Annotated in this window: 118 protein-coding genes and 1 tRNA gene (2 of these 119 running past the window's edge); 60 read left to right on the forward strand and 59 right to left on the reverse strand. The window is 68.5% G+C overall.

Going from position 1 to position 109681, the window contains the following annotated elements; translation table 11 throughout:
* On the reverse strand, positions 1–785 hold the 5' portion of the coding sequence (locus OK349_RS12200; RefSeq protein ID WP_265118071.1) for a polyprenyl synthetase family protein. The gene continues 241 nt to the left of window position 1, outside the view; the window shows 785 of its 1026 coding nt (coding positions 1–785); its start codon is at positions 783–785; its stop codon lies off the left edge, out of view.
* 193 nt (positions 786–978) lie between these two features.
* Between OK349_RS12200 and OK349_RS12205 the strand changes: the two genes are divergently transcribed.
* Together OK349_RS12205 and OK349_RS12210 are read left to right on the forward strand one after the other, a co-directional pair.
* Positions 979–1269: a chorismate mutase gene (locus tag OK349_RS12205; RefSeq protein ID WP_265118072.1), complete on the forward strand. Its 291-nt coding sequence runs from the start codon at positions 979–981 to the stop codon at positions 1267–1269.
* Between the two features lie 104 nt (positions 1270–1373).
* Entirely contained in the window at positions 1374–4259 is a 2886-nt protein-coding gene (locus OK349_RS12210) for a TonB-dependent receptor (RefSeq protein ID WP_265118073.1), read from the forward strand.
* Positions 4260–4262: 3 nt separating this feature from the next.
* Here the strand turns inward: OK349_RS12210 and OK349_RS12215 are convergent, their stop codons facing one another.
* The 13 genes from OK349_RS12215 to flgB all read right to left on the reverse strand — a co-directional run bounded on the left by OK349_RS12215 (position 4263) and on the right by flgB (position 15049).
* Entirely contained in the window at positions 4263–5168 is a 906-nt protein-coding gene (locus OK349_RS12215; RefSeq protein ID WP_265118074.1) for a flagellar motor protein MotB, read from the reverse strand.
* Positions 5169–5170: 2 nt separating this feature from the next.
* A complete protein-coding gene (gene motA, locus OK349_RS12220; RefSeq protein ID WP_265118075.1) occupies positions 5171–6034 on the reverse strand; it encodes a flagellar motor stator protein MotA in 864 nt (287 codons plus the stop codon).
* A gap of 282 nt (positions 6035–6316) precedes the next feature.
* Positions 6317–7225 carry a flagellin N-terminal helical domain-containing protein gene (locus tag OK349_RS12225; protein ID WP_265118601.1) on the reverse strand — a complete coding sequence of 303 codons (909 nt, stop codon included), beginning with the start codon at positions 7223–7225 and terminating at the stop codon, positions 6317–6319.
* 5 nt (positions 7226–7230) lie between these two features.
* A complete protein-coding gene (gene flgK / locus OK349_RS12230; protein WP_265118076.1) occupies positions 7231–8565 on the reverse strand; it encodes a flagellar hook-associated protein FlgK in 1335 nt (444 codons plus the stop codon).
* On the reverse strand, positions 8562–8882 hold the full coding sequence (locus tag OK349_RS12235; RefSeq protein WP_265118077.1) for a rod-binding protein: 321 nt from the start codon (positions 8880–8882) through the stop codon (positions 8562–8564). Before OK349_RS12235 ends, flgK begins: the two co-directional genes overlap by 4 nt.
* Positions 8879–9982 carry a flagellar basal body P-ring protein FlgI gene (locus tag OK349_RS12240; RefSeq protein WP_372340557.1) on the reverse strand — a complete coding sequence of 368 codons (1104 nt, stop codon included), beginning with the start codon at positions 9980–9982 and terminating at the stop codon, positions 8879–8881. The genes OK349_RS12235 and OK349_RS12240 overlap by 4 nt, the downstream gene beginning before the upstream one ends.
* A gap of 2 nt (positions 9983–9984) precedes the next feature.
* Positions 9985–10674: a flagellar basal body L-ring protein FlgH gene (locus OK349_RS12245; RefSeq protein ID WP_265118079.1), complete on the reverse strand. Its 690-nt coding sequence runs from the start codon at positions 10672–10674 to the stop codon at positions 9985–9987.
* A gap of 25 nt (positions 10675–10699) precedes the next feature.
* Positions 10700–11488 (reverse strand): flagellar basal-body rod protein FlgG, encoded by a 789-nt coding sequence (flgG, locus tag OK349_RS12250; protein WP_265118080.1) that lies wholly within the window; start codon positions 11486–11488, stop codon positions 10700–10702.
* 24 nt (positions 11489–11512) lie between these two features.
* Positions 11513–12256 carry a flagellar basal-body rod protein FlgF gene (flgF, locus tag OK349_RS12255; protein WP_265118081.1) on the reverse strand — a complete coding sequence of 248 codons (744 nt, stop codon included), beginning with the start codon at positions 12254–12256 and terminating at the stop codon, positions 11513–11515.
* Between the two features lie 26 nt (positions 12257–12282).
* Entirely contained in the window at positions 12283–13572 is a 1290-nt protein-coding gene (gene flgE / locus OK349_RS12260; RefSeq protein WP_265118082.1) for a flagellar hook protein FlgE, read from the reverse strand.
* A gap of 21 nt (positions 13573–13593) precedes the next feature.
* Positions 13594–14280: a flagellar hook assembly protein FlgD gene (locus OK349_RS12265; RefSeq protein ID WP_265118083.1), complete on the reverse strand. Its 687-nt coding sequence runs from the start codon at positions 14278–14280 to the stop codon at positions 13594–13596.
* Positions 14280–14693, reverse strand: a complete 414-nt coding sequence (flgC, locus tag OK349_RS12270; protein WP_265118084.1) for a flagellar basal body rod protein FlgC — start codon at positions 14691–14693, stop codon at positions 14280–14282. Before flgC ends, OK349_RS12265 begins: the two co-directional genes overlap by 1 nt.
* Before the next feature lie 2 nt (positions 14694–14695).
* Complete coding sequence (flgB, locus tag OK349_RS12275) at positions 14696–15049, reverse strand: flagellar basal body rod protein FlgB (protein ID WP_265118085.1); 354 nt, start codon at positions 15047–15049, stop codon at positions 14696–14698.
* Between the two features lie 234 nt (positions 15050–15283).
* On the opposite strand from flgB, the gene OK349_RS12280 reads away from it, so the two are divergent.
* From OK349_RS12280 to OK349_RS12315, 8 genes are all read left to right on the forward strand, one after another.
* Positions 15284–15964 (forward strand): motility protein A, encoded by a 681-nt coding sequence (locus tag OK349_RS12280; RefSeq protein ID WP_265118086.1) that lies wholly within the window; start codon positions 15284–15286, stop codon positions 15962–15964.
* The gene (locus tag OK349_RS12285; protein WP_265118087.1) at positions 15961–16476 is read left to right on the forward strand and encodes a flagellar motor protein MotB; all 516 of its coding nucleotides are present in this window, start codon (positions 15961–15963) and stop codon (positions 16474–16476) included. The genes OK349_RS12280 and OK349_RS12285 overlap by 4 nt, the downstream gene beginning before the upstream one ends.
* A gap of 13 nt (positions 16477–16489) precedes the next feature.
* Complete coding sequence (locus tag OK349_RS12290; RefSeq protein ID WP_265118088.1) at positions 16490–17011, forward strand: flagella basal body P-ring formation protein FlgA; 522 nt, start codon at positions 16490–16492, stop codon at positions 17009–17011.
* A 65-nt stretch (positions 17012–17076) separates the two neighbouring features.
* Positions 17077–17361 (forward strand): flagellar biosynthesis anti-sigma factor FlgM, encoded by a 285-nt coding sequence (gene flgM / locus OK349_RS12295; RefSeq protein ID WP_265118089.1) that lies wholly within the window; start codon positions 17077–17079, stop codon positions 17359–17361.
* Complete coding sequence (locus tag OK349_RS12300; RefSeq protein WP_265118090.1) at positions 17348–17668, forward strand: flagellar protein FlgN; 321 nt, start codon at positions 17348–17350, stop codon at positions 17666–17668. The genes flgM and OK349_RS12300 overlap by 14 nt, the downstream gene beginning before the upstream one ends.
* A gap of 91 nt (positions 17669–17759) precedes the next feature.
* Positions 17760–18635 carry a lytic transglycosylase domain-containing protein gene (locus tag OK349_RS12305; RefSeq protein ID WP_265118091.1) on the forward strand — a complete coding sequence of 292 codons (876 nt, stop codon included), beginning with the start codon at positions 17760–17762 and terminating at the stop codon, positions 18633–18635.
* Between the two features lie 6 nt (positions 18636–18641).
* Positions 18642–20732 (forward strand): flagellar biosynthesis protein FlhA, encoded by a 2091-nt coding sequence (flhA, locus tag OK349_RS12310; protein ID WP_265118092.1) that lies wholly within the window; start codon positions 18642–18644, stop codon positions 20730–20732.
* Entirely contained in the window at positions 20729–21472 is a 744-nt protein-coding gene (locus OK349_RS12315; RefSeq protein WP_372340558.1) for a FliA/WhiG family RNA polymerase sigma factor, read from the forward strand. Before flhA ends, OK349_RS12315 begins: the two co-directional genes overlap by 4 nt.
* Positions 21473–21553: 81 nt before the next feature.
* Here the strand turns inward: OK349_RS12315 and OK349_RS12320 are convergent, their stop codons facing one another.
* Both OK349_RS12320 and OK349_RS12325 read right to left on the reverse strand, forming a co-directional pair.
* On the reverse strand, positions 21554–21901 hold the full coding sequence (locus OK349_RS12320; protein WP_265118093.1) for an antibiotic biosynthesis monooxygenase family protein: 348 nt from the start codon (positions 21899–21901) through the stop codon (positions 21554–21556).
* Entirely contained in the window at positions 21898–22203 is a 306-nt protein-coding gene (locus tag OK349_RS12325; RefSeq protein ID WP_265118094.1) for an NIPSNAP family protein, read from the reverse strand. The genes OK349_RS12320 and OK349_RS12325 overlap by 4 nt, the downstream gene beginning before the upstream one ends.
* A gap of 63 nt (positions 22204–22266) precedes the next feature.
* Here OK349_RS12325 and OK349_RS12330 point away from each other — a divergent pair, with 63 nt between their 5' ends.
* Entirely contained in the window at positions 22267–22935 is a 669-nt protein-coding gene (locus tag OK349_RS12330) for an ArsR/SmtB family transcription factor (RefSeq protein WP_265118095.1), read from the forward strand.
* Entirely contained in the window at positions 22936–23289 is a 354-nt protein-coding gene (locus tag OK349_RS12335; RefSeq protein WP_265118096.1) for a YbaN family protein, read from the forward strand. It abuts the gene before it with no gap.
* Positions 23290–23433: 144 nt separating this feature from the next.
* Here OK349_RS12335 and OK349_RS12340 read toward each other — a convergent pair whose 3' ends face one another.
* Positions 23434–24891, reverse strand: coding sequence for a flagellin N-terminal helical domain-containing protein (locus OK349_RS12340; protein ID WP_265118097.1), 1458 nt, complete (start codon positions 24889–24891; stop codon positions 23434–23436).
* Between the two features lie 249 nt (positions 24892–25140).
* On the opposite strand from OK349_RS12340, the gene OK349_RS12345 reads away from it, so the two are divergent.
* From OK349_RS12345 to fliS, 18 genes are read left to right on the forward strand one after another with little or no spacing between them, the layout of a single operon-like run.
* Positions 25141–26388 (forward strand): sigma-54 interaction domain-containing protein, encoded by a 1248-nt coding sequence (locus OK349_RS12345; protein WP_265118098.1) that lies wholly within the window; start codon positions 25141–25143, stop codon positions 26386–26388.
* Positions 26385–26765, forward strand: a complete 381-nt coding sequence (fliE, locus tag OK349_RS12350) for a flagellar hook-basal body complex protein FliE (protein ID WP_265118099.1) — start codon at positions 26385–26387, stop codon at positions 26763–26765. Before OK349_RS12345 ends, fliE begins: the two co-directional genes overlap by 4 nt.
* Positions 26766–26770: 5 nt before the next feature.
* On the forward strand, positions 26771–28441 hold the full coding sequence (gene fliF, locus OK349_RS12355; RefSeq protein WP_265118100.1) for a flagellar basal-body MS-ring/collar protein FliF: 1671 nt from the start codon (positions 26771–26773) through the stop codon (positions 28439–28441).
* Entirely contained in the window at positions 28438–29448 is a 1011-nt protein-coding gene (gene fliG / locus OK349_RS12360) for a flagellar motor switch protein FliG (protein WP_265118101.1), read from the forward strand. The genes fliF and fliG overlap by 4 nt, the downstream gene beginning before the upstream one ends.
* Entirely contained in the window at positions 29441–30163 is a 723-nt protein-coding gene (locus OK349_RS12365; protein ID WP_265118102.1) for a FliH/SctL family protein, read from the forward strand. The genes fliG and OK349_RS12365 overlap by 8 nt, the downstream gene beginning before the upstream one ends.
* Positions 30164–30171: 8 nt before the next feature.
* On the forward strand, positions 30172–31500 hold the full coding sequence (locus tag OK349_RS12370) for a FliI/YscN family ATPase (protein WP_265118103.1): 1329 nt from the start codon (positions 30172–30174) through the stop codon (positions 31498–31500).
* Positions 31493–31924 carry a hypothetical protein gene (locus OK349_RS12375; protein WP_265118104.1) on the forward strand — a complete coding sequence of 144 codons (432 nt, stop codon included), beginning with the start codon at positions 31493–31495 and terminating at the stop codon, positions 31922–31924. The genes OK349_RS12370 and OK349_RS12375 overlap by 8 nt, the downstream gene beginning before the upstream one ends.
* A gap of 28 nt (positions 31925–31952) precedes the next feature.
* Entirely contained in the window at positions 31953–33149 is a 1197-nt protein-coding gene (locus tag OK349_RS12380) for a flagellar hook-length control protein FliK (protein WP_265118105.1), read from the forward strand.
* Between the two features lie 25 nt (positions 33150–33174).
* Entirely contained in the window at positions 33175–33795 is a 621-nt protein-coding gene (locus OK349_RS12385) for a flagellar basal body-associated FliL family protein (protein ID WP_265118106.1), read from the forward strand.
* A gap of 6 nt (positions 33796–33801) precedes the next feature.
* On the forward strand, positions 33802–34752 hold the full coding sequence (locus tag OK349_RS12390) for a flagellar motor switch protein FliM (RefSeq protein WP_265118107.1): 951 nt from the start codon (positions 33802–33804) through the stop codon (positions 34750–34752).
* Positions 34749–35039 carry a flagellar motor switch protein FliN gene (fliN, locus tag OK349_RS12395; protein WP_265118108.1) on the forward strand — a complete coding sequence of 97 codons (291 nt, stop codon included), beginning with the start codon at positions 34749–34751 and terminating at the stop codon, positions 35037–35039. The genes OK349_RS12390 and fliN overlap by 4 nt, the downstream gene beginning before the upstream one ends.
* Before the next feature lie 7 nt (positions 35040–35046).
* Positions 35047–35298, forward strand: a complete 252-nt coding sequence (locus tag OK349_RS12400; protein ID WP_265118109.1) for a FliO/MopB family protein — start codon at positions 35047–35049, stop codon at positions 35296–35298.
* Positions 35295–36113, forward strand: coding sequence for a flagellar type III secretion system pore protein FliP (gene fliP / locus OK349_RS12405; RefSeq protein ID WP_301531116.1), 819 nt, complete (start codon positions 35295–35297; stop codon positions 36111–36113). The genes OK349_RS12400 and fliP overlap by 4 nt, the downstream gene beginning before the upstream one ends.
* A gap of 4 nt (positions 36114–36117) precedes the next feature.
* Positions 36118–36387 (forward strand): flagellar biosynthesis protein FliQ, encoded by a 270-nt coding sequence (fliQ, locus tag OK349_RS12410; RefSeq protein WP_265118110.1) that lies wholly within the window; start codon positions 36118–36120, stop codon positions 36385–36387.
* A 2-nt stretch (positions 36388–36389) separates the two neighbouring features.
* Positions 36390–37163 carry a flagellar biosynthetic protein FliR gene (gene fliR / locus OK349_RS12415; protein WP_265118111.1) on the forward strand — a complete coding sequence of 258 codons (774 nt, stop codon included), beginning with the start codon at positions 36390–36392 and terminating at the stop codon, positions 37161–37163.
* Positions 37163–38305 carry a flagellar type III secretion system protein FlhB gene (gene flhB / locus OK349_RS12420; RefSeq protein WP_265118112.1) on the forward strand — a complete coding sequence of 381 codons (1143 nt, stop codon included), beginning with the start codon at positions 37163–37165 and terminating at the stop codon, positions 38303–38305. The genes fliR and flhB overlap by 1 nt, the downstream gene beginning before the upstream one ends.
* A gap of 33 nt (positions 38306–38338) precedes the next feature.
* On the forward strand, positions 38339–39793 hold the full coding sequence (gene fliD, locus OK349_RS12425) for a flagellar filament capping protein FliD (RefSeq protein ID WP_265118113.1): 1455 nt from the start codon (positions 38339–38341) through the stop codon (positions 39791–39793).
* Positions 39793–40197: a flagellar export chaperone FliS gene (gene fliS, locus OK349_RS12430; protein ID WP_265118114.1), complete on the forward strand. Its 405-nt coding sequence runs from the start codon at positions 39793–39795 to the stop codon at positions 40195–40197. Before fliD ends, fliS begins: the two co-directional genes overlap by 1 nt.
* Here the strand turns inward: fliS and OK349_RS12435 are convergent.
* Positions 40194–41264 carry a CaiB/BaiF CoA transferase family protein gene (locus tag OK349_RS12435; RefSeq protein ID WP_265118115.1) on the reverse strand — a complete coding sequence of 357 codons (1071 nt, stop codon included), beginning with the start codon at positions 41262–41264 and terminating at the stop codon, positions 40194–40196. The genes fliS and OK349_RS12435 overlap by 4 nt on opposite strands.
* Before the next feature lie 71 nt (positions 41265–41335).
* On the opposite strand from OK349_RS12435, the gene OK349_RS12440 reads away from it, so the two are divergent.
* Both OK349_RS12440 and OK349_RS12445 read left to right on the forward strand, forming a co-directional pair.
* Entirely contained in the window at positions 41336–41872 is a 537-nt protein-coding gene (locus tag OK349_RS12440; RefSeq protein WP_265118116.1) for an NADPH-dependent FMN reductase, read from the forward strand.
* 56 nt (positions 41873–41928) lie between these two features.
* On the forward strand, positions 41929–42522 hold the full coding sequence (locus OK349_RS12445; protein WP_265118117.1) for a response regulator: 594 nt from the start codon (positions 41929–41931) through the stop codon (positions 42520–42522).
* Here the strand turns inward: OK349_RS12445 and OK349_RS12450 are convergent.
* The 5 genes from OK349_RS12450 to argH are packed head-to-tail and all read right to left on the reverse strand — an operon-like array spanning position 42500 to position 47083.
* Entirely contained in the window at positions 42500–43450 is a 951-nt protein-coding gene (locus OK349_RS12450) for a CorA family divalent cation transporter (RefSeq protein WP_265118118.1), read from the reverse strand. The two genes, OK349_RS12445 and OK349_RS12450, sit on opposite strands and share 23 nt — an antisense overlap.
* Positions 43447–44202, reverse strand: a complete 756-nt coding sequence (locus tag OK349_RS12455) for a precorrin-2 dehydrogenase/sirohydrochlorin ferrochelatase family protein (protein ID WP_265118119.1) — start codon at positions 44200–44202, stop codon at positions 43447–43449. The genes OK349_RS12450 and OK349_RS12455 overlap by 4 nt, the downstream gene beginning before the upstream one ends.
* Positions 44199–45458: a diaminopimelate decarboxylase gene (gene lysA, locus OK349_RS12460; RefSeq protein WP_265118120.1), complete on the reverse strand. Its 1260-nt coding sequence runs from the start codon at positions 45456–45458 to the stop codon at positions 44199–44201. Before lysA ends, OK349_RS12455 begins: the two co-directional genes overlap by 4 nt.
* Before the next feature lie 15 nt (positions 45459–45473).
* Positions 45474–45710, reverse strand: a complete 237-nt coding sequence (locus OK349_RS12465) for an LPS translocon maturation chaperone LptM (RefSeq protein WP_265118121.1) — start codon at positions 45708–45710, stop codon at positions 45474–45476.
* A gap of 2 nt (positions 45711–45712) precedes the next feature.
* The gene (gene argH, locus OK349_RS12470) at positions 45713–47083 is read right to left on the reverse strand and encodes an argininosuccinate lyase (RefSeq protein WP_265118122.1); all 1371 of its coding nucleotides are present in this window, start codon (positions 47081–47083) and stop codon (positions 45713–45715) included.
* Positions 47084–47099: 16 nt separating this feature from the next.
* Here argH and OK349_RS12475 point away from each other — a divergent pair, with 16 nt between their 5' ends.
* Positions 47100–47705, forward strand: a complete 606-nt coding sequence (locus tag OK349_RS12475) for a TlpA family protein disulfide reductase (protein ID WP_265118123.1) — start codon at positions 47100–47102, stop codon at positions 47703–47705.
* A 271-nt stretch (positions 47706–47976) separates the two neighbouring features.
* On the opposite strand, the gene OK349_RS12480 is transcribed toward OK349_RS12475, so the two are convergent.
* Complete coding sequence (locus tag OK349_RS12480; protein ID WP_265118604.1) at positions 47977–48609, reverse strand: TetR/AcrR family transcriptional regulator; 633 nt, start codon at positions 48607–48609, stop codon at positions 47977–47979.
* A 133-nt stretch (positions 48610–48742) separates the two neighbouring features.
* On the opposite strand from OK349_RS12480, the gene OK349_RS12485 reads away from it, so the two are divergent.
* Positions 48743–51088, forward strand: coding sequence for a TonB-dependent receptor (locus tag OK349_RS12485; protein WP_265118124.1), 2346 nt, complete (start codon positions 48743–48745; stop codon positions 51086–51088).
* Between the two features lie 90 nt (positions 51089–51178).
* Positions 51179–52453, forward strand: coding sequence for a spinster family MFS transporter (locus OK349_RS12490; protein WP_265118125.1), 1275 nt, complete (start codon positions 51179–51181; stop codon positions 52451–52453).
* On the opposite strand, the gene OK349_RS12495 is transcribed toward OK349_RS12490, so the two are convergent.
* Both OK349_RS12495 and OK349_RS12500 read right to left on the reverse strand, forming a co-directional pair.
* The gene (locus tag OK349_RS12495) at positions 52454–52621 is read right to left on the reverse strand and encodes a hypothetical protein (protein ID WP_265118126.1); all 168 of its coding nucleotides are present in this window, start codon (positions 52619–52621) and stop codon (positions 52454–52456) included.
* The gene (locus OK349_RS12500) at positions 52621–54195 is read right to left on the reverse strand and encodes a peptide chain release factor 3 (protein WP_265118127.1); all 1575 of its coding nucleotides are present in this window, start codon (positions 54193–54195) and stop codon (positions 52621–52623) included. Before OK349_RS12500 ends, OK349_RS12495 begins: the two co-directional genes overlap by 1 nt.
* A gap of 155 nt (positions 54196–54350) precedes the next feature.
* Here OK349_RS12500 and OK349_RS12505 point away from each other — a divergent pair, with 155 nt between their 5' ends.
* The gene (locus tag OK349_RS12505; protein ID WP_265118128.1) at positions 54351–55181 is read left to right on the forward strand and encodes an alpha/beta fold hydrolase; all 831 of its coding nucleotides are present in this window, start codon (positions 54351–54353) and stop codon (positions 55179–55181) included.
* 36 nt (positions 55182–55217) lie between these two features.
* Here the strand turns inward: OK349_RS12505 and OK349_RS12510 are convergent, their stop codons facing one another.
* The 9 genes from OK349_RS12510 to rpmI form a co-directional block, all read right to left on the reverse strand.
* Positions 55218–56078 (reverse strand): aldose 1-epimerase family protein, encoded by an 861-nt coding sequence (locus OK349_RS12510; protein ID WP_265118129.1) that lies wholly within the window; start codon positions 56076–56078, stop codon positions 55218–55220.
* Positions 56078–56695: a glutathione S-transferase family protein gene (locus OK349_RS12515; RefSeq protein ID WP_265118130.1), complete on the reverse strand. Its 618-nt coding sequence runs from the start codon at positions 56693–56695 to the stop codon at positions 56078–56080. Before OK349_RS12515 ends, OK349_RS12510 begins: the two co-directional genes overlap by 1 nt.
* The gene (locus OK349_RS12520) at positions 56692–57441 is read right to left on the reverse strand and encodes an SDR family NAD(P)-dependent oxidoreductase (protein ID WP_265118131.1); all 750 of its coding nucleotides are present in this window, start codon (positions 57439–57441) and stop codon (positions 56692–56694) included. Before OK349_RS12520 ends, OK349_RS12515 begins: the two co-directional genes overlap by 4 nt.
* Before the next feature lie 9 nt (positions 57442–57450).
* Entirely contained in the window at positions 57451–57861 is a 411-nt protein-coding gene (locus tag OK349_RS12525; RefSeq protein WP_265118132.1) for a hypothetical protein, read from the reverse strand.
* Position 57862: 1 nt separating this feature from the next.
* Positions 57863–60274, reverse strand: coding sequence for a phenylalanine--tRNA ligase subunit beta (gene pheT, locus OK349_RS12530; protein ID WP_265118133.1), 2412 nt, complete (start codon positions 60272–60274; stop codon positions 57863–57865).
* On the reverse strand, positions 60271–61353 hold the full coding sequence (gene pheS, locus OK349_RS12535; RefSeq protein ID WP_265118134.1) for a phenylalanine--tRNA ligase subunit alpha: 1083 nt from the start codon (positions 61351–61353) through the stop codon (positions 60271–60273). The genes pheT and pheS overlap by 4 nt, the downstream gene beginning before the upstream one ends.
* A gap of 59 nt (positions 61354–61412) precedes the next feature.
* Positions 61413–62033 (reverse strand): LysE family translocator, encoded by a 621-nt coding sequence (locus tag OK349_RS12540; protein WP_265118135.1) that lies wholly within the window; start codon positions 62031–62033, stop codon positions 61413–61415.
* Between the two features lie 212 nt (positions 62034–62245).
* Positions 62246–62611 carry a 50S ribosomal protein L20 gene (rplT, locus tag OK349_RS12545; protein ID WP_265118136.1) on the reverse strand — a complete coding sequence of 122 codons (366 nt, stop codon included), beginning with the start codon at positions 62609–62611 and terminating at the stop codon, positions 62246–62248.
* Positions 62612–62623: 12 nt separating this feature from the next.
* Complete coding sequence (rpmI, locus tag OK349_RS12550) at positions 62624–62827, reverse strand: 50S ribosomal protein L35 (RefSeq protein ID WP_265118137.1); 204 nt, start codon at positions 62825–62827, stop codon at positions 62624–62626.
* A gap of 157 nt (positions 62828–62984) precedes the next feature.
* Between rpmI and OK349_RS12555 the strand changes: the two genes are divergently transcribed.
* Positions 62985–65132, forward strand: coding sequence for an AsmA family protein (locus OK349_RS12555; protein WP_265118605.1), 2148 nt, complete (start codon positions 62985–62987; stop codon positions 65130–65132).
* Positions 65132–65566 carry a VOC family protein gene (locus OK349_RS12560; RefSeq protein WP_265118138.1) on the forward strand — a complete coding sequence of 145 codons (435 nt, stop codon included), beginning with the start codon at positions 65132–65134 and terminating at the stop codon, positions 65564–65566. Before OK349_RS12555 ends, OK349_RS12560 begins: the two co-directional genes overlap by 1 nt.
* A 9-nt stretch (positions 65567–65575) precedes the next feature.
* Here OK349_RS12560 and hisN read toward each other — a convergent pair whose 3' ends face one another.
* Together hisN and OK349_RS12570 are read right to left on the reverse strand one after the other, a co-directional pair.
* On the reverse strand, positions 65576–66358 hold the full coding sequence (gene hisN, locus OK349_RS12565; RefSeq protein WP_265118139.1) for a histidinol-phosphatase: 783 nt from the start codon (positions 66356–66358) through the stop codon (positions 65576–65578).
* 38 nt (positions 66359–66396) lie between these two features.
* Entirely contained in the window at positions 66397–67206 is an 810-nt protein-coding gene (locus OK349_RS12570) for an EipA family protein (protein ID WP_265118140.1), read from the reverse strand.
* Positions 67207–67383: 177 nt separating this feature from the next.
* On the opposite strand from OK349_RS12570, the gene OK349_RS12575 reads away from it, so the two are divergent.
* The 4 genes from OK349_RS12575 to OK349_RS12590 all read left to right on the forward strand — a co-directional run bounded on the left by OK349_RS12575 (position 67384) and on the right by OK349_RS12590 (position 70417).
* Positions 67384–67473, forward strand: a tRNA-Ser gene (locus tag OK349_RS12575).
* A gap of 74 nt (positions 67474–67547) precedes the next feature.
* Positions 67548–68645 (forward strand): phospholipase A, encoded by a 1098-nt coding sequence (locus OK349_RS12580; protein ID WP_265118141.1) that lies wholly within the window; start codon positions 67548–67550, stop codon positions 68643–68645.
* A 55-nt stretch (positions 68646–68700) separates the two neighbouring features.
* Positions 68701–69258, forward strand: coding sequence for a peroxiredoxin (locus OK349_RS12585; RefSeq protein WP_265118142.1), 558 nt, complete (start codon positions 68701–68703; stop codon positions 69256–69258).
* Positions 69259–69391: 133 nt separating this feature from the next.
* A complete protein-coding gene (locus tag OK349_RS12590; RefSeq protein ID WP_265118143.1) occupies positions 69392–70417 on the forward strand; it encodes a GGDEF domain-containing protein in 1026 nt (341 codons plus the stop codon).
* Positions 70418–70857: 440 nt separating this feature from the next.
* Here the strand turns inward: OK349_RS12590 and OK349_RS12595 are convergent, their stop codons facing one another.
* Together OK349_RS12595 and OK349_RS12600 are read right to left on the reverse strand one after the other, a co-directional pair.
* Entirely contained in the window at positions 70858–71340 is a 483-nt protein-coding gene (locus tag OK349_RS12595; protein ID WP_265118144.1) for a DUF421 domain-containing protein, read from the reverse strand.
* Positions 71340–71867, reverse strand: coding sequence for a hypothetical protein (locus tag OK349_RS12600; protein WP_265118145.1), 528 nt, complete (start codon positions 71865–71867; stop codon positions 71340–71342). The genes OK349_RS12595 and OK349_RS12600 overlap by 1 nt, the downstream gene beginning before the upstream one ends.
* A gap of 94 nt (positions 71868–71961) precedes the next feature.
* On the opposite strand from OK349_RS12600, the gene OK349_RS12605 reads away from it, so the two are divergent.
* The 3 genes from OK349_RS12605 to OK349_RS12615 are packed head-to-tail and all read left to right on the forward strand — an operon-like array spanning position 71962 to position 74788.
* The gene (locus OK349_RS12605; RefSeq protein ID WP_265118146.1) at positions 71962–72813 is read left to right on the forward strand and encodes an SDR family oxidoreductase; all 852 of its coding nucleotides are present in this window, start codon (positions 71962–71964) and stop codon (positions 72811–72813) included.
* 59 nt (positions 72814–72872) lie between these two features.
* On the forward strand, positions 72873–73874 hold the full coding sequence (locus OK349_RS12610) for a threonine aldolase family protein (protein ID WP_265118147.1): 1002 nt from the start codon (positions 72873–72875) through the stop codon (positions 73872–73874).
* Complete coding sequence (locus OK349_RS12615) at positions 73871–74788, forward strand: DMT family transporter (RefSeq protein ID WP_265118148.1); 918 nt, start codon at positions 73871–73873, stop codon at positions 74786–74788. Before OK349_RS12610 ends, OK349_RS12615 begins: the two co-directional genes overlap by 4 nt.
* On the opposite strand, the gene OK349_RS12620 is transcribed toward OK349_RS12615, so the two are convergent.
* Entirely contained in the window at positions 74698–75522 is an 825-nt protein-coding gene (locus tag OK349_RS12620) for a Rossmann-fold NAD(P)-binding domain-containing protein (RefSeq protein ID WP_265118149.1), read from the reverse strand. The genes OK349_RS12615 and OK349_RS12620 overlap by 91 nt on opposite strands.
* A gap of 145 nt (positions 75523–75667) precedes the next feature.
* Positions 75668–77353, reverse strand: a complete 1686-nt coding sequence (locus tag OK349_RS12625; protein ID WP_265118150.1) for a M28 family metallopeptidase — start codon at positions 77351–77353, stop codon at positions 75668–75670.
* Between the two features lie 111 nt (positions 77354–77464).
* Here OK349_RS12625 and pepN point away from each other — a divergent pair, with 111 nt between their 5' ends.
* Positions 77465–80053, forward strand: a complete 2589-nt coding sequence (gene pepN, locus OK349_RS12630) for an aminopeptidase N (RefSeq protein WP_265118151.1) — start codon at positions 77465–77467, stop codon at positions 80051–80053.
* Between the two features lie 191 nt (positions 80054–80244).
* Here pepN and OK349_RS12635 read toward each other — a convergent pair whose 3' ends face one another.
* Positions 80245–81867, reverse strand: coding sequence for an alkaline phosphatase D family protein (locus tag OK349_RS12635; RefSeq protein ID WP_265118152.1), 1623 nt, complete (start codon positions 81865–81867; stop codon positions 80245–80247).
* 108 nt (positions 81868–81975) lie between these two features.
* Here OK349_RS12635 and OK349_RS12640 point away from each other — a divergent pair, with 108 nt between their 5' ends.
* On the forward strand, positions 81976–83640 hold the full coding sequence (locus OK349_RS12640) for a dipeptidyl-peptidase 3 family protein (protein WP_265118153.1): 1665 nt from the start codon (positions 81976–81978) through the stop codon (positions 83638–83640).
* On the opposite strand, the gene OK349_RS12645 is transcribed toward OK349_RS12640, so the two are convergent.
* From OK349_RS12645 to OK349_RS12660, 4 genes are read right to left on the reverse strand one after another with little or no spacing between them, the layout of a single operon-like run.
* The gene (locus OK349_RS12645; RefSeq protein WP_265118154.1) at positions 83637–84683 is read right to left on the reverse strand and encodes a hypothetical protein; all 1047 of its coding nucleotides are present in this window, start codon (positions 84681–84683) and stop codon (positions 83637–83639) included. The genes OK349_RS12640 and OK349_RS12645 overlap by 4 nt on opposite strands.
* Positions 84683–85864 (reverse strand): glycosyltransferase, encoded by a 1182-nt coding sequence (locus OK349_RS12650; protein WP_265118606.1) that lies wholly within the window; start codon positions 85862–85864, stop codon positions 84683–84685. The genes OK349_RS12645 and OK349_RS12650 overlap by 1 nt, the downstream gene beginning before the upstream one ends.
* A 7-nt stretch (positions 85865–85871) precedes the next feature.
* Positions 85872–86402, reverse strand: a complete 531-nt coding sequence (locus tag OK349_RS12655; protein WP_265118155.1) for a DUF2141 domain-containing protein — start codon at positions 86400–86402, stop codon at positions 85872–85874.
* Positions 86399–87328 carry a hypothetical protein gene (locus OK349_RS12660; RefSeq protein WP_265118156.1) on the reverse strand — a complete coding sequence of 310 codons (930 nt, stop codon included), beginning with the start codon at positions 87326–87328 and terminating at the stop codon, positions 86399–86401. The genes OK349_RS12655 and OK349_RS12660 overlap by 4 nt, the downstream gene beginning before the upstream one ends.
* Before the next feature lie 199 nt (positions 87329–87527).
* Here OK349_RS12660 and OK349_RS12665 point away from each other — a divergent pair, with 199 nt between their 5' ends.
* On the forward strand, positions 87528–88619 hold the full coding sequence (locus tag OK349_RS12665; RefSeq protein WP_265118157.1) for a glycosyltransferase: 1092 nt from the start codon (positions 87528–87530) through the stop codon (positions 88617–88619).
* On the opposite strand, the gene OK349_RS12670 is transcribed toward OK349_RS12665, so the two are convergent.
* The 7 genes from OK349_RS12670 to pyrE all read right to left on the reverse strand — a co-directional run bounded on the left by OK349_RS12670 (position 88604) and on the right by pyrE (position 95107).
* Positions 88604–90637: a TonB-dependent receptor plug domain-containing protein gene (locus tag OK349_RS12670; protein ID WP_265118158.1), complete on the reverse strand. Its 2034-nt coding sequence runs from the start codon at positions 90635–90637 to the stop codon at positions 88604–88606. The two genes, OK349_RS12665 and OK349_RS12670, sit on opposite strands and share 16 nt — an antisense overlap.
* The gene (gene maiA, locus OK349_RS12675) at positions 90634–91260 is read right to left on the reverse strand and encodes a maleylacetoacetate isomerase (RefSeq protein WP_265118159.1); all 627 of its coding nucleotides are present in this window, start codon (positions 91258–91260) and stop codon (positions 90634–90636) included. Before maiA ends, OK349_RS12670 begins: the two co-directional genes overlap by 4 nt.
* Positions 91257–92384, reverse strand: coding sequence for an AI-2E family transporter (locus tag OK349_RS12680; RefSeq protein ID WP_265118160.1), 1128 nt, complete (start codon positions 92382–92384; stop codon positions 91257–91259). Before OK349_RS12680 ends, maiA begins: the two co-directional genes overlap by 4 nt.
* 7 nt (positions 92385–92391) lie before the next feature.
* Positions 92392–93240 (reverse strand): signal peptidase I, encoded by an 849-nt coding sequence (gene lepB, locus OK349_RS12685; RefSeq protein ID WP_265118161.1) that lies wholly within the window; start codon positions 93238–93240, stop codon positions 92392–92394.
* Between the two features lie 13 nt (positions 93241–93253).
* Complete coding sequence (gene acpS, locus OK349_RS12690) at positions 93254–93655, reverse strand: holo-ACP synthase (protein ID WP_265118607.1); 402 nt, start codon at positions 93653–93655, stop codon at positions 93254–93256.
* A 142-nt stretch (positions 93656–93797) separates the two neighbouring features.
* Positions 93798–94526, reverse strand: a complete 729-nt coding sequence (locus OK349_RS12695; protein WP_265118162.1) for a pyridoxine 5'-phosphate synthase — start codon at positions 94524–94526, stop codon at positions 93798–93800.
* Positions 94523–95107, reverse strand: a complete 585-nt coding sequence (pyrE, locus tag OK349_RS12700; protein WP_265118163.1) for an orotate phosphoribosyltransferase — start codon at positions 95105–95107, stop codon at positions 94523–94525. The genes OK349_RS12695 and pyrE overlap by 4 nt, the downstream gene beginning before the upstream one ends.
* 213 nt (positions 95108–95320) lie before the next feature.
* Here pyrE and coxB point away from each other — a divergent pair, with 213 nt between their 5' ends.
* Complete coding sequence (gene coxB, locus OK349_RS12705) at positions 95321–96505, forward strand: cytochrome c oxidase subunit II (protein ID WP_372340573.1); 1185 nt, start codon at positions 95321–95323, stop codon at positions 96503–96505.
* A gap of 3 nt (positions 96506–96508) precedes the next feature.
* On the forward strand, positions 96509–98188 hold the full coding sequence (gene ctaD / locus OK349_RS12710; protein WP_265118164.1) for a cytochrome c oxidase subunit I: 1680 nt from the start codon (positions 96509–96511) through the stop codon (positions 98186–98188).
* 132 nt (positions 98189–98320) lie between these two features.
* On the opposite strand, the gene OK349_RS12715 is transcribed toward ctaD, so the two are convergent.
* Complete coding sequence (locus OK349_RS12715) at positions 98321–100039, reverse strand: SulP family inorganic anion transporter (RefSeq protein WP_265118165.1); 1719 nt, start codon at positions 100037–100039, stop codon at positions 98321–98323.
* 23 nt (positions 100040–100062) lie between these two features.
* Positions 100063–100335: a helix-turn-helix transcriptional regulator gene (locus OK349_RS12720; protein ID WP_265118166.1), complete on the reverse strand. Its 273-nt coding sequence runs from the start codon at positions 100333–100335 to the stop codon at positions 100063–100065.
* 192 nt (positions 100336–100527) lie between these two features.
* On the opposite strand from OK349_RS12720, the gene OK349_RS12725 reads away from it, so the two are divergent.
* The 8 genes from OK349_RS12725 to OK349_RS12760 all read left to right on the forward strand — a co-directional run bounded on the left by OK349_RS12725 (position 100528) and on the right by OK349_RS12760 (position 107048).
* Positions 100528–101433 carry a heme o synthase gene (locus OK349_RS12725; protein WP_265118167.1) on the forward strand — a complete coding sequence of 302 codons (906 nt, stop codon included), beginning with the start codon at positions 100528–100530 and terminating at the stop codon, positions 101431–101433.
* Between the two features lie 320 nt (positions 101434–101753).
* On the forward strand, positions 101754–101900 hold the full coding sequence (locus OK349_RS12730; RefSeq protein ID WP_265118168.1) for a hypothetical protein: 147 nt from the start codon (positions 101754–101756) through the stop codon (positions 101898–101900).
* Positions 101897–102436 (forward strand): cytochrome c oxidase assembly protein, encoded by a 540-nt coding sequence (locus OK349_RS12735; protein ID WP_265118169.1) that lies wholly within the window; start codon positions 101897–101899, stop codon positions 102434–102436. Before OK349_RS12730 ends, OK349_RS12735 begins: the two co-directional genes overlap by 4 nt.
* Before the next feature lie 228 nt (positions 102437–102664).
* On the forward strand, positions 102665–103567 hold the full coding sequence (locus OK349_RS12740; RefSeq protein WP_265118170.1) for a cytochrome c oxidase subunit 3: 903 nt from the start codon (positions 102665–102667) through the stop codon (positions 103565–103567).
* Between the two features lie 10 nt (positions 103568–103577).
* Positions 103578–103952 carry a DUF983 domain-containing protein gene (locus OK349_RS12745; RefSeq protein ID WP_265118171.1) on the forward strand — a complete coding sequence of 125 codons (375 nt, stop codon included), beginning with the start codon at positions 103578–103580 and terminating at the stop codon, positions 103950–103952.
* Positions 103949–104623: an SURF1 family protein gene (locus tag OK349_RS12750; protein WP_265118172.1), complete on the forward strand. Its 675-nt coding sequence runs from the start codon at positions 103949–103951 to the stop codon at positions 104621–104623. Before OK349_RS12745 ends, OK349_RS12750 begins: the two co-directional genes overlap by 4 nt.
* A gap of 43 nt (positions 104624–104666) precedes the next feature.
* Positions 104667–106067, forward strand: coding sequence for a threonine synthase (thrC, locus tag OK349_RS12755; RefSeq protein ID WP_265118173.1), 1401 nt, complete (start codon positions 104667–104669; stop codon positions 106065–106067).
* A 96-nt stretch (positions 106068–106163) separates the two neighbouring features.
* Positions 106164–107048 carry a class I SAM-dependent methyltransferase gene (locus OK349_RS12760; protein ID WP_265118174.1) on the forward strand — a complete coding sequence of 295 codons (885 nt, stop codon included), beginning with the start codon at positions 106164–106166 and terminating at the stop codon, positions 107046–107048.
* A gap of 13 nt (positions 107049–107061) precedes the next feature.
* Here the strand turns inward: OK349_RS12760 and OK349_RS12765 are convergent, their stop codons facing one another.
* From OK349_RS12765 to OK349_RS12780, 4 genes are all read right to left on the reverse strand, one after another.
* Positions 107062–107355, reverse strand: coding sequence for a hypothetical protein (locus tag OK349_RS12765; protein ID WP_265118175.1), 294 nt, complete (start codon positions 107353–107355; stop codon positions 107062–107064).
* 1 nt (position 107356) lies between these two features.
* Positions 107357–108001 carry a heme exporter protein CcmB gene (locus tag OK349_RS12770; RefSeq protein ID WP_265118176.1) on the reverse strand — a complete coding sequence of 215 codons (645 nt, stop codon included), beginning with the start codon at positions 107999–108001 and terminating at the stop codon, positions 107357–107359.
* A 133-nt stretch (positions 108002–108134) separates the two neighbouring features.
* Complete coding sequence (gene ccmA, locus OK349_RS12775) at positions 108135–108719, reverse strand: heme ABC exporter ATP-binding protein CcmA (protein ID WP_265118177.1); 585 nt, start codon at positions 108717–108719, stop codon at positions 108135–108137.
* On the reverse strand, positions 108716–109123 hold the full coding sequence (locus OK349_RS12780; RefSeq protein ID WP_265118178.1) for a metallopeptidase family protein: 408 nt from the start codon (positions 109121–109123) through the stop codon (positions 108716–108718). The genes ccmA and OK349_RS12780 overlap by 4 nt, the downstream gene beginning before the upstream one ends.
* Positions 109124–109162: 39 nt before the next feature.
* Here OK349_RS12780 and OK349_RS12785 point away from each other — a divergent pair, with 39 nt between their 5' ends.
* A complete protein-coding gene (locus tag OK349_RS12785; protein ID WP_265118179.1) occupies positions 109163–109453 on the forward strand; it encodes a 4a-hydroxytetrahydrobiopterin dehydratase in 291 nt (96 codons plus the stop codon).
* 88 nt (positions 109454–109541) lie between these two features.
* Positions 109542–109681 carry the start of an SDR family oxidoreductase gene (locus tag OK349_RS12790; protein WP_265118180.1) on the forward strand. Its footprint extends 637 nt past the window's final position, so only the first 140 of its 777 coding nucleotides appear in the window; the start codon lies at positions 109542–109544; its stop codon lies off the right edge, out of view.

Genomic DNA, 109681 nt, shown 5'->3' on the forward strand with positions numbered 1-109681 from the left:
GCATAAGCGAGGATGACGGGGAGCGTCATCTTGCCCTCGCGGAAATCATCGCCGGCGTCCTTGCCCATCGTCCCGGCGTCCGAGACATAGTCGATCGCGTCGTCGACCAGCTGAAAGGCGATGCCGAGATTGCGGCCATAGGCGTCGAGCGCGGCCTCCTCCGACTCAGGCCGTTCGGCGACCACCGCGGCGATGCGGCAGGCGGCGGCGAACAACACGGCGGTCTTGGCGCCGATGATCTCGAGATAGCGCTCCTCGGCCAGATCGATGCGGCGCGCGGCGGTGAGCTGGTTGACCTCGCCCTCGGCGATCACGGCGCTCGCGTTGGAGAGGATCTTGAGCACCTTGAGGCTGCCGTCCTCGACCATCAGTTCGAAGCTGCGGCTGAACAGGAAGTCGCCGACCAGCACGCTCGCCGGATTGCCCCAGATGAGGTTGGCGGTGCGCTTGCCGCGGCGCAAGTCCGATCCGTCGACGACATCGTCGTGGAGCAGCGTCGCGGTGTGGATGAACTCGACCGCGGCGGCGAGCCGGTGGTGGCGCGCGCCCGAATAGTCGAGCAGCCGCGCGCTCGCCAGCGTCAGCATCGGCCGCATGCGCTTGCCGCCGCCCGCGATGAGATGCCCGGCGAGCTCCGGGATCAGCGGGATCTGCGACTGCATCCGGTCGAGGATCACGGCGTTGACGAGGTTCATGTCCGCCGCGACCAGCGCGATCATGGGCTCCAGCGAAGGGTCGGTGCCACGGCCGTTGCGGGGGCCAATGTTGTGAACGGTCGCGCTCATGCTGGGCGCGATGTGGCTGCAACGCAGGCGAAAGGCAAGTGCGCAGGGCTTGCGCGCGGGTGAAAGCGGCGCAAGAAGGCGCGCGAGCTTCAACGAGGCGGCACCAGCCCGCTCCCCCACCCGGCCACCCAACGGCAGTATCATGTGGGTGGCCGGGTGGGGGAGCGGGCTGGTGCCGCGAAAGGGAACACCAATGAGCGACGAGACGCTGCAACGCTATCGCCAGAGCATCGACCGGATCGACGCCGCGCTCGTCTTCCTGCTCGCCGAGCGCTTCCAGATCACTCAGGCGGTGGGGCGCCACAAGGCCGAGACCGGGCTGCCGCCCGCCGATCCGGGGCGCGAGGAACGCCAGATCGCGCGGCTGCGCGAGCTGGCGGCGCAGGCCGACCTCGATCCCGAATTCTCCGAGAAGTTCCTACGCTTCATCATCGACGAGGTGATCCGCCACCATGCGCGGCTGCAGGGTCACGACGCCGGCTGAAGCATTCAGGCCGCACTAATTTTTCGGGGCGGCACATTTTTGCGACAAGTCATACTTATTGAGACGACGGACGGTTATGTGGGCCGGACGAGCGGGAGGGACGAATGCGGCGCGCGGCGTGGATGGTAACGGGGTTGATCGCCACGGTGGCGCCCACGGCGATGGCCGCTGCGCAGCAGGCGCCGGCATCGGCACAGGAAGGGACACCTCCCGCTCCGGACGCCAGCGGCGACGTGGGGGAGGAGATCGAAGGCGAGGAGGTCGTCGTCACCGGCCAGCTGCGCGGCGCGGTGCCGGGCGACGTCAAGCCGGAGGTTATCCTCAATCCGGCCGACATCCGTGCCTATGGTGCGTCGAACGTCGGCGAGCTGATCGAGCAGCTCGCGCCGCAGCTCGGCAGCGGCGCCGGGCGCGGCGGCGAGCAGCCAGTGATCCTGCTGAGCGGGCGGCGGTCGAGCCTCAACGAAGTGCGCCAGCTCCCGCCCGAGGCGATCGAGCGCATGGACATCCTGCCCGAGGAAGCCGCGCTCCGCTATGGCTATGGCGCCACGCAGAAAGTGATCAACTTCGTGCTGCGGCGGCGTTTCCAGGCGATCACGGCCGAAATCCAGGGTGAGACGCCGACCGCCGGAGGCAATTCCGGCGTCGATGCCGAGATGAGCATCCTCAAGCTCAATCGCGATGGCCGGGTGCAGATCAACGTCGAATATGACCAGAATTCGGGGATATTGGAGAGCGAACGCGGCGTCTCGCGTTCGTCGACCTCGCTGTTCGACACACGGGGCAACATCACCGGCTTCAACGGCGGCGAGATCGATCCGGCGCTGAGCGCGGCCGCGGGAACGCTGGTGACGGTCGCGGGCGTGCCCGATGGCGCCGCAGGCGGTCCACAAAGCCTTGGCGCATTCGCCGCCAATGCCAACCGCGCCAATGTGAACGGCCCCTCCGCCTACCGAACCCTGGTGAGCCCGCAGCGCGAGCTCGTCATCGGCGGTCTCGTCAGCCGGACGCTGTCGCCCACGGTCCGTGCGACGGCGAACGTGCGCCTGGAAGCGCGGCAGAGCGAATCGCTGCTCGGCCTGCCGACCGCGACGCTGGAGCTCCCTACGGGCAATCCCTTCTCGCCCTTCACCACCGATGTGCAGCTGCTGCGCTATCTCGACAATCTGGGGCCGCTGACGCGATCGGACGACCGCAAGAACTTGCAGGGCCAGTTCAGCATCAATGGCGATGGCTCGCCCTGGTCGAGCAAATGGAACTGGTCGGTCACCGGCGACTACAACCGCAACTGGTCGGAAACGCACACCACGCGGGGCGTGGACGTGCGCGGCGCGCAGGCGCTGCTCGACGCAGGCGATCCCGCGTTCAACCCGTTTGCGCCGCTTCCGCTGAGCGCGCTCGCGATCCGGCCATCGGACATCAGCCGCTCGGAATCGAGCCGGGCGCAAGTCGACATGCTTACCAACGGAGCGCTGTTCCGGATGCCGGCGGGCGAGGTCAATACCAGCCTCCGCGTCGCGGGAAGCATGAGCGACCTGTCCAGCAGCTCGCTTCGTTCAGGCGTGTTCCGCGCGGGGGATATCTCGCGCGATATTGCGACCGCGCGGGGCAACATCAGCGTGCCGATCGCCAACCGGAATGCGGGCGTGTTGAGCGCGCTCGGCAATCTTTCGGTGACCGCGAATTTCGAGGTTAACCACCTCTCCGATTTCGGCAGGCTGACCGCTTCGGGCTATGGCGTGAACTGGAATCCGATCAACGAGATCCGGCTGATCGCCAACTGGACCTTCGACCGCTCCGCGCCAGAGCCCGGACAGCTCGGCGATCCGGTGATCACGACGCCGAACGTGCGGACGTTCGATTACGTGCGCGGCGAAACCGTCGACATCACCCGTATCACCGGCGGCAATCCGCTGCTGCGCGCCGACCGCAGCAGGGTCATGCGGCTTGGCGCCCAGATTCGTCCGTTGTCGGATGTCGATCTCAGCATCGATGCCAGCTACACGCGGCGACGTTTCCGTGACGAGACCCAGAACTTCCCGGGTGCCACTGCGGAGACCGAGGCGGCGTTCCCCGAGCGGTTCGTCCGTGACGGTTCCGGCCGATTGCTCAGCATCGATGCACGGCCGGTCAACTACAGCAGTTCGCAACGGTCCCAGTTCAGCTGGGGGATCAATTTCGGCGTGTCGCTGCCCTCGCCGGCCCAGAAGCGCCGACAGGCGGAGTTCGCCGCGTTCCGCGAGGCAATGGCGGAGTCACGGCGCACTGGTGAGCCGCTGCCGCCCGAAATGGTGGCGCGCGCTGACGAGTTCCGCCGTATGGGGCAGCAAAGTGTGTTCGGCGGCAACCAACGCGGGCGCCAGGCCGAAGGGCAACGCCAGGATCAAGGCCAACGCGCAGGCGAAGGGCAAGGTGAAAGCCGTGGCCCGGGGCCGGGCGCGGGCCGCGGCGGCGGTCGCTTCGGCGGGCCCGGCGGTGGTGGTGGTCGCTTCGGCGGCGGTGGGGGCGGTGGTGGCGGCAACCGGTTGAATCTCAGCGTCAGGCACACCTGGCTGATCGAGGACAAGGCAGTGATCCGGCCCGGACTGCCCGCGATCGACCGGCTGAACGGTGAGACGACACGGCCGGCGCATCTGGTGGAAGCGCGGTCCAATCTGCGCTTCGACTGGCTTCGCGCCTCGATGATCGGGAACTGGCGCAGCGCCTCGCAGCGCACCATCGGGCCGCTCGGCAGCACGTCGCGGTTGGATTATGCCAGCTTGGCGACGCTCAATCTCGAGGTCGGGATCCGGCCTGCCGACTATCGCGATCTCGGCCGCAAGCACCTCTGGCTGCGCAACACCCAGGTCGAGCTCGGCGTGGTCAACCTGTTCGACGCGCGTCAGCGGGTGACCGACGAGAACGGCGTGACCCCGGCCGCGTTCGCGCCGAACATCCTCGATCCGACCGGCCGGGTAGTCCGGCTGTCAATCCGCAAGCAGCTGTTCTGACCGTTACCGGTCCAGCTTGCTCTTGCGATAGAGCAACGTGATCGCCACGCGCCGGTTGCGCGGATCGGCGGGGTCGGTCTTGATCAGCGGCTCGCGATCGGCGACGCCCTCGATCCGCTCGAAGCGGGGCTCGGCGACGCCGCCCGCGGCGAGGCGGCGGCGGGTCTCTTCCGAACGCGCGCTGGAGAGCATCCAGTTGTTCATGTTCTGCGGGTCGCCATAGCCGAGGCTGTCGGTATGGCCGCGGATCATGATCGGGTTCTCCGATTGCGCGACCGATTCCGCCACCATCGCGACGAGCTTCGCCGCCTCGGGCACGAAGCTGGTCGTGCCGAGCGCGAACATCGAATAATCGGCATTGTCCATGAGATCGATGCGCATGCCGTCGCGCGTCGGCACGAAGCGGACATGCTTGCCGAGCTTGGCGAGACCGGGCGTGGTCTTGATGCGCCGCTCGATCTCCGCCTTCATCTTGGCGAAGCCCTTGCGGTCGGCGGCGTCCATCGCCTCCTTGTCCTTGAGGCTGCCCTTCTCGCCGGTGCCGACGCGATCGCCGCCCGCCGCGCCGGCGGGGATCGTCATCGATCGCGTGCCGGTCTGCTTGGCCATGGTCGGGTAATTGTCCTTGCCCTGCAGCGCGTCGCCGCCGAGCAGGCCGTTGGAGCCGGCGCTGTTCTGCTTGAACTCGATCAGCGTGGGCGCGAAATAGTCGGCGAGCGCCTTGCGCTGCTTCTCGTTGGTCGCGCCGAGCAGCCACATCAGCAGGAAGAACGCCATCATCGCGGTGACGAAGTCGGCATAGGCGACCTTCCACGCGCCGCCGTGATGGCCGCCGCCACCCTCGACATAGATCTTCTTGACGATGATCTTGGGCGGCAGCTTCGCCGCATGTGGCGCCCTGGCCGTCATGCTTACCTACCGCGCAGGCCGTCGAACACTTCGGCGAAGCCCGGCTGGTTGTGGTGTGCGATGCCCGAGCGCGCGGCCTCGATCACCAACGGCTGCGGATGGCCGTGGAGCGAGGCGATGATGATCTGCTTGACCGTGTGGTAGATCGCGGCGTCGGCGTCGATGATCTGCTTGAGACGCCCCGCCAGCGGACCGACCAGACCATAGGCGAGCAGCACGCCGAGGAAGGTGCCGACCAGCGCCGAGCCGATCATCGCGCCGAGGATCGCCGGCGGCTTGTCGATCGAGCCCATCGTCTTCACCACGCCGAGCACCGCGGCGACGATGCCGAGCGCCGGCAGCGCGTCGGCGAGGCCCTGGAGCGCGTGCTGGGGCTCCTCGACCTCGTGGTGATGGGTCTTGATCGCATTGTCCATCACCTCCTCGACCGCGTGCACGTCGAGCGTGCCCGACGAGACGACGACGAGGCGCAGCGTGTCGGAGATCAGGTTGACCAAAGTCTTGTCGGCGAGCAGGCGGGGATACTCGGCGAAGATGGCGGAGGATTTGGGATCCTCGACATGCGGTTCGAGCGCGATCGGGCCGTCGACGCGCAGCATCTTCATCAGCTTGCTGACAAGGAAGATGACGTCGAGATAATCCTGCTTCTTGTATTTGGGGCCCTTGAGCACCTTCATGAAACCGCCGCCGAGCGCTTTCAGCTCGCGGCCGCTATTGCCGATGATCAGCGCGCCGAGGGCAGCACCGCCGATGATCAGCATCTCGTGTGGAAGTGCGTGAAGCACGGGCTCGAGCGCGCCGCCGGTGATGGCGAAGCCGCCGAACACCATGGCGATGAGGACGACGAAACCGATTGCTGGAAACATGACTTCGCTCGCTACCCCCCGGCGCTGCTTGGTTACTTCTAGAAACGGCAGCGCGGGCCGGAACTTGAGCGGAAAAGCGCTAGAATATGGTTAACAGGACGCTGATCGGCTGCCGACGCGATGTGCCGGAAGCTGTCAAAGCTCACACTACGTCCCCCCCGACTTGCCCTCCACCCGACGTGATCGCACCGAGGAAGCGCGAAAAGGGAGACGAGAAGCATCGTGGAACAAAAACAGAACAAATCCAACATTGCAAGCTGAAGTTGCGGAGGGCGTTCCGGCTCAGCGCAGGTAATCGAACAGCGACATACCCGTGAGCTTGGTGAAGCTCGCCTGGGTCGCCTGCAGGATCGTCAGCGTCTTCTGCAGCTCGGCGATCGCGGTCGAGGTGTCGATCTCCTCGAGGCCACTGCGCGTCGCCTCGCGCGCGGTGTCGACATCGACGAGACGCTCCGCCTCGAGATCCATGCGGAAGGCACGCGCGCCGACCGAAGCGCGGGTGGTGCCGAGCTGGTCGAGCGCGGCGTCGAGATCGGTCATCGCGGTCTCGACCCCGCCGGGCTCCGCGCTGGGCTGGAGCGCGGCGGCGAAGGCGTTGAGGATCGCGAACATGTCCGTAGCGCCGTTCGCGCCTGGAATGTCACCAAAGGCGCGGGCGCCGGTCTCGGTCGCGGCGATCTCGACGCCGTCGCCGACGGGTATCGGTGCGGCCTCGCCCGAGCCGACATAGGCGATCGAGCCGCCGGGCTGGCGGGCATAGGCAGCATCGCCGGCCGCGCCGCCGAACAGCGGCTGGCCGCGGCTGTCCTTGCCGTTCACCACGCCGAGCAGGTCGGTGATGATCGCCTCGACCTCTTTCAGGATCGCGGCGCGGCCCTCGGGCGTCACCGTCTCGCTGTTGGCCTGGATGGCGAAGGCCTTGGCGCGCTGGAGCTGGGTCTCGACGGTCTCGAGCGCGGCGTCGGTCGATGCGAGCAGCGATTGCGCCATCTTGACGTTCTCGCCGTACACACCGTCATCGGACGCGGCGCGCTTGAGGCCCGAAAGCTGCTGCCAGCCCGAGGCGCTGTCCGACGGCGCGAGGATCTTCTTGCCGGTCGCGATCTGGATCTGCAGCCGGTCAGCCTGACTGGTCAGGCTCCTCATCAGCAGCGAGGGCCGGTCATAGGTCTGGGTGGTCGTCACGCGCATCGCGGTCACCGGATGTTGAAGATGGCGTCGAGCGTCTCGCGCGCGACCTGGATGACGCGGCTCGACGCCTGATAGGCTTGCTGGAAGCGGATCAGGTCGACGGCTTCCTCGTCGACATTGACGCCAGCGAGCGAATCGCGCGCCGCGGCGGCGTTGCTGCGGATCGTCGACTGTACCTCGGCGATCGAGCGGCGGCCGGCGAGTGCGCTGGCATTGTCGGTGGTGAGCGTGGTGAGCTTGCCCTCGAACTTGCCGTCGGTGCGCAGCGCGGCGAGGTTGGCGAGATTGCCGTTGCTGCGCTCGCCCCCGCCCGGCGCCGCGGCGGCGATACCGCGCGGGTCGTCGAGCACGAGCTTGAAGTCGGATGCGCCGGTCGCGCTGAACATCGCCGCGCCGGCAGTGCCGTCGAGATCCTCGCCGCCCGCCTGCACGGCGTTGACGCCATTGGCGAGATCGACGGCGATGCGGTCGAGCGCGTCGCGCGCGTCGGCGATGCGCGCCGCGCCCTCGGCGATGCCGGCAAGCGCGCCGCCGCTCGGGCTCAGCGCATGGCTGCCGTCGATGCCGTAGACGGCGAAGGAGGTGGCGCCGCCGGGGCCGCGGGGATAGGTCGCGACCGCGGCCTGATCGCCCTGGACGAGCAGCGGGCCGCCCGAGCCGGCCTTGACGGTGGCGCGGCCGGCAGCGTCGAAGCTGACGCCAACATCGGTGAGCGCGCTCATCGATTCGAGCAGCCGGTCGCGCTCGTCGAGCAAAGCCGCCTGCGAACTGGTGCCTTGCGCGACGCGGCCGAGCGAGGAATTGACCTTGGCGAGGCTCGCGGTGAGCGTGTTGAGCTGGCCGGCCATCGCATCGGCACCGGCGTCGAGATCGGCGAGCGCACCGTCGAGCGCCGCGCCGGTGCCGGCAAAGGCACTGGCGAGCCCGGCCGCCGCCTGGAGCGTGGTCGCGCGCGGGGCGCTGGCCGAGGGATCGGCGGCGAGCGCGGTTGCAGCATTGAAGAAGGCGGTGAGGCGCTCGTCGAGCTTGTTGCCGGTGAGCGCGCCCTCGATCCGGTCGAGCCACACCGCGCCGGCCTCGCTGCGCGCGAGGTCGGAGCCCGCGGCGCGGACCTCGGCGTTGCGGGTGTCGCTGGCGGCGCGGGTGATGCCGGTGACGGTGACGCCGAGGCCGTTGAGCACGCGGTTCGACCCGTCGCTCGGCGCGGCGACCTCACGCAGCGTGGCGACGCGGCGCGAATAGCCAGCGGTGCCGGCGTTGGCGATATTCTCCGACGTCGTGGTCAGCGCGCTCTGATAGGCGCGGACGCCGCTGGCGCCGATCGAGAGCATGTCGGTCATTCGGGCTTACCTTCCGGGGCCAGGTCGCCGGCCTTGGCGAGGAACGCGGTCATCGCCTTGCCGATGCCGATCGGCGTGTGCGCGGCCATGTTCTCGGCGAGCTTCTGGTCCTGCATGTCGCGGAACTGGTCGAGCGCCTGGCTTTCGAACAGGCTGTCGGCCAGCTTCGCCTTGCGCATCGAGGACAGCATCATCCTGGTGAAGATCGCCTCGAACTGCTCGCCCGCCTTGTCCAGATTGTCGCGCGTGCCGAGGCGGGCGGTGTCGGTCGAGACACTGCCGGAGAGCTTCGAAACGGGCGCGGGAATCTGGGTCACAGGACGATCAGCTCCGCCTTGAGCGCGCCGGCCTGCTTGAGCGCCTCGAGGATCGCGACGAGGTCGGCCGGCGACGCGCCGATCGCGTTCACCGCCTTGACCACATCGGCAAGCTTGGGACCAGGCTCCAGCAGGAACATCGGACGCTTCTCCTCCTCGACGCCGACCGCGCTGCGCTGTTCGACCGTGGTTTCCCCCTGGCTGAACGGCGCCGGCTGGCTGACGCGCTGGGATTCATCAATACGAACGGTGAGTTTACCATGCGTTACCGCGGCCGGGCTGACGCGGACGGCCGAGTTGATCACCACCGTGCCGGTGCGCGCGTTGACGATGACCTTGGCCGGCGCCTCGGCGGCGTCGACCGGGAGATTCTCGATCTCGCTCATGATCCGCGCCCGGGCGTCAGCGCCCGGCTGCGCCGTCACCGCGACCGACACGCCGTCGATCGCGCGCGCGGTGCCGAAGCCGAAGCGGCCGTTGATCGCATCCGCCACGCGCTGCGCGGTGGTGAAGTCCGAGCGGGCGAGGTTGTAGGTGAGATAGGGCGTGTCGGCGAAGCCGGTCTCGACCGCGCGCTCGACCGTCGCCCCTTCCGGGATGCGGCCCGAGGACGGGATGTTGACGACGATCTTCGAGCCGTCGGCCCCCTCAGCCCCCAGCCCGCCGACGGCGAGGTTGCCCTGCGCCATCGCATAGATCTGGCCGTCGGCACCGAGCAGCGGTGTCATCACCAGCGTGCCGCCGCGCAGCGACTTGGCCTTGCCCATCGACGAGACGGTGATGTCGAGCTTCTGCCCGGGCTTGGCGAAGGGCGGCAGCTCGGCGGTGATCATCACCACCGCGGCGTTCTTGAGCGCCGGGTTGACCCCGGGCGGCAGCGCCAGGCCGAAGCGGGCGGTGACGCCCTTCATGGACTGGACGGTATATTCGAGATTGTCGTCGCCCGTGCCCGGCAGTCCGACGACGATGCCGTAGCCGGTGAGCTGGTTCGAGCGGATGCCCTGGAACGCGCCCAGGTCCTTGATCCGCTCGGCCGCAACGGGCTGGGCGAACAGGATGGCGGCGAGCAGGGCAGCGAGGAAGCGGATCATGTCTCTCATCCTCAGAACGGGCTGATGACCTGGAAGAAGCGGTTGAGCCACCCCTGCCGGCTGGCGCGGGCGACATCGCCCTTGCCGGTGTAGGAAATGCGGGCGTCGGCGACGCGGGTCGAGGCGATGCGGTTGTTCGCATCGATGTCGCTCGGCCGGACTAGCCCCTTGATCTGGATGAACTCGTCGCCCCGGTTGAGCGTCACGCGCTTCTGCCCCTGCACGAGCATCGTACCGTTGGGATAGACTTCGGCAACGGTCACGCTGACCTCGCCCGACAGCGCATTCGCCTGGTCGGCGCTGCCCGCGCCCTTGAAGTTGCGCTTGCCGCTGACGCTGGCGTCGCTCTCCTTGAACAGCGACAATGCGCCGGTGGTCGGCGGGGTGATCGAGAAGCCGCCGCCGCTGTCGAGCTGCGAGCCGGCCGACTTGGACGCGCTGGTGCGCTCGGTCAGCACGATCGTCAGCGGATCGCCGACGCGGCGCGCGCGCGTGCCCTCGTGCAGCGCGGCATAGCCCTGGCTCGCCTGGAAGATCGAGCCATTGGCGGGCGCGACCGGCGCGGCGGGGGCCGGAAGAGTGACGCTGAAGTCCTCCTTCGGCTTCTTGCCGCCGAACAGCTGTGCCTTGGCGGGCTGCGCGGTGAAGGCGAGCACGGCGACGATGACGGCGCCGGTAGCGAGACCTGCGGCGAACTTCATGACATTCCCCTTGGAAGCGTTGGCCTCAGATGTTCTGGTTGACATATTTGAGCATCTCATCGGACGCCGAGATCATCTTCGAATTGACCTCATAGGCGCGCTGGGTCTCGATCATGTCGACCAGCTCCTCGACGACGTTGACATTCGAGCCCTCGAGCATGCCCTGGCGGATATTGCCGCGGCCGTCCTGCCCGGCGATGCCGAGATTGACCGCGCCGCTGGCCGCGGTCTCGACCAGGAAATTGTCGCCGATCGCCTGGAGCCCCGCCGAATTGGGGAAGGCGGCGATCTGGATCTGGCCGACCTGCGACGCCTCGGTCTGGCCGGGGACGGTGGCCGAGACGGTGCCGTCGGTGCCGACGGTGATCGCGGTCGCCCCCTCGGGGATCGTGATGCCGGGCATCACCTGATAGCCCTCGGTGGTCACCAGCAGCCCCTCGGGGCTACGCGTGAAGTTGCCGGCGCGGGTATAGCCGAGCTGGCCGCCGGGCATCTGCACCTGGAAGAAGCCGTTGCCGTCGAGCGCCAGGTCGAGCGCGTTGCCGGTGGTCTGGAACGAGCCCTGGGTGTCGATCCGCGCGGTGCCCTGGATGCGCACGCCGGTGCCGAGGTTCAGGCCCGTGGCATATTGCGTCTCCGAGGTGCTCGCCGAGCCGGGCGCGGTGACGACCTGATAGGCCAGCGCCTCGAACGAGGCGCGGTCGCGCTTGAAGCCCGTCGTGTTGACGTTGGCGAGGTTGTTCGAGATCACCCGCATGCGCATGTCCTGGGCGTCGAGCCCGGTGCGCGCGATGTGCATTGCTGCGGAACCCATGGTCCTGTTCCTTCCTTAAATTCGTTAGCTCACCCGCATCAGCGATGCGGAGCTCTCGTCCATCGTCTTGGCTTCGCGGAGCAGGTTGGCCTGCACCTCGTAGCTGCGCTGGTTCTCGATCATGTCGACCAGCGCCTGCGTCAGATTGACGTTCGACTGCTCGAGCGCACCGGTCTGCACGCGCGCATCGAGATCGGCGGGCAGCGCGCCGCCGCCGCGGACATGGAGCAGATTGTCCAGGCCCTTGATCGTCTTGCTGCCCTGGTCGCTGACCAGCTTCAGCTGGTCGATCACCTGCGGTGGCTGGCTCGGATCGGCGCCCGGGGCGACGATCGAGATGGTGCCGTCGTCGGCGATCATGATCTTGTCGTGGGGCGGCACGGTGATGGGGCCCCCCGACCCCATCACCGGGAAACCGTCGCCGGTTTCCAAGACGCCACTCGGTGCGATGCGCAGGTCACCGCGCCGCGTGTAAGCTTCGCTGCCGTCGGCAGCCTGGACCGCGAGCCAATTGTCGCCGGTGATGGCGACGTCGAGCCCGCGCCCGGTCGAGACGATCGTGCCGGCGCGGCGGTCCATATCGACCACGGTCTCGGCGCTGGGCTGGCGGGATTCGTGCCCGTCGCCTTTGACCATCAGCCGCTCGAAATTGACCCGGTCGGCGCGGAAGCCGATCGTGGAGGCGTTCGCGATGTTGTTCGCGATCGTCGCCTGCGCATCCATCTGGCCCTTGAGCCCCGACAGTGCGGTATAGACGAGCCTGTCCATCGCTTGGCCTCCTTAACCTACTGAAATCAGCTGCGGATGTTGAAGATGGTCTGCGAGATCTGGCTCGCGGTATCGAGCGCCTTGGCGTTCGCCTGGAAGTTGCGCTGCGCCGCGATCAGGCCGACCAGCTCCTCCGTGATGTCGACGTTCGAGCGCTCGATCGCACCCGACATCAGCCCCCCGAACCCGTTGCTCCCCGGCTCGCCGAGGCGCGGCTCACCCGACAGGCCGGTGGCGGCCCAGGTCGAGTTGCCGAGCTGGCGCAGGCCCGAGGGGTTGGAGAAGTTGGCGAGCGCGATCTTGCCGAGCGCAAGGCTGTCGCCGTTCGAGAAGCTGGCGCGGACCGTGCCGTCCTCGCCCACCGTCACGCCGTCGAGCTGGCCGACCGCCTTGCCGTCCTGCGAACGGTTGTTGACGCTGAACGGTTGGCCGAGCTGGGTGGTCGTGCTGCCGAAGTCGAGCGCGATCTGCTGCTCGGTCGTGCTGGTGCCGACGGTGAACGGCGCGAACTGGGTCGGCGTGGTCGGTGCGCTCAGCGCGCCGTTGCTGTCGAAGGTCAGCGTGATCGGCTCCGGATTGGCCGGATCGGTGCCGAGCTGCTTGTCGCCGACGAAGGTGTAGACCGACCAGGTGGCAGGTGCATCGGTGGTCTCGCGCACGAAATAGCTGGTCATCGTCAGCGGGTTGCCGCTGGCGTCGTAGATCGTGGTCTGGGTCGAATTGTTGTAGGTGCCCGGATCGAAGCGATCGAAGGCATAGGGCGTCTCCGGCGTGAAGCGCGATGCTTCCGACGGCACCGACGAATAGGCCGAAAGGTTGAGCGCGAGCCCGACATTCTTGGTCGCCTCGGGCACGCCGCTGGTCTGCGGCAGGCGCAGGTTGACGGTCGAGCCCATGCCGGTCGCGATCACCGCGCCCGAGCCGTCGACCGGATAGACCTGGAGGTACGAGCCCTGCGAATCCGTGACATAGCGGTCGCTGTCGACCAGGAAGCTGCCGTTGCGCGTGAAGTTGACGCCGGCCGCGTCGAGGCTCGGCTTGACCGCGAAGAAGCCATCGCCCGAAATTGCGATGTCGAGGCTGGACGACGATTGCTGCGTTCCGCCCTGGCCGAACTGCTGGCGGATCGCCTTCACCGTGGTGCCCGAACCGACCATCTGGTTGGGGTTCAGCGAGACGCTCGACGCGATCACGTCGGCGAACTCGGTGCGGCTCTTCTTGAAGCCGTTGGTCGAGACGTTCGACAGGTTGTGGCTGATCGTCGACATGTCGGTCTGCGCCGCCTGAAGACCCGAGAGCGAGGTGTAGAAGGACATTGCTTAGGCTCCTGTGAGAACTCAGCCGATCTTGCGGACGGCGGTGGTGGAAACCTGACCGATGCCGGGCAGGGTGAGGACGGGATTGCCGTCGCTGCCCATCGCCACCGCGGTGACGGGGGCCCAGACGAGCGGCTTGGCGGTGACCGCGCCGCCATCGGCGTTCTGCGCGGCGACACGGATCTTGAACGGGCCGTCGCCGGCGTCCTCGCCGGTGTCGGTCGAGCCGTCCCATTCGAACTCGATCTGGCCCTTGGTCGCAGAACCGAGCGAGACGTTCTTGAGGATCTCGCCGTTCGGCCCCTCGATCACGACATTGACCTCCGCCGCGTCGGCGCCGAGCTCGATCACGCCGCCGAGCGTGCCGTCGGTGCGCGGATAGGCGGTGCTGCCCTCGGTCAACACGGTGCGGCCGACCCACGAGACGAGGTCCGTGGTCGAGGTCGCGCCGAGCTTGGCGGCGATCGCCTGCAGCGTCGTATTCATCTCGCTGATGCCGGCGAGCGACGAGAATTGCGCCATCTGGGCGACCATCTGCGTGTTGTCGACCGGATCGAACGGGTCCTGGTTCTTCATCTGCGCGGTCATCAGCGTGAGGAAGTCGGACTGGTCCATCGCCTCCGAACCGAGCTTGTTCGTATTGGTCGCGCTGGTTCCGGTGCGGTTGATGCCCAGATTGGCCAGCGTCGTGTCAAAGCTCGTCGCCATCAGCTGCGTCCCAGGTTGAGCGTCTGGGTGATCAGCGTCTTCGCCGTCTGCATCACTTCGACATTGTTCTGATAGGTGCGCGCGGTCTCCATCATGTCGACCAGCTCGCGGGTCTCATCGACCGCGCTCTCCCAGATGTTGCCGTCCTTGTCGGCCATCGGGTTGCCGGGGTCGTAGCGCTTGGTCGGCGCCTCGCCCGCGGTGACGACGCTTTCGACATCGACGGTGGCGAGGTTGTTCGCGGCGTCGAAGGCGGTGCGGAACACCGGCTTCTGCGTGCGATAGGCCTCGGCCGCCGACGACGCGACCTGGCCGACATTGGCGAGGTTCGACGCGGTGGTGTTCATCCGCACGAGCTGCGCCGACATGGCGCGGCCCGCGACCTGGAAGATGCTGAGCGGCTGATCGGCCATGATTATTCTCCCTTCAGCGCGCGGGTAATGGTGGAGATGCGCCCGTTGAGGAACGCGAGCGTCGTCTGGTAGGCGACGGCGTTCTCGGCGAAGGCGGTCTGCTCGGTGGCGAGCTCGACGGTGTTGCCGTCGAGGCTCGGCTGGAGGGGCACGCGGAACTTGGTCGCGGCCGTGATCGGATCGGTGCCTTCCATGCCCGGCGTCTCGATCGCGTCGAGCGCCTCGCGGAAGTCGATGTCCTTGGCCTTGTAGCCGGGCGTCGAGGCGTTCGCGATGTTCGACGCGAGCACGCCCATGCGCTGCGAGCGCACCGCGAGCGCTGCACCGTGCACCCCGAAAAGACTGTTCTGACCCATGCTATGCGTCCTCCGCACATTTGTTCGCGGCCTTCCTAGCAATGGGCGTGCCAGTTTCCGGGGCGGGGCCTGAAATCGCCCGAATTGCCGGGAAGCGCCGAGCGAGCGGCAAGATGTTGCCGGGGGCGGCAATGGATTTTGCCGGTTTTGCCGGTCGCCGACGCTGCACCGCCTGCACGGGCCTCGCATGGGGGCGGGCGGGCGACTTGGCCCGGGGCTTGCAAAGATACGCGCATGAATATCGCCGCGCTTTCCGAATCTGCCTTCAGCCTGGTCCCGGGCACCTTTCTCGATCCGGTCGCGATCGGGATCGTGCTGGGCGGCACCGCGCTCACCGTGGTGCTGCGCAATTGCGCCGCCGATGTCGGCCGCGCCGTGGCGGCGCTGGTCAGCTTGGGGCGGCGGCCGTTCAGCGCCGATGCGCTGCTCGACCAGACCGCGTCGCTCGAGCGCATCGCCCGGCGGCACGGGCTGTTCTCGCTCGACCGGTCGGTGATCGCCGATCCCGACATGGCGGCGGCGGTCGAGGCGGCGGTCGACGGCGCCGAGCCCGAGCAGGTCGCGCGGCTGGTCAATGATCGCATCACCGCCCGCGCCGAGCGGCACCGCGCCGCGATCGAGGTATGGACCGGCGCGGCCGAGGCGGCGCCGGCGATGGGGCTGATCGGCACGATCCTGGGCCTGGTCCGGATGTTCGCGTCGATGCAGGATCCCGCGACGATCGGCGCGGCGATGGCCGTCGCGCTGCTCGCGACGCTTTATGGCGCGCTGGTCGCCAACCTGATCGCGATGCCGGTGGCGTCGCGGCTCAAGCGGCTCGCGCGGGCAGAGGCGGGCGAACGGTTGCGGCTCGCCGCACCGCTCGCCCAGCTCGCATCGCTCGAGCGCGCGCGCAAGCGGGAGCTCGCGGCATGACCCCAATTGCTTCTGGCGACATGTGGGACGAGATCGCGCCGGCGCGCTCGGTCTGGGTGATCACCCTTGCCGACCTTGCGCTGCTGCTGGTCGGTTTCTTCGTGCTGCTCCAGGCCAATCGCGAGCTCGATCGCGCGACATTGCTCGCGGGCCTGCGCGCGGGGTTCGGGATCGAAGAGGCGGTCGTGCCGCCGATGGCGGTGGCGGCCGCGCGCGTGGAAGGGTTCGCCGAGGGATCGGCGGTCGCCGACATGTCCGGCGCCATCCTCTGGGCGCGTGGGGCCGCGCGCGACCCGCGTACGCGGATCGCCATCACCGGCTCGGCCGAGGGCGCGCGCGATATCGACCCAGCCACGGGTAGCGCGGCGATCCTCGCCGCTGACCGTGCGCGCACGGTCGCCGCGGCACTCGTTCGCAGCGGCGCGGCCGATCCGGCGCGCATTTCGATTGTCACCGATCCCGGCAAGCGCCGGGCCGTCATCCTCTCCGTCGGCTTTGCCGGCACGAATTGAAGTGGAGGCATCCATGAACGCCATTCTCCTTTCCGCCCTGCTTGCCGGCGCGACGCCGGCGGGATTTCAGTCGACCGAAGCGCTCGACCGGCTGGTCGAGCAGTTCGCCGGCGCGCCGATCGGCGACATGGGCGGTGCGCGCGCGCCGGTCGACAAGCGCCTGAAGCTCGCCGCGTGCGACGCGCCGGAGCTGAGCTGGCGTTCGGCGGCCGAGGACGCGGTGGTGATCCGCTGCCAGGGCCCGCAGCAATGGCGCGTGTTCGTGGCGGTCAACGCGCTGCCCAAGGCGGCGCCGGCTGCGGTCGCGCCGGTGCGTCCGGCCGCGCCGGTCAAGGCGGAGGCGGTGATCAAGCGCGGCGATCCGGTACTGGTCGAGGCCGGCGCCGCCGGCTTCTCGATCACGCGCGAAGGGCTCGCGATGGCCGATGCCCCCGCGGGGGGCCGCGTGCTGGTCAAGGTCGACGACAAGCGCCCGCCGGTCGCCGCGATCGCGGTCGAGCCGGGGCGCGCGCGGCTGCCCGGATTCGGCGACTGAATTTTTCCTAAAGCTTTCCCGGCGAGGGTCGTTTTCGCGTATGTCCGCAGGATAAAGGTGCGAACATGGTGGAACCAACTGGCTTCAAGCCCGCGATTGCCGACCGGCGTCTGACGCCGGTGACCCCGGCCGCGCCCGTCAGGGCGGCGGAGGGGCCGACGCAGGTCGCGCAGACCAGCTCCGCCGCAGCCCTGACCCAGACCGCGGCGGCGAGCGCCCCGGTCGACGCCGAGCGCGTCGCGCGGATCAAGAAGGCGATCGCCGACGGCAAGTTCCCGCTGGTCCCCTCGACCGTCGCCGACCGGCTGCTCGCGCTCAAGCTCCAGTGGAACCCGCATGACAAGGCGTGACGCCCTGGTCCGCGTGATCGACGCGCTGCACGCCGAGATCGCGGCGCTCAAGGCGAACGACGTCGCCGCGCTCGAGCGCGCGACGCGCGACAAGCTGGCCGGGATCGACGCGGTGGGGGCCGCGAACGACGACGAGCCGGCGCTGTCGCCCGAGATCAAGGCGCTGGCCGAGGAGGCGCATCGCCTCAACGAGACCTGCCGCATCTATGTCAACCTGATGGCCGCCAATGTGCGGCGGCGGCTGCAGGCGCTGACCGGCAACAATTTGCCGTCCTACCGGCCCGGTGTTGCCGGAAGCTTTGCCTGATCGATCCCCTTGCCCGCTGAACGGGTGAAATCGGCCAACTGGCACGCCTCTTGCTGATTGCCTCCTACCCAGGGGGAAGAGCAAGAGTCCGATGAGCATACCTTCGATCGGAGCCAAGGCGAACGTCACCACGGCGATCGCGGCGGCCAGCCAGAAGACTGGTATCGACTTCAACTATCTGCTCGGCCAGGCGCAGGTCGAGAGCGGCATGCGGGCGAATGCCCGCGCGCGCACCTCGAGCGCCACCGGTCTCTACCAGTTCATCGAGCAGAGCTGGCTCGGCGTGGTCAAGGAGCATGGCGACAAGCACGGCCTGGGCTGGGCGTCGGACAGCATCCGCCGCACTTCGTCTGGCCGCTTCGTCGTGAGCGATCCGGCGGCGCGTCAGGCGATCCTCTCGCTGCGCAACGATCCGCAGGCGGCATCGCTGATGGCCGCCGAACATGCCAGCGACAACAAGGACAGCCTTGAAAGCGCGCTCGGCCGTGAGGCGACCGGTACCGACCTCTATATGGCGCATTTCCTGGGCATCGGCGGCGCGCGCAAATTCCTGCGCGCGATGGACGCCAATCCCGGCCAGTCGGGGGCGAACCTGTTCCCCGCCGCAGCGCGTGCCAACCGTGGCGTCTTCTATACCCCGAACGGCACGCCGCGCTCGCTCGGGCAGATCTATGAGCGCTTCGCGGGCAAGCTCGACCAGGGCGCGGTTTCGGCCGGCGCGACCGGCCTCGCCTCGGGCCAGCTCGACGCGAAGTTCCAGCAGCTCGTCCAGTCGCTGGGCGAGGATGCCGAGGTGGTGCTGGGCAACGACGCGCAGGGCCAGGACCGCAACTGGCTCGCGACGATCGACCGGCTCGAAAGCGCCGGGCGGCTCAAGAACGCCGCGCTGCCGCCGGTCAATCCGCTGCGCCCGACGCCCGAGACCGCCAAGCTCGCCTATCTCATGCTCGCGCGCCTGGGAGCGTAATCTCAAGTGAACGCACTCGCACTCAAGGGGGGCATCGCCCCCGCCCTCAAGAGCTTCGCGCTGCCGATCGCCATTCTCGTGCTCGTCGCGATGATGGTCGTGCCGGTGCCGACCTTCCTGCTCGACATGTTCTTCATCATGAACATCATCATCAGCCTCGCCGTGCTGATGGTGGCATTGAACGCGCAGAAGCCGCTCGACTTCTCGGCCTTCCCCACCGTGCTGCTGTTCGCGACGCTGTTCCGCCTCGGCCTCAACGTCGCCTCGACTCGCGTGGTGCTCGGGCACGGGCATGAGGGCGAGGCGGCCGCCGGCCATGTGATCGAGGCGTTCGGCCATTTCATGATCGGCGGCGATTATGTCGTCGGCCTGTTCGTGTTCGCGATCCTGATCATCATCAACCTGATCGTGGTGACCAAGGGCGCGGGGCGCGTGTCCGAAGTGTCGGCGCGCTTCACGCTCGACGCCTTGCCCGGCAAGCAGATGGCGATCGACGCCGACTTGAACGCCGGCCTGATCACCCCCGACGAAGCCAAGGCGCGCCGCGTCGAGGTCTCGACCGAAGCCGATTTCTACGGCGCGATGGATGGTTCGTCGAAGTTTGTGAAGGGCGACGCGATCGCGGGCCTCTTGATCCTGTTCATCAACGTGATCGGCGGCCTGATCCTCGGCCCGCTCAGCCACGGCCTGTCGATCGGCGAGGCGGCGCAGACCTATGTGCTGCTCGCGATCGGCGACGCGCTGGTCGCGCAGCTGCCCGCGCTGCTGCTGTCGATCGCCGCCGCCGCGATCGTCACCCGCGTCAGCGCCGACAAGGACCAGGACCTGACCGGCCAGATCGGCAGCCAGTTCGGCAGCCACAAGACCTGGACCCCGGTCGCGGTAATCGTCGGCCTGCTCGGGCTGCTGCCCGGCATGCCTGCCTTCGTCATCCTGCCCGCCGCGGCCGGCTCCGGCTATATGGCCTGGCGCATGTATCAGGCGAGCAAGCGCCCGCCCGCGCCGGTCGAGTTTGCGCCGGCCGAGCCGACCGATCCCTCGCGGATCGGCTGGGACGAGGTCACCGACAACATGCAGGTGATGATCGATATCGGCTATGGCTTGGTGCCGCTGATCGACGAGCGTCGCGGCGGATCGCTGATGGGCCGCATCACCGGCGTGCGCCGCCAGCTCTCCAAGGAGCTTGGCTTCGTGGTGCCGCAGGTGCGCGTGCGCGACGACATCAACCTCAATCCCTTCACCTATCGCGTCGTCGTGGGCGGCGTGGTTATCGGCGAGGACAGCATCTCGCCCGACGAGGTGCTGGCGCTCGACACCGGCCAGGCGGTCGGCACGCTCGCCGGCAAGCCGGCCAAGGACCCGACCTTCGGGCTCGACGCGATGTGGATCTCGCCCGCCGACGCCGATGCCGCGACCGGCCAGGGCTGGCTGGTGGTCGATCCGGGTACCGTCATGGCGACGCATCTCAACCAGGCGCTGATCTCGAACGCCGCCGACCTGCTCGGCCCGGACGAGGTGCAGGCGCTGCTCGACGGCCTGCGCGAGCGCGCGGCGCAGCTGGTCTCCTCGCTCTCGCCCAACCCGCTGCCGATCACGACGCTGACGCAGGTGCTGCGCGGACTGCTCGCGGAGAACATCCCGCTCAAGGAATTCCGCCGCATCGCTGCAGCAATCGCGATGGCCGCGCAGAAGACGCTCGACGCCGACGAGATCATCGAGGCGATCCGCCCCGAGCTCGGCCCGCTGATCATCCAGCGGCTGTGCGGCGTGCGCGAGCCGCTGCGGGTGATGACGCTCGAAGGCCAGCTCGAGGCGCTGCTCGGCCAGGCGATCCGCTCGGACCCGGCCAAGCGCCACACCATCGAACCCGATCTCGGCCGCCGCATCGTCGACGCGCTGCAGCGCGCCGCCCAGCCTTTGGTCGCCGAGGCCAAGCCCTTCGCCCTGGTCGTCCAGCCCTCGATCCGCATCGCGATCCGCAAGCTGGTCCGCACCTGTCTGCCGGATACCCCCGTGATGAGCTTCTTCGAAGTGCCTGAGGACAAATCAGTCGAGGTCGTCGCGGTCATTGGCGCGCCGGAGGCGCTTCCCGCATGAGCTTCCAGCCTGCACGCAACGAGTTCGCGCTCACCTATGGCCGCACCGGCGAGACCCGGCGCGACATGGACGGGCTGGTGCGCAAGCATATGCCGCTGGTCCGCCGGCTCGCCTGGCACGTCCATGGATCGATGAGCACGCTGATCGATGTCGAGGACCTGGTGCAGATCGGCCTCGTCGCATTGGTCGAGGCGGCGGCGAGCTTCGAGGATCGCGGCCTCGTCAGCTTCGACCAGTATCTCCAGACCCGCGTGCGCGGTGCGATGATCGATGAGTTGCGGCGCCAGGCGACGATCACGCGCGGCGCGATGAAGCGGCGACGCATCTACAATGACGCGGTCGCCGCGCTGACCGACGAAGCCGGCAAACGGCCTGATGAAGCCGCGGTGGCGTCGAAGCTCGGCGTGACCGTAGACAAATTGCGCAGCGACTATGCGAGCGCCGAGGCGGTGCGGTTCGATTCGATCGACGAGGTCTATTCGGACGAAGGGCCGTGGTTCATGTCCGACGAACCCAGCGCGTTCGACCAGCTCGCCGATGCCGACCAGCGCGAGGCGCTGATCGAAGCGATCGCAGAACTGCCCGAGAAGGAGCAGCTCGTGATCCAGCTTTACTATGTCGAGGAGCTCAACCTCGAGGAGATCGGTCAGGTGCTCGGCGTCGGCGCCGCACGCGTCTGCCAGATCAAGAAGAGCGCGCACGACCGGCTCAAAAAGGGCTTGATGCGGCGCCTGGGATAGGGGGACCGGCGCCGCGGGGTGCCGGGTCCAATTGGGGGCAGGGGCGGAAGCGTGCCGGGGGGCCGCTTCCGCCCCTTCTTTTCATGCCGGATGCGCGGCACGGCTGTCGGCGGGTGCCCCGGTGCGATCGGTCAGGCCATAGTCGCGGACGACCTGCGCGATTCGCACGCGATAGTCGCGGAACACGCCGCCGCGCCCCGCCGCCTGCGCGCCGCGATGGCGCGGCCGGTTGCGCCACGCCGCGACCGCCGCCTCGTCGCGGAAGAAGGAGAGCGAGAGCAGCTTGCCGGGGGTGGCGAGGCTCGCATAGCGCTCGACCGAGATGAAGCCGTCGACCGCCTCGAGTTCCTCGCGCAGCGACGCGGCGATGTCGAGATAGGCGTTCTCCTGCCCTTCGGCAGGCTCGGTCTCGAAGATCACCGCGATCATGACGTCACCTTGCGCAGGAAGATGCGGTCCTCGCGTCGAATGAAATTCTCGGCCCGGGCGAAGGCGAAATTCTCGCGCCCTACCGGATCGTCGCGCAGCCGCGCGCGATACGCCTCATAGGCGGCGAGGTTTTCGATGTCGTAGACGCCATAGGCGGTGGTCGCCGAACCCTCGTGCGGAGCGAAATAGCCGATCAGCCCGGCGCCGCAGCGCGGGATCGTCTCGTTCCAGCCGCGGGCATATTGCTCGAACGCGTCGACGCGGAAGGGATCGATCTGGTAGCGGATGAAGCAGGTGAGCATGGATACCTCCTGCGCTTGCGATAGCCGATTGTTCGCCGTCAATGCTTCGGCTATGGCCGAACTATGCAGGACGGCCCATCCATCTCGCGCGTCGCGGCGCTGATCGGGGATCCGGCGCGCGCCAACATGCTGGTCGCGCTGATGGACGGGCGCGCGCTCACCGTGAGCGAGCTGGCGCAATGCGCGGGCGTGGCACTGCCGACGGCGTCGGGACATCTCGCGCGGCTGAGCGATGCCGGGCTCGTCGCGACCGCGCGGCAGGGCCGCCACCGCTACTTTCGCCTCGACGACGCGGATGTCGCCGCCGCGATCGAGTTGCTGATGGGCATCGCCGAGCGGACCGGCGCGAAACCGGTGCGGCCCGGGCCGCGCGATGCGGCGATGCGCGATGCGCGGGTCTGTTACGATCATCTCGCCGGTGAGCGCGCGGTGCGACTGGCAGAGCGGTTCGTCGCGGATGGCGTGGTGACGGCGGGCGAGCCGCCGCGGATCACCGATACAGGCCGCGCCCGGCTCGTTACGCTCGGCGTGACGCTGCCTTCGCGCGGGCGGCGGCCGGAGTGCCGGACCTGCCTCGACTGGAGCGAGCGGCGCAATCATCTGGCCGGTGCGTTGGGCGCGGCAATCCTCCAGCATGTGCTGGGGCAGGGCTGGGCGAAACGCGGGCCGGGCCGGGTGATCGCGTTCGATGCCGCGGGAGTGGCGGCGTTCGACCGGGCGTTCGGGCTTTAGGTGCGCCGCCACCTCTATCTCGCCGCGGGGTTCGTCAGCCTTGGCCTCGCGGTGATCGGTGCGCTGCTGCCGGTGATGCCGACCACGGTGTTCGTGATCCTCGCCGCCTATTGCTTCGCGCGCAGTTCGCCCAGGCTGGAGCGCAAACTGCTCGAGCACCGGCAGTTTGGTCCGCATATCCTGCGCTGGCGCGAGCGTGGCGCGATCAGCCGTAAGGGCAAAATCGCCGCGAGCATGGCATTTGCGGTGAGCATCGCGCTGACCTTGGCGTTGACGCCGATGCCGTGGCCGTTGGTCACGCTCGCCGCGGCGACGATCGTTGGCGGCTGGATATGGATGCGGCCCGAGAACTAAGCGTTGCGGCTGGTGCCGTCTGCCCAACAAAATAGAAAAACCCCGGTGGTCGTGGGACCACCGGGGCTTCCGCATGCCCTCCCGGGAGGGAGGGTGACCGGCCTTGGTGCCTGTCAGGGGGGTGACACCCCGACCGGCACACGCTTAGCGAAGCAGCGAGAGAACGTTCTGCTGCGACTGGTTGGCCTGGGCCAGCATCGCGGTCGATGCCTGCGCCAGGATCTGCGCCTTGGCGAGCGCGGTCGTCTCGGCCGAGAAGTCGGCGTCTTCGATCCGGCTGCGCGCCTCGGACAGGTTGGCAGTCGTGGTCGTCAGGTTGGCGACGGTCGATTCGAGGCGGTTCTGCACCGCACCCAGGTCGCCGCGGCCGGCCGAGATCTCGGTCAGAGCCGCGTCGATCACCGCCATCGCCGCCGAAGCATCGGCCAGCGTCGCGATCGAAAGGTCACTGCCCTTGGCCGAAGTCGCGGTCAGGCCGATCGAGGCCAGCGCCGCGGTCTCGCCGCCGACGATGATCGTCTCGCCCGCAGCCGCGGTCAGCTTGACCTGGTTGACGGCGACGGTGGAGTCCACGTCCTCGGCGATCGCGAGGTCGGCGGTCGCGCCCTCGGCGCGGACCTTGACCTTGGTCACGTCGGCCGCGGCTTCGACCAGGAAGTCGACCTCACCGGTGCTGACGATGTCGAGACCGTCGCCCGCCGCGTTGACCGTGACGGTCACGCCGGCGATGTTCTTGCTGTCGATCTCGGCCTTGAGCGCCGCATAGCTCCACGAGTCCACCGTGGTGTCGGCGTCCGGACCGTCGACCGCACCCTTGCTGAGGTCGATCGCCGTGCCGTTGATCTTGAGCGCGCCGGTCGTGGTGGCCGAAGCGCTGTCGATCTTGAGCGACATCTTCGCCTGCGCAGCGGCCGTCACCCCGGTCTCGCTGGTCTTGGCGTTGATCGCGGTCACCTTGTCGGCGATCGCGGTGCTCGCGTCGCCCTCGGCATCGACGCTGGCACCGATCCAGGTGCCGTTGATCTGCAGCTGGTTCTTCTCGAGGCCGGCATTGGTCACCGTGCCGACCACCGGGCCCGCGACGCCGGTCTTGAGACCCAGCTTCTCGGCCGAGGTGTTGAGCATCTTCAGCGAGATCGTCTCGCCGGCGTTGATGCCGGTCTGCAGCGTGACGCTGTCGGTCTTGCCGTCGAGCAGGCTGACGCCGTTGAAGTTCGAGGTAGTCGCAACGCGACCCACCTCGGCGATGAGCTGAGTCATCTCCGACTGCAGCGTCGAGCGGTCGTCGTCGCTCAGCGTGCCGTTCGCCGCCTGAGTCGACAGCTCCTTCATGCGCTGAAGCATGTTGGTGACCTCGCCCAGCGCGCCTTCGGCGGTCTGGGCGAGCGAGATGCCGTCATTGGCGTTGCGGATGGCAACGCTCATGCTGCGCACCTGCGCGGTCATGCGGCTCGCGATGGCGAGGCCCGCAGCATCGTCCTTGGCGCTGTTGATCCGCTTGCCGGTCGACAGACGCTCCATGGCGGTCTGCAGCGACGAGGACGCCAGCTTGGACGCGTTCGCGGCGCGAAGGCTCGCGATGTTCGTTCCGATAACAGTCATGTCGTATCTCCGTTCAGTTCGGCGCCCCCGCGTACCCCCCTGAATGCGAAGGAACCCGAGCCGCCACAGGGGTGAACGGCAGGCTGAGACGGGGATTAAGCAGTTTTCTGAACCACGCCGGACGAACCCCTCGCGCGCGTACGGGAGGGCGCGCGCGGCAATCTGGAGCCGGCTCGGCTGATTTTTGCCGGATGGTTTACTACTCGTTTACCATCAACCCTGCATTCAGCGTTCGACCAGGGGGGTTGAATGCAGACTGTCTTTCCGTCGGCGGCGGTGCTCCGCCAGCACTACGCACTCGTCTCCGCGCTGCGGGCGCAGGGCTTCACGATCGGCGCCGCCGACAAGGTGAAGCCGATGCCGGGCGATCTGTTCATGATCGTCGAGGGCGAAGCCCCGCCGGTTTCGGCGCGTACTTTGGTGCTGGCCGAGGGGCCGGTCGCGGCGGTCCCGTTCCATGACGGCAACCCCGCGCGGCTGAGCTTCGGGCTCGAGGATGCGGCCATCGCCGGCGGCTTCGCCAGCGCGATGCTGCGCGGCGCGCATGCTCCGGTCGCGGCGGACCCCGAGAGCCTGGCGCTCTACGCGCTCGCCGAGCGGGTCGCGGCGGCGGACATCACCGTGCTGATCAACGGCCCCACCGGCACCGGCAAGGAAGTGCTGGCCAAGGCGATCCACATGGGCTCGACTCGCCGCGACGGCCCGTTCATCGCGGTCAATTGCGCGGCGCTGCCCGAGACGATGCTCGAGGCGCTGCTGTTCGGCCATCAGAAGGGCTCGTTCACCGGCGCCAACGCCGCAGGCGAGGGCTTCTTCCGCGCGGCCAATGGCGGCACGCTGCTGCTCGACGAAGTCGCCGAGATGCCGCTGTCGCTGCAGGCCAAGCTGCTGCGCGCGCTGCAGGAGCGCGAAGTGGTGCCGATCGGCGCGACTGCGGCGGAGAAGATCGACGTGCGCGTCATCGCCTGCGCCAACCGCGACCTCCAGGCCGAGGTGGCCGAGGGCCGCTTCCGTGCCGACCTCTATTACCGCCTCTCGGTCTTCCCGCTCTCGACCAAGGCGCTCGCCGAGCGGCCGGGCGATGTCGCCGCGCTCGCCTCGGCGATGGTGCTGCGCCACGCTGGCAATCGCGGCCGCCTGCCCTGGGTGACGCTGGACGCGCTGGCGGTGCTGCAAAGCCATGACTGGCCGGGCAATGTCCGTGAGCTCGAGAATGTGATCCAGCGCGCGCTGCTGCTCTGCCCGGGCGACGCGATCACCGCCGATCACCTGATCTTCGACCGTGCCCCCGCCGCCGCTCCGGCGCAGGCCGAGGGCACGCTCAGCAACATCGTCCAGCTCAGCGAGTTCGCCGCGATCCGCGAGACGCTGGCGGCGTGCGGCGGCAGCCGCATCGAGACCGCCAAGCGCCTCGGCATCTCGGAGCGCACGCTGCGCTACCGGCTCGCCAAGGCGCGCGAGCAGGGTGAAGACATCACGCGGAGGGCCATCGCATGAGCATCGGCGGTATTGGAGGCGTTGGCGGCGGAGCGGGCGGCATCGACCGCGTCATGCAGCTCCGCGCCCAGATCCTCGAGCGCAACGAAGCGCTCCAGCGCGCGACCAGCGGCGCGGCGGCGCCTGCCGCAACCCCGGTCGGCCAACCCGCGGGTCCGGCGAGCTTCGCCGACACGCTGGAAAGCGCGCTCCGCCAGGTCAACGGCGCGCAGAACCGCGCCAGCGAACTCTCCGCCGCCTACGAGCGCGGCGAGACGGTCGACATCGCCAAGGTGATGCTTGCCCGCCAGGAAGCGTCGGTCGGTTTCGAAGCGACGCTTCAGGTCAGGAACAAGCTCCTGACCGCCTATCGTGACATCATGAGCATGCCGGTCTGATCGCTATGAGCAACGCACTCTCCGTCTCCGACGCACCCGCCGTTCCTGCCACCGCAGGGGCCGGCTTCGCCAATCCGCTCAGCCAGATGCGCGCGATCCTGGGGCAGCCCGCGATCAAGCGCAGCTTGCCGCTGATCTTCATGCTCGGCCTGATCGGCGCCGCCGCGCTAGCGTGGATGGCGTTCTCGACGCCGCCCCAGCGCGTGCTGTTCGCCAGCCTGCCCGAAAGCGACAAAGCCGCGGTGGCCGAAGCGTTGTCCGCGGCGAGCATCCCCAATTCGATCGACGGTGCGGGCTCGCTCACGGTCGGCGAGGATGACTATCACAAGGCGCGCATGCTGCTTGCCGGGCAAGGCCTGCCCAAGGCGGCGCCGGGCGGCTATGCGCTGCTCGACCAGCTGCCGATGGGCGTCAGCCGCGCCGTCGAGGGCGAGCGGTTGCGCCAGGCGCGCGAGACCGAGCTTGCCCGTTCGATCGGCGAGATCGACACCGTCGCCGAAGCGCGCGTGCATCTCGCGACACCCGAAGCGACCGTGTTCGTGCGCGACAAGGCAGAGCCCTCGGCCTCGGTGATCGTCAAGCTCCAGCCCGGCCGCACCCTCTCCGACGCGCAGGTTCGCTCGATCGTCAACCTCGTCGCCTCGTCGGTGCCGGGGATGAAGGCTGAGGCGGTGACGATCGTCGACCAGGCCGGCGCGCTGCTCAGCAAGTCGGGCCAGGACGGCACCGCCGGCGACGCGCGCATCGATTTCCAGCGCCGCGTCGAGGACAAGTATCGCCAGCAGCTCGTGCAGCTGCTGACCCCGCTGCTCGGCCCGGGCAACTTCACCGCCGAGGTGCAGGCCGAGGTCGACCTCGACGAGAGCCAGGCGACGCGCGAGAGCTTCGACAAGACCGGAGCCGTGGTGCGCGCCGAGCAGGGTAACTGGACCGGCGCGCCGCGCGACGGCGCCAATGCGCCCGGCGGCATTCCCGGCGCGCTGTCCAACCTAGCGCCGCCGCCCGCCACCGTCGCCACGCCGACGCCCGAAGGCGCCGCGCCCGCCGCTGCCGCCGGACAGTCCGCGACACCGGCCGCAGCGCCCGGCATGAAGCAGAGCGACAGCTTCGCGCGCAGTTACGACAACGCCAAGGAAATCTCGGTCACCCGCGCCGCGCCGGGCAACATCAAGCGGCTGTCGGTCGCGGTGCTGCTCAAGGAGGAGCCGGGCAAGCCGCGCGGCCAGGTCGAGATCCGCCAGATCGACGAGCTGGTGAAGGCGACGGTCGGCTTCAACGCCGCGCGCCAGGATCAGGTGACGGTGGTCAGCCGCAAGTTCAGCTCAGCCGCCGACGCCAAGGACGAAGGTCCGGCCTTCTATGAGAGCGGCTGGTTCGCGATGATCGCGCGCAACGTCACCGCGGTGGTGATCGCGCTGCTCGTGCTGCTGCTCGGCGTGCGTCCGCTCGCCAAGGCGCTGCTCAAGAAGCGCGATGACGCCGGTCGCGGCGGCGCACTGTCGATGGGTGCCGCCGATGGCGTCGCCATCCCCGCGCCGGTGAGCGCCGAGATGCTCGGTGCCGGCGGGGTGCCGCTCGGCGAGCGGGTCGGGCTGGTGCGCGACTTCACGCGCGACAACCCGGCGCGTGCCGCGCTCGCGGTGCGTGACATGATCAAGGCGGAGAATGGCCGATGAACGCGCCGCGCAGCTTTAGCGGCGTCGAGCGCGCTGCGGTGCTGATGATGGTGGTCGGCGACGAGGAAGCCGCCGCGATCCTGCAGAAGCTCGATCCCGATGAGGTCCGCCAGCTCGGCACCGCGATGATGAGCGTCGCCGATGTCAGCGAATGGGAGATGGCCCAGGTCCTCGATGATTTCACCGGCCGCGCGCAGGAGCGCAGCGCGATCCAGTTCGATCCGCGCCCCAAGCTCGAATCGGTGGTGACCAAGGCGCTCGGGCCCGAGCGTGCGGGCAGCGTGCTCGCGCGCATCCTGCCGCCGCAGCAGAATGAATCGATCACCGCGCTCGCCTGGATGGACGCGCCCGAGATCGCCGCGATGCTCGAGGAAGAGCATCCGCAGATCGCCGCGGTGCTGATGGCGCATCTCGACCCGGCGGTCGCTGCGCAGGTGCTGGAGATGCTGCCGGAGGCGATCCAACCGCAGGTGCTGCGCCGCGTCGCGCGCCTCGGCCCGGTGACGCCCGAGGCGATCGCCACGCTCACCGACCTGCTCGAGCGCCATGCTTCGCAGCCGCGCCGCGTGGCGGGCGTCCAGATGGGCGGTACGCGCGAGGCGGCCAAGATCATGTCCTCGGCGCGCAAGGTCACCGAACAGAAGGTCATGCCGAAGCTCGCCAAGATCGACCGCGAGGTGGCGAAAGCTATCGAGGAAGCGATGTTCGTGTTCGACAATTTGCTCGAGCTCGACGACAAGAACATGGGTACCCTGCTCCGCAACATCGAGAGCGACGTGCTGGTCCGCAGCCTCAAGGGCGTGGACGAGGCGGCGCGCACCCGCTTCCTGTCGTGCATGTCGAGCCGCGCGGCCGACACGATCCGCGACGAGATGGAAGCGCGCGGCCCGATGAAGCTCGCCGAGGTGCTGGAAGCGCAGAAGGCGATGATCGCCATCGCGCGCCAGCTGGTGAAGGACGGCACGATCACGATGCCGGGCGGCGGCGGAGACGACGACTATGTCTAACGCCGCCGCCTTCGTCCCTGGCCTCGCCGCGCGCAGCGCGGGGATCGCCGCGGCGCTGCAGCGCGCTTTCGCTCCGCCCGAGGAATTCGCGCCGCGCGAGATCCGTCCGCGCGACGGGGCGGTGCCGGCCGAGCCGAAGCATTTCAGCCCCGCCGAACCCGGCCACCGGCCGACCGAGGGCTGGGACCCGTTCGATCCCGAACCAGCGCCCGAGCCCAAAGAATTCGTCGACCCGATCGCCGCGGCGCGCGCCGCCGGCTATGCCGAGGGCCTGGCCGCGGGCCGCGCCGAGGCCGATGCCGTCGCCGCGCAGCAGGCGGCGCTGCTCCAGCAGGTCAGCGACGCGCTGGCGCAGGGCGCGCATTTCGATCGCGAGCGCATGGCGGGCCATCTGCGCCAGACCGTGCTGCACCTGGTGAGCAAGATGATCGGAGAGACGGGCGTCGCGCCCGATGTGCTCGCCAGCCGGATCGAGGCCGCGACCGATATGCTCGCGGACGGCGCCGAATCGGCGATCCTGCGGCTGCATCCCGACGACGTCGCGCTGGTCCAGGGGCATCTGCCCAAGACCGTGTTCCCGGTCGGCGACCCGCATGTCGCGCGCGGCGGCTTCGTCATCGAGAGCGCCTCGACGATCGTTGAGGACGGTCCCGACATGTGGCTCGAGCAGCTTGCGACGGCCATCGACCGCGTTCCTATTCCGCCTGCCATCTAGGGGCCTTCATGCTCAATCGCTTCACCGCCGATTATCTCGACGGCCTCGCCTGCCGCGATTTCGTGGCCCGGCCCAAGGTGTCGGGGCGGCTCGCTTCCTATGACGGGTTGCTGATGGAGGCGGTGGGCCTGTCGCTGCCGGTCGGCACGGTCTGCGCGATCGGAATCGGTGCCAATCGTGTGGACGCCGAGGTGATCGGCTTTCGCGGCGGCAAGACGCTGATGATGAATTTGGGCGGCCCTGCCGCTTTGCTGCCTAACGCGCCGGTGCGCCCCATCGGTGCGCCCGGCGAGGCGGAGGTCGGCGCGGCGATGCTCGGCCGCGTGGTCGATGGCGCGGGCAAGCCGATCGACGGACTGGGCCCGATCCGTGGCGCCGGCAAATGGCCACTCGCGGGGAAAATTCAGTCGCCGCTCGACCGTGGCCGGGTGCTTCAGCCGCTCGATGTCGGCGTGCGCGCGATCAACGGGCTGCTGACGATCGGCCAGGGCCAGCGCGTTGGCATCATGGCGGGATCGGGCGTCGGCAAGTCGGTGCTGCTCGGCATGATGGTCCGCGCGGCCAAGGCCGACGTGATCGTGATCGGCCTGATCGGCGAGCGTTCGCGCGAAGTGTCCGACTTCCTCGAGACCAAGGTCGCGGGCGAGGCGCGCGCGCGTTCGGTGGTGGTCGCGGTTCCGGCCAATCACTCGCCGGTGCTGCGCATCCGCGGCGCGCTGCGCGCCACCGCGATCGCCGAAGCCTTTCGCAACGATGGCAAGAAGGTTCTCCTGATCATGGATTCGCTGACTCGCGTCGCGCATGCCGGGCGCGAGATCGGGCTGGCGCTGGGCGAGCCAGCGAGCGCGCGCGGCTATCCGCCGAGCGCGATCGCGATGCTGCCGAGCCTGATCGAGCGCGCGGGCACCGACGTGCACACCGGCGGATCGATCACCGCGATCTATACCGTGCTCGCCGATGGCGACGACGGCAACGATCCCGTGGTCGATTCGGCGCGCTCGATCCTCGACGGCCATATCGTGCTGAGCCGGGCGCTGGCGGAGCACGGGGTCTATCCCGCGATCGACCTTGGGCCGTCGGTGAGCCGCGTGATGACCGACATCGCCGACAAGAGCCATGTCGCCGCGGCGCGCGTGCTGCGCCGCCACCTTGCGACCTATGAGGAGAATCGCGACCTGGTGCTGATGGGCGCCTATCGCCCCGGCGCCGACCCGGCGATCGACGCCGCGATCGCGTGCCATGATTCGGTCCTCGACTATATCCGCCAGGCCTATGACGAGACGGTCTCGCTCGAAGAGGCCGTGACCGAGCTGGTCGGCGTGTTCGGAGATGCCTGACAAGCATCAAAAGAAGCTCGGCCGGCTGCTGCGCGTCCGCACGTTGCAGCTCGACATGGTCCGCGCCGGGGAAGTAGCCGCGCGGGCGAAGGTCGATAATGAGGAAGCGCTGCGCGTGCGCATCGCGCAGCTCGCCGAAGGCGTCGCGCCGACGCCCGCGCCCAAGCCGGGCAGCGCGACCAGCCTGATCGCCGCGGCGCATTATCGCGAGCGGCTCCACCAATCGGCCTTCGCCGCCGAGCGCCGCGTCGCCGAGGCGCAGCGCGGGCTCGACAGTGCGCGCGCCGCGACCCGCGAGGCCAAGCGCGACCAGAGCGCGATCGAGAAGCTGATCGAGCGCGCCGAGGCCAATGCCGCGCGCCGCGCGATGCGCGCGCTCGAGGATATGCCGGCAATCCCGAAAAAACGGCACGATCCTTGCTGAATACTGGGCGAAGGAGATTTCGCCCGCAATGCCAGACCTGCTCGCCTCGACCATCCTGCTTCCGCTGAAGCCCGGAATTCCGCGCGCGGCGTCGGTCGCCGCACCCGCAGCGGCGGATTTCACGGCGTTGCTCGGCGAGCTGGTGCTCCCCGCCGGCGGCAAGCTGCAGAGCGGCAAGGGGCACGGGCTTGCCGCGGACGGCAAGATCTTGCCGGTAGGGGAGCAGGCCGTTGCCGGTGACGAAGAGGAGGACCCCGCGATCGCCTGGCTTCCGGCGGGCCTCGTGCTCCAACCGATCGAACCGGCGCCGTTGCCGGATGTCGTGCTCGTCGCTGTCCAGACCGGCGGGACGGAGGCGAATGCCGTGACGCCGCCGGCTGGCGAGGCGGTCGCCGCGGCGTTGCTGCCGGAAACGACGCAGCCAGCTGTTCCGGTGGCGATCGAAGCCGGTGCCGTACCGATCGGCGCCACCGAAGCAGCGCCGGCTGAAGCAGCGCCGGCCGAATTCGCTGTCGCCGCCGAGGGCGAGGTCGCGCGAATGGAGCCGCTGCCCCCGACGCCGGAGACTGTGCCGGACCTCGATGCGCAGACGCCGATGCGCGAGCGGCTGCCGCGTCCGGCGGTCACGCCGCTCGTGACGCCGCAACCGATCGTCCCCGGCACGACGGTCACGCAGACTGCGGCGCAGACTTTCGCGGCGGCGATCTCGGCAGCCTATGATTCGCCCGCCGCACCCACGCCGCGCGGGGCCGATCCCGTGGCCGTCTCGAACCAGGCTGCCGCTGCCGAGCAGCTGCGCACCACAGTACAGGCAATGGCGGGCGCCGACCAGGCCCCGCTCGATCTCAGCCGCGACGACTGGGCGGGCAAGATGGTCGACCGCATCGCCGCGCTGCGCGACGCCGCCGAGGCGGCCGACACGCGCATCCGCCTCGCGCCGGAGAATCTCGGCAATGTCGATGTGTCGATCCGCCGCGACGGCGACCGGTTGCACGTCCATTTCGCCGCCGAGAACCCGGCGACGCGCCAGCTGCTCGCCGAGGCCGCGCCGCGGCTCGCCGAGCTCGCCGACGCGCGCGGCGTGAAGCTTGGCCAGACCAGCGTCGATGCCGGCGCCGGCGGTCAGCAGGGCACGCCGGACCAGCCGCAATCGAATCAACCCGTGCGCTCGGCTTCCGCCACGGCACACGCATCCGAAACCGATCGCGACGACCGCGTCGCCTGAGCCATCTCCAGGGGGAAACTGAACCATGAGTGATGAGAAGGAAGAAGCCGCACCCGCCAAGAAGAAGGGCGGCCTGATGAAGTGGATCCTGCTCGGCACCGGCGCGACCGTATTGATCGGCGGCGGGGTCGGCGGTGGGCTCTACGCCTCCAACGCCGGGCTGTTCGGCGCCGCCAAGGCCGAGCATGGGGCCGATGCCGACAAGCCGCGCCTCGTTCCCAAGAGCGAGGAAGTCCGTGCGGAGGCGAAGGGCGAGAGCGGCGGGCATGGCGAAGGCGGCGGCGAGAGCCACGGCCTGCCGACGCCAAAGGGTGAAGGCGGCGACAAATACGCCTCGACCTACTACCAGCTCGAGAAGGAGTTCACCTCCAACCTGCGCGAGAGCGTGCACTTCATCCAGGTCGGGATCGCGATCTCGACCCCGTACGACAACCGCGTCGTCGAGAATCTCAAGACGCATGAGATGGCGGTGCGCTCGGCGGTGCTGATGGCGCTCGGCGAGACCGCCGAGGACGAGGTGTTCACCGCCGACGGCAAGCAGAAGCTGCAGAAGCGCCTGACCGCCGCGATCAACGCGGTTCTCAAGGAAAAAGAGGGCTTCGGCGGGATTGGTAACGTCTACTTTACCAATTTCATTGTTCAGTGAACGGGCATGGTTAACAGCCCTTCAGAACTTGGTGGCGCCGAGCGGCGCGAACGGTCCCGGGCCGGCGCGGAACACGCGCCGGCGCTGGGCACCGCGAGCCTCAACCCGTTCGGGGATCTGCATTCGGTGCAGCATCTCTCGGCGCGGCTCGCCAAGTCGCTGAGGGGCAGCTTCGAGCCGCTGGTCGGCGAGGGCGCGCGCTGCTGGGCCGAACCGCTCAGCGTCCAGCGCTTCGGCGACTACGGCGCCGAACGCCCGCACGGCCTTACCGCATGGTTGCCGCTGGCGATGACCCCGGGCCGCGGCCGCGCGCTGATCGTCGCCGACGGCAAGCTCGTTTTCGAGATGCTCGACCGTTTCTTCGGCGGCGAGGGCGAGGCGCCGCATCCGCTGCCCGCCGAGTTCACCGGTTCCGCCGAGACTCTGCTGGCGCGGCTGTCGGCCAATATCGCCGCGCAGCTCGCGCCCGCCTGGGAACTGCTCGCGCGGATCGAGTTCGCGCCGGTGGCGCCTGTCGCGCCGCTTTCGACCGTGCCCGAGATCGATCCCGGCGAGGCGATGGTCGTCACCCGGCTCGGCGTCGCCGCGGGTGACGCCAAGCCGCAATGGATCGACATGCTCTACCCCGTTTCAGCGCTCAAGCCCTACACGCCCTCGCTCACCGCCAAGGTGATCGGCGGCGAGCCCGAGCCCGAGCCCGAATGGCGCAACGGCCTGACGCGCGCGGCGATGGCGCTGCGCCTGCCGGTGCGCTCGGTGCTTGCCGAGCCGGTGGTGCCGCTCTCCATGCTGATGGCGCTCAAGGCCGGTGACGTCATCCCGCTCGCCTTCGGCCCCGACGTGCCGGTGATGGTCGCGCGCCGCAAGATCGGCAGCGGCACCGTCGGCACCGCCAACGGCCATGCCGCGATCCGCCTGACCCGTTTCGAATCCCTCCAACTCGAGGACGCACGATGAACGACATGACCGGGGGCTTTGCCGCCGAAGCCGCAGTCGCGGCCAATTTCCACTTGCTCCAGGACGTCGATGTCAAGCTGACGGTCGAGATCGGATCGACCACGCTGACGCTGCGCGAGCTGCTCGCGCTCGGCGAATCGAGCGTGATCGAGCTCGACCGCGAGGCCGACGAGCTGCTCGACGTATTCGTCAACGGCACGCTGATCGGCCGCGGCGAAGTGGTCACGGTCGGCGACAAGTTCGGCATCCGCATGACCGAGCTGGTCGCGCCCGAGAAGCGGAGCTGAGCCACGCATGTGGTCCTACATCCTTAAGCTGGCCGTGCTGCTGCCGCTGGTCTGCGGCCTGCTGATCGGCTGCCTCTATCTCTGGCGCAAGCTCGAGGCGCGGCTGCCGGGCAACCAGGGCGACCGCATGCTCAAGGTGCGCGAGACGATGATGGTCTCGACCGGCACGCGCATCGCGGTGCTCGAGGTGGAGGGCAAGCGCATCCTCGTCTCGGTGAGCCGGAACGGCGTTTCGCTGATCGACCGGATCGACCAATGACCGCCAGCCTCCGCTATCTCGCGCTCGTGCTGGGCGCCCTAGCGCTCGCGCTGTTCCTGGTCGCGCCGGCCTTGGCGCAGGGCGCCGCGCCCGCCGCGCCAGTGGCCGCGCCCGCGCCCGCCCCGACGCCGGGGATGGGCGACGCGATCGACCGCGCGCTCGGGGATCTCGGCGGCGGCGACGCGCCGCTCTCGCTATCGCTGCAGGTCCTCATCATCATGGGCCTGCTCACGGTGCTGCCGGGCATCCTCTTGATGATGACCAGCTTCACGCGGATCATCATCGTGCTCGCGATCCTGCGCCAGGCGCTGGGCTTGCAACAGACGCCGCCCAACCAGGTGCTGGTCGGGCTGTCGCTGTTCCTGTCGTTCTTCATCATGGCGCCGACGATCAGCCAGATGAACACCGCCGCGATCCAGCCCTATGCGGAAGGGCGCATCGGCGCGACCGAGATGATCGAGAAGGCCGGCGCGCCGCTCCACGCCTTCATGCTCAAGCAGACCCGGGTCAAGGACATCACCATGTTCGCCGAGATGGCCAAGACCGGGCCGATCGCGAACCCCAAGGATACGCCCTTCTCGGTGCTGCTCCCGGCGTTCGTGACGAGCGAGCTCAAGACCGCGTTCCAGATCGGCTTCCTGATCTTCCTGCCGTTCATCGTCATCGACCTGATCGTCGCCACCGTGCTGATGAGCCTCGGCATGATGATGATGTCGCCGACGATCATCTCGATGCCGTTCAAGCTGCTGTTGTTCGTGCTGGTCGATGGCTGGGCGCTGACGATGGGCAGCCTCGCCGCAAGCTTCGTGAGTTAGCCCGATGGAAGCCGATTATTTCCTGTCGATCGCGCGCGAGGCGATGTGGGTGCTTGCGCTCGCCTCCGCGCCGATCCTGATCCCGGCGCTGCTCGCGGGTCTGATCCTCGGCATGGTGCAGGCCGCGACCTCGATCCAGGAGCAGACGCTCACCTTCGTGCCCAAGCTCGCGATCGTCGGGGTTTCGCTGGTGATCTTCGGCGGCATGATCATGACGCTGCTCGGCGACTTCACGATCGGTATCTTCGAGCGCATTCCGGAACTCGTCCGCTAGCCATGTTCGGCTTCGGCCTCTCGATCGAGCCGCAGCTCTGGGCGCTGCTGTTCACGATGGTGCGCGTCGGCGCGGCGTTTGTCGCGGCGCCGGTGTTCGGTGCCGTCTCGGTGCCGATGAACGTGCGCATCCTGCTGACCGCGGCGATCGGCATTCTGTCGATGAACGCGGTGCCGATCGAGGCGCCGGGCGAGATATTCGCGCTGGCGACGTTCCTTGCGGTCGCCGCCGAAGTGCTGGTCGGGCTCGCGCTCGGCTTCATCCTGCAGATCGCCTTCGCCGCGCCGCTGGTGGCGAGCGAGGTGATCGGCGTGTCGATGGGCCTTTCCTTCGCCACCGCGATCAACCCGCAGACCGGCGCTTCCACCCCGGCGCTCGGCCAATTCCTGACGATCCTGCTGACTCTGCTGTTCCTCGCGGTCGATGGCCATCTCGTGCTGGTCGAGCTGGTGGTGCGCTCCTATGAGCTGCTCCCGCCCGGCCAGGCCTGGCTGACCCCGGGCAAGCTCCAGAACATTGCGCTGTTCGGCGGCTATGCCTTCCTGGCGGGCCTGCTGCTCGCACTGCCGGTCGGTTTCCTGCTGCTCTGCCTCAACATCGTCGTCGGCATGCTCTCGCGCTCGGCGCCCGCGCTCAACCTGTTCGCGATCGGCATTCCCGCCAGCCTCGCGATGGGCGTCCTGGCGCTGCTCGTCGGCATGCCGGCGATGGGCGATTACATGCTCGTGATCGTGCGCGAGGCGCTCGACGCGGCGCAGACATTGGTGCTCGGCTGATGTCGGAGAGCGCGGGCGAAAAGACGCAAGCACCAACGCCGAAGCGCAAGGAGAAGGCGCTCGAGCAAGGTGACCTGCTCAAGTCGCGCGACTTCGGCGCGGCGCTGATCATCCTGCTCGGCTGCGGCTGGATGGTGCTGATGGGGCCGCAGCTGCTTGGCGCGTGCAAGGAAGTGATGGCGGCGAGCTTCAGCTTCGGCCGTGCCGACATCGAGAGCTTCCAGCCGTGGAAGCCGCTCGCCACCGCGGGATGGAAGTTGGCGCCCTCGCTCGGCGCATTGCTCGCGATCACTTTCGTCGGCGCGATCGCCAGCCAGGCGGCGCTCGGCGCGCTGCACTGGAACGGCAAGCTGCTCGCGCCAAAGGGCAACCGCATCAACCCCGGCTCCGGCCTCAAGCGCATCTTCGGGCCGACCGGCTGGATCGAGCTCGGCAAGTCGCTGCTCAAGGTGCTGCTGCTCGGCGGCATCGGGGCGTGGATGCTGTGGGGCTCGGCCGCGACGACGATGGGCCTCGTCTCGTCCGATCTCGGCACCGCGGTGAAGGCGCTCGGCGACACCTTCGCGACGTTGGTCTTCGTGATGGCCGGCGGGCTGCTGCTGATCGCGGGCATCGACCTGCCGATCCAGATCTTCCGCCACCTGCAGCGCCTCAAGATGAGCCTTCAGGAGGTCAAGGACGAGCACAAGGAAAGCGAGGGCTCGCCCGAGGCCAAGTCGGCGCAGCGCCAGCGCCAGCGCGAGCTCGCCAAGGGCGGGCTGCGCAGCAAGGTGCAGGACGCGCATGTCGTGCTGACCAACCCGACCCATTTCTCGGTCGCGCTGCGCTATTCCAACGGCAAGGACCAGGTGCCGGTGGTGGTCGCCAAGGGCCGTGGCGAGATCGCGCTGGCGATCCGCGAGCTGGCCGACGAGTTCGCCGTGCCGCGGCTCGAACTGCCGCCGCTCGCCCGCGCGATCTACTTCACCAGCCGCGAGAATCAGGAGATCCGCGACGATCTCTACATGGCGGTGGCGACCGTGCTGGCGTTCGTCTTCGGGCTGAACAAGCAGGCGGGCGGGCGCATGCCGGCGATCACCGTGCCGGAGAGCGCGCTGTTCGACGAAAATGGCGTCCTGACTGGCCTAAAGGCTGCGGGCTGATGGCCGTTAACCAGCATAGAGGGGGACGTTCACGTGGCCGTTGAAGGAACGACATCGACGACGTCGATCGGCATGGCGCTCGGCGTCGGGTCGGGGATCGACACGGCCGCGCTCGTCCAGCAGCTGGTCGACAAGCAGTTCGAGTATCGCAACGCGACGCTCGCCAAGCGCGAGGAGACGCTGACCGCGCAGATCAGTGCGTCGGCGACTCACAAGAGCAACATCACGAGCTTCGCCAGCGCGCTCTCCAGCCTGTCGCGCAGCGGCAACCTCGCGACTCAGCCGACCAGTTCGAATACCGGCATCTTCACCGTCTCGCGGATCGCGGGCGCCAACTTGACCGAGCTCAATGCGCGGGTCGAGGTGCGCCAGCTCGCGTCGAGCCAGACCGTCTCGGCCGCCCCGGTCGCGGACAAGACCGCGGCGATCGGCCAGGGCAAGCTCACGCTCACCTTCGGCACCGCCACCGTCGCCAATGGCGCGATGACCGGCTTCACGCCGGGCAGCGGCACGCCGGTCGACATCACGATCGGCGAGAATGTCTCGAGCCTCGAGGGCATCGCCGCCGCGATCAACGCCGCCAATGCCGGGGTCACCGCCTCGATACTGACCGACGCTGCGGGTTCGCGGCTGGTGGTCAAGGGCGGGACGGGCGAGGCGCGCGCCTTCACCCTCACCGCGACCGACACTGCCGGGCATGAGGGGCTCGCCGCGCTCAACATCGGCGTCGGCGCGACCGGCACCACGGTCGGCAGCGCCGCGGCCGACGCGATCGTCGCGGTCGACGGGGTGCAAGTGCGGCGCGAGACCAACGCGATCACCGACCTGGTCCCGGGGGTGAAGCTCGATCTCGTCTCGGCGCAGCCGGGCACGGTGGTCAACATCGGCAAGACGCTGCCGACCAGCGCGCTGATGCAGGCGGTGCAGGATTTCGTCGACACCTATAACGAGGTGTACACCGCGCTGCGCACCGATCTCGATCCGGTCACCGGGTCGCTGCGTCAGGACCTCGCGGCCAAGACGCTCAAGCGCCAGCTCCAGGAGCTCACGCTCAACCCGCTCGTCGCCGGTTCGACCGACGTCCCGACGACGCTGTCGCACATCGGGGTCAAGACCAACCGTGACGGCACGCTCAGCCTCGATTCGGCGGCGCTGACCAAGGCGCTCGTCAATCATCCGGGGCAGGTCGAGAAGATGTTCGCGCAGCCGGGTGGCGTCGCGACGGCGAACAACGGCCTCTCTGCCGTGCTCGATGCGATCTCGACCGCCGCCGCCAGCACGACGCGCGGGCTCGGTGCGAGCGAGGCCCGCTATACCGATGCCAAGGCGGACGTGGTCGAGGACAAGACCGAGGCGCTGGTCAAGACCGAGGCGTTGCGTACGCGCATGACGCGCCAGTTCGCGAGCATGGACGCGAAGGTCGCCGCCTATCAGTCGACGCTGACCTTCCTCGAGAACCAGATCGACGCGTGGAACAAGCAGGGCTGATGCACATGAAGGCCCCGATCCGCCTCGGCACCAACGCCGCCGCCACCTATCGCTCGATCGACGCGGTCGGCCGCACCAGCGCCGCCGATCCGCACGCGCTGGTCGAGCTCATGTACAAGGAATGCGTCGCCGCGCTGCGCGCCGCCGCCTTCGCCGCGGAGAAGGGGCAGCTGCCGGTCAAGAGCGAGCGTATCGCGCGCGCGACGGCGATCCTGTTCGCGCTCGAATCGGGGCTCGATTTCGAGCGCGGGGGCGAGGTCTCGCGCACGCTGGCGACGCTCTATCACGGGCTGCGCGCGCAGGTCATCAACGCCAGCATCGGCAGCGATCCCGCGCCCTTCCGCCGCGTCGCCGACGATCTCGAGGACATCGCCGGCGCATGGAGCCAGGCCCGCGCGGCTTAGTCCGCCCAGCGCCTCAGGATCTCGCGGACCGATACCTCGCGCGCAGGCGGTGCGACGCCGATCCCGGGCTTGAACTGCGGGGCGGTCGCCGCGCCCGTGGGGCCAGCCGCGACCGGCCGCCGCGCCAGCGCATGCGGATGGCGCGCGGCCTCGGCCAGCGACAGCACCGGCGTCACGCACGCCTCACCATGGGCGAAGCTGCGCACCCATTCGTCGCGCGTGCGCGCCGCAAAGCGCTCGGCGAAGCGCGCGGCCATCGCCGGCCAGCCGGCGCGGTCGAACTGCGCGAAGGTGCCGGGCGCGAAGCCGAGCCCGGCGCACAGCGCGTCGAACTGCGCTGGCTCGATCGCTCCGATTGCGACATGGCCGCCATCGGCGCAAGGGTAGCTGCGGTAGAAGGGCGCGCCGCCGTCGATCAGATTGCTCTCGCGCCGGTCGGCCCAGCGCCCGCTCGCGAACAAGCTCTGGGTCAGCGCCATCAGCGTGCCGACCCCGTCGATGGCGGCCGCGTCGACCACCCGGCCCTCCTCGCCGAGCTGTGTGCCCAGGATGCCCGCGACCATCCCCAGCGCCAGGAACAGCGCGCAGCCGGCATGGTCGCCGAGCAGGTTGAGCGGCACCGCGGGCGCCTCGGCCGTGCCGATCGCATGCAGCGCACCGGTCATCGCCAGCACGTTGATATCGGCGCCCGGCTGGCCGGCGAGCGGGCCCGTCTGTCCCCACATGCTCGCCCGCCCATAGACCAGGCGTGGATTGCGCGCGCGGCACCGGTCGGGACCGAGGCCGAGCGCTTCCATCGATCCCGGCGGCATCCCCTCGATCAACCCGTCGGCGTGCGCGGCAAGCTCCAGCACCTCGGCGATCGCCGCGGGCTCGCGAAAGTCGAGCACGAGGTCCTGCCGCCCGCGATAGAGCGCCGGCACGATCGCGCTGGTGGTCGAGCCTGGCTGCACGACCCGCACCACCTCGCTGCCCAGGTCGGCGAGCAGCATCGTCGCGAAGGGCACCGCGCCGATCGCGTCGATCTCGACGATCCGCACCCCCGCCAGCGGCCCGCGTCGCTCCACACTGCGCCTCCCATCGGCCACGCCGCACGATGCGGGTGGTCCAGCGCCCCTGTTTCGGCTAGCGCCGCCCCATGAGCAAGCCGCACATCGTCGCCCTGGGCGGCACCTCGCGCCCCGAATCGGCGACCGGCCGCGCGCTCGCCCATTGCCTCGCGCTTGCCGAGGCGAAAGGTGCGCGCACCACATTGCTGACGGGCGAGGCGATCAACTTCCCGCATTACGAGCTCGGCTGCACCACGAGCGACCCCGCGATCACCAACTTCATCGCGGTGCTGCGCGACGCCGACGGGCTGATCGTGGGCTCGCCCGGCTATCACGGATCGCTGTCGGGGCTGGTCAAGAACGCGCTCGACTATGTCGAGCTGCTGCGCGGCGACGATCGGGTCTATTTCGACGGCATGCCGGTCGGGCTGGTCGCGACCGCGGGCGGCTGGCAGGCGGCGGTTTCGACGCTGGCGGCGCTGCGCACGGTGATCCACGCGCTGCGCGGCTGGCCGACCCCGCTCGGCGTCGCGATCAATACCGGGGCGGGCGGGGACGCTGTGGCAGGGGCTTCGGGCCAGCTCGAAGTGATGGTGGACCAGGTTCTGGGGTTTTTGCGCCGCTGAGGGTCCTTGCCGCGTCGTTAACCGGATCGTGACGGTCGCGTTCTAGGTTCGCGCGCATGAGCCTGAGCCCTCCCTCCGCCGAGACGCGCCGGCGCGGTATCCGCACCGTGCTCGTGGTGGACGACAGCCGCACCAACCTCAACGTGATCGGCAGCCGGCTCGGTCAGGCGGGATATCTGGTGGTGCTCTGCGACAACGGACGCGAGGCGCTGGACCTGATCGCCGGCCGCGGCTTCGACCTCATACTGCTCGACATGATGATGCCGGGGATGTCGGGGGTCGAGGTGCTGGCCGAGCTGCGCGCCAACCCGCGCACCGGCGATCTGCCGGTGATCATGATCACCGCGCGCAGCGATACCGGCGCGACGGTGGAAGCGCTGGCGGCGGGCGCCGACGACTATGTCGCCAAGCCGTTCGAGTTCGACGTGCTGACGGCGCGGATCGAGCGGACGCTGGCGCGATCGGCACGGATCATCGAGCTCAAGCGTTCGGTCGCCGCGCTCGACGCGCGGATCGCCGCGCGCGCGATCGAGCTGGGCGAGGCCCGCACCGAACTCGCCGTCACCCGCGCCGACCGGGCGCGGCTGGTCAGCTCGATCCAGTCCCTGAACGCCGAGGTCGAACGGCTCAGCGGAACCAGTGGCGCCTGACGAAGTAGAAGGTCACCGCCGCCGATACGATCAGGCAGAACACCGTGATCACCCAGAATGACGACGGATGATCGTCATAGGGAATGCCCTGCACGTTCATCCCGAACAACCCGGTGATGAAGGTCAGCGGCAGGAACACCATTGCCGCCACCGCGATCACCAGCGAGCGCTGGTCGATCACCTCGGCGCGCAGGTCGGTGAGCGTTTCATGGATCAGCGACGCGCGTTCGCGGATGCTCTCCAGCTCCTCCGCCATGCGCGCGGCGCGGTCCGCCGCAGCGCTGATATGCAGCCGGTCTTCCTCGGACAGCCAGCGCACGGGCAGTGTCGCCAGCTTCTCCAGCGCAACGCGTTGCGGGTAGAGGAAGCGGCGATAGCCGATCGCCGTGCGCCGAACGGCATTGACCTTGCGGCGCAGCTCGAACGCCTGGCGCGCGTCGAGCTGCTCCTCGCAGCTGTCGAGCGAATCGCCGAGATCGGCGACCTGCGGATCGAGCTGCTCGGTGATCGCTTCGGCCAGCGTGGCGATCAGGTCGCCCGCGTCGAGTACCTCCCCTGCCTCGGTCGCGGCGCGCGTCACGTCGAGCGCGTCGAGCGGCAGGCGCGTGACGGAGATGACGCGATCGCCCGCTGCGCGAAGCCGGATCGAGGCAAGCGGGTCGGAGCTCTGCATCGCCGCATGGGTCATGCCGCGCAGATTGAGCACCGCCGCGCCGTCGATCTGGTCGCAGCGCGGGCGCGTCTCGAGCGCGGTCAAGGCGTCGATGGTGAAGCGGTCGAGCCGCGCCACGTCGCGCAGCCATGCCTGCACCTCTTCCTCACGCGAGGTGAGGTGGATCCACACGAAGCCGCGCCGCAGGCGGATCGCGTCGTGCGGATCCACGGCGCGCGCGCGGCCGCGTGTGACGACATAGGCAAAGCCGCTCATCCAGCCATCTCCAGGTCGACCGTCAGGCCGGGCAAGTTAGTGGGAGGCGCGGCGCATGCAATGCGCTCAGCATCGGCACGCGCACGGGTCAGGATCGCGGGCGGCACATCGGCGCGATGCGTGATGCGGTCGGCCTGCGCCAGTAGCCGCGCCTCGCGCAGGGTGAGATCGTCGGGATCGGCGGAGCGCAGGCGGAGGCGGACGATGCCGGCGGACTCTGCATCGGGTTCGGCGAGCCAGCGTTCCACGGCGCCGTTCGGCGGATCCCGGAACGGATCGAGCGGGCCGGCCAGCGCCGCGCCGATCGCGCGCCGCCGTTCGCCCGCATCGGGCCAGCGCTGGCGGATCGCCGCGCGGCTTCGTTTCAATGCCTCCGCCAGCCCGCCGAGCGACGCCGGCAGCACCGCCTCCAGCCGCTGCCGCAACGCCGCCGCCAGCCCCGCTGACGCGCCGCCGGTGCCGATCGCGACCGTGACGGGATCGCGCTCGACGATCGCGGGCAAGGTGAAGTCGCACAGGTCGGGCCGGTCGGCGACGTTGACGAGGATGCCGCGTGCCTTGAGCCGCACCGCCACAGGCTCCGGATCATCGCCGGCGACGATGGCGAGCCGCGCGTCCTCCGCCTCGCCGACGATCACCGCCCCGGCGCGTTCGAGCAGCCGGCGCTTGGCCTCCGCGGCCGGACCGCTACCGACCAGGATCACGGGCCGCCCGTCCAGCTGGACGAAGACGGGCAGCCCCGATCGTTTCACCGCACCCACTCGGGCACGCGCTCGGCGCCCATGATGGTTTCGGGCTGGATGCGGTCCGCGACCACCGCGAACTTGTCGCCCGACACCAGCACCTCGGGCACCAATGCCCGGCTGTTATAGGTCGAGGCCATGGTCGCGCCATAGGCGCCTGCGGTGCGGAACACCGCGAGGTCGCCCGAGCGCACGACGTCGATCTCACGCCCCATCGCGAAGGTGTCGCCGGTCTCGCACACCGGCCCGGCGATATTGGCGAGGAACTTCTCGCCGGTCGGCTCGACCGCCTCGAACTCGTGATAGGCCTCGTAGAGCGCGGGGCGGGCAAGGTCGTTCATCGCCGCGTCGACGATGACATAGGGATTGCCCGCGGCGGGCTTGACCCAGATCACCTCGGTCACCAGCACCCCGGCATTGCCGCAGATGAAGCGGCCCGGTTCGAACATCAACGTGACGTCCCAGCCCTGCGTCACCCGCTTGACCATTGCGCCGAATTCCTCGGCCGAGGAGACGGTCTCGCCCGGGCGATAGGGCACGCCGAGCCCGCCGCCGAGATCGACATGGGTGATGCTGTGTCCGGCGGCGCGGAGCTGTTCGACCAGCTCGCCGACGCGCTTGTACGCGGCCTCGAGCGGCGCGAGCTCCTTCAATTGGCTGCCGATGTGGATCGCGACCCCCCGCAGGTCGAGGCCCGGCCGGCCGGCGAGGCGGCCGAAGATCTCGGCGGCGCGGTCGATCGCCACGCCGAACTTGTTCTCGGCCTTGCCGGTCGAGATCTTGGCGTGGGTGCCGGCGTCGACATCGGGGTTCACGCGCAGCACCGCGGGGGCGGTCTTGCCCTGGGCATGCGCCAAGTCGGCGAGCACTTCACCCTCCTCCTCGAGCTCGAGGTTGAACTGGCCGATCCCCTCGTCGAGGCCGAGCTGCAGCTCCGCGCGGGTCTTGCCGACGCCGGAGAAGACGATGTCCTCGGCCTTCATCCCCGCAGCCAGCGCGCGCTTGAGTTCGCCGCCCGAGACGACGTCGGCGCCATAGCCCTGCTTCGCCAGCACGCCGAGCACGGCGAGGTTGGGGTTGGCCTTGATCGCGAAGGCGATGTGGACGCTGGGCAGATCGGCCAGCGCGTCCTTGAGCACCCGGGCGTGGCGCTCGAGCGTCGCGGTCGAATAGACATAGACGGGCGTGCCGACGTCCGCGGCGATTTGCGGGATGGCGACGTGCTCGGCGTGGAGCACGCCGTTCTTGCGGTTGAAATGATCCATGTGAATTGAGACTTTTCAGTTCTGCGGCGGCAGTTCGAATTCGTCGCCGCGGCGTTCCTCGGAGCTGCGCAGCACTTCGTCGCTGCGCGTGGGGCGAGTCTGGGGCGGCGCCTGCATCAAATCAGCCGGCGTCGGTGTGGCCACCGCCCCATAGGGTTTGGTCGGCAGCGATCCCCCGGTGGCCGGTTTCAGGTCGCCCTTGTTGCCGCAAGCAGCCAACAGAAGCGCCGTGAATACCACCAAGGTTCGCATTCTCACTCTCCTCTTGCGGCACGCGCCGCCGCAATTGCCTCACGCACCCGCACCGGGGCAGTCCCGCCGAAGCTCGTCCGGCTCGCCACCGACGCGTCGACGCTGAGCACGCCAAACGCACGCTCGTCGATACGCTGGTCGATCGCCTGCAAATCCGCAAGCTCGAGCTGGTCGAGCCGCACGCCCTTGGCCTCCGCCGCGGCGACCGCGCGGCCAGTGATATGATGCGCCTCGCGGAACGGAATGCCGCCCTCGCGCACCAGCCAGTCGGCGAGGTCGGTGGCGGTCGCGAAGCCGCTCTCCGCCAGCCCGCGCATCCGGTCGGTGCGGAACTGCGCGCTCTCGACCATCCCGGTCATCGCCGCGATCGACAGCGCGAGCAGGTCGTGCGCCTCGAACACCGGCGGCTTGTCGTCCTGCATGTCCTTCGAATAGGCGAGGGGCAGGCCCTTCATCGTGATCATCAGCGCCGTGAGGCAGCCGACGATCCGGCCGCTATGTCCGCGCACCAGCTCGGCGGCGTCGGGGTTGCGCTTCTGCGGCATGATCGAGCTGCCGGTCGACCATTGATCGGAGAGCTTGACGAAGCCGAAGGGCTGGCTCGCCCAGATCACGAATTCCTCGGCAAGGCGGCTGAGGTGCAGGCTGCACTGCGCGGCCGCCATCAGATAATCGAGTGCGAAATCCCGGTCGCTGACGGCGTCGAGCGAGTTGCGCGTCGGCCCGTCGAAGCCGAGCGCGGCCGCGGTCGCCTTGCGGTCGAGCGGGAAGCCGGTGCCGGCCAGCGCTGCCGATCCCAGCGGGCAGAGATTGCCGCGCGCACGGGCGTCCGAGAAGCGCGAGACGTCGCGGCCGATCATCTCGAAATAGGCCATGAGGTGATGACCCAAGGTCACCGGCTGCGCGCTCTGGAGATGGGTGAAGCCGGGCATCACGCTGTCGGCATGTTCCTCGGCGCGGGCGAGCAATGCCTCCTGCAGCGCGCCGAGCGCGGCGAGCACCTGGTCCGTGGCGTCGCGCACCCACAGGCGGAAGTCGGTCGCGACCTGATCGTTGCGGCTGCGCGCGGTGTGGAGGCGTCCGGCGACCGGCCCGATCTTCCCGGCCAGCCGCGCCTCGGTCAGCATGTGGATGTCCTCGAGCGCGAGGTCCTCGGGCACCCCTTCGCGTTCGTAGTCGGCGGCGACCGCGTCGAGCCCGGCGGAGATCGCCGCGGCATCCTCGGCGCCGACGATGCCCTGCTTGCCCAGCATCGCGACGTGCGCCTTCGATCCTGCGATGTCCTGCCGCCACATGCGCTTGTCGAACGGGATGGAAGCGTTAATCTCGCGCATCACCGACGACGGGCCTTCGGCGAAGCGCCCGCCCCACATCGAATTGGAGCCTGTCTTGCGCTCGACGATCGCGCTTCTCCCTGTCCTTACGGCCCTGACCCTTGGAATTGCCGGCTGCGATAAGCCGAAGGAGCCGGGCGAGCAAGCAAACGCCGCTGTTGCGGGCGAAAGCACTGCTGCACCCGCGAACAAGGCCGCGGCGGGCGGCGATGTCGAGCGGATCGGCACGATCGACCGCAGCCACAAGGGCGAGGCCGCGCCGGCGCTGGCGTTCCAGGCGCCGGACGGCAAGCCCGCGACGCTCGCCGCGTTCAAGGGCAAGCCGCTGCTGCTCAACCTGTGGGCGACCTGGTGCGCGCCGTGCGTGCGCGAGATGCCGGCGCTCGACCGGCTGGCGCAGCGCGAAGGCGACAGGATTCGGGTGCTGACGGTGAGCCAGGACCTCGAAGGCGCGGCGAAGGTGACGCCCTATTTCGCGAAGGCGGGATTCAAGGCGCTCCAGCCTTATCTCGATCCCGATGTCGGCCTGTCGACGCATTACGGCGTCAACCTGCCGACCACCGTGTTCTATGACGCGCAGGGCCGCGAGGTGTGGCGCGTTGCGGGCGACATGGACTGGGACGGCGACACGGCGAAGGCGTGGCTGGCCGAGGCGGGGTGAGGGTTCGGCCAGTGCGGTGAAGTTGACCAAGTTACGCGTAGCGCGGTTCATTCTGTCAACTTGGTCGCCTTTGTCGGGTGGCGCCTTTAGCGGGTGCGGATCGACGAAATCAAAGAGCGGCCGGCATGCGGCCTGTCGATGGAAGCAAACGAAATCCAACATTGCAAGCGGGGCGGCTATTGGGTGGAAAGCCGACGGTCGGGCTTTCTAGCCCTCTCCGCAAGCGGGAGAGGGCTAGAAGCAACGTCCGCAATTGGGGCGAAAGCCGCTGCTACCTCGCCCCCAGCCCCCGCGCCAGCATCTCGGCGACCGTATCCGCCACGTCCGCAGCCTCGCGGTCCTCGTTCCACACGCCGTAGCGCAGCCCCAGGAACACGTTCATCCCCATGATCGCCCAGGCATGGACCTCGGACACGTCGGCGCGCAGCTCGCCGCGGTCGGCGGCGGCGCGCAGGCGCTTCTCGATGCGCTCGGCGGTAGTGGCGTAGTGAAGGCGGAAGCTCTCGGGGTCGACGAACTCGGCCTCGTCGATGATGCGGTAGATCTCCTTGTGCTTTCGCACGAAGCCGATGAAGGTTTCGAGACCGGCGCGCTCGGCGGCGATCTGTTCGGGCGCGGCGCGGATCGCGGGGGCGACATGCTCGCGCACCTGCTCGCTCATGTCGCGGACCAGCGCGCGGAACACCGCGTCCTTCGAATCGAAATAGGTGTAGAAGCTGCCCAGCGCGACGCCGGCGCGGCGCGTGATCCCGCTGATCGAGCCGTCGTGGAAGCCCTTCTCGCCGAACTCGACGGCCGCAGCGTCGAGGATCGCGCGCAGCGTGCGGCGGCCGCGCGCGGTGCGCGGCTCCTTGCCCTCGCTCGCCGCGCCCTCGCTCTTCGCCACTGTGACTGTGGCCGCCATGCCACGTTCCTCCGCCACTTGCGCCTCTCCCTGAATCCGGAAGTTGAAACCCGGTTCAGGTTTCACTATAGCGTCCTCCAACGTCTTACAAGCCGGGGCTTCATCCGGCTGTCATCTGGGGAGGAAAGCTTCGATGCTACGCCTGATTCCGTCTGTCCGCACGATCCTGAATGCAGGTGCCGCGCTCGGCGCGCTGACCGCGATGCCCGCGCTCGCACAGGACGCGCCGGCGGATGCCACGACTGCCGAGGAAGAGGCCGCGCCGGGCGAGATCGTCGTCACCGCGCGCCGCCGTGAGGAAAGCCTGCTCGACGTGCCGATCGCGGTGACCGCCTATAGTGGTGCGCAGCTCGAGGCGGCGGGCGCGATCGACGTGACCGACATCGCCGCGACCACCCCCAACGTCACGCTCGAAGTCTCGCGCGGCACCAACAACACGCTCTCCGCCTTCATCCGCGGCGTCGGCCAGCAGGATCCGGTCGCGGGCTTCGAGGCGGGCGTCGGCATCTATCTCGACGACGTGTATCTCAACCGTCCGCAGGCGGCGGTGATGGACATCTACGACGTCGAGCGGATCGAGGTGCTGCGCGGGCCGCAGGGCACGCTCTATGGCCGCAACACGATCGGCGGCGCGGTGAAGTACGTCACCAAGCGGTTGGGCGACACCCCCACGCTCAAGCTGCGCGGCACGTATGGGAGCTACGACCAGGCCGATGGCGTGATCAGCGGCAGCCTGCCGATCGGCGACGGCACGGTGCGCATCGGCGCGGCGGCGGCGCGGCTGTCGCGCGGCGGGTTCGGCACCAACCTCACCACGGGCCTCGAGAACTACAACAAGGACATCTGGGCGGCGCGCGGGACGATCGAGATCGTGCCCAGCGACGAGGCGTTCGTGCGCATCACCGGCGACTATACCAAGGACAAGAGCAACCCGCGCGGCGGCCACCGCCTGATCCCGTCGCTCGCCACGGGCGCGCCGGTGCTCGGCAACGTCTATGACAGCCGCGGCGGCCTCGTCGCGCCGACGCAGGACGTCGAGGCATGGGGCTTCTCGGGCCTGCTCGAATTCCGCCCGGCCGAGTGGCTCACCTTCCGCGCGATCACCGGCTATCGCAAGGATGACAGCTCGACTCCGATCGACTTCGACGCGCTGCCTGCGGTCGATGTCGACGTGCCCGCCTTCTACAATAACGAGCAGCTCAGCCAGGAAATCCAGTTCCTGATCGATACGGGCAACTTCAACGGTCTGATCGGTGGCTATTGGCTCGACGCCAAGGCCCGCACCGTGTTCGACGTGCGCACGCCGGGCACGGTCACCGCGCTGACCTATGGCGAGGTCGAGACCAAGACCGGGGCGATCTTCGGCGACTTCACCTATGACATCGGGATGTTCAGCCTGTCGGTCGGCGGCCGCTACACCTGGGACCGCCGCGAATCGATCGTCCAGCGCAACGTCTATCTCGGGTCATCGCCCTTCTTCGGGGGCACTACCGCGCCGATCCTCCGCCAGACCAATTTCCGCGGCAAGGCGGACTTTTCAAAGTTCACCCCGCGCGCCTCGATCAGCTTCAAGCCGACCGAGGACCACACGATCTACGCCTCCTATTCGAAGGGCTTCAAAGGCGGCGGCTTCGATCCGCGCGGCGTCGGCATCTCGGCGCCCGACCTCAACGGCAACGGCGTGGGCGGCCTGGGCGGCGACCAGGACGACATCTACAACTTCCTCTCGTTCGAGCCCGAGACGGTCGACAGCTATGAGCTGGGCTGGAAGGCGTCGCTGTTCGACCGCCGCCTGACCTTCGCCTTCGCCGGCTTCTATGCCGAGTACAAGGATGTGCAGGTGCCCGGATCGGTCGGCGTCACCGTCGGCGGGATCACCACCTTCGCCGGGATCACCACCAACGCCGGCAAGGCCGAGTTCAAGGGGCTGGAGTTCGAGGGCAACCTGGTCGCGGCGCGCGATTTCGGCACTGCGGGCGGCACGCTCAACCTCGGCTGGACGCTCGGCTATCTCGACGCCAAGTACAAGCAGTTCATCGACGCGCGCGGCATCGACGTGGCGGACCGCCGCGCGATCCAGAACACGCCTGACTGGACCGCCTCGGGCACCATCGCCTACACCGCGCCGGTCGGCGACGGTTCGGTCAACTTCAACACCACGCTTTCCTATCGCGGCGACAGCCAGCAGTTCGAGCTCCAGACGCCGGGCCTCGACCAGCCGGGCTATGCGCTGTGGGACGCGAATCTGGTGTGGGACATCAACGACACCTTCTCGATCGGCGTCCACGGCCGCAACCTGACCGACAAGCGCTACATCGTCGCGGGCTACAACTTCCTGCGCCAGAACCTCGACACCGGCCAGTTCATCCTGGCAAACGGCCAGCCGGGGATCAGCTCGACGCTGGGCGCGGAAGGGGTGCTCACCGCCTATTACGGCAACCCGCGCCAGGTGTTCGTCAGCGGCACGGTCAAGTTCTGATCGCTTTGCAGTCTTGAGTTTGGCAGACTGATCTGGCCGGACGCTCGCAGCGGGCGTCCGGCCAATATATTTTTCGAAGGGGAGGGACGGATGGCACAGAGCGGAGCGCCACAGGCAGGCCATGCGACACCCGGCTATCGCGGCCTCGTGCTCGCAATGCTGCTGCTGGTCTATACGTTCAATTTCCTCGACCGGCAGATCCTCGGCATCCTCGCCGTCCCGATCAAGGCGGACCTCGGCCTGACCGACGCCGAGTTCGGCGCGATCGGCGGCCTCGCCTTCGCACTGCTCTATTCGGTGCTCGGCGTCCCGCTCGCCTATCTCGCCGACCGCACCAGCCGCAGCGCGGTGATCGCCGGCAGCCTGGCGGTGTGGAGTGCGTTCACCGCGCTGTGCGGAACGGCGACGGGCTATTGGCAGCTGTTCCTCTACCGGCTCGGCGTCGGCGTCGGCGAGGCGGGCGGCGTCGCGCCATCCTATGCGCTGATCGCCGATTATTTCCCGCCCGAGAAGCGCGCGCGGGCGCTGGCCGTCTACTCGCTCGGCATCCCGGTGGGGCTGGCCGGCGGCACGCTGCTCGGCGCCTATATCGCCGCGCTGGTCGATTGGCGCACCGCGTTCATCGTGATGGGGATCGCCGGGATCGTGCTTGCGCCGATCTTCAAATATCTGGTGCGCGACCTGCCGCGCCCGGCTGCCGCAGCGCAAGCGACGCCGGTGGCACGGGTCTTCCCCATCCTCGCGAAGAAGCCCGCCTTCTGGCTGATGGCGTTCGCTGCGTCCTTCAGCTCGCTGTGCGGCTACGGCCTCGCGCTGTGGACGCCGTCGATCCTGATGCGCAGCTTCGGCTTCGGCCTGATCACCACCGGGCAATTCATGGGCTCGGTCCTGCTCATCGGCGGCGTCGCCGGGGTGTTCGCCGGGGGCTGGTTCGCCGACCGGCTGGGACGCAGCGATCGCGGCTGGTACGCCAGGCTGCCGGCGATCGCCTGGGCGATCACCGTCCCGACCTTCGCGTTCGGTTTCCTCAGCAGCTCGCCGATGCTCGCCTGGGCGCTGCTGCTGATCCCCAACGCGCTCAACATCCTGTGGCTGGGTCCGGTGACGACCGCGGTGCAGCACCTCGTCCCGCGCGAGATGCGCGCGACCGCGTCGGCGAGCTTTCTGCTGATCAACAATCTGATCGGCCTCGGCATCGGGCCGCTGCTGATGGGTGCGCTGTCAGATGCGCTCAAGTCGAGCCACGGCATCGAATCGCTGCGCTATGCGGCGGTGGCGTGCCTCGCCTTCTACGCGCTCGCCGCGGTGCTGATGCTGTCCGCGGTCAAGCCGCTGCGCCGCGGCTGGGTCGAGGACGCGGCCTGATCAGCCCGGCCGCCGCATGCCCTTGGTCCGGCTGGTGAGGTGATAGTCGCGGCATAGCGCGCAGCGATAGACGCGCAGGGTGACCTGCGCGTCGCGCGCCACCTGCATCGCTTCCTGTTCGGTCCGGAACCGCCGCTTGCGCGCGCAGATGCCGGGCCGCGTCTGCATCAGCGCTCGCGCGTCGCCATGAACTTCACCCGCGAATAGCGGTCGGCGACATAGCCGACTTCCCAGGCGGACTTGGCGAGGAACACCGGGTTGCCGTCGCGGTCCTTGGCCATGGCGGTGCGGTTCAAGTCCATGAATTCCTTCACGTCGCCCGCGTCGCCGCCGATCCAGCGCGCGGTGTCGAACGGTGCGGGCTCGAGCATCGCGCCAACCTTGTACTCGGCGTCGAGGCGGCTGAGCAGCACGTCGAGCTGGAGCTGCCCCACCACGCCGATGATCCAGTTGGAGCCGATCTCGGGATAGAAGACCTGGATCACCCCCTCCTCGGAGAGGTCGTCGAGCGCCTTGCGCAGCTGCTTGGTCTTGGTCGGGTCCTTGAGCTGGACGCGGCGCAGGATCTCGGGCGCGAAGTTGGGCAGGCCGGTGAAGCGGATGTCCGCCTTTTCGCTCAGCGTGTCGCCGACGCGCAGCGTGCCGTGATTGGGGATGCCGATGATGTCGCCGGGGAAGGCCTCGTCGGCCAGTTCGCGCTGCTGTGCGAAGAACATGATCGGCGAATGGATCGCGATCGGCTTGCCATGGCCGGTCGGGGTCAGCTTCATGCCGCGCTTGAAGGTACCCGAGACCAGCCGCATGAACGCAATGCGGTCGCGGTGGTTGGGGTCCATGTTGGCCTGGACCTTGAACACGAAGCCGGTGACCTCGCTATTGTCCGGCGAGACCGGCGCGGGCTCGGCGGGCAAGGCGTGCGGGGGCGGCGCGTGGCGCGCAATCGCGTCGATCAGCGAATCGACCCCGAACTCCTTGAGCGCCGAGCCGAAATAGACCGGGGTGAGGTCGCCGTTGCGATAGGCCTCGCCGTCGAACGATGCATAGCCCGCCAGCGCCAGCTCGGCATCCTCGCGCAGCTTGGCGAGATTCTGCTCGCCGAGGATCGCATCGAGCTGCGGATCGTCGAGGCCGCTGGTCTGCACCACCTTGCCCTGGAACTCGCGGCTGTCGCCTTCGGGCAGCAGCAGGCGGTTGGCGACGAGGTCGTACACCCCCTCGAACGTGCCGCCCATGCCGACCGGCCAGGTCATCGGCGCGACGTCGAGCTGGAGCAGCTCGGCGATCTCGTCGAGCGTCTCAAACACCTCGCGGCCTTCGCGGTCGACCTTGTTGACGAAGGTGATGATCGGCACGTTGCGCAGCCGGCACACCTCGAACAGCTTGCGCGTCTGGCTCTCGATACCCTTGGCGACGTCGATCACCATCACCGCGGAATCGACCGCGGTCAGCGTGCGGTAGGTGTCCTCGCTGAAATCCTCGTGGCCCGGCGTGTCGAGCAGGTTGAAGGTGATTCCGTCCCGCTCGAATGTCATCACCGAGCTGGTGACCGAGATGCCGCGCTGCTGCTCGATCTTCATCCAGTCCGATCGCGCGCGCCGCGCCTGCCCGCGCGCCTTGACCTCGCCCGCCAGATGGATCGCGCCGCCGAACAGCAGCAGCTTCTCGGTCAGCGTGGTCTTGCCGGCGTCAGGGTGGGAGATGATCGCGAAGGTGCGGCGACCAGGAATCGGGTTCTCGGGCATCGCGGCCCTCTAGCGGCAAGTGCGCCCCGATGCGAGACTTTCGATTTTAGAAACGATCGCTTTCGAACGTTGCACTTTTTCGACTCGGCGAGCGGTGTCATCTTTTGCGCACGCCGCGCTTCCCGCGAGGCGGTCCAAATCAAGGATGCGAGCGCATGAGCACCATCACCACCAGCGACGGCACCGAGATCTTCTACAAGGACTGGGGCCCCAAGGGCGCGACGCCGATCGTCTTCCATCACGGCTGGCCGCTCTCCGCGGACGACTGGGACAACCAGATGCTGTTCTTCCTGCACAAGGGCTATCGCGTGATCGCGCACGACCGGCGCGGGCACGGCCGCTCCTCGCAGACCTGGGAGGGGAACGAGATGGATACCTATGCCGCCGACGTCGCGGCTTTGGTGAAAGCACTCGACCTCAAGGGCGCGATCCATGTCGGCCATTCGACCGGCGGCGGCGAGGTGGCGCATTACGTCGCGCGTGCCGAGCCGGGCCGCGTCGCCAAGGCGGTGCTGATCGGCGCGGTGCCGCCGGTGATGGTCAAGAAGGACAGCAATCCCGAGGGCCTGCCGATCGAGGTGTTCGACGGCTTGCGCGAGGCGCTCCTCGCCAATCGCGCGCAATTCTACATCGATCTGCCGACGGGGCCTTTCTACGGCTTCAACCGCGAGGGCGCGAAGGTCAGCCAGGGGCTGATCGACAATTGGTGGCGCCAGGGCATGATGGGCGGCGCCAAGGCGCATTACGACTGCATCAAGGCGTTCAGCGAGACCGACTTCACCGAGGATCTGAAGGCGATCGAGGTCCCGGTGCTGGTGATGCACGGCACCGACGACCAGATCGTGCCCTATCATGACTCGGCGCCGAAATCGGCCGCGCTGCTCAAGAACGGCACGCTCAAGACCTATGACGGCCTGCCCCACGGCATGTGCGCGACGCATCCTGAGGTGGTGAACCCCGACCTGCTCGCCTTCATCGCGAGCTGAACGGCAACGCGGCGGGCCCGACGGCTCGCCGCGTCTTCAGGCCAGCGTCACCGTCATTGCGAAGCTGCGGTGCTCGCCCGGCCGCAATCGGACCATGCCGGGCTTGTCCCATATCTCGCTAGCGTATCCCACGGGGTCGGCATGGCCCTGCCAGGGCTCGACGCAGACGAAGCGCGCGCCCGGCTTGGTCCAGATCGCCAGCGTCGGCATCTCGGGGAAGGCGATGTCGAGCTGCGGTCCGGTCTTCCCGCCATAGCGCAGCGCCCGGCTTTGCGGCGCTTGCCACACTAGCGCGTCCTGGCCGAACAGATCGTCGCGCAGCCACAGCGTGTCACCCTCGACCGGCGTGTCGCGATTCGCTGCCCCGATCAGCCCGCCCTCGATCCGGTTGAGGCTGGCGGGCTCGTCCTGCGCGAAGATGATGCGGTGATCCTCCTTCGCGCCGCCATCGGGCAGCGGCCAGGCGAAAGCGGGGTGGAAGCCGAAGCTCGCGGGCATGTCGCGCGAATCGCGATTGGCGATGGTCACTTCCATGGTCAGCGTCGCGCCGTCGAGGGTGAACGCGGCGTCGAGCGCGAAGGCGAAGGGGTAGACGCGGCGGGTTTCTGCATCATCCTCGAGCCGGAAGACGGCGCGATCCGCCGCGCGGTCGGTCAGCGTAAAGGGACTCCGGCGGGCGAAACCGTGCTGGGGCAGGGCATATTCGCGGCCGTCGAGCCGATAGACGCCGCCATTGAGTGCGCCGACGATCGGGAACAGCAGTGGGGCGCGGCCGGTCCAATAGGCCGGATCGGCATCGGTCATCAGCTCGCGGCCATCGGCATCGGTCAAGCTCGACAGCTCGGCACCCAGCGGGTTGATCCGCGCCGTCAGAATGCCGTTGGCGATCTCGAGCATCAGTCGCGATCGGGCGCGCCGAGCGGGAAATAGCGGCGGAACTCGCGCGCCTCGTCGATCGCCCGCGCGAAGCTCGGGCGATCGACGAGGCGCCCGCGATAGGCGCGGAGCGCGGCGCAGGCGTCGGGGATCGGGTGCGCCCAGTCGGCATAGAAGAGCGACGGCCCCGCGGCGCAGTCGGCGAGGCCGAAGTCCCCCGCGGCCCATTGCCGGCCCGCCATGTGCGCGTCGAGCCAGGCATAGGCCTTGTCGAGCGTCGCGCGTGCCTCGGCGACGCCATGCGGGTCCCGGGCGCCGTCGGGGCGGAGCGCATCGCCGACGATCTTCTGCAACGGCGTCATCACATAATTGTCGAAGACGCGGTCGAGCAGCCGCGCTTCCATCCCGCCGGCGACGAAATGCGGCGCGATATGCTCGACGATGATGCTCGCCTCGGGCAGCGTCCATTCGTCGTCGACCAGCACCGGGAAGCGCTTGAGCGGCCACAGCGCCTCGAACTCGGCGTTCACCGCCGGGTCGGGCCCGACGACGCGGAACTCGAATGCGGTCGCGGTCTCATAGAACGCGATCAGCGCCTTCTGGCAGTAAGACGAAAATGGGTGGCCGTAGAGGATCATTGCGCGTCCCGATGTACCGCGAAACCGGCGAACGACTGGTTGACCGGCATCATTTCCATCACGTTGATGTTAAGGTGCGGCGGGAGTTGCGCCACCCAGAGGATCATCGCGGCGATGTCGTCCGCGGTCATCGGGCCGGCGCCGCCATAGAGCTTGTCCGACGCTTCCTGGCTGCCGGTGCGCACCAGGGTGAATTCGGTTTCGGCCATGCCCGGCTCGATCGAGGTGACGCGCACCCCGGTGCCGGCGAGGTCGGAGCGCAGCGACAGGCTGAACTGGTGCACGAACGCCTTGGTCCCGCCATAGACGTTGGCGCCGAGATAGGGATAGGTCGCCGCGATCGAGGACAGGTTGATGATCGCGCCGCGGCGCTCGATCAGCAGCGGCAGCAGCTTGTGGGTGATCGCGACCAGGGCGGTGACGTTGGTGTCGATCATCACCCGCCAATTGTCGAGCGAGGCGTCCTGCGCCTTCTCGGTGCCGCGCGCGAGGCCGGCGTTGTTGACCAGCAGGTCGATGCCGCGGAAGGCCTCGGGCAGGGTATCGAGGGCGGCGTTGCGGGCGGCCTCGTCGCGGATGTCGAAAACCGCCGGGTGGAACATGTCGTCGCCGAGCTCGGCCTTGAGCGCCTCCAGCCGGTCGGCACGCCGTCCCGTGCCGATCACCCGCCAGCCGGCGGCCGTGAACGCGCGCGCGGCGGCGGCGCCGAAGCCGGAGGTTGCGCCGGTGATGAGGGCGGTCTTCATGCCAGTTCCTTATGCGTCGAATCGGGGGCGGGGCAGGGCGAGAACCCACTGATCGCCGTCATACCGGTCCATCAGATCAAGCTCGCCCTGGTCATACTGGATCTCGGTGCCGGCCGGACACCCCAGCACGGGCAAGTGAAACCTCAGCAGCTCGCGCGCGGCATCGATATCGATGGTATCGACATCGATGCCGCAATATTCGACGGTGCGGTCGCCATTCTCGTCGGGCGCGCTCATGAGCTGTCCGCCACCGCTGACATAGCCGAGCGCCGTCAGTTGCAGCTCCGCATCGATCGGATCGCCGAACCGCGTCTCACGCTCCTCGGGCTCGAGCGGCACGGGCAGCAGGACATAGATGAACGACGTATCGTCCGGCTCTTCGCGCGGCTTGATCAGGCTTTTGAAGAACCGTCCGATCATCTCAACCCCTCAGCACCGCGCCCAGCTTGCCCGCCGCGGCGACGACCTTGTCGGCCACCGCCTTGATCTCGGCATCGGTGAAGCTCTTCTCGCCAGGCTGCAGCGTCACCTCGATCGCGAGGCTCTTGCGGCCCTCCTCGACGCCCGCGCCGGTGAACAGGTCGAACAATCGCGCATCGGTGATCGCCGCCTTGTCGGCGCCCTTGACCGCGCGCACGAGGTCGCCCGCGGCAAGCTCGGCGGGAACGATGAAGGCGAAGTCGCGGGTCACCGTCTGCAGCGCGGGCGGGGTGTAGGCGGCGCGCATGAAGCCAGTCGCGCGCTTGGCGGGAATCGCGTCGAGGAAGATCTCGACCGCCGCGACCGGGCCGTCGAGGTCGAACTGCTTCAAGAGCGCCGGGTGCAGCATGCCGAAGGCGGCGAGCACGGTCTTGGGTCCGAGCCGCAACGTCGCCGACTGGCCGGGATGCCAGGCCTCGCCGGCCTCCCCCATCACCTGGAGATTCGCCACGGGCGCACCCGCGGCTTCGAGCAGCGCCAGCGCCTCGGCCTTGGCGGCATAGGCGGTGAAGGGCTGCGCCCTGCCATTCATCCAGCCGCGCGGCGTGGCGTCGCCCGCCAGGACCGCGGTTAGGGTGAGCTTCTCGCTGTCGGCGAGATAGCGACGGCCGATCTCGAACAGGCGCACGCTCGTCGCGCCGCGCTTCGCATTGCGGCCCGCGGCCATCAGCAGCCCGGGCAGCAGCGAGGGGCGCATGACCTTCAGATCCTCGCTGATCGGATTGGCGAGCGTCCAGGCGCCGCCGCCAAAGGGCGCGGCTTCCTGCTCGGCGATGAAGCTCCACGTCACCGCTTCGTTGAGCCCGCGCGCCGCCGCGGTGCGGCGCATGCGGCGCTCGAGCTTCTGTTCGGCGGTCGCGGTGGGCTTGGCGACGCCCGCCTCGCACGGCAGCGGGGTCGAGGGCACCTTGTCGATCCCCTCGATGCGGATCACTTCCTCGACCAGATCGGCCGGGCCGTCGATGTCGCGGCGCCAGCTCGGCGCGGTGACGCGGAAGGCGTCGTAGCCCGCGTCGATCCCGACCGGATCGCCATTCGCGTCGAGCGGCTCGACGGTGAAGCCGAGCGATTCGAGGATCTGCTGCTGGCGGCCGGCGGGGATCGCGAGCCCGCCGAGCGTCTCGGCCAGCGCGGGATCATAGCCGAGCGTCAGCCCGACGCGTGGCGGCGTGCCCGCGCGGGTCACGCCGCTGGCGGTGCCGCCGCACAGCTCGACCACCAGCCGCGTCGCGATGGCGAGGCCGTCGTCGAGGAATTCGGGATCGACTCCGCGCTCGAAGCGCGAGCGCGCGTCCGAGGTCAGCATCAGCTTCTGGCCGGTGCGCGCGATATGCTCGGGATCGAAATAGGCGCATTCGATCAGCACGTCGGTGGTGCTCTCGGAACAGCCCGATTCCTCGCCGCCCATGATGCCGCCGATGTCGTGGACCGCGACGTCGTCGGCGATCACGGTCATCGTCGTATCGAGCGTGTAGGTCTTGCCGTTGAGCGCCAGCACCTGCTCGCCGTCCCTGGCCTTGCGCGCCACGAGCGCGCCGGTCAGCTTGGCGCGATCATAGACATGCAGCGGGCGGCCGAGATCGACGCTGACATAGTTGGTGATGTCGACCAGCGCGCTGATCGGCTTCTGGCCGATCGCGGCGAGGCGCTTGCGCATCCATTCGGGCGATTCGCCATTGGTCACGCCGCTCACCGACTGGCCATAGAAGGCAGGGCAGCCCTCGGGGTCGTCGGTGCGGACGTCGGGGCCGGGGCCATGGCCCGCCACTGGTTCGACCGCGAGGGGCTTGAGCGTGCCGAGCCCCGCCGCCGCGAGGTCGCGCGCGATGCCGCGCACGCCCATGCAGTCCTGGCGGTTGGGGGTGATCGACACGTCGAACACCGGATCGTTGAGGCCCGCATAGTCGGGGAATCTGGTGCCGATGGGCGCGTCTTCGGGAAGTTCGATGATGCCCTCATGATCGTCGCCAAGCTCAAGCTCGCGCGTGGAGCACATCATGCCGTTCGATTCGACGCCGCGCACCGCGGCGACCTTGAGCACCATGCCGTTGGCGGGGACCACCGCGCCGGGAAGCCCGAGCACGCCGACCAGCCCGGCGCGGGCGTTGGGGGCGCCGCACACGACCTGAAGCGGCACGCCGTCGCCGGTGTCGACGGTCAGCACCTGAAGCTTGTCGGCCTGCGGATGACGCTCGGCGGTGAGGACGCGCGCGACGCAGAACGCCGCGAGCTTCTCGCCGGGGTTCTCGATGCCCTCGACCTCGAGGCCGATGCGGGTCAGCGCTTCGTCGATCTGGTCGAGCGTCGCGTCGGTGTCGAGATGCTGCTTGAGCCAGGAGAGGGTGAACTTCATGCGCCCACTCCTCCGCTCAGCGTGGGTACGTCGAGCGCCGAGAAGCCGTAGTGGCGGAGCCAGCGCAGGTCGCCGTCGAAGAAGGCGCGCAGATCGTCCATCCCGTATTTGAGCATCGCGAGGCGATCGATCCCGCAGCCGAAGGCGAAGCCCTGCCACTGGTCGGGGTCATAGCCGCCGGCCGCGATCACCTTGCGGTGGACCATGCCGCTGCCGAGCACCTCCATCCAGCCTTCCGAGCCGCCGATCACGCGCTTGCCGTTGACGATCGAGAAGCCGACATCGACCTCCGCCGAAGGCTCGGTGAAGGGGAAGTAGCTGGGCCGGAGCCGCAGCACGATGTCGTCGCGCTCGAAGAACGCCTTGAGGAAGGTCTCCAGCGTCCATTTGAGGTGGCCGAGCGTGATGCCCTTGTCGATCACCAGCCCCTCGACCTGATGGAACATCGGGGTATGGGTGGCGTCGCTGTCCGAGCGGTAGGTGCGGCCGGGGGCAATGATGCGCACCGGCTGCTGGCCCCCGGCGGCCTTCATCGCGCGGATCTGCACCGGCGAGGTGTGGGTGCGCAATACCATCGGCGTGGCGTGCTCGCCGGCGAGGTAGAAAGTGTCGTGCATCGCCCGCGCGGGATGCGTCTCGGGGATGTTGAGCGCGCTGAAATTGTGCCAGTCGTCCTCGATCTCGGGCCCGGTGGCGACCGCGAAGCCGAGATCGGCGAAGATCTCGGCGAGTTCGTCCATCACCTGGCTGACCGGGTGGACGCTGCCCGTTGGGACGCCGTCGACCGGCAGCGTCATGTCGAGCGTCTCGGCGGCGAGCTTGGCCTCCAGCGCCGCACCCTCCAGCGCGGTCTTGCGCGCGGCGATCGCCTCGGTCACCGCCTCGCGCAGCGCATGGATGCGCGGGCCGGTTTCCTGACGCTCCTCGGGGCTCATCGCGCCCAGCGTCTTGAGCAGCCCGGTGACGGCGCCCTGCTTGCCAAGCGCGTGCACGCGCACCGCGTCGAGCGCATCGATGCCCGCCGCGGCATCGACGGAGGCGAGCAGATCGGCCTGGAGTTGGTCGAGATCGGTGGTCATCGAATATCCGTTCGTTGGTCGCTGTGGCCCGAACCGCAGTCGGGCGCGAAGGTCAAGGCTTAGACGCGGCTTCCGAACAGCGCCGCACCGAAGGCGACGAAGATTCCGCCCGTGACGCGGTTGAACAGGCGCTGGCGGTTGGGGCGCGCGAGCCAGGCGGCGAGCGAACGGCCGCCGAACGCATAGACGGTGTACCAGAAGACCTCGATCACGATGAAGCTCGCCACCAGGATCGCGAGCTGCGGCGCGAAGGGCTTGGCCGTGTCGAGGAACTGCGGGAACAGCGCCGCGGCGAAGACGATTAGCTTGGGGTTGGAGAAGCCGGTACCGAGCCCGGTCGCGTACATCGCCCGCAGCGAGGGCGGGGCTGGCTTCTCGGCATTTGCATCGCCGCCGACCGGCGCGCGCCACGCCTTGATGCCGAGCCAGACGAGATAGGCGACGCCGGCATAGCGCAGCAGGTCGAACAGCATCGGCGATGCCTTGAGCAGCGCGCCGAGGCCCGCGGCGGAGGCGAACAGGCAGGCGAGGACGGCGGTCATCAGCCCCGCCATCGACGCGGCCGAGCGGCGCACGCCATGATGGATGCTCTGGGTCATGACGTGCAGCATGTTCGGCCCCGGCGTCGCGGCGATCAGGAACACGGCGGTGACATAGAGCCACCAGGTCTGGAGCGTCATTGACATTCCCTTCAGAAACCACATCCGTCACCCCGGCCTCGTGCCGGGGTCCACCGTGCCGCGCGCGCCACGTTGGAGCCTCTTGCGCATAGCCTGCCGACCGGTGGATCCCGGAACAAGTCCGGGATGACGAGAGGGGCGGGCAGTGCGAAACCAAAAAGGGCGCCGGTGTCTCCACCGGCGCCCCATTTGTTCGATCGCGTGCAGCGGCCTCAGGCGGCCTGGGGCAGCGCCGCCTTCGCCTGCGCGATGATGGCGGTAAACGCCTCGCCCTCATGCATCGCGATGTCGGCCAGGACCTTGCGGTCCAGTTCGATGCCCGCGAGCTTCAGGCCGTGCATGAATTGCGAATAGCTGAGGCCTTCCGCGCGGACGCCGGCGTTGATGCGCTGGATCCAGAGGGCGCGGAAGCTGCGCTTCTTCACCTTGCGGTCGCGATAGGCGTACTGGCCGGCCTTCTCGACGGCCTGGCGCGCGATGCGGATGGTGTTCTTGCGACGACCATAATAGCCCTTCGCCTGATCCAGAATCCGCTTATGCTTCGCCTTGGTGGTCGTACCACGCTTCACTCGTGCCATGTCCTGGTCTCCTTACTTCAGGCCGTACGGCGCCCACAGGCGCACGTGGCCGGCATCGGAGTCGGACAGGACCGACGTGCCGCGGTTGGTGCGAATATATTTCGCGTTGTGGCTGCTCAGCCGGTGGCGCTTGCCGGCGACGCCGTGCTTCACCAGGCCGGTCGCGGTGAATTTGAAGCGCTTCTTCACACCGCTCTTGGTCTTCATCTTGGGCATTTTCGTCTCCATTTTACGCGCGACGATCTTGAACGGCCCCGGCAGCCCTAGTTAGCCGGGCAGTTCCCTGAATCGCGGAAAGGCGGGCCTGTAGCGGGAAAGGTCGCGCTTTGCAACCACAGGGAACCCTCCGGTGGTTACGAGTCTTTTCAGCAACATGGCCGACCGGGATTCCCCGATCGTCGCGGCGGATGCGGCGCCAGCCGATCCACCGGAGACCGCGCCGCCAGCAGAGGAAAAGCGCCGCTGGCCGCGGCCGCTCGTCATCGCGCTGCGGGTGGTCGGCGGGATCCTGCTCGCGCTGTTCCTCGCCTGGGCGATCCTCTACGTCACCAAGGGCCGCTTCCTCAAGGGCACGTTCGAGCGGATCGCCAGCAGCCAGACCGGCCGCACGGTCAGGGTCGCGGGCGACTTCCAGTTCTATTTCAACCCGATCAACGTGAAATATGTCTCCGAAGGGCTGACCGTCTCGAACCCGGCCTGGGCAGGCGGGGGTGACTTCTTCGCGGCGAAGCGGATCGAGGCCAATGTCGCGACCTTCTCGTTCATCTGGGGCGAGCGGCGGATCAACATCCTCGACCTGCAGGGCGGGACGGTCGACCTGCGCTGGGACGAGGCCGGGCGGCGCAACAGCTGGACCTTCAGCGAGGAGAAGGGCGAGCCGCTCGACCTGCCGCTGATCCGCCGCGCGGTGGTGGCGGGGACGCGCATCCGCTATCGCGACCCGCGCCTGCGGCTCGCCGCGAACATCGCGGTCGACACGGTCGAGGCGCGCGACGATCGCCTCGCCAACTCGATCCACTTCCGCGGCGACGGCACCGCGCGGGGCACGCCGTTCACCTTGTGGGGCGCGCTGCTCTCGCCCAACGCGACGGTGGCGGGTGGGCACAACCAGCTCGCGCTGCGCATCAACGCGGTGCGTACCCGCGCCGACATCACCGGCACGCTGCCCGGCGCGACCGAGATCGAGGGCGCGGACCTGCATGCCGATGTGCGCGGCGCCAATCTTGCCGACGCGTTCGCGGTGTTCGGCATCGCGGTGCCCGACACGCGCAGCTACCGGCTGCGCTCGGCGCTGACCAAGCAGGGCGCGGAATGGCGCTTCACCGGGCTGCGCGGGCGATTCGGCGACAGCGACCTGGCCGGGCGGATGACGGTGCGCATCGGCGAGCCGCGATTGTTCCTCGACGCCGACCTGACCACGCGCTCGCTCGACATCGTCGATGCCGGGCCGTTCATCGGTTACAGCCCGAGCGAGTCGGTGAGCGGCAACGTCACCGAACGGGTCGGCGGCACCACCCGCATCCTTCCCGACGCGCCGCTGCGTGTCGAGGCGCTGCGCAATTTCGACGCGCGGGTGAGCTGGAAGGTTGCGCGGGTGCGCGCCGAACAGCTGCCGCTCAGCGACGTCACGCTCGGGCTCAGCCTCGACGACCGGTTGCTCAAGCTCTCGCCGTTCAACTTCGCGATGGCGCGCGGCACGGTGAGTTCGGACATCACGATCAATGCGCGCAACCCGGCGGTGTTCACCGATTACGACATCCGCCTCTCGCCGACGCCGATGGGGGTGCTGCTCAGGGGGCTGGGGGTCGAGGAATCGGGTACCACCGGCACGCTCAGCGCGCGCGTGAAAATGACCGGCACCGGGGACAGCGTGCGCAAGTCGCTCGCCGCGTCCAACGGCCGGATCGCGGTGGTCCTGCCGCGCGGGAGCTTCTGGACGCGCAACATCCAGCTCTCCGAGCTCGACATCGGCACGTTCGTCCAGAAGATGTTCGAGGGGCGCCTCAAGGAGCCGGTGCAGATCAACTGCGGGCTGATCGCCTTCTCGGTGCGGAACGGGATCGCCGCGGCCGACCCGATCCTGATCGACACGCAGAAGAATGTGATGCTCGGGCGCGGCGGCTTCAGCTTCCGCAACGAATCGCTCGACCTCGCCTTCCGCGCCGATTCGAAGAAGTTCAGCCTGTTCGCCGGCCAGTCGCCGGTCGGCATCGGCGGCTCGTTCGCGCGGCCGAGCATCGACGTGATCAGCCCCGAGCTGCTCGGCCGCGCCGGCGCCGGGCTCGGACTCGGCGTGGTCGCGACGCCGATCGCCTCGCTCCTCGCTTTCGTCGATGTCGGCGACGCCAAGTCGGCCGATTGCGGACCGGTCCTTGCGGGCGCTACCGCGCGGGCGCAACGCGACACCAAGGGGCGCCCGCGCGACGATGTCGGCAAGGGCACCACCGCCAAATCCGAAGACGGCAGCCGCTCGAAGGGCGAGCGCCGCGAACAGCGCAAGAAGTTTCTGGGGATTTTCTGATGCGGCCACGCCTTTCCGTCCTGACGCTCGGCGTCGCCGATCTCGAACGGTCGCTGGCCTTCTACCGTGACGGCCTGGGGCTGCCTAGCGAAGGCATCGTCGGCCGCGAGTTCGAGCATGGCGCGGTCGCCTTCTTCCAGCTCACCGGGGGCGTGCGGCTCGCGATCTGGGCGCAGGACGACATCGTCCATGATACCGGGCTCGCCAAGACGCCCGCGAGCCCGACCGCCTTCACGCTCGGCCATAATGTGTCGAGCCGGGAGGAAGTGGCCGAGGTGATCGAGCAGGCGCGTCGCGCAGGCGCCGAGATCGTCAAGGAACCGGCGGACACCTTCTATGGCGGCCATGCCGGCTATTTCCGCGATCCCGACGGCCATGTCTGGGAAGTGGTGTGGAACCCGGCGGCGCTGCCCGACGACGAGGCGGAGGACTGAACCGGGCGCTCAATGCCCGCGGCAGGCGAGCGCCTCGATGATCTCCTCGATCCGCGCCGGGTCGCCCGCGGCGATCACCTCGCCGTTGCTTCCCGCATGGAGCGGATCGCCCTGCCAGTCGCACATCCGCCCGCCCGCGCCCTCGACCACCGGCACCAGCGCGGCGAAGTCGTGGAGCTTGAGCCCCGCCTCGATCACCAGGTCGAGATGGCCCGAGGCGACGAGGCCGTAATTATAGCAGTCGCCGCCGAGCACGGTGCTCATCACCGCGGCGTCGACATGCTCGAAGGCGTGGAGCTGGTCATCGCTGAACAGGGCGGGGGAGGTGGTGGCGAGCAGCGCCTTCGACAGCTCGCGGCAGGTGCGCGCGATGGCAGGCTTGCCGTTGAACAGCGTCTCGCGCCCGGTGACGCCGAGCCAGCGCTCGCCGATGACCGGCTGGTCGATGATGCCGAGCACTGGCCAGCCATCCTCGAGCAAGGCGATCAGCGTGCCGAAGATCGGGCGGCCGACGATGAAGCTGCGCGTGCCGTCGATCGGGTCGAGCACCCAGGTCCGGCCGCTGGTGCCCTGACGCTCCTCTTCTTCCTCGCCGACGATGCCGTCCATTGGGCGTTCGGCGATGATCAGCCGCCGCATCGCCGCCTCGGCCTCCTTGTCGGCGAGCGTCACCGGCGAGGCGTCGTCCTTGGCCTCCAGGCCATGCTCGGTGCGGAAATAGGGGCGGATCGCGGCGCCCGCGGCATCGGCGAGGCGCTCTGCGAGATCGATATCGGCTTGGGAGACTGGCATGGTGCGGCCCTAGCCGCCGCGCCTGGCCCCTGCCAAGCTCAGAAGGGGAACCAGCGGCTCTTCTCGCTGAACTTCATATAGCCGACATTGGCGCCCGCGCGCCAGCCGACGCCGAGGCGGACCGGGATCAGTACCACGTCGCCGCGGCGCAGATAGCTCGCCGAGAAGCCGCCGACGAAATAGAGCCGGCCCTCGCCCGCCGGGAAGCGCTTGTAGAGCTCCTGGCTGTCGTAGAGGTTATAGACCAGCACGAACACCTTGTTGGCGTCGCCGCCGATGTCGAAGCCGACCGACGGCCCGGTCCAGAACACCTTGCGCTCGCCCTCGACCGCATGGACCATCTGGCCCGAGCCGTAGCGCAGCCCGACCACGATCGCGCCCGAGCCTTCGCTGCCGGCGATATAGGCATTGGGCTCGCCCTGTTCCTTGAGGATGTCCTCGATCAGCGCGGCGAGGCCGCTCGCGCCCTTGCCGAACACGCCCTCGGCCGCGGCGACGAGGCGCACCCGGTCGAAGGTCGTGGGCGCGTCGGGCTTGGCGAGGCCGTTGGCGGCGGCCACCGGCGTGGCCGTGCCAGCGGGGGCGGCGGTGACCGGGGCGGTTTCGCCGGTCGTGGAGTCGGCGGGCGGGGTGTATTCGGCGCCCGGATCGACCGTCTCGTCGGCGGGGGGCGGCGCTTCGTCCGCGGGAATCGGGTCCTGCGCGGGCGGGGTCGTGGTCTGCGGCTGGTTGAGGTCGGCGTCGATCGCGCTGTTAGGATCGACGGTGCGGATGCTCTGCGCCAGCGCCGGGGCCGCCGCCATCGGCGCCGTCAGTGCCATCATGAGTCCGATCAGTACGCGCCGCATTGGTAAACCCTCCCGCCAGCCTGCCATTAGGTCGCCACGTGCGACGGCGGCAATGAACGGGCGATGACCCGAGTCGATTTTGCGTCCACCCGAGTCGCCTGCGCGGCGAAATGCCGCCGAACGCCCCATTGATCGCCCGCACGCGGCTCGCTATAGCCCGCGCTCCGCCGCTGGACCGGAGACGTGGGTGAGTGGCTGAAACCAACGCTTTGCTAAAGCGTCGTACGGGGAACCGTACCGAGGGTTCGAATCCCTCCGTCTCCGCCACCGGCCCGGCCCGCTGCTCGATGCAGGCCCAAGCGACTCGCAATCGTCATCGCTTGCTGGCATCTCCGGCGCTGATGCGTTCGCTGCTTTTCTTCCCGCTCGTCGCTTTTGCCGTTCCCGCCATCGCGCAGGTCCGCGCCGTGCCGACCCAGCCCGCTTCGGAGCGCGAGGCGCTGCGTGGGGTCGAGGTGATCCTGCTCAACGAGGGTGCCGTCCCCGTTCCCGCCGAGGGGCCGCGCCAGATCGAGGTGACCGCGGCCGACGGCACGCGGATGACGCTCGAGCGCCTGCCCGCGCCCGCCGCGACGATCCAGCCCGGCGGCTTCGTCAAGGCGCGCTACGTGCCCGTCGCCTATGCCGCGCGCCCGGCACCGCCAATCGCGGGCGAGCTCCCGCCGGGGGTGGGCCGCGCCTATCCGGCCGATGTCCGTACCGCCGCGGCCGCCGATCCCGACGGCGAGACCGAGGTGCGCCGTTCGGCCGGCACCTCCTCGGGCTTCCTCACCCGCTTCGCATCGCACGAGCCGGTCTATGGTGTATTCGGTCCGGGCGACTCGGGCGCGAAGATCCAATTCAGCTTCGCCTTCCAGCCGTTCCGCGACGACAGCGCGCTCAGCGGCTTCAAGTTCGCCTATACCCAGACGATGTTCTGGCGGCTCGACCTGCCCTCGGGTCCGTTCGAACACACCACCTATTCGCCCGAGGTCTTCTACGAGAAGGCGGTCGACGAGAGCGCGGCGTTCGGCCTCGGCTGGCGGCACGATTCGAACGGCGAGGGGACGGGGACGACGATCGATTCCAACCGCATCTTCGCGCGCTTCACCAAGGCGTTCGACCTCGGCGACGGCTGGCGCGCCGAGGTGACGCCGCAGGCCTGGGTCTATGTCGGCAAGCAGGGCGTCGCGCCCGATCTCGACCGCTATTGGGGCAACGCCTCGCTCGGTTTCACGCTGGTCAAGCCCGACAGCGTGAAGCTCAGCCTCAACGTGCGCGGCAATCCCGACAGCGGGCGTGGCGCGGCCGAATTGTTTGCTTCCTATCCGCTCGCCGATCTCGGCGGCGGGTTCGGCATCTATCTGTTCGGGCAAGGCTTCACCGGCCACGGCGAGGCGCTCGATGATTATCGCCGCCGCGACACCCATGCGCGGCTCGGCATTTCGCTTACCCGCTAGGCTTGGCGGCAAGGTTGCAGGGGCGCATAGTCCGCCCGAACGAAGGAGAATCCCGATGCGTGTCGCGTTGATTGCCGCCCCCTTGGCCCTAGCTGCTGCCCTGACCGCCGCCATTCCCGCCTCGGCGCAACTCGCCGCGGGTGCGGCCGCGCCCGATTTCAACACGGTCGGCGCGCTGGCCGGCAAGGAGTTCAAGCTCCACCTCAAGGCCCAGCTCAAGAAGGGCCCGGTGGTCCTCTATTTCTACCCGATGTCGTTCACGCCGGGCTGCAGCGCGGAGGCCCAGGCCTTCGCCGCCGCGACGCCCGAGTTCAAGGCGGCCGGGGCGACGGTGATCGGCATGGCGGCCGATCCGATCGAGAAGCTCAAGGATTTCTCGACCAAGGATTGCGCGAGCAAGTTCGCGGTGGCGCAGGCGACGCCCGCGATCATCGAGGGCTATGACGTCGCGCTCAAGCGCAACGGCACCAAGACGGCGATGGCCAGCCGCACCAGCTTCGTCATCGCGCCCGACGGCAAGATCCTCTACGCGCATAGCGACATGAGCCCCGCGCCGCACATCCGCAACACCCTCGCCGCGGTCAAGGAATGGCGGGCTAAGCGGCAGAAATAGTGGCGATTAATATGCTTATTAGGCCCGAAACGATTTCACGGGATATTAGCAGTTAGCGCCTAGACCCAGGCTCATCGGAATGCGTTGGCGGGCGCGTGTGGACGGCGCCCGCGATGAGCGTGGGGATGGATTTATGACGGTGGCGAGGGCCGCGCGTCCAGTCGATGCCGTTGACCCGGCCCGGCTGTTGTACGAGCGCATCGGCACATTCCTGTTCGACCAGCGGCTGGAGCCGGATCCGGCGAATTTCGCGTTCGCCTGGCACCTGCTCCACGATCCCGCGGGTCCGCTGGCCAAGGCGGTCGCCGCGCTCACCGACGGCGGCGTTCGTCTCACCCAGCGCGACATCGCATCGCTCGGCTGCGAGGCCCCGGCAAGCGCCCACGGCGCGCGCGAGAAGGCCGACGGCCTCGTCGCGCAGACCCAGATGCAGGTCGAGGGCTTTCAGGACATGGTGCAGGCGATGCGCACCGAGACGCAGGGGTTCGGCCGCGATCTCGCCGCGAGCGCCGATGCGATCCGCCGGTTCGGCGACCGGAAGGAGGGCGCGTTGTTCGACGAGCTCTCTCGCGTGACCGCGACGATGCTCGAACGCGTCCACAGCGCCGAGACGCGCCTGGAAAGCGCGACGCGCGAGGCGAGCGAGCTGCGCGACAAGCTCGAGGAAGCGCGCGACAATGCCCGCCGCGATCCGCTGACCGGCCTGCCCAATCGCCGCGCGTTCGAGGAAGCCTTCGCCGCGCAGGCGGACGTCGGCGACGGCATGTGCGTCGCGGTGTGCGACGTCGATCATTTCAAAGGGGTCAACGATCGCTTCGGCCATGCGGTGGGCGATCGCGTGCTCAAGACGATCGGCGAGGCGCTGGTCGAGAGCTGTCCGGCGCAGTTCGTCGCGCGCTATGGCGGCGAGGAGTTCGCCGTCCTGTTCGCCGACGCTGATATCGCGCGGGCGCGAGTCACGCTCGACAATGCCCGCGCGAGCGTCGCCGCCAAGCGCTACCGGCTGCGCGAGACCGACGAGCCGCTGGGCGAGATCACCTTCTCGGCGGGGCTCACGCGGGTCGCGGCGGGCGAATCCTTCGGCACCAGCTTCGGCCGCGCCGACCGGTTGCTCTATGCGGCGAAGAAAGACGGGCGCAACTGCGTCCGGGCCAGCTGATTATTGGGAATTTACGCCATTTGGATTGGCGAAATTTGCCAGAATATTCAGTAACAAAATTATAATCCCTTGAAATTCAGGCAGTTATTGAAACTGGCACGCACCCTGCAAATACCTTGGCATCCCGCCGGACGGTCTGGCGGAACTGCACAGGGAGTTAAAATCATGGTCCTCCGTTTCGAAGCTTTCAGCCGCTACGCGCTCTCGCTGGTCGGCGCCGCCGCCTTCACCGCGGTGATGATCGCCAACACTGTCAGCATGGGTCCGGTCGCCTGACCGGACCCCGCCAACAGGAGAAACAACATGGCACGCCAGATCCTCGTCGGGGTCGTTTCCTTCGGTCTCACCACGGTGATGATCCTGACCACCACCGCCATGCCGGGCTCGGGCGTCATCGCCTGAGCCCCGCAGGCCGGGGCCGCCCAGGCCGCCTTGGCCAATCAACTTGGTTTTGGATTATCCGGGCGCGATGAGTCGCTGTCGCCGTCCCGCTTGATGAAGCTGATCCTCCCCTCGGGTTCGAGGATCGCCCAGGCGACTTCCCCAAGATGCGCGATGCCCGCCAGCCGCATCTCCGATTCGATCTCCGCCCGGGTCAGCCGGTCGCGCTCGAGATTGGCCGCGACCAGCTCGCCATCGCGGACCAGCACGCGCGGCGCGCCCTCGACCACGCGCTGCGCGCGCGGTGAGAGATAGACCACCCAGCCGAGCACCACCGTCCAGAAGGCGAAGGTCGCGATCGCCAGCGTCGCGCCGGTCAGGCTGAAGTCGTTGTGCGTGATCCCCTGCTGGATCAGGTCGCCGACCACCACCAGCATCACCAGCTCGAACGGCGTCATCTGTCCGAGCTCGCGCTTGCCCATCAGCCGCAGCAGCGCGAACAGGATCGCGAACATGATCGTGGCGCGGATGACGATGTCCATCAGGGCAGCACCGTGATCTCGACCGGGATCGCCGCGAGCGGGCGTTCGCCGTCGTGCAGCTCGATCGTGCCGCGCGTCCCGGCGAACAGCGGCGGGTTGATCTGGCCGTCGATCTTGATCTCGAGCACCTCACCCGGCGCGAGCGGACCATAGCTGAAGCGGAACGCGCCCTTGCCGGCCTTCTCCTCGCCCGGCGCAGGGATCATCGTGTTGATCGTCATGTCGCGCCACAAGGCGGCGGGGACAACGATCACGGCGTCGGCGATCGGCGCCTTGGCGGTGACGTGAAGGCGGGTTTCGAAGAACATCCCGTTGCGCACCACGCGGGGGGTGTGGACCTCAAGCCGTGCGGCGGGCGCATCGGTCACCAGGTTCCGCGCCTTGCCGCCGCCGAACGCACCCAGCAGCGCCGCCAGCATCACCGCGCCGAGCACCGCCAGCGACAGCCAGTTGAGATTCGCGCCGCCCCGCTCGGCGGCGGCCGTGATCCCGTCGGGATAGCTTGGACTGGGCGCGTTCGCGGACATGGTTCGCGATGGTAACGACTGATCGCCGTGCAAGGTTTCGCGCGGCGGAACCCCGCCCCGCGCCCGCCGGTTCTTTGCGCGAGGAGTAGAGACGATGACCGACACGGCGGAAATGATCCATGAGGACGCGCTGCCCGGCGACGAGCACAAGCTCGATCCCAAGCCGCAATGGCAGCCGCGCTATCCCGGCTCGGGCCGGCTCCAGGGCAAGGCGGCGCTGATCACCGGCGCGGACAGCGGCATCGGCCGCGCGGTCGCGGCGCTGTTCGCGCGCGAGGGCGCGGATATCGGCATCCTCTATCTGCTCGAGGACAAGGATGCCGAGGACACCAAGGCGATCGTCGAGGCCGAAGGCGGCCGCGCGATCACGATCAAGGCCGATGTCGGCTCGAAGAAGATGTGCGACCGCGCGGTCGAGGCGATGATCGAGGCGTTCGGGCGGCTCGACATCCTCGTCAACAATGCCGGCGAGCAGCATCCCGACAAGGATATCCGAGACATCACCGAGGAACAGCTGCTGCGCACCTTCCAGACCAACATCTTCGGCATGTTCTACCTGGTCCAGGCCGCACTGCCGCACCTGGGCGAGGGATCGGCGATCATCAATTGCACGTCGGTCACGATGTACCAGGGGTCGAAGGAGCTGCTCGACTATTCGAGCACCAAGGGCGCGATCACGGCGTTCACGCGCTCGCTGTCGGAGAATCTGATCGGCAAGGGCATCCGCGTGAACGCCGTCGCGCCGGGCCCGATCTGGACTCCGCTCAACCCCAGCGGCGGCGCCAGTCCCGAAAAGCTCGAGACGTTCGGCGAGGACACGCCGATGGGCCGCCCCGGCCAGCCCAACGAAGTCGCGCCGAGCTTCCTGTTCCTGGCCTGCGAGGATTCGAGCTACATGTCGGGGCAGGTGCTGCATCCCAATGGCGGGACGATCGTCAACGGATAGCGCTCGTCGTTCGACGGACGACCGTTGACGGCCTGAGTCGCCAAGCGCATGGGGCGGCCATGCGCTTCTTCTCCGACAACGCCGCACCCGCCTGTCCCGAGGTGCTCGCGGCGCTGGCGAAGGCGAACGTGCAGGACACGGCGTATGACGGTGATGCGCTCAGCCAGTCGCTCGACGCGCGCTTCTCCGAATTGTTCGGGACCGAGGTCGCGGTGCTGTGGGTGCCGACGGGCACCGCCGCCAATTGCCTGGCGCTCGCTTCGCTGTGCCCGCCCTATGGCGGGGTGGTGTGCCACCGCGAGGCGCATATCCAGGCCGACGAGGCCGGCGCGCCGGAATTTTTCACGCACGGCGCCAAGCTGCTGCTTGCCCAAGGGCCGGGCGCCAAGCTGACTCCGGCCGCGATCCGGGCGGTGATCGACCCGATCAAGCCCGGCGTCCACTGGGTGCAGCCGCACGCGATCTCGATCACCAACGTCACCGAATATGGCCTGGCCTATGCGCCGGACGAGGTGGCGGCGATCGGCGCGCTCGCCAGAGAGCGCGGGCTCGGGCTGCACATGGACGGGGCGCGCTTCGCCAATGCGGTGGTGCATCTCGGCTGTTCGCCCGCCGATCTCACCTGGCGTGCCGGGGTCGACGCGTTGAGCTTCGGGTTCATCAAGAATGGCGGGATGGGCGCCGAGGCGCTGATCTTCTTCCGCCCAGACTTGGCCGACGCCGCGCGCATCCGCCGCAAGCGCGCGGGGCATCTCCAGTCCAAGGGCCGTTTCCTCGCGGTGCAGCTGCTCGCGCTGCTCGAGGATGAATTGTGGCTGCGCAACGCGCGCGCCGCCAATGCCGGGGCCGCGCTGCTCGGGCAGGCGGCAGAGGGACGGCTGGCGCATCCGGTCGAATCCAACGCCGCGTTCGTGAACCTGACGGCGGAGGAAGCCGCCGCACTGCGCACGCGCGGGTTCGAATTCTACGACTGGGCGCCCGGCATGGTGCGGCTGGTCGTCTCCTGGGATCAGGACGAGGCGGCGGTGCGACCGCTGGCGGAGGCCATCGCGGCGCTATGAGCAGCACGCCCGTGCCCAATTCTGCGCGGCTCGCCGTGCTGCTGCCGTTCGCGGCGGTGACGCTGATCTGGGGATCGACCTGGATCGTGATCACCGGCCAGCTCGGCACCGTGCCACCGACCTGGTCGGTCACCTATCGCTTCCTGATCGGCGGGATGGCGATGCTGATATGGGCAGCGGTTACGCGCCAGCCGCTCAAGCTGGACGCGCGTGGCGTCGGCTTCGCGGCGCTGCTCGGCCTGTTCCAGTTCGCGCTCAACTTCAACTTCGTCTACCGCGCCGAAGGGCATGTCACCTCGGGTCTGGTCGCGGTGGTGTTCGCGCTGCTGCTGGTGCCCAATGCGGTGCTCGCGCGGATCTTCCTAGGGCAAAGGCTCGGGCGCCAGCTGATCATCGGCTCGCTGATCGCGATGGCGGGCGTCGCGCTGCTGTTCCTGCACGAGATTCGCCGCGATCCGGCGGCGAGCGGTGAGGTCTATCTCGGCATCGGGCTCACCATGCTCGGCGTGCTTTCGGCATCGATCGCCAACGTCATGCAGGCGGGCGAGACGGCCAAGGCCTATCCGATGGCGACGATGCTCGGCTGGGCGATGCTGCTCGGCGCGGCGATGGACGGGACGTTCGCCTGGGTCACCACCGGCCCGCCGGTGTTCGACCCGCGGCCGAGCTATATCGCCGGGGTGCTGTATCTCGGCATTCTCGGCTCGGCGGTGTCGTTCCCGCTCTATTTCAGCGTGCTGCGCAAGATCGGCCCGGCCAAGGCAGCCTATTCGAGCGTGATCATCCCGGTGCTGGCGATGCTGCTCTCGACGGTGTTCGAGGGCTATCGCTGGTCGTGGCTCGCCGGAGCCGGGGCGCTGCTCGCGGGGGCGGGGCTGGTGCTCGCGCTGAGAGCGCGCAGGCCCAACCGGTAGTCGGCGTAAAGCGGCCGCCAGCCGAGCACGCGCTTCGCCTTGCCGTTGGCGACGCGGCGGTTCTCCGAATAGAAGGCGCGGGCCGGGAGTGAGAGGTTCGCTTCGGCGAGCGGGATCAGTGGCGGTACGGGCAAGCCCAGCAGGCGGCACCCGAAGGCGATCACCTCGCTCTGCGGCGCGGGTTCGTCATCGGCGAGGTTGTAGACGCCCGGCGGCGCATCGAACCCCGCGATCACGCCGCTGGCGATGTCCGCGACATGGACGCGGCTGAACACCTGATCCCCGGCGTCGATCCGCTTCGCCTCGCCGGCGCGGATGCGGTCGAGCGGCGAGCGGCCCGGGCCGTAGATGCCGGGCAATCGGAACACGCGGGCGCCGAGTGTGAGCCAAGCCGCGTCCGCCGCGGCCCGTGCGCCGCGCCGGCCGGTGCCGGTCGGCGCGCTCTCGTCGACCCACGCCCCGCCGGTGTCGCCATAGACCCCGGTCGAGGAAAGATAGCCGAGCCACGCGCGGGTCTCGGCAAGCGCGTCGCCATAGGCGGCGAGCACGGGATCGTCCTCGCCAGGCGGTACCGAGGAGAGGATGTGCGTCGCGTTGGCGAGCTCGAAGCGCACGCGTTCGGCATCGTCGAAGGCAATGTCGCCCGCGCTCCCCGTCGCCGCGATCCGTGCGCCGGGCAGCCGCATGGCGATGTACGACGCGGCATAGCCGAGGCCGAAGACGAAGAGGCGCATCTAGAAAATCCTCCCCCGGAGGGGGAGGGGGACCGCGAAGCGGTGGAGGGGTATTCTCCACTCGCTGATCGGTTCGCGTGGGGTGACTACCCCTCCACCATGCTTCGCATGGTCCCCCTCCCCCTCCGGGGGAGGAGCTAGATGGTCACTTCGCGCCATATCCGTTGTAGAGCGTGCCGAAGAAGTCGCCCTTGTTCCACGCGGGCCGCGCATCGGCATCGGCGATCTCGCGCGCGATCGCGTAGTTCGCCTCGATGAAGCGCACGCCCTGGTCCCACAGGATCGCCTTGTTCGACACCTCGTCCGAGGGCTGGTGATAGTGTTTGGCGAGGAAGGCGTCGAACGCCGCGCGGCCGACGCCCGCCATGCCCGGCCACAGGAACACCGAGGGGATGCCCTGCTGGACGAAGCGGTAATGGTCCGAGCGGACGAAGAAGCCCTGCTCGGGCATCGGGTCCTGCCCCACGCCGACCCCGACCGTGGCGGTCGCGCGCTTGACCGTCTCGCCCAGCGTCGAGCGCGCCGCGCCGAACGCGATCATGTCCTCGAACTTGTAGGTGATCACCGGCATGTCGAGATTGACGTTGGCGACGAGGTTCGCCTTGGGCACGGTCGGGTTGTGCGCGAAATAATCGGCGCCGATCAGCCCCTTCTCCTCCGCGGTGACGGCGAGGAACAGGACCGAGCGGCGCGGCGGCTTGCCCGAGGCCCGGAAGCGCTTGGCCTCCTCGATCAGCGAGGCGATGCCCATCGCATTGTCCATCGCGCCGTTATAGATCGTGTCGCCGCGCGCGTCGGCCTTGCCCACGCCGACATGGTCGAGATGCGCGGAGAGCACGACGACCTGGTCCTTCAGTTTCGGATCGCTGCCCGGGATGATCCCGGCGACGTTGCTGCTGGTCACGGTCTTGCGCTCGGTCTTGAGCGCGACGGCGAGCCTGGCGCCGCTCGCGAACGGCGCGACCACCGGCTTGCCCGCGTCCGCCGCCTTGACCGCCGCGGCCCAGGCCTTGTCGCCGCCGAACAATTTGGCCGCGCCCTTGATGCTGATCGAGGCGACGGTCGGCGTCCCCTTGGCGGGCAGATGGCCATTGCCCTGCGCATCGGCCCAGGTCATGCGCCACTCGTCCCACACGCCGGTGAGGCGCGAGAAGGGCCGCACCTTGGCCGAGGCCGGGGTTTCGAGCACGATCACGCCCACCGCGCCCTTGCTCGCCGCGATCGCCGCCTTGTTGGCGTTGCTGCCGAAATGCGCGCGCTCCTCGCCGTCGAACCCGCCCGGCGCGCCCGAGAAGAGCGCGACGATCTTCCCCCTGACGTCCACGCCCTTGTAATCGTTGCGCTGGTATTGCGGGGCGACGATGCCATAGCCGGCGAACACAACGCCGGCGTCGATCACCGTGCTTTCCTTTTCCGGATTGCCGCCGGGGATATAGTCCTCGCCGAACACCAGGTTGACCGGCGCCGCAGTGCCGCGGGTCACGGTGAGCGTGCCCTTGTCCGAAGGGCGGAAGCTCAGCAGCGGCACCGGCTGGAGATAGCCGCCCTCGGTTCCCGCGGGTTTGAGGCCGGCGGCATAGAATTGCGCGGCGACGTATTGGGCGGCGATTTCGTACTCGTTGGTGCCTGCCTCGCGGCCCTGCATCGCGTCGGAGGCGAGGAACATGACATGCGCCTTCATCGCCGCCTGATCGGCGGGAAGGGCGGCGTTGACGAAGGCGTTGGTGTCGGCGGCGGTGGGGGCCGGCGGGGCGGCTTCCGGCTTCGCTTCCTGCGCGGAAGCCGTGATGGCGAGGCTGAGCAAGGCAAGCGTAAGCGTCGGACGCAGCATTCGGGGACTTTCGTTGAACAAATCGTGCGCCGAGGCGTAGCATTCCGGCGACACACCGCAATGCAATTTTCCGTGGCGCCGGGCGCCGGCGCCTCACTATAGGCTGTCCCGATGATCGACGCTCTCGCCACCACGCCGCACGTGACCCGCCGCCAGGACTATCGCGCTCCCGACTGGCTGGTGCCGGAGATCGCGCTCGACTTCGATCTCGATCCGGCGCGGTCCCAGGTCCGGGCGACGCTGACCGTCGAGCGCAACGGCGCGCACGATCGCGTCCTGCGCCTCGACGGCGACGGGCTGACGCCGCTTGCCGTCAAGGTCGACGGCGCAGACCACCCCTATGAGATGGACGGACCCGCGCTGGTGATCGCACTGCCCGGCGACCTTCACATCGTCGAGACTGAGGTCGAGCTCACGCCCGAGCGCAACACGCAGCTGATGGGGCTCTACGCCTCGGGCGGAAACCTCTGCACCCAGTGCGAGGCCGAGGGCTTCCGCCGCATCACCTTCTTCCCCGACCGGCCCGACGTGCTGACCAAATACCGGGTGAAGATGACTGCCGACAAGGCGCGCTTCCCGGTGCTGCTGGCCAATGGCGATCCCATCGCGCAGGGGGACGCGGAAGGCGGCAAGCACTGGGCCGAATGGCACGATCCCTTCCCCAAGCCCTGCTATTTGTTCGCGATGGTCGCGGGTGATCTCGCCGCCAATCGCGGGACCTTCACGACGCTGTCGGGACGCGAGGTGCAGCTCGGCATCTGGGTTCGCGAAAAGGACCTGCCCAAGACCGATCACGCGCTCCACGCGCTCAAGCTCAGCATGGCGTGGGACGAGAAGGTGTACGGCCGCGAATATGATCTCGACGTGTTCAACATCGTCGCGGTCGACGATTTCAACTTCGGCGCGATGGAGAATAAGGGGCTGAACATCTTCAACAGCCGCTACATCCTCGCTGATCCCGACACCGCCACCGACTATGATTACGACGCGGTCGCCGCGGTGGTCGCGCACGAATATTTCCACAACTGGTCGGGCAATCGCGTGACCTGCCGCGACTGGTTCCAGCTCTCGCTCAAGGAAGGCTTCACCGTTTTCCGCGACCAGAGCTTCTCGGCCGACCAGGGCAGCGCCGCGGTCAAGCGGATCGAGGATGTCCGGGGCCTTCGCGCCGCGCAATTCCCCGAGGATGCCGGGCCGCTCGCCCACCCGGTGCGCCCTGACGAATATCTCGAGATCTCAAACTTCTACACCGCGACGATCTACAACAAGGGCGCCGAGGTCATCCGCATGATGGCCACGATCCTGGGCCCGCAGAAGTTCCGCGCGGCGACCGACCTCTATTTCCAGCGCTTCGACGGCACCGCCGCGACTTGCGAGGATTTCGTCGCGTGCATGGAGGAGGCGGGCGAGCTCGACCTCACCGAGTTCCGCCGCTGGTATTCGCAGGCCGGCACGCCGCGCGTCACTGCGACGCTGACGCACGAGGCGGGCAATGGCCGCGCGCTGCTCAAGCTCGCGCAGACCGTGCCGCCGACCCCCGGTCAACCCGACAAGGCGCCGATGGTGCTGCCGCTCAAGCTCAAGCTGTTCGGCGGCGAGACTGCGAAGCCGTTTGGCGAAGAGCAATTGGTGCTGCTGTCCGACGCCACGACGGAACTCCGCTTCGACGGGGTGACCGAGCGCCCGGTGCTGTCGATCAATCGCGGCTTCTCGGCACCGGTGATCGTCGACACCGACCGCACCGCCGCCGATCTCGCCTTCCTCTCGGCGCATGACGATGATCCCTTCGCGCGCTACGAGGCGATGCAGCAGCTGATGCTCGACACGCTGGTCGCGGCGGTGACTCAGGGCCGCGCCGATCATGGCCCCGTGATCGAGGCGGTCGCCAACACGCTCGCCGATCCCGCGCTGGACAGGGCCTTCGTCGCCGAAGCGGTGCTGCTCCCCTCGGACAGCTTCATCGGCGACCAGCTCGCCGTGGTCGATCCCGAGCTGATCTTCCAGAAGCGCGAAGCGCTGCGCCGCGACCTCGGCAAGGCGCTCGAGCAGCAATGGCGCGCGGCCTATGACGGGGTGAAGGCCAACCGCTTCGAATATTCGCCCGCGGGCAAGGGCGCGCGGCGGCTCAAGACGGTGGCGCTCGGCTATATCAACGCGAGTGGGGCGGCGGACGGGCCGGCGCTCGCCTTCGGCCAGTTCGAGGGCGCGGACAACATGACCGACCGGCAGGGCGCGCTGACCACCCTGGTCAACAGCAGGTCGGAGAAGCGCGAGGCGGCGCTCGACATCTTCTACCATCGCTATGCCGACAACGCGCTGGTGCTCGACAAATGGTTCCAGACCCAGGCGCTGTCGACGCGTGAGGATACCGCGCAGGCGGTCGAGGCGCTGGCGCGGCATCCCGATTTCACGCTCGCCAGCCCCAACCGCGCCCGCGCGCTGGTCGGCGCGTTCGCGGTCAACCAGCGCGGTTTCCACTCGGGCGATGGGCGCGGTTACCGCTTCGTCGCCGACCAGTTGATCACGCTCGACAAACTGAACCCGCAGACCGCCGCCAAGCTGGTTCCGCCGCTCGGCCGCTGGAAGCGCTTCGACGAGGCGCGGGCCGCGAAGATGCGCGCCGAGCTCGAACGCATCCTCGCGACGCCCGGGCTCAGCAAGGATATGACCGAACAGGTCGGCAAGAGCCTCGAGGGTTAGCGCCGATCGACATTTGGATTTGATCTTTACTTTGTCGTCACCCCGGCCTTGTGCCGGGGTCCACTCGGCCTCGCCGGCTGAGTTTGAGCCTCTTTCCCAGCCCTTCCCTCCCGGCGGACCCCGGCACAAGGCCGGGGCGACGGTTGAAAATCGGGCGGGTAAAGACCCGGAACCTCGAATGTCGATCCGTCCTAGGCCATCACATTCCGCCCGCGCGCGACCGTGGCGCTATGGCCGATGCTCGCGGCGGGGGTGCGCTGCTTGATCGTGTCGACGAACAGCCAGTCGTTGCGCACGCTGTCCGGCGTCAGCGTCATCGCCATATAGCCGCGGCGCGAGGTGTCGCACCATTTGAGCTCGGGATTGGCCTCGACCAGCGCGCGGGCGACCAGCTTGGGATCAACGCCGATCGAGCTTTCATAGCCGGGCGAGGTCACCGCCTGCCCGGCGAACTCGACCCCTGCGGGCCGGCCGTCCTGCGCCAGGTCGTAGGCCCAGGCATTGTGGCTGTCGCCCGCGATCACCACGAGGTTGGCATTCGCCGCCTGCGCTGCCTTGAGGAACCGCGCCCGCGCCGCCGGATAGCCGCCCCAATTGTCGAGGTTCGTCGGCAGCCCGAGCGCGGCCATAGTCACGCCTGACTGGACATAGCGCTTCGAGCTTTGCGGGGCGTCGGGCTTGAGCCACTCCATCGCCTGTTTGGGCGCCACCTGCTTGCCCATGATCGTGCCGAAGCCGACCACCTGCCAGCGCGTGCCGGCCTTCACCGACCGCGCGAGCTCGGCGCCGAGCCAGGCTTCCTGTTCCCAGCCCATCATCGTCATCGCCGGGTCCTGCCACGCCCCGTCGCGGAACGCGGTCAGCGCCGCGACCGGATCGGCAGCGTCGAAGAAGGGGGTGGTGGAATAGGGCTTGGTCCGCCCGAGCAGCCGCGTCTCGGTACGGAACAGGGTGGCGAGGCCGCCGATCTCATAGGATTTCCATGGCTCGTCGGAGACCGGCATCCATTCGCGCCACGCCTGCATCGCAGCGGCGCGGCGCAGGCTCCAGTCGCCCTCCTTGTCGGGCGTGTGATTCTGCGCGCCGCCTTCCCAGCTGTCATTGGCCGATTCGTGATCGTCCCACTGGATCAGCATCGGCTTGGCGGCGTGCAGCGCCTGCAGGTCGGGATCGGCGCGGTAGCTGGCGTAGCGCAGGCGATAGTCGGCGAGGTGGAGGATCTCGGTGGCGGGCAGCTGCAGGCGGTTGGCGACGACCTGGTCGAGCGCGGGATAATTCCCCTGCGGATATTCGTAAATATAGTCGCCGAGATGCACCGCGAGGTCGATGTCGTCGCGCGCCGCGGCATGGCCATAAGCGTTGAAGAAGCCGAAGCCGAGGTTCGAGCAGGAGAACACGGCAATGTTGAAGCGCGAAGCGCCGCCCTCGGGCAGGGTCTTGGTCCGGCCCACTGGCGACATCGATCCGTCGGGCGCGACGAAGCGATAATGGTAGCGCGTTCCGGGCTTGAGGCCGGTGACCACGATCTTGGTCGTCCAGTCGCGCCACGGACCGGTGATCGCCTCGCCGCCCGCCACGACCTTGGCGAAGTCGGCGCTCTCGGCGACCTCGACCTTGAGCTGCGCCGAATCGCCCTTGCCGACATAGCGCGTCCACAACAGCATCGAGTCCGGCCCCGGCTCGCCGCTCGCGACCGAGTGGGTGAAGCCGTCGACGATCCAGTTGGGCCCCTGCGCAAAGCCGGGGATCGCCCAGGCGCCAAGGCCCAGCGTACCGGTGAGGACGAAGGAACGGCGATCGATGCGGATGGTCATGATTAGTCTCCCTGCTGCCGTGCTTGGCGCGGGCATATGGCCGGTTCGTGACAGTTCATCTTCGCAGGGCTAGACCCTGCCGCAACCAGAAGGTTTCAGGAGTTACCGATGCGCAAAACCGCTCTCGCCGCGCTGCTTCTCGCCACCGCCGCCTGCAACCAGGTTCCGTCTGCAGGGAACAATGCGACCGCTGCGGCGGGTGCCGAGGGATATGACCTCGCGGCGCAGAAGGCGAAGCTCGCGGTGATCGAGATGAAGCCCGACACCAGCTTCCTGACCGACGAGGAGCGCAAGGTCGTCAACCTGCTGATCCAGGCGTCGGAGCAGATGTCGCTGATCTACCGCGCCCAGCGCGACGCCAACTGGAAGCAGACGCGCGCGGCGATCGAGAAGGCCGGCGGCGGGCTGCCGCTCGAGATGTACGACCGCTATTACGGCCCGTGGGACGATCTTGCCGAGAACCGCCCGTTCTTCGGCGACGCCAAAATGCCGGCGGGCGCGGGCTTCTACCCGGCGGACCTGACCAAGGAGGCGTTCGACGCCTATCTCGCCAAGAACCCGGAGGAGAAGGCGGCGCTGACCAGCCCCTATACGATCGTCGTGCGCGACGGCGCCAAGCTCAAGGCGGTCCCCTATTCGGTCGCGTTCAAGACCGAGCTGACCGAGGCGGCGCGGCTGCTCAATGAAGCCGCGGCGATCACCACCAATCCCAGCCTCAAGAAGTTCCTGACGCTGCGCGCCAAGGCCTTCCTGACCGACGATTATTTCGAGTCCGAGCTCGCCTGGATGGACCTCAAGGGCACGCCGATCGAGGTCGCGATCGGTCCGTACGAAGTCTATACTGACCGGCTCCACGGTCAGAAGACCGCGTTCGAGAGCTTCGTCACGCTCAAGGACCCCAAGGAATCGGCCGCGCTCGACAAGTACAAGGGGTATCTCCGCGCGATGGAAGCCAACCTTCCGGTCGAGGAGAAGTACAAGAACTTCCAGCGCGGCTTCGAGAGCCCGATCGCGGTCGCCGAGCAGGTGCGCGGCGGCGGCGATAATGTTCCGGGCGTGCAGACCATCGCCTTCAACTTGCCCAATGACGAGCGCGTACGCGAGGCCAAGGGGGCGAAGAAGGTGATCCTGTCCAACGTGCTCGGCGCCAAGTACGAGCGCATTCTCAGCCCCATGGCGCCCTTGGTGCTGGTGCCCGACCAGGCCAAACTCGTCGCCAAGAAGTACATGCAGCTCGAGACGCTGTTCCACGAGCTGTCGCACAGCCTCGGGCCGGGCACGATCACCGTGAACGGGCAGAAGACCACGGTGAGCGAGGCATTGAAGGACCAGGCCTCGGGGCTCGAAGAGGCCAAGGCGGACGTGATGGGCGCCTGGAACATCCTGTTCATGATGCAGAAGGGCGAGCTGCCCGCGGCGGAGAAGCCGCAGCTCTTCGCCACCTATCTCACCGGCACCTTCCGCGCGATGCGCTTCGGGATCGACGAGGCGCATGGCCAGGGCGCGGCGATGCAATATGGTTACCTCAAGGCCAAGGGCGCGTTCACGTGGGACGAGAAGGCGGAGCGCTTCCGCATCGACGACGCGAAGTTCGAGGCCGGGCTGCGCGACCTGCTGCGCGAGATGATCATGCTGCAGGGCAAGGGCGACTATGCGGGCGTCAAGGCGTTCATGGCGAAATGGGCGGTGCTCGACGAGCATGCCAAGACGGTGATCGGATCGATGCAGGCGATCCCGGTCGATATCGTGCCGGTCTATCCGGACCGGGTCTAGACGGCCGCCAGCACCTCGGCCCAGCGGTCGGCTACCGCAGCGGCGCTGTAGCGTTCGGTGAGGTGGCGGCGCCCCGCTTCGAGCAGCGCCTGCGTCTCCGCCGACCACGCGCGGTAGTGCGCGAGCCCGCCCTGCCAGTCGTCGAGCGCGAGAAACGGGCGCAGCTCCTCATAGGAGGGGATCGCGTCGGCCACCACGCCGAGCCCGAGCAGCAAGGCGGTCGCCGGGCGGTTCATCGTCTTGCCCGCGGTGTAGGTGTTGCTTTCGAGCGGGATCACCGCGACGCGATGCGCGCCAATCGCCTGCGACGCGGTCGCCTGGGTCCAGGGCAGATAGTGCAGCGGCAGCTTCCAGCGCGGCGCTGCACGCCAGAAGCCGAGCCGGTCGTTGCTGATCACGGTCAGCGTCACCGGCGTGCCGGTCGCGGCGGCGAACTCGCGCAGCTGCGCCACCGCCTCGTCGACATGGACATAGCCCGAGACGCGGCCGAGGCTCTTGCCGAACCACACGCAATGCAGCGCATCAGGATGCCGTGCGAGGAAACGCCGGAGGCGGCGCAGCTCCCAGCGTTCGCGCAGCCCCGGCGCGGGTGCGTCGGCCGGCGCTGCGACGTCGAGCGCGTCGGGGATCACGGTGCGCGGCGCGTCGAACGCCACCTCTTCCGCGATCTGCTCGGCGAGCGTCGCGGTCGAGAAGGTGGTGTGCGTGGCGAGCCCGAGCAGCTTGCCGACTCGTTCGATCCGCGCGGCGGAGGCATGGCCGACGCGGTGCGCGGCGAACAGATTGTCGCACATGTCGTAGATCACCGCCCGCCCCGCGGCGCGCGCCGCCGTAGCGATCTCGACCGCGCGCTCGCCCTGCGACTTGCAGAAGATGATCGCGTCGTAGCTTTCGGGCGCGCGTGCCGGATCGAACAGCTCGATCGGCACGCCCCGCGCCTGCAGCGCCGCGAGCGGCTGGAGCATGCGGTAGCGGACTGAGGCGAGCGTGGTGTTGAGCCGATCGGCATGCCAGGCGAAGCGCGCCGGCGGCTTGGGCGGCATCAGGCGACCGCGCTCCGCCGCCGGCCAGCCAGCAGCTCCCGGTAATAGTCGACCAGCGCGATCGCATGGTCGCGGTCGGACAGCACCTGGCCCGCCGCATGCCGCGCGGCGGCGCGCAGGATCGCCGGCTCGCGCGCGAACAGCCGTCGGATCGCCGCTGCGGCCGACTTCGAATCCTTGGGCTCGTAGGTCTCCGAAAACAACGGATCGGCGACTTCGGCACAGCCGCCGTCATTGGGCACGATCAGCGGCAGGCCCGAGGCCAGCGCCTCGGACGCGACCAGCCCGAACGGCTCCTGGTCCGATCCGTGAATCAGCGCGTCGGCGCTGGCGAGGATGCGGCAGAAGCGCTCGCGCTCATAGACCGGGCGGAACAGGCGAATATGGCTGTTGCCGGCGATCTGTCGCTCGAGCGTGGCGCGCTGCGGCCCGTCGCCGAGCAGCATCAGCCCGACCGGCATGTCCGCGCCGGCGCGCTCGACCGCGTCGATCACCACCGGCCAGCGCTTCTCCTTATGATGCCGGCCGAGCCCGATCAGCAGGTGTGCCTCCGGCGGAAGATCGAGCTGGGCGAGCATCGAGGCGCGCAGCTTCTCGTCGCGCAGTTCGGGGGAGAAATGGTTGCGGTCGATCCCCAGCGGCATTGCCGCGTCGACATGCAGCCCGCGCGCGCGATAGCGCTTGGCCAGCGCCGGGCCGTTGGTGACGAAAGCGTCGTACTTGCCCAGGAACTTCTCCATGTAGCGCGTGTACCAGCTGAACACGCGCTCGATCCGCTCGGGGCTGGCCAGGCCTTCCAGCCAGCGGTGCGGATAGGCGCCCATATTGTCGTTATGGGCGAAGAAGATCTTGAGCGCGTCGCCGCGCCAGTCGCCGATGAACCAGGCCGGGCGCCACGGCGAGCAATTCTCGACGACATCGGGCTTGAGCTGATCGAGCAGCGCGCAGACCGGATCGCCGTCGCGGAACAGCCAATAGTTGCGGTCGAGGATCAGCGGCGGCGACTTGACCCAGTAGATGCGCCCGCCGTCGGGCCGGTCCTCGACCCGGTCCTCGTCCCATGGCGCGATGACGATAAGCTCATGGCCGAGCTCGGCCAGGATGCGCATCTTGCGGTCGAGATAAGTGCGCACGCCCCCGCCCGTCGGGGAGTAATATTCATTGACGTCGACGATCCGCATATGCGCCTCAATCGTTCGGATCATAGGGCGCGAAGCCCGAAAAGCCGCGCAGATACTGGGCGCGGATCGTCACGCGGGTGACGCCGCCGCCCAGGTTGATCGTCGCTTCCTCCCATTTCGGGCGGCTGCGGCCGAGCTTGCGGTTGCTCGGGAAGCCGACGCCGTCGCGCCAGAAGTTGAATTTGTTCTTGCCGTCGCGGTCGTGGGTGAAGAGCAGCGCATAGCGGCCGGGGCGCGGCGCCTTGATGCACATGGCGACCCCGCCGCTCGCCGGGGTCAGCGCCCAGATGCGGCGGAAGAACTTGCCCTCGTTCTTGAGCTTGGTGTCGTCCTTGAGGAAATCATCCTCGTTCGCGGGATAGAGTTCGAGCTTCAGCCGCCCGCTGCGGTCCTTGAGCCCGGCCACCTGCACGCGGATCGCCGCGCCGTTGCCGCCGTTGCACGCGGCCGCATCCTCGCCCAGCACCGGCTGGGCCAGAGCGGGCGTTGCGGGGATGGCGACGGCGAGGAGCGCGGGCGCGGCGAAGCGTGCGCTCATATGTCCTTCCTGACGAAGCCCAGCAGCGCGAACCCGGCGATCAGCACGACATGGACCAGCAGGGTGAGCGCAGCCATGAACGCCATCAGCTCGGCCATCGCCTGGCCCTGGCCGATCAGGATGATCGCGAAGCTCGCGAACAACAGATCCTTGTTGGGCACGAAGGGCAGGCGCGACACCAGCATGCGCGCCGCGGCGAGCAGGATCCACATGCCGAGCGCGACGTCGGGCATCGCGAAATGCCAGGCCAGCGCGGTGAGCAGCGAGCCCACGACAAGACGCAGGTTCTGAATGCCGAAGATCCACCAGAGCGTGCCCCGGTCCAGCGAGAAGACCCGGCGCGAGAACAGGAGGAACGGCACCGACATGACGACGATGATGCCGGCCGAGACCAGGCCTGTCTTGAACTGCGCGGGGGTGAGCAGCTCGGCGGCGAAGGGCAGCGCGAGCGCGAGCATCGCCAGCGTGATCGCGTTGCCGGCCATCGCCGAGAGGATCGACACGTCCTTCACCGCGCCGAACGGCGCTGCCACCATCTTGGTGCGCTGGCGTGCCCAGGCATAGAAATAGGCCTCGCCCGAATAGCCGAGCACGACGTCGTTGGCGATGCGCTTGCGGTGCAGCGCGACCATGCCGCCGAGCAGCGGGATGCGCCACAGCCGGCGGAAGATGACATAGTCGAAGGTCGGCGCACACAGATACATGAGCGCGAAGAAGATGTAGAACAGCCAGGTGTCGGGCGCGGTCTGCGAGAGGCCGGCGAGCCCCTTGTCGAACAGCTCGTGCGTCAGGCCGGCGATCATCAGCAGCGACAGCCCGGCGCCGAGCAGCGCGGGCCAGCGGCGCCTGATCTTCTCGATCGGCTCCAGCCCGGCGATGTCGGACGTTCCCGGGATCGAGGCCGGGTCTGCGACAGTCGTGTTCATCGAAGCTTGCGCTCCCGGTGGTTCAACATAGGCCAATCTGGTGCCCTTCTCCCGGGACCGTAACGTTTTTTGCGCGCCTTTAGCCGCACCCGGCGGCGGACGCAAAATGCGCCGCGGTGCCCGATGGCAGCAGAATGCGGTTTCTTCTGGGGGCGATTTGGGCTTTAGCAGGGCAGCCTTCAACCCGTGCCGGATCACCGTGCCCGATCATCCACCCGCTGCAGCGCATATCCTGAGCTTTGCCCAGACGCTGAAAGGGGGCGGGGTGGAGCGCGCGATGCTGCGCATGGCCGATGGCTGGGCGCGCGCCGGGCGGCGCGTGACGCTGGTGATCGGCGATAGCGGCGGCGCACTTGCGCACGAGATCCCGGACGGCGTCGCGGTGCGCGAACTCGGCAGCACCGCCTATCGCGCGCTGTTCGGCCTGCCGGGGATCGTGCGCGAGCTGGCGCCCGACATCGTCTTCTGCCCCGGCAACCACTATACCGGCGCCGCCTTCTGGCTGCGCACGCGGCTCGGCCGCGCCTGCCCGCCGATCGTGGGCAAGATCTCCAATGCACTGGTCCGCCCGGACCTGCGGCGTGGCGCGGGGGCGGGTTATCGCGGTTGGCTGCGCATGCACCCGCGCTTCCTCGACGCGGTGGTGGCGATGACCCCGGCAATGGCGGGCGAGGCGGTCGGCGCGATGGGGCTCGCGCCCACCCAGGTCCATGTCATCCCCAACCCCCCGGCGCAGCCGATCGCGGATGCGCCGCCGCCGGTGCTGCCCGAGGGCCGCTTCCTGCTCGGAGTCGGCCGGCTCGCACCGCAGAAACGCTGGGAACGGCTGATCACCGCGATGCCGCGCCTGCGCGATCCCGAGGTCAAGCTGGTGATCCTGGGCGAAGGCGAGGAGCGCGAGGCGCTCGAGCGGCTGGTCGCGCGGCTGGGGCTTGGGGATAGGGTGTCGATGCCCGGCCACGCGCCCGATCCGCTCCCCGCGATCGAACGCGCCGCGGCGGTGGTGCTGACCAGCGAGTTCGAGGGCGTCCCCGGCGTGCTGCGCGAAGCGATCGCGCTGGGCACTCCCGCGATCGCGACCGATTCGAGCGTCGCGATCCACGAGCTGATCGACAGCTCCGCGCGGGGAACGATCGTCCCGCCGGGCGACCGCGCGCGGCTGGTCGGCGCGCTCAACTATTGGCTGATGCCGGGGCGCAAGCGGCCCGAGCCGCGGCCGGAGACTGGGCCGGATCCGGTGGAGGCCTATCTCGACCTGTTCGATATGCTGGTAGCTCAGCGCGGGCGGTAGCTGAACCCGATCCAGAGGGTGCGCGGTGCCGCGCGCTCGACGATGCCGTTGCCGGTGATTGCGGTCTCGATCCGCGCATCGGTCAAGTTCTCGCCGCGCGCCTCGATCGCGAGGCCCGCGGTCAGCGGCAGCGCGAGCCGCGCGTCGAGGGTGAAGGCGTCCGCCAACTCGCGGGCGTTCTGGTCGTCCTCGAACTGCGGGCCGGCATAGCGCGCGGTGAGCGAGACTGCGGCGCGATCGCGCGTCCAGCCGAGGCTCGCCGAGCCCTGGTGCCGCGCAACCTGGGCGGGGCGCAGCCCGTCGAGCGGCGTGGCGGCGCCCGAGGCCTTGACCCGCGCATCGGTGAACGCCCAGGAAGCGCTCGCCCGCCATGGCCCCGAGCGCCAGCGCAGATCGGCCTCGATGCCCTTGGTCACGATCGCGTCGAGATTGAGGCGCTGGCGATAGGCCCCGCCCGCCGCGACGAAGCCAACGCCGGGGAAGTTGCCGGGACCGGTGCCGAGCGTGACGTTGCCGATCGCGCCGCGAATGCGGTTCCAATAGCCGGTCGCGCTGAGCGTCAGCGCGGGCAGCGGCGTCAGGTCGATGCCCGCCTCGACCCCCACCAGCCGCTCGGGATCGAGCAGGGGGTTGGCGGCGGTCGCATCGGTTCCGGCGCGGAAGGGGCGATAGAGTTCGTTGAGCGTGGGGAGCCGCCAGCCGGTGTACGCGGCGGTGCGGAGCGATAGCGCCGAGGCGAGCCGCATCGCCGCACCCGCGCGCCCGCTCGCTTCCCAGCCGCTGCGGTCGGCGAAGTTCATGTCGGTGAGCGGCATGCCGCCGGCGAGCGGGGCCTCGAACAGCGATCCGTTCGAGATCGTCCAGCGATCGACTCGCCCGCCCGCGCTCAGCGTCAGCACGCCGCGCTCGAGGCTCAGATCGGCGAACAGACCGCTCGTCATGGTCTCGCCGCCCGCGGTGCGCCGCCGCGTCGGGCTGCCCGCGACATAGGTGAAGAGTTCCTGCGTGCGCCCCGCGGTGTGGCGCAGGTCGCCGCCCAGCCGCAGCGTCGCGCCGCCGCCCACTGGTGGCTCGATCTCGAACCGCGCGCCCGCACCGATGGCGGGGACATGCTGGTCGAGCGTGGGAGAAGCGGTCACGCGGCCCGCGCCGATGCTGGCGAAGCCGCTCGAAAAGTCGCGATGCTGGAGATAGGCGAGCGCCGCCCAGCGCCAGCTGCCGCGCCCCACCAGCCGCACGCTCGCATCGGCGCCCTGGCTGGTCATCGGCGTGAAATCGGTGCCGCGGTCGCGCTCGTCGCTGAAGCCCGACAAATTGGCCTGCAGCTCGACGCTCTCGCCCACCGGGAACACCGAGCGCAGCGCGAGGCTGGCCTGGCGATAGGGCGCGGCGCGGTCGGCGGGGCCGCGATCCTCTTCGACGATCGGCACGAAACCGTCGCCGCGCGCGAACTGGCCAGCCACGGTCAACGATCCCGCGCCGAGTTTCGCCCCGCCGGTCGCGATCAGGTCGATCGACTCGCGGCTGCCGTAGAAACCGGTGAGCGCAAGCGGCCCCAGCGTCGCGGCGTCGGCGCTGGTCAGCTCGATCGTGCCCGCGAGCGCACCCGCGCCATGATAGCCGCTGCCCCCGCCGCGCGTGATCCGCACCGACGCCAGCCGCTCGGGCAGATAGGCGGGGAAGGGCACCCAGCCGCCGAACGGATCGGCCTGCGGCACCCCGTCGAGCAGCAGCAACGCGCGGCTCGACGCATTGCCGCCGAGGCCGCGCAGCGTGATCCCCTGCGCGGTCGGATGTGCCGAACGCGAATCGGCGCGGCGGAATTGCGCGGCGCCCGCGGCGTCGCGCAGCACATCCTCGAACCGCCCGCTCGCGGACTCGGTCAGCCGCTCGCGGTCGATCTTCGCCACGGCATAGGCGGCCTCGCCCGGCGGCGCGTCGAGGCCCTGCCCGGTCACCACGATCTCCTGGGCGGCGGCGGGAACAGGGAGGATCAGCAGGGCCCAGACGGCCCTCATTCGGGCCTGGCCCGATCCGGATGCGCGGCGGCGAAGGGTCCGAGCGCGGACGCCACCGCGTCGGCCGCGACCAGCCGCGGGTAGGCGTCGAGCGGCAGCTCGAAGCGGCGCGCATTGTACATTTGCGGCACCAGCAGCACGTCGCTGACATCGGGTGTGTCACCGCCGAGGAAAGGCCCGTCGCCGGCCATCGCCTCGAGCGCCGCGAACCCCTCGGCAATCCAGTGGCGGTACCAGTCGGCCTTGCCCGCCTCGTCCGCGCCGAACTGCGACTCGAGCCGCTTGAGCACGCGCAGATTATTGACCGGGTGGATGTCCGCCGCGATCAGCAACGCGCGCGCCATCGCCTCGGCGCGGGCGAGCGGGTCGGCGGGGATCAGCCGCGGCTCGGGATAGGTCGCGTCGAGCCATTCGATGATCGCCAGGCTCTGCGTCAGCACCTTGCCGCCGCCGATGTCGAGCGCGGGCACGAAGCCCTGCGGGTTGCGCGCGACATGCTCGGCCGAGCGCTGCTCCCCCTTGACCAGATGCACCTGGCGGCGTTCGTGTTCGACGCCCTTGAGGTTGAGCGCGATCCGCACGCGATAAGCGGCCGAGGAACGGAAATAATCGTAGAGGATCATGCCGGCTTGGCCCTGGAGCGGCGCGACCGGATCGTCTTGGGCGGCGGCTCCGACTCGGGCTCGGGACCGAACCCCGCCTCCGCCGCCTGCTCCGACTTGCGTTCGAGCGCGACCTTGATCATCGCCACCAGCGGATCGGCGAGCGCGAGGCCGAGGAAGCCGAACAGCGTGCTCATCAGGATCTGCGAGGAGACGGTGAGCGCGGGCGGCATGTCCACCGTGTGCTTGGCGACCAGCGGCAGCAGCACATAGCCGTCGAAGGTCTGCACCCCGAAATAGATGGCGATCGCCCACAGCCCCTCGGTCGGCCCGGCGCTGAAGCCGACCGCGACCATCAGCACGCCCGAAACGAACGCGCCGATATTGGGGATGAAGGCGAGGATGCCGGTGAGGATGCCGAGCAGCAGCGCCATCGGCACGCCCGCGATCGACAGCAGCATCCAGGTCAGCGCGCCCTCGAACACCATCCCGGCGAGGCGTCCGGCGAGCAGGATGCGCATCGTCCGCGCCATCCGCGCCACGGTGATCGCGAACTGGTCGCGCGACTGCATCGGCACCATCCACTGCAGCCCGCGCTCGTAGATACGCGGCTCCATCGCCACGAACAGGCCGATGACCATGACGAGGAAGAAGCTGCCGATCGCGCCGATCGCGCCGCCGATGAACGAGGTGACGCGGCCGACCGAGCCCAATGCCTGCTGGGCGAGGCCGGTGAGGTCCTGTGTGCGCGGCATCACGCCGAGCTCGGTCAGCCAGGCGCTGATCCGCACCGCCTGCGCTTCCAGCGTCTGGCGCAGCTGCTCGGCCTGGGCGGCGATCTCGACCCCGGTCAGATAGAAGACCCCGCCGACGAAGGCGATCACCAGTAGCACCACGATCAGCAGCGCGATCCCGCGCGGGATCGGCAGATAGCGGCGGATGAGCCGCGTCCCGCCGTCGAGCATCGAGGCGACGACGAGCCCCGCGAACACCAGCAGCAGCGGCTGGATCAGCAGCACGATCAGCGCCACCGCGATGGCGAGCCCGAACCACACCGAGGCGCGGCGCAGCTCGGCGCGCATCACCGGATCGCGCATCTCGTTGGGGCCGGGCTCTTGGACGATCGAGACCTGATCCTTGCTCATCGGCGCGTCACTCCGCAGGGCGTTCGGGATGGAGCGAGCCGCCGGCGCGGCCCGACCGGAACGAGCCCGCCCAGGTGAACGGGTTCCAGCTCGCGCTGCCATCGAGGCTGAAGGTGATGAACTCGGCGCGGCCGCCGATATTCTCGACCGGCACTGGACCGTTCAACCCGCCCTGCTCCAGCGTCATGCGGCTGTCGGCGCTGTTGTCGCGGTTGTCGCCCATCAGGAAGACGTGGCCCGCGGGAATGCGGAGCGGCGGGAAATTGTCCGCCGGTCCCGGTCCCATGTCGATCGTGTCGTAGCTTGCGCCGCCGGGCAGCGTCTCGCGCACGATCGGCACGTTGCACATCAGCGCCCCCGCGGCATCGCGGCCCAGCGCTCCGGCATATTGATCGGCGGGGCAGGCGAGGTTGGCGTCGACCTTGAGCGCGCGGATGCCGAGCCGCTCGCGCTGCACCGGTCTGCCGTTGATGTAGACGATGCCGCCATGCATCTCGATCAGCTCGCCGGGCAGGCCGATCACGCGCTTGATATAGTCGGTATGCGCATCGGGCGGGGTGACGATGACGATGTCGCCGCGCTTCGGCACGCTGCCGAACAGCCGCCCCTTGATGAAGGGCAGGACGTGGAAGGTCGGCGTGACGTAGGAATAGCCATAGGGATATTTGGTCACCACCAGCCGGTCGCCGACCAGCAAGGTCGGCATCATCGATTCCGACGGGATGTAGAACGGCTTGGCGACGAGGCTGTGGAAGCCGAGCACCGCGACGACGAGCCAGAAGATGCCCTTGGCCTCGCCCCACCAGTCGGTGCGGGTAGCTTCCGCTTTCGCCTCCAACGCCAACTCCTCGGCCATCAATCCTCTTTCACTATGCGGGCAGCGCCTCGATCACCACCAGCGCCTGGGCCCAGGGATGGTCGTCGGTCAGCGTCAGATGCACCTTGGCGACGTGACCCGCCGGAGTCATGGCGTCAAGCCGCGCCTTCGCACCGCCGGTCAGCGCCAGCGTCGGCGCGCCTGACGGCGCGTTGACCACGCCGATGTCGCGCATGAACACGCCCGCCTTGAATCCGGTCCCGACCGCCTTGGAAAACGCCTCCTTGGCGGCGAAGCGTTTGGCCAGCGTCGCGGCATAGTTGAGCGGGCGGCGCGCGGCCTTGCGCAGCTCGACATCGGTGAACACGCGCTGCTCGAAGCGCAGCCCGAAGCGGTCGAGCGTCGACTGGATACGCTCGATGTTGCAGAGGTCGGAGCCGATGCCGATGATCATGACGCTCTTGTCCCGGCCTGACGGCCGGAGTTGCGGCACCAGCCCGCTCCCCCACCCGGCCACCCATTCCAGAATATCCTGCCGATGGGTGGCCGGGTGGGGGAGCGGGCTGGTGCCGCTGCGCCGCAAGGCGCACAAACCGTCAACGCGCTTCGTCCATCAGCACACGCATCCGCTGCACCACCGGGGCGAGGCCGTCGAAGATCGCCTCGCCGATCAGGAAATGGCCGATGTTGAGCTCGGCGAGCTGCGGGATCGCGGCCACGGGCACGACATTGTCGAAGGTGAGACCATGCCCGGCATGGACCTCGATCCCGTTCTTGGCCGCCAGCGCCGCGGCATCGGCGATGCGGCGCAGCTCGGCGGTCCGCGCCTCGCCGTCGAGCTCGCAATAGCGCCCGGTATGCAGCTCCACCACCGGCGCGCCGAGCCGCAGCGCGGCCTCGATCTGCGCGGGATCGGGCTCGATGAACAGCGAGACGCGGATGTTGGCGTTCCTGAGCTCGGCGACCATCGGCGCGAGCAGATTGTGCTGCCCCGCCGCGTCGAGCCCGCCCTCGGTGGTGCGCTCCTCGCGCTTCTCGGGGACGATGCATGCGGCGTGCGGCTGGTGGCGCAGCGCGATGCCGAGCATCTCGTCGGTCGCTGCCATTTCGAGGTTCAATGGCACCGGCAGCTCGGCGGAGAGCCGGGCGATGTCTGCGTCGGTGATATGGCGCCGGTCCTCGCGCAGATGCGCGGTGATGCCGTCCGCGCCGGCCTCAGCCGCGAGCAGCGCCGCGCGCACGGGATCGGGGTAGCCGCTGCCGCGCGCATTCCGCACGGTCGCGACATGGTCGATGTTGACGCCGAGGCGCAGGCGGCCGTTCACGCCGCCACCCGGCTGCCAGGCTTGATCGCGGGGATCGCGGCCAGCTCGGGGGGCAGCGACTCGGGGTCATAGCTCGGCACGTCGAGCCGGATCAGCGGGAAGAAGGGCACGCCGAGATCGGCGACCCCGTTGGAGCGGTCGACCAGGCTCGCCGCTGCGATCACCTCGCCGCCGGCCTGGTGAATCGCCTTCATCGCCTCGCGCGACGACAAGCCGGTGGTGACGACGTCCTCCATCATCAGCACTTGCTGCCCCGGCTCGAGGCGGAAGCCGCGGCGCAATTCGAAAATGCCGGTGGGGCGCTCGACGAACATCGCATCGACACCCAGCGCGCGCGCCACCTCCTGCCCGGCGATCACCCCGCCCATCGCGGGCGAGACGACCGCGGTGATCCGGTCGCGCAGCACGGTGGGGAGCTTCGCCGCCACCGCCTGCGCCAGCCGCGCCCCGCGCGCCGGGTTCATCAGCACGCGCGCGCATTGCAGGTAGCGCGGGCTGCGCAGACCCGAGGAAAGGATGAAATGCCCCTCCAACAGGGCTTCGGCCGCGCGAAACTCGTCCAGAACCTCGTCGTCGGTCACATGCCTCTTCCCGCCAGTTTTCGCGCCGTTCGCATCTAGGGCGCACACCCGCGCCCCGCAACTGCCCTCAAAAAGCGGATGACAAGCTTGAGGCGCGCGATCTTGCTGCTATAGGCCTGCGCCAACGGGCAAGCTCACGCCCGCGCGACCGGAGACCCGGCGCCCCCGGAAACAGGGGTCTAAGGAAACATGGGGTTGAACGACAAGATGCGCATGCATGGATTGAAGGCGATCGTCCTGGCCGCTGGCCTCGCGCTCGCCGGCGGCATGGCCCAGGGGCAGACGGCGCCCCAGACTGCTCCGGCCTCGGCACCCGCCGCCGAAGCGCCCAAGGCGCCTGCACCGGTCGCGGTCGAATCGCCGGCTGCGGCCACCACGCCCGGCGCCGCTCCCGCCGCCGCCGCGACGCCGGCCGCAGCGACGCCCGCCGACCCGACGCTCAATCCCGACGGCACGCACAAAAACGGCCCGGTCGCGGGCATTGGTCATCCGGTCGACGGCCATATCGGCATCCAGCCGCAGGTGACCAAGCTCGGCGAGAGCGCGGCGCATTTCCACAACTGGATCCTGCTGCCGATCATCACGGTGATCTCGATCTTCGTGCTGATCCTGCTCGCCTGGACGATCGTGCGCTACCGCCGCAAGGCCAACCCCAACCCGTCCAAGACCAGCCACAACACGCTGATCGAGATCGTCTGGACGGTCGTGCCGGTGCTGATCCTCGCGTTCATCGCCTGGCCGTCGATCTCGCTGCTCGCCAAGCAGTTCAAGCCGGCGCCCGACAATGCCGTGACGATCAAGGCGATCGGCAACCAGTGGTTCTGGAGCTACGAATATCCCGACCATGGCGGCATCTCGATCACCGCCAACATGCTCAAGGAAAAGGGCGACGTTCCCGTCGGCCAGCGTTTCCGCACCGATGTCGACGGCCCGCGCCTGCTCGCGGTCGACAACCGCATCGTCGTGCCGGTCGGCACCCCGATCCGGCTGATCGCCACCGCCAACGACGTGATCCACAGCTGGGCGATCCCGGCCTTCTGGATCAAGATCGACGCGGTGCCCGGCCGCCTCAACGAGACCAGCTTCACCGTCGACAAGCCCGGCGTCTATTTCGGCCAGTGCTCGGAACTGTGCGGCGCGCGCCACGCCTATATGCCGATCGTGGTCGAGGCGGTGGAGCCCGCGGTGTTCGCGCAGTGGGTCGCGGCGAAGGGCGGCAAGATGCCCGAGGCGAACAAGCCTTCGGCCGCCGCGCCTGCGCAGCCCGCCGCTGACAAGGCCGACGACACCGCGACGCCGGTCAACGGCACCGTTCCCGCCGGGAACGCGGTCGTCGAGAACATGACGGCCGAGGCCGCCACCACCAATCAAGCCGCCACCGGCAACACGGACCAGTAAGCCATGACCGACGTAGCTCGCGACGCACACGCCTTCACGGCGCACGACGACCATCATGACGCGCACGCCGATCACAAGCCCGGCTTCTTCGCGCGCTGGTTCCTGTCGACCAACCACAAGGACATCGGGACGCTCTACCTGATCTTCGCGATCATCGCAGGGATCATCGGCGGCGGCATCTCGGGCCTGATGCGCGCCGAGCTGGCCGAGCCCGGCATCCAGTATCTCGGCACCTGGGCCTCGATGGTCCATGGCGGCGAGCAGAGCTTCGACGAATCGCTGCACTTCTGGAACGTGCTGATCACCGCGCACGGTCTGATCATGGTGTTCTTCATGGTCATGCCCGCCATGATCGGAGGCTTCGGCAACTGGTTCGTGCCGATCATGATCGGTGCGCCGGACATGGCGTTCCCGCGCATGAACAACCTGTCCTTCTGGTTGCTCGTGCCGGCCTTCACCCTGCTTCTCGCCTCGCCCTTTGTCGGCGGCGGCGCGGGCGTGGGCTGGACGGTCTATGCCCCGCTCTCGACCTATGGCGAGCCTGGGCCGTCGGTGGACATGGCGATCCTGTCGCTCCACCTTGCCGGCGCCAGCTCGATCCTTGGCGCGATCAACTTCATCACCACCATCTTCAACATGCGCGCGCCGGGCATGACCCTGCACAAGATGCCGCTGTTCGTGTGGTCGGTGCTGATCACCGCCTTCCTGCTGCTGCTCGCGCTGCCGGTGCTGGCCGCGGCGATCACCATGCTGCTCACCGACCGCAATTTCGGCACGACCTTCTACGATCCGGCCGGCGGCGGCGATCCGGTGCTCTACCAGCACCTCTTCTGGTTCTTCGGCCACCCCGAAGTGTACATCATGATCCTGCCGGGCTTCGGCATCGTCAGCCAGATCGTCGCGACCTTCAGCCGCAAGCCGGTGTTCGGCTATCTCGGCATGGCCTATGCCATGGTCGCGATCGGCGTGGTCGGCTTCGTCGTGTGGGCGCACCACATGTTCACCACCGGCATGAGCGTGAACGTGAAGATGTACTTCACCGCCGCGACGATGATCATCGCGGTGCCGACCGGCATCAAGATCTTCTCGTGGATCGCGACGATGTGGGGCGGCTCGCTGAGCTTCAAGACCCCGATGCTGTGGGCGATCGGCTTCATCTTCCTGTTTACCGTGGGCGGTGTCACCGGCGTGGTGCTCGCCAATGGTGGCGTCGACGATTACATGCACGACACCTATTACGTCGTCGCGCACTTCCATTATGTGCTCTCGCTCGGCGCGGTGTTCGGCCTGTTCGCGGGCTTCTACTACTGGTTCCCGAAGATGTCGGGCCGGATGTACAACGAGCTGCTCGGCCAGCTGCACTTCTGGGTGTTCTTCATCGGCGTCAACGTGCTGTTCTTCCCGCAGCACTTCCTGGGCCTCCAGGGCATGCCGCGCCGCATTCCCGACTATGGGGAAGCCTATGCATACTGGAACGGGATTTCGAGCCTGGGCTATGCGATCATGCTCGCGGGCATGGCGATCTTCTTCGTCAACCTCTTCCTCTCGCTGTTCGCGGGCAAGAAGGCCCCCGACAATCCCTGGGGCGAGGGCGCGACGACGCTCGAATGGACCCTGTCCAGCCCGCCGCCCTTCCACCAGTTCGAGACGCTCCCGGTGATCGACGACGACAAGCATCACTGAGACAGCTGAACGCTGAAACGACAAACGCCCCGGAGGAACTCCGGGGCGTTTTGCTGCCCGTCTCGCGCACCGCCGCATTGCAATCGTACGGCCGATGCGCACGCTTCATCATCTCATGGACCATATTCCTCGTCAGCCATCGGCCAGTCCTTTCTCGTGCTCCGATGCCAGTGTGCGGGCCACCGCCAGCGCCGCGTCATAATCGCGCGCATAACGGATGGCGTTGGCCGAGCGGCCAAGGCCGCTGCGTTTGAGCAAGCGGAAGGGCCGCGCCTGAACGCCTGAGAGGATCACCCGCGCGCCATCGGCACGCGCCTGCATCACAAACTCTCGAAGCGCCGCCACGCCGCTCGCATCGAGATACGGAACGAGCTCCATCCGAAGGATGATCGCGCGCGGCATCCGGCCGACACGTTTCAGCGCGTCGAGCAGTTCACCCGCGACTCCGAAGAAAAAGGGACCGGTGATACGGAACACTTCGACATCGGCCGGTAGCTGGTCGCGCTGCGACGCATCCTCGCTTTCGACCGTTCGGCTTGCGGTGACGGTCACGGTTTCACTCATCCGCGCCATGAAAAGCAGGCTGGCGATGGTCACGCCAACGCCGATCGCCACCGTCAGGTCCACCAGCACGGTCAGGCCGAAGGTGAGAAGCAATATGCCGCGCTCGCCGATCGGCATGCGCAGCAAGGCGACGAAGCGTTCGGCCTCGCTCATGCCCCAGGCAATCATCAGCAGGACCGCTGCGAGCGCCGCCATCGGCACATAGGCCATGAGGTCGCTGGCGAAGAGCACGAAAATCAGCAGGAAGACAGCATGCAGCATTCCCGCAACGGGCGTGCGCCCACCCGATTTCACATTGGCCGCCGTGCGCGCAATCGCACCGGTCGCGGGCAGCCCGCCGAACAGTGCCGAAGCGAAGTTGGCGGCGCCTTGGCCGACCAGTTCCTGATTGGAGCGATGGCGAAAGCCGGTCATGCCATCGGCGACGACGCAGGACAGCAGCGCCTCGATCCCGGCGAGGAAGGCGATGGTGAACGCAGCGGGGGTCACCTCCTGCAGCTTGGTGAGCGAGAATGCCGGAAGTGCGGGCATCGGCAGCCCGTGCGGCATGTCCGGGAAGCGTGACCCGATGGTTTCGGCAGGAAGATGGAAGAACGTCGCCACGACAGAGGCAAGGATGATGACGATCAGGTAAGCGGGCAGCTTGGGCGCATAACCGCGCAGCACGACGATCAGCGCCAGCGCACCCGCGCCAATGCCTGCGGCTGCCGGATCGATGGTGCCCGCGGCCTTGGCATAGGCAATCCATTTGGGAAGAAAGTCGGCGGGCGGATCGTAGATCGCGAGGCCAAGAAAATCCTTGATCTGGCTTGAAGCGATGATGACCGCGATTCCGGCGGTGAAGCCAGTGATGACCGGATGCGGAATGTAGCGGATGAGCCTGCCCAGCCGCATGTAGCCAGCCACGATCAGGATGATGCCCGCCAGCAAGGTTGCGAGCACCAGCCCATCATAGCCATGCGTCGCGATGACGTTGAAAACCACGACGACGAACGCGCCGGTCGGCCCGCCGATCTGCACACGCGAGCCGCCCAGCATGGAAATGAGCAACCCGGCGACAATGGCGGTGATGAGCCCCTTGTCGGGCGATGCGCCGGAGGCCACGCCTAGCGCCATGGCGAGCGGCAGCGCGACGACTGCAACGGTCAGCCCGGCGAAGGCGTCGGCCCGAAACTGGTCAAGGCTATAGCCCTCGCCAAGCACGGTAAAGAGCTTGGGCGTAAAGGCATCGGGCTCGCGGCGCGGCCGCGCCGGCTCCTTGCGCTTCGTCCCCATCCGGTCCGTCATCGTCTCAAAGAATGGCACGGCGGTTAGCCTTCCCGGTCGGGCCGGGGCGCGGCCTCGCGCAAACGCACGCCGCGCCCGGCCCCGATGCTGGGCTGGTTCTCGCCGATCAGTTCGATCCCTTCGGTCTCCAGCGCCGCAATCACTTTCATGAGCGTGTCGATGACGCCGCGCACGACGCCATCCGACGCCTCCATGCGCTGGATGGTGGGAAGCGATACGCCCGCGCGCTCGGCGAATTCGCGCTGGTCGATGCCCAGCAGCGCACGGGCGGCACGAAGTTGGTTGGCGGTAATCATGTGCATCAATCCTGATGTTTGAGCCATCATATATGATGGCCAGCACGCCACCAAGCGTTTCCGCGAGGCAAATGTCACGGAGGCGGGATGGTGCTCCTATGTTATGCAGCGGGAGAGGGTGGGTCGCTCCCGAACCGCTCGAGGGCCAGCACCCTTCCCCCGAGCGTCAACCCGGCCTATAGGCGCCCGCAAATGTCCGTCGCCAACCATAGCCTGATCCTGCCCGCCGACTGGCGCGACTTCCTCGCGCTGACCAAGCCGCGGGTGATGACTTTGGTCGTGTTCACCGGCCTGTGCGGCATGCTCGCGGCGCCGGTTTCGATCCACCCGGTGCTCGGCTTCACCGCGATCCTGTGCATCGCGCTCGGTGCGGGCGCGGCCGGGGCGCTCAACCAGTGGTACGAGGCGGATCTCGACGCCAAGATGAAGCGGACCCAGAGCCGCCCGCTCCCGGCGGGGCGCATGGACCGCCAGTCGGCGCTGCATTTCGGGGTCGGCGTCGCCGCGCTCTCGGTGATCCTGATGGGCCTCGCGGTCAACTATGTCGCGGCCGGCATCCTGCTCGTCTCGATCCTGTTCTACGTGCTCGTCTACACCGTCTGGCTCAAGCGCCGCACGCCGCAGAACATCGTCATCGGCGGCGCGGCGGGCGCCTTTCCCCCGCTGATCGGCTGGGCCGCGGCGACGGGCGAGGTGGCGCTGCTGCCCTTTCTGCTCTTCTGCCTCGTCTTCCTGTGGACCCCGCCGCATTTCTGGGCGCTCGCGCTGTTCGTGAAGACGGATTACGCCAATGCCGGCGTGCCGATGCTGCCCGTGGTGGCGGGGGAGAAGGCGACGCGCGTGCAGATCGGGCTCTACACCATCCCCATGGCCGTCGCCGCGATCGCGCCCTGGCCGCTCGGCCTCACCGGTGCGCTCTACGGCATCACCGCCATCGCCACGACCGCGCTGTTCGCGCTGTTCGCCGCGCAGGTCGCGACGCGCATGGCCGCGGACGGCGACGGGATGAAGCCCGAAAAGCGCCTCTTCGCCTATTCGATCTCCTATCTGTTCATCCTCTTCGCCGCGGTCGCGGCCGATCGGTGGCTTGGGGTCTAAACTCAGTTGGAACGAGGATCGAGATCGCCGATGGAAGGCCGCCGACAAGGAGCGCAGCGCAGTCGCGTAGCAGAGCTACGCGCAAGCAAGCGACGAAGTGTCGGTGCGACCGTCCCCGGGACGGTCGCAGCCATGCCGGGGGCATGGCGGGCCGACACTTCGGCGGTCTTCCATGGGCGACCGCGCAGCGGCGGGCCGAATTTGGCGCCAGGCGTCATCGCGCGTCGGTCACGATGGAACCCCATCGCTCCCTCCTCGCTCCTGGCCTGGCGCCAAATTCGGCTCCGTCTCGACCTCGTTCCAACTGAGTTTAGACCCCGATGACTCCCGAAGAAGAAGACCTCGTCCGCGCGCGGCAGAAGTCGCGCGCCCGTGTGATGGCGCTACTGCTGCTCGCCTTTGTCGTGCTGGTGTTCGCGATCAGCATCGTGAAGATCAGCCAGGGTATCCCGGTGAGGCACCAGTGAAGATCGACCGCAAGCTCCGCACCGCGCTGCTCGCCGTGCTCGGCGTGTGCACGATGACCGGCGTCGCCTTTGCCAGCGTGCCGCTCTATCGTCTGTTCTGCCAGGTCACCGGCTTCGGCGGCACCACGATGCGCGCCGAGGCCGCGCCGGGCGCGGTCGACGCGAAGATCACCGTCGCATTCGACAGCAATGTCAGCCCCGCGCTGACGTGGAAGTTCAAGCCCGAGGTGGCGTCGGACGAAATCTCGATCGGTGCGCGCGACATGGCGTTCTACACCGCGACCAACACCGGCACCGTGCCGGTCACCGGCACCGCGACCTACAACGTCACCCCCCAGCAGGCGGGCAAATATTTCAGCAAGATCCAGTGCTTCTGCTTCACCGAGCAGACGCTCAAGCCCGGCGAGACGGTGCGCATGCCGGTGATCTACTATGTCGATCCCAAGATCCTGACCGACCCCGATACCAAGGACGTCGAGAAGATCACGCTGTCCTATACCTTCTATCCGGTCGATCCGAACAAGCCGAAGGGCTGAGCGCTCACCGCCGTCCCGTGGTTCGTCATCCCGGCCTCGCGCCGGGATCCACCGTGCCGCAGCAATGGACAAGCGGTTCGACGGTATCGCCCGCCTCTCGGTGGACCCCGGCACAGGGCCGGGGTGACGGATAGGGCGCTGCAAGGCACCTCTCAACCACCATTGCGCCGGCCAAGCTCACCCCTTAAGGCGACCTTGAATCACGCCTAAAACGAACAGGGACGGACGATGGCCGGCGCCAAGAACCACGACTACCATATTCTCCCGCCCAGCCCGTGGCCGCTGCTGAGCGCGGTCGCCGCTTTGTGGCTCGCGACCGGCGGCCTGATGTGGATGAAGGCGCATCCGCACGGCATGTGGGTGTTCCTCTCGGGCCTCGTCGCGACGCTGTTCTGCATGGCCTCGTGGTGGGTCGATGTGATCAAGGAATCGAAGGCCGGCGACCATACCCCGGTCGTCCAGCTCCACCTGCGTTACGGCATGATCCTGTTCATCGCCTCGGAAGTGATGTTCTTCGTCGGCTGGTTCTGGGCGTGGTTCGACTTCGCGCTGTTCCCCGCCGCGATCTCGGTGAGCGAGCATGGCAGCGCGGTGGAAGTGCTGCAGGACGCCGTCGCGCAGTTCCCGCCCAAGGGCATGGAAGTGCTCAACGCCTTCCAGCTGCCGCTGCTCAACACTTTCATCCTGCTGCTCTCGGGTACCACCGTCACCTGGGCGCATCACGGCCTGATCCACAATCAGCGCGGCGGCGCGATGAAGGGCCTGTGGGGCTTCATCGGCGTCGGCGAGAACGATGTGGTCAAGAAGGGCTTGTGGCTCACCATCATCCTGGGCCTGATCTTCTCGAGCATCCAGGCCTATGAATATGCCCATGCGCCGTTCGTGTTCGGCAAGTCGAACTATTCGTCGGCCTTCTTCATGGCGACTGGCTTCCACGGCTTCCACGTCATCGTCGGCACGCTCTTCCTGATGGTGAACCTGCTGCGCGCCTATCAGGGCGACTTCACCCCGCGCCAGCATTTCGGCTTCGAGGCCGCCGCCTGGTACTGGCACTTCGTCGACGTCGTCTGGCTGTTCCTGTTCGTCGTCGTCTATGTCTGGGGCAGCGCGGGCGCGCCGGTCCACGGCTGACGCGCGGGCGATGCACGAGGCCCAGCCTCCGGTCATCGATTCGGCACTTAAGGGGGCGTGTCCGCGTTGCGGCGCGCCTTCCTTGTTTTCGGGCTGGGTGAAGTTTGCCGAGCGCTGTCCGAGCTGCGGGCTCGACTATGCGGCGTTCAATGTCGGGGACGGCCCCGCCGCTTTCCTCACGCTGATTGTCGGCACGATCATCGTCGTGCTCTCGATCGCGCTTGAGCTCGCCGCGAGCCCGCCAATCTGGCTGCACCTGCTGCTGTGGATCCCGCTGACGGTCGCGCTCGTGGTTTTCTCCCTGCGCTGGGCCAAGGGCGCGCTGCTCGCGCTAGAGTACCGCAACGCCGCGCGCGAGGGGCGGCTCAAGGACCGCGCGCCATGAGGGTGCCGCTCATCCCCACCATCCTCGTCGCTCTGGCCGTCGCGGCGATGATCGGCCTCGGCATCTGGCAGCTCGACCGCCGCGCCGAGAAGGAGGCGATGATCGCGCGCTATGCCGGCAACAGCGCACGCGCCGTGATGGCGTTCCCCAACCCGCCGATCGGCGACGAGCATTTGTTCCGCCGCGCTTCGGCGATGTGCCTCGAGGTCGTCGGCTGGAGCGAGCAGGCCGGCCGCGCCGAGAACGGCACCAAGGGCTGGCGCCACATCGCCGAGTGCCGCACCGGGATCGAGGCGCTGACGGTCAAGTTCGATCTGGGCGTCAGCACCGCGCCCGGTGTGGCCCCGGTGTGGAAGGGCGGCGAGGTTACCGGCGCGATCACGCATGCGCCCGACGCGACACCGCTGCTCGCCGGCCTGTTCGGCAAGCGGCGGCCGCGCACCTTGATGCTCGTCTCCGAGAAGCCCGCCCCCGGCCTCGCGGAGAGCGCGCGGCCCGATCCGTCGAGCGTCCCCAACAACCACCTCGCTTATGCCGTGCAATGGTTCCTGTTCGCGCTGGCGGCGGTGGTGATCTACGTGCTCGCGCTGCGCTGGCGGGACAAGCGCGCCGTGCCTCCGCCCCCGCCTCCGTCGGCGGACCCCGCCGAACCAGGGCCGCCGCAAAGCTAGACTTTCTTGCCGCTCGGCCCCCGCGCGGCTAACTCCGCGCCTCATGCGCTACCAGAGCACGCGCGGCGCCGCGCCCGAACTCGATTTCCGTGACGTGACGCTCGCCGGGCTGGCGCGCGACGGCGGCCTCTATGTTCCGGTCGAATGGCCGCGCTTCAGCGAAGCCGAGATTGCGGGCCTTGCCGGCCTCTCCTATGTCGAGACCGCCGTCCGCGTGATGGCGCCGTTCGTGTCAGGCAGTCTGACAGATAACGAGCTGCGCGAGCTGTGCACCCGGGCCTATGGCCGCTTCAGCCATGATGCGGTCACGCCGCTCGTCCAGCTCGACCACCGCCATTTCCTGCTCGAGCTGTTCCACGGCCCCACGCTCGCCTTCAAGGACGTTGCGCTCCAGCTGCTCGGGCTGTTGTTCGAGCGTTTCCTCAAGGGCACCGATCAGCACCTCACCATCGTCGGCGCGACCAGTGGCGATACCGGCTCGGCGGCAATCGACGCGGTGGCGGGGCGCGAGGGCATCGACATTTTCATGCTCCACCCGAGCAAGCGGGTGAGCGACGTGCAGCGCCGCCAGATGACGACGGTGCTGTCGCCCAATGTCCACAACATCGCCATCGAGGGCAGCTTCGACGACGGCCAGCGACTCGTGAAGGCGATGTTCAACGACGCGGATTTCTCGTCGCGTTTCCAGGTGACCGCGGTCAACTCGATCAACTGGGCGCGGCTGATGGCGCAGGTGGTTTATTATTTCTACGCTGCCGTGCGCCTCGGCGCGCCGGGCCGCCAGGTCGCGTTCAGCGTGCCCACCGGAAATTTCGGCGACGTGTTCGCGGGCTATGTCGCGGCACGGATGGGGTTGCCCGTCGCGAAGCTGGTGGTCGCGACCAACGTCAACGACATCCTCCATCGCGCGCTCTCCGCGGGCGACTATTCGACCGGCACCGTCACCCCGACCGCCGCGCCGAGCATGGACATCCAGGTCAGCTCGAACTTCGAACGGCTGCTGTTCGACCTCGCCGGCCGCGACGGCACCGCGCTGGCCGAACAGATGCGCGGGTTCGAGGCGAGCAAGGCGATGCGTCTCACCAATGCCCAGCGCGAGGGCGCGGCCAAGCTCTTCGCCAGCGACCGCATCGATGCCAGCGAGATGGCGCAGGCCATGGCCTGGGCCGCGAGCCACGCCGACGAGATCCTCGATCCGCACACCGCGATTGGCCTCGCCGCGGCGCGCCGCGCGGACATCGCCCCTGACGTGCCGATCGTCACGCTCGCCACCGCGCATCCCGCCAAGTTCGGCGACGCGGTCGAGCGCGCCACGGGCATCCGCCCGACGCTTCCCACGCGGATCGGCGACCTGTTCGACCGCGAGGAGCGCTACGATGTGCTGCCCGCGACGTTCGAGGCGGTGACGGGGTATATCGCGGAACGCGCCAAGCCCCGCGCCTGACTCATCGTCACGCACAGCGCTTGCCTCCGGGTGGGCCCCGGAACAAGTCCGGGGTGACGGTTGACCTTTGCTCGCCGAATGGCGCTAAAGGCCCTCATGAACCTCGTCACTCTCACCGGCGAACCCTGGGCCGATTACGGCCTCGTTGACTCCGGCAATGGCCGCAAGCTTGAGCGCTATGGCGACTATCGCTTCATCCGCCCCGAGCCGCAGGCGATGTGGGCGCCCGCGTCCGAGGACTGGGACGCGCATGGCGAGTTCACCCCCGCGCCCGACGACGAGGGTGGCGGCCGCTGGGTGTTCGGCCAGAATGGGTTGAGCGGGCCCGTCCCGCGCGAGGGCTGGCCGCTCGGCTGGGACCAGGTCCGCTTCACCGCGCAGACCACGCCCTTCCGCCATCTCGGCTTCTTCCCCGACATGGCGCCGGTGTGGAGCTGGATGCGCGAGCAGGTCGCCGGGGTCGATGCACCGACGGTGATGAACCTGTTCGGCTACACCGGCGTCGGCACGCTGGCGATGGCCGAGTCGGGCGCGCAGATGGTGCATGTCGATGCGTCGAAGAAATCGGTCGAGGCCGCCAAGGGGAACGCCGCGCTCTCAGGGATGAGCGACAAGCCGATCCGCTGGATCATCGACGACGCCGGCAAGTTCGTCGCGCGCGAGGTGCGCCGCGAGCGCCGTTACGACGGCATCCTGCTCGATCCCCCCAAATATGGCCGCGGCCCGACGGGAGAGGTGTGGCAGCTCGAACAGGATCTGCCCGGCTTGATCGCCGATTGCCGCCAGCTCTTGGATGCCGACTCGCGGTTCCTGTTCCTCACCGTCTACGCGATCCGCATGTCGGCGCTGGCGATCGGTGAGCTGCTGAGCCAGCATTTCGCGGATCTGGGTGGCAAGATCGAATGCGGCGAACTCGCGGTGCGCGAAGAGGCGAGGGGGCTGCTGCTGCCGACGGCGATCTTCGCGCGGTGGAGCCGGTAAGCTCAGCTGGGCACTACTCTAGCCGTTTCGGCCGAGGCCCAACCGGGCGGCCGGCGTACCTGCACAGGGCATCTGCGACATGGCTGAGCTTCAGAAGCTGGCGTCTCGCTTTCATGGCGCGTGCAATTCGGAGCGCGTGTTCTTTCGGCAAGTCAGCCGGAATGGCGATGCGATAGTGCGCGAACCCGAAACTCAGTCGGCGGTTTGACGGCAGCACGGTGAGGCCGGCGCGTTCACAGAAGCGCTTGCGCAGCTGGATGCGATCCTTCCGCCCGCCGATCATGCAGTTCGTAATCTGCGGCTCCATGCTAACCCCGCCCCATCCGCATCGCCGCGCCGGCCACGAACGAGCACCCGGCCACCAGCACCAGGCTCACCGCCCCCAGCAGCTTCATCGCGCTCGCGTCGCCCGTCATCGCTCCCGCGCCGAAGATCAGCAGCGGCACCGCGAAGGGCAGCATCACCAGCCCCGCCACCGCACCCGCGCCGCGCAGTCCCGCGGTGAGCGCCGCGGTCGCCACGCCCAAGGCCGCCAGCCCCGGCGTACCGATCAGCAGCCCCAGCAGCGCCGCCGCGGTCTGCTCCAGCGACAGGCCGAGCAGCCCCGCCGCGATCACCGTCGCCGCGAGCAAGGTCGGCGCGAAGCCCAGCCAGTGCCCCAGCGTCTTCGCCGCCGCGACGTTCGCGTCATGCCAGCCGCGCACCGCGAGCTGGTCGAGCACGCCGCTCTCGAGGTCCGGGTTCACCAGCCGCTCCACCGGCAGCAGCGCGGCGAGCAGCGCCGCCGCCCAGATTACCCCGCCCCCGACCCGCGCGAGCAATTTCGGCTCCGGCCCGATCGCGAACGGAAACAGGATCGCCACCAGCAGGAAGAAGGCGACCGGCAGCGTCAGGCCGCCCGCCGCCCACGCCCGCCGCAGCTCGCGCCACACCAGGGAAGTAAAGCCGCTCACGCCGCTTCCCCGGCTGTGAATGGCGTCACCCTCACCCTTCCGGCGCTGCGCGCCTCCCTCCCTCTCCCAATGGGAGAGGGAAGAGGCCCGCGAGCGCAGCGAGTGGGAGGGGTGAGGGTGATCAGTTCCAGCGTCATGCCGCCTCTCCGATCACCACGCCGTGCGCGCCGGGGATGTGGATCGGCAGGTGAGTCGCGACCACGACGATCCCGCCCTCCACGCGATGCTCGGCGATCAGCGCGCCCAGCATCGCGGTCGCGGCGTGGTCAAGCCCGTTGGCTGGCTCGTCGAGCAGCCACACCGGCGCCCCGCTCGCCACCACGCGTGCGATCGCCACCCGCCGCCGCTGCCCGGTCGAGAGCAGCCGCACCGGCACCGGCGCGAGCTGCGCGAGGCCGACCGCCTCCAGCGCAGCCTCCGCCGCATCACGCCGCCCGTCCAGCCCGGCCCAGAACCCAAGCGCCTTCGCCACCGGCAGCTCGGGATCGAGCGCCGCCGCCTCGGTCAGCAAGGCGCGTTCCCCCTCGATCGCCACGCTGCCCGCCGCCGGCTTGAGCAACCCCGCCGCGATCCGGATCAGGCTCGACTTGCCCGCGCCGTTGGACCCGGTGACCAGCGCCGCGCCGCCTTCATCCAGCGTGAAGCTCAGCCCCTCGAACAGCAGCCGCCCGCCGCGCTGGCAGGCAACTCCCTCAAAGGCGAGCCGCGGTGTGTTCACCCGACGCTATCTTCCAGCGCGTGCATGTCATCGTCGGACAGGCCGAAATGATGCCCCACCTCGTGCACCACGACATGGGTGACCAGCGCCTCCAGACTCACCCCGGTATCGACCCATTCGTCGAGCAGCGGACGGCGATAGAGGTGGATCGTATCGGGCTGGGGCAGCTCGCCCAGGAATCCCTCCTTCTCGCCGACCGGCCGTCCCGAATAAAGGCCGGTCAGCTCGAACGGGTCCTCGAACCCCATGTCGCGCAGCGTCGCCTCGTCGGCGAATTCCTCGATCACCAGCACGACATCCGCGAGATGGGCCGCGAACGGTTCGGGAATCCGCGCCAGCGCCGCCCGGGCGAGCGTTTCCATCAGCTCGGCGCTCGGCGCGAAAGTCTCGGTTCTGTTCGCCATCACCCTGCGCTATGCCCGAGCGAGGCAAGGGAGGGAAGGATGGTCGAGCAACTGAGCCAGGCGGAGCGCGAGGACGCGCTCGAGGGGCTGCCCGAATGGGATTACCAGGAGGGGCGCGACGCGATCACGCGCCGCTTCACCTTCGACGATTTCAGCCAGGCCTTCGCCTTCATGACCCAGGTCGCGCTGCTCGCCGAGAAGGCGGACCATCACCCCGAATGGTCGAACGTGTGGAACCGCGTCGACATCCTGCTCACCACGCATGATGCCGGCGGTCTGTCGGGCCGCGACATCGACATGGCGCAGGCGATCGACGCGCTGGTCGATTGATCGCACGGCTTGCAAAATCGGGTTTGGTCTGCTCCCCTAGCGTAAAGCCGCCAAATTAGATCGAGCGGTACGGCGCGAAGGAGAGGGCATGGAATCGATCTTCATCACCGGCGGCGGTTCGGGCATCGGGCGGGCGGTGGCGCAGCTGTTCGCGTCGCGCGGCTGGCGCGTCGGCCTTGCCGACATCAACGATGCCGGGATGGCCGAGACCGCGCGGCTGCTCGGCGG

It is taken from the genome of Sphingomonas sp. BT-65, from assembly GCF_026107375.2.
Lineage (GTDB): Bacteria > Pseudomonadota > Alphaproteobacteria > Sphingomonadales > Sphingomonadaceae > Sphingomonas.

Bases quoted from the DNA above. Each gene is read 5' to 3' on its own strand.
- OK349_RS12500 (WP_265118127.1), bottom strand. From the start codon at position 54,195: ATGCCCGAGAACCCGATTCCTGGTCGCCGCACCTTCGCGATCATCTCC.
- ctaD (WP_265118164.1), top strand. From the start codon at position 96,509: ATGACCGACGTAGCTCGCGACGCACACGCCTTCACGGCGCACGACGAC.
- OK349_RS12580 (WP_265118141.1), top strand. From the start codon at position 67,548: ATGCGTTCGCTGCTTTTCTTCCCGCTCGTCGCTTTTGCCGTTCCCGCC.
- OK349_RS12785 (WP_265118179.1), top strand. From the start codon at position 109,163: ATGGTCGAGCAACTGAGCCAGGCGGAGCGCGAGGACGCGCTCGAGGGG.
- OK349_RS12440 (WP_265118116.1), top strand. From the start codon at position 41,336: ATGAGCAAGCCGCACATCGTCGCCCTGGGCGGCACCTCGCGCCCCGAA.
- OK349_RS12300 (WP_265118090.1), top strand. From the start codon at position 17,348: ATGACAAGGCGTGACGCCCTGGTCCGCGTGATCGACGCGCTGCACGCC.
- OK349_RS12715 (WP_265118165.1), bottom strand. From the start codon at position 100,039: ATGACGGACCGGATGGGGACGAAGCGCAAGGAGCCGGCGCGGCCGCGC.
- OK349_RS12605 (WP_265118146.1), top strand. From the start codon at position 71,962: ATGACCGACACGGCGGAAATGATCCATGAGGACGCGCTGCCCGGCGAC.
- OK349_RS12465 (WP_265118121.1), bottom strand. From the start codon at position 45,710: ATGCGAACCTTGGTGGTATTCACGGCGCTTCTGTTGGCTGCTTGCGGC.
- OK349_RS12670 (WP_265118158.1), bottom strand. From the start codon at position 90,637: ATGAGGGCCGTCTGGGCCCTGCTGATCCTCCCTGTTCCCGCCGCCGCC.
- OK349_RS12520 (WP_265118131.1), bottom strand. From the start codon at position 57,441: ATGAAGACCGCCCTCATCACCGGCGCAACCTCCGGCTTCGGCGCCGCC.
- rpmI (WP_265118137.1), bottom strand. From the start codon at position 62,827: ATGCCCAAGATGAAGACCAAGAGCGGTGTGAAGAAGCGCTTCAAATTC.
- OK349_RS12205 (WP_265118072.1), top strand. From the start codon at position 979: ATGAGCGACGAGACGCTGCAACGCTATCGCCAGAGCATCGACCGGATC.
- pepN (WP_265118151.1), top strand. From the start codon at position 77,465: ATGATCGACGCTCTCGCCACCACGCCGCACGTGACCCGCCGCCAGGAC.
- OK349_RS12680 (WP_265118160.1), bottom strand. From the start codon at position 92,384: ATGAGCAAGGATCAGGTCTCGATCGTCCAAGAGCCCGGCCCCAACGAG.
- hisN (WP_265118139.1), bottom strand. From the start codon at position 66,358: ATGCCAGTCTCCCAAGCCGATATCGATCTCGCAGAGCGCCTCGCCGAT.
- OK349_RS12620 (WP_265118149.1), bottom strand. From the start codon at position 75,522: ATGCGCCTCTTCGTCTTCGGCCTCGGCTATGCCGCGTCGTACATCGCC.
- OK349_RS12400 (WP_265118109.1), top strand. From the start codon at position 35,047: ATGTGGTCCTACATCCTTAAGCTGGCCGTGCTGCTGCCGCTGGTCTGC.
- OK349_RS12445 (WP_265118117.1), top strand. From the start codon at position 41,929: ATGAGCCTGAGCCCTCCCTCCGCCGAGACGCGCCGGCGCGGTATCCGC.
- OK349_RS12745 (WP_265118171.1), top strand. From the start codon at position 103,578: ATGCACGAGGCCCAGCCTCCGGTCATCGATTCGGCACTTAAGGGGGCG.
- flgM (WP_265118089.1), top strand. From the start codon at position 17,077: ATGGTGGAACCAACTGGCTTCAAGCCCGCGATTGCCGACCGGCGTCTG.
- maiA (WP_265118159.1), bottom strand. From the start codon at position 91,260: ATGATCCTCTACGATTATTTCCGTTCCTCGGCCGCTTATCGCGTGCGG.
- OK349_RS12645 (WP_265118154.1), bottom strand. From the start codon at position 84,683: ATGCCGCCCAAGCCGCCGGCGCGCTTCGCCTGGCATGCCGATCGGCTC.
- OK349_RS12640 (WP_265118153.1), top strand. From the start codon at position 81,976: ATGCGCAAAACCGCTCTCGCCGCGCTGCTTCTCGCCACCGCCGCCTGC.
- OK349_RS12485 (WP_265118124.1), top strand. From the start codon at position 48,743: ATGCTACGCCTGATTCCGTCTGTCCGCACGATCCTGAATGCAGGTGCC.
- fliS (WP_265118114.1), top strand. From the start codon at position 39,793: ATGCACATGAAGGCCCCGATCCGCCTCGGCACCAACGCCGCCGCCACC.
- fliQ (WP_265118110.1), top strand. From the start codon at position 36,118: ATGGAAGCCGATTATTTCCTGTCGATCGCGCGCGAGGCGATGTGGGTG.
- OK349_RS12750 (WP_265118172.1), top strand. From the start codon at position 103,949: ATGAGGGTGCCGCTCATCCCCACCATCCTCGTCGCTCTGGCCGTCGCG.
- OK349_RS12725 (WP_265118167.1), top strand. From the start codon at position 100,528: ATGTCCGTCGCCAACCATAGCCTGATCCTGCCCGCCGACTGGCGCGAC.
- flgE (WP_265118082.1), bottom strand. From the start codon at position 13,572: ATGTCCTTCTACACCTCGCTCTCGGGTCTTCAGGCGGCGCAGACCGAC.
- OK349_RS12450 (WP_265118118.1), bottom strand. From the start codon at position 43,450: ATGAGCGGCTTTGCCTATGTCGTCACACGCGGCCGCGCGCGCGCCGTG.
- fliP (WP_301531116.1), top strand. From the start codon at position 35,295: ATGACCGCCAGCCTCCGCTATCTCGCGCTCGTGCTGGGCGCCCTAGCG.
- flhB (WP_265118112.1), top strand. From the start codon at position 37,163: ATGTCGGAGAGCGCGGGCGAAAAGACGCAAGCACCAACGCCGAAGCGC.
- OK349_RS12490 (WP_265118125.1), top strand. From the start codon at position 51,179: ATGGCACAGAGCGGAGCGCCACAGGCAGGCCATGCGACACCCGGCTAT.
- OK349_RS12345 (WP_265118098.1), top strand. From the start codon at position 25,141: ATGCAGACTGTCTTTCCGTCGGCGGCGGTGCTCCGCCAGCACTACGCA.
- OK349_RS12320 (WP_265118093.1), bottom strand. From the start codon at position 21,901: ATGATCGCGGTGATCTTCGAGACCGAGCCTGCCGAAGGGCAGGAGAAC.
- OK349_RS12315 (WP_372340558.1), top strand. From the start codon at position 20,729: ATGAGCTTCCAGCCTGCACGCAACGAGTTCGCGCTCACCTATGGCCGC.
- thrC (WP_265118173.1), top strand. From the start codon at position 104,667: ATGCGCTACCAGAGCACGCGCGGCGCCGCGCCCGAACTCGATTTCCGT.
- argH (WP_265118122.1), bottom strand. From the start codon at position 47,083: ATGTGGGGCGGGCGCTTCGCCGAAGGCCCGTCGTCGGTGATGCGCGAG.
- OK349_RS12375 (WP_265118104.1), top strand. From the start codon at position 31,493: ATGCCTGACAAGCATCAAAAGAAGCTCGGCCGGCTGCTGCGCGTCCGC.
- rplT (WP_265118136.1), bottom strand. From the start codon at position 62,611: ATGGCACGAGTGAAGCGTGGTACGACCACCAAGGCGAAGCATAAGCGG.
- lysA (WP_265118120.1), bottom strand. From the start codon at position 45,458: ATGGATCATTTCAACCGCAAGAACGGCGTGCTCCACGCCGAGCACGTC.
- OK349_RS12635 (WP_265118152.1), bottom strand. From the start codon at position 81,867: ATGACCATCCGCATCGATCGCCGTTCCTTCGTCCTCACCGGTACGCTG.
- OK349_RS12590 (WP_265118143.1), top strand. From the start codon at position 69,392: ATGACGGTGGCGAGGGCCGCGCGTCCAGTCGATGCCGTTGACCCGGCC.
- coxB (WP_372340573.1), top strand. From the start codon at position 95,321: ATGCATGGATTGAAGGCGATCGTCCTGGCCGCTGGCCTCGCGCTCGCC.
- OK349_RS12660 (WP_265118156.1), bottom strand. From the start codon at position 87,328: ATGAACACGACTGTCGCAGACCCGGCCTCGATCCCGGGAACGTCCGAC.
- OK349_RS12330 (WP_265118095.1), top strand. From the start codon at position 22,267: ATGCAGGACGGCCCATCCATCTCGCGCGTCGCGGCGCTGATCGGGGAT.
- OK349_RS12655 (WP_265118155.1), bottom strand. From the start codon at position 86,402: ATGAGCGCACGCTTCGCCGCGCCCGCGCTCCTCGCCGTCGCCATCCCC.
- OK349_RS12305 (WP_265118091.1), top strand. From the start codon at position 17,760: ATGAGCATACCTTCGATCGGAGCCAAGGCGAACGTCACCACGGCGATC.
- fliF (WP_265118100.1), top strand. From the start codon at position 26,771: ATGAGCAACGCACTCTCCGTCTCCGACGCACCCGCCGTTCCTGCCACC.
- OK349_RS12210 (WP_265118073.1), top strand. From the start codon at position 1,374: ATGCGGCGCGCGGCGTGGATGGTAACGGGGTTGATCGCCACGGTGGCG.
- OK349_RS12525 (WP_265118132.1), bottom strand. From the start codon at position 57,861: ATGATCGGACGGTTCTTCAAAAGCCTGATCAAGCCGCGCGAAGAGCCG.
- OK349_RS12765 (WP_265118175.1), bottom strand. From the start codon at position 107,355: ATGGAGCCGCAGATTACGAACTGCATGATCGGCGGGCGGAAGGATCGC.
- OK349_RS12650 (WP_265118606.1), bottom strand. From the start codon at position 85,864: ATGCGGATCGTCGACGTCAATGAATATTACTCCCCGACGGGCGGGGGC.
- motA (WP_265118075.1), bottom strand. From the start codon at position 6,034: ATGTTTCCAGCAATCGGTTTCGTCGTCCTCATCGCCATGGTGTTCGGC.
- OK349_RS12560 (WP_265118138.1), top strand. From the start codon at position 65,132: ATGCGGCCACGCCTTTCCGTCCTGACGCTCGGCGTCGCCGATCTCGAA.
- fliR (WP_265118111.1), top strand. From the start codon at position 36,390: ATGTTCGGCTTCGGCCTCTCGATCGAGCCGCAGCTCTGGGCGCTGCTG.
- OK349_RS12625 (WP_265118150.1), bottom strand. From the start codon at position 77,353: ATGCTGCGTCCGACGCTTACGCTTGCCTTGCTCAGCCTCGCCATCACG.
- OK349_RS12245 (WP_265118079.1), bottom strand. From the start codon at position 10,674: ATGAAGTTCGCCGCAGGTCTCGCTACCGGCGCCGTCATCGTCGCCGTG.
- flgG (WP_265118080.1), bottom strand. From the start codon at position 11,488: ATGGGTTCCGCAGCAATGCACATCGCGCGCACCGGGCTCGACGCCCAG.
- OK349_RS12540 (WP_265118135.1), bottom strand. From the start codon at position 62,033: ATGACGCTCCAGACCTGGTGGCTCTATGTCACCGCCGTGTTCCTGATC.
- OK349_RS12730 (WP_265118168.1), top strand. From the start codon at position 101,754: ATGACTCCCGAAGAAGAAGACCTCGTCCGCGCGCGGCAGAAGTCGCGC.
- OK349_RS12510 (WP_265118129.1), bottom strand. From the start codon at position 56,078: ATGCTCGAGATCGCCAACGGCATTCTGACGGCGCGGATCAACCCGCTG.
- OK349_RS12595 (WP_265118144.1), bottom strand. From the start codon at position 71,340: ATGGACATCGTCATCCGCGCCACGATCATGTTCGCGATCCTGTTCGCG.
- pheT (WP_265118133.1), bottom strand. From the start codon at position 60,274: ATGAAGTTCACCCTCTCCTGGCTCAAGCAGCATCTCGACACCGACGCG.
- OK349_RS12265 (WP_265118083.1), bottom strand. From the start codon at position 14,280: ATGGCGACGAGCTTTGACACGACGCTGGCCAATCTGGGCATCAACCGC.
- OK349_RS12385 (WP_265118106.1), top strand. From the start codon at position 33,175: ATGAGTGATGAGAAGGAAGAAGCCGCACCCGCCAAGAAGAAGGGCGGC.
- flgC (WP_265118084.1), bottom strand. From the start codon at position 14,693: ATGGCCGATCAGCCGCTCAGCATCTTCCAGGTCGCGGGCCGCGCCATG.
- OK349_RS12390 (WP_265118107.1), top strand. From the start codon at position 33,802: ATGGTTAACAGCCCTTCAGAACTTGGTGGCGCCGAGCGGCGCGAACGG.
- flgK (WP_265118076.1), bottom strand. From the start codon at position 8,565: ATGACCGACATGCTCTCGATCGGCGCCAGCGGCGTCCGCGCCTATCAG.
- OK349_RS12290 (WP_265118088.1), top strand. From the start codon at position 16,490: ATGAACGCCATTCTCCTTTCCGCCCTGCTTGCCGGCGCGACGCCGGCG.
- OK349_RS12555 (WP_265118605.1), top strand. From the start codon at position 62,985: ATGGCCGACCGGGATTCCCCGATCGTCGCGGCGGATGCGGCGCCAGCC.
- flgF (WP_265118081.1), bottom strand. From the start codon at position 12,256: ATGGACAGGCTCGTCTATACCGCACTGTCGGGGCTCAAGGGCCAGATG.
- OK349_RS12495 (WP_265118126.1), bottom strand. From the start codon at position 52,621: ATGCAGACGCGGCCCGGCATCTGCGCGCGCAAGCGGCGGTTCCGGACC.
- OK349_RS12370 (WP_265118103.1), top strand. From the start codon at position 30,172: ATGCTCAATCGCTTCACCGCCGATTATCTCGACGGCCTCGCCTGCCGC.
- flgB (WP_265118085.1), bottom strand. From the start codon at position 15,049: ATGGGTCAGAACAGTCTTTTCGGGGTGCACGGTGCAGCGCTCGCGGTG.
- OK349_RS12325 (WP_265118094.1), bottom strand. From the start codon at position 22,203: ATGCTCACCTGCTTCATCCGCTACCAGATCGATCCCTTCCGCGTCGAC.
- OK349_RS12480 (WP_265118604.1), bottom strand. From the start codon at position 48,609: ATGGCGGCCACAGTCACAGTGGCGAAGAGCGAGGGCGCGGCGAGCGAG.
- OK349_RS12610 (WP_265118147.1), top strand. From the start codon at position 72,873: ATGCGCTTCTTCTCCGACAACGCCGCACCCGCCTGTCCCGAGGTGCTC.
- OK349_RS12615 (WP_265118148.1), top strand. From the start codon at position 73,871: ATGAGCAGCACGCCCGTGCCCAATTCTGCGCGGCTCGCCGTGCTGCTG.
- OK349_RS12365 (WP_265118102.1), top strand. From the start codon at position 29,441: ATGTCTAACGCCGCCGCCTTCGTCCCTGGCCTCGCCGCGCGCAGCGCG.
- OK349_RS12780 (WP_265118178.1), bottom strand. From the start codon at position 109,123: ATGGCGAACAGAACCGAGACTTTCGCGCCGAGCGCCGAGCTGATGGAA.
- OK349_RS12515 (WP_265118130.1), bottom strand. From the start codon at position 56,695: ATGATCCTCTACGGCCACCCATTTTCGTCTTACTGCCAGAAGGCGCTG.
- OK349_RS12215 (WP_265118074.1), bottom strand. From the start codon at position 5,168: ATGACGGCCAGGGCGCCACATGCGGCGAAGCTGCCGCCCAAGATCATC.
- OK349_RS12740 (WP_265118170.1), top strand. From the start codon at position 102,665: ATGGCCGGCGCCAAGAACCACGACTACCATATTCTCCCGCCCAGCCCG.
- OK349_RS12505 (WP_265118128.1), top strand. From the start codon at position 54,351: ATGAGCACCATCACCACCAGCGACGGCACCGAGATCTTCTACAAGGAC.
- acpS (WP_265118607.1), bottom strand. From the start codon at position 93,655: ATGATCATCGGCATCGGCTCCGACCTCTGCAACATCGAGCGTATCCAG.
- OK349_RS12240 (WP_372340557.1), bottom strand. From the start codon at position 9,982: ATGAGAGACATGATCCGCTTCCTCGCTGCCCTGCTCGCCGCCATCCTG.
- OK349_RS12585 (WP_265118142.1), top strand. From the start codon at position 68,701: ATGCGTGTCGCGTTGATTGCCGCCCCCTTGGCCCTAGCTGCTGCCCTG.
- OK349_RS12600 (WP_265118145.1), bottom strand. From the start codon at position 71,867: ATGTCCGCGAACGCGCCCAGTCCAAGCTATCCCGACGGGATCACGGCC.
- OK349_RS12225 (WP_265118601.1), bottom strand. From the start codon at position 7,225: ATGCGCGTGACGACCACCCAGACCTATGACCGGCCCTCGCTGCTGATG.
- OK349_RS12570 (WP_265118140.1), bottom strand. From the start codon at position 67,206: ATGCGGCGCGTACTGATCGGACTCATGATGGCACTGACGGCGCCGATG.
- OK349_RS12760 (WP_265118174.1), top strand. From the start codon at position 106,164: ATGAACCTCGTCACTCTCACCGGCGAACCCTGGGCCGATTACGGCCTC.
- OK349_RS12720 (WP_265118166.1), bottom strand. From the start codon at position 100,335: ATGATTACCGCCAACCAACTTCGTGCCGCCCGTGCGCTGCTGGGCATC.
- OK349_RS12285 (WP_265118087.1), top strand. From the start codon at position 15,961: ATGACCCCAATTGCTTCTGGCGACATGTGGGACGAGATCGCGCCGGCG.
- OK349_RS12280 (WP_265118086.1), top strand. From the start codon at position 15,284: ATGAATATCGCCGCGCTTTCCGAATCTGCCTTCAGCCTGGTCCCGGGC.
- fliG (WP_265118101.1), top strand. From the start codon at position 28,438: ATGAACGCGCCGCGCAGCTTTAGCGGCGTCGAGCGCGCTGCGGTGCTG.
- lepB (WP_265118161.1), bottom strand. From the start codon at position 93,240: ATGGCCGAGGAGTTGGCGTTGGAGGCGAAAGCGGAAGCTACCCGCACC.
- fliE (WP_265118099.1), top strand. From the start codon at position 26,385: ATGAGCATCGGCGGTATTGGAGGCGTTGGCGGCGGAGCGGGCGGCATC.
- fliN (WP_265118108.1), top strand. From the start codon at position 34,749: ATGAACGACATGACCGGGGGCTTTGCCGCCGAAGCCGCAGTCGCGGCC.
- pheS (WP_265118134.1), bottom strand. From the start codon at position 61,353: ATGACCACCGATCTCGACCAACTCCAGGCCGATCTGCTCGCCTCCGTC.
- OK349_RS12340 (WP_265118097.1), bottom strand. From the start codon at position 24,891: ATGACTGTTATCGGAACGAACATCGCGAGCCTTCGCGCCGCGAACGCG.
- OK349_RS12380 (WP_265118105.1), top strand. From the start codon at position 31,953: ATGCCAGACCTGCTCGCCTCGACCATCCTGCTTCCGCTGAAGCCCGGA.